117 protein-coding genes, 1 tRNA gene and 2 pseudogenes (1 of these 120 running past the window's edge) are annotated in these 111284 nt (G+C 62.2%); 47 read left to right on the top strand and 73 right to left on the bottom strand.

Translation table 11 applies throughout. The annotated features are described in order from the left end of the window. On the bottom strand, positions 1 to 1878 hold the 5' portion of the coding sequence (locus tag J6497_RS20865) for an acetyl-CoA carboxylase biotin carboxylase subunit (protein WP_225706158.1). It extends 138 nt beyond the left edge of the window; the window shows 1878 of its 2016 coding nt (coding positions 1-1878); it begins with the start codon at positions 1876 to 1878; its stop codon lies beyond the left edge, outside the window. A gap of 145 nt (positions 1879 to 2023) precedes the next feature. After that, a complete protein-coding gene (locus tag J6497_RS20860) occupies positions 2024 to 2233 on the bottom strand; it encodes a hypothetical protein (protein WP_225706157.1) in 210 nt (69 codons plus the stop codon). Between the two features lie 175 nt (positions 2234 to 2408). Here J6497_RS20860 and J6497_RS20855 point away from each other — a divergent pair, with 175 nt between their 5' ends. Further along, positions 2409 to 3170: a thermonuclease family protein gene (locus J6497_RS20855; protein ID WP_225706156.1), complete on the top strand. Its 762-nt coding sequence runs from the start codon at positions 2409 to 2411 to the stop codon at positions 3168 to 3170. Positions 3171 to 3226: 56 nt separating this feature from the next. Further along, positions 3227 to 5692, top strand: coding sequence for a hybrid sensor histidine kinase/response regulator (locus J6497_RS20850; protein WP_225706155.1), 2466 nt, complete (start codon positions 3227 to 3229; stop codon positions 5690 to 5692). A gap of 56 nt (positions 5693 to 5748) precedes the next feature. Here J6497_RS20850 and J6497_RS20845 read toward each other — a convergent pair whose 3' ends face one another. From J6497_RS20845 to J6497_RS20835, 3 genes are all read right to left on the bottom strand, one after another. Continuing rightward, positions 5749 to 6195 (bottom strand): PPC domain-containing DNA-binding protein, encoded by a 447-nt coding sequence (locus tag J6497_RS20845; protein WP_225706154.1) that lies wholly within the window; start codon positions 6193 to 6195, stop codon positions 5749 to 5751. Between the two features lie 16 nt (positions 6196 to 6211). Next, positions 6212 to 6772 (bottom strand): type 1 glutamine amidotransferase domain-containing protein, encoded by a 561-nt coding sequence (locus J6497_RS20840; protein WP_225706153.1) that lies wholly within the window; start codon positions 6770 to 6772, stop codon positions 6212 to 6214. A gap of 108 nt (positions 6773 to 6880) precedes the next feature. Further along, positions 6881 to 7957 (bottom strand): flavodoxin family protein, encoded by a 1077-nt coding sequence (locus J6497_RS20835; protein WP_225706152.1) that lies wholly within the window; start codon positions 7955 to 7957, stop codon positions 6881 to 6883. 94 nt (positions 7958 to 8051) lie between these two features. Between J6497_RS20835 and J6497_RS20830 the strand changes: the two genes are divergently transcribed. Continuing rightward, on the top strand, positions 8052 to 8945 hold the full coding sequence (locus J6497_RS20830) for a DUF6328 family protein (RefSeq protein ID WP_225706151.1): 894 nt from the start codon (positions 8052 to 8054) through the stop codon (positions 8943 to 8945). Positions 8946 to 9065: 120 nt separating this feature from the next. Here the strand turns inward: J6497_RS20830 and J6497_RS20825 are convergent, their stop codons facing one another. Next, positions 9066 to 9413, bottom strand: a complete 348-nt coding sequence (locus J6497_RS20825; protein WP_225706150.1) for a hypothetical protein — start codon at positions 9411 to 9413, stop codon at positions 9066 to 9068. A 40-nt stretch (positions 9414 to 9453) separates the two neighbouring features. Here J6497_RS20825 and J6497_RS20820 point away from each other — a divergent pair, with 40 nt between their 5' ends. Further along, the gene (locus J6497_RS20820; RefSeq protein WP_225706149.1) at positions 9454 to 10020 is read left to right on the top strand and encodes a phosphatase PAP2 family protein; all 567 of its coding nucleotides are present in this window, start codon (positions 9454 to 9456) and stop codon (positions 10018 to 10020) included. A gap of 11 nt (positions 10021 to 10031) precedes the next feature. Here J6497_RS20820 and J6497_RS42460 read toward each other — a convergent pair. Beyond that, positions 10032 to 12720 (bottom strand): annotated as a pseudogene (locus tag J6497_RS42460) (bifunctional diguanylate cyclase/phosphodiesterase). Positions 12721 to 12989: 269 nt separating this feature from the next. Here J6497_RS42460 and J6497_RS20810 point away from each other — a divergent pair. Continuing rightward, on the top strand, positions 12990 to 13688 hold the full coding sequence (locus tag J6497_RS20810) for an ABC transporter permease (protein WP_225706148.1): 699 nt from the start codon (positions 12990 to 12992) through the stop codon (positions 13686 to 13688). Here the strand turns inward: J6497_RS20810 and J6497_RS20805 are convergent. Further along, positions 13662 to 14468 carry an ABC transporter substrate-binding protein gene (locus tag J6497_RS20805; RefSeq protein ID WP_225706147.1) on the bottom strand — a complete coding sequence of 269 codons (807 nt, stop codon included), beginning with the start codon at positions 14466 to 14468 and terminating at the stop codon, positions 13662 to 13664. The genes J6497_RS20810 and J6497_RS20805 overlap by 27 nt on opposite strands. A 180-nt stretch (positions 14469 to 14648) precedes the next feature. Between J6497_RS20805 and J6497_RS20800 the strand changes: the two genes are divergently transcribed. The 4 genes from J6497_RS20800 (at position 14649) to J6497_RS20785 (ending at position 19861) form a co-directional block, all read left to right on the top strand. Then, positions 14649 to 14876, top strand: a complete 228-nt coding sequence (locus tag J6497_RS20800) for a hypothetical protein (RefSeq protein WP_225706146.1) — start codon at positions 14649 to 14651, stop codon at positions 14874 to 14876. A 62-nt stretch (positions 14877 to 14938) separates the two neighbouring features. Next, positions 14939 to 15304, top strand: a complete 366-nt coding sequence (locus J6497_RS20795; protein WP_225706145.1) for a hypothetical protein — start codon at positions 14939 to 14941, stop codon at positions 15302 to 15304. Positions 15305 to 15417: 113 nt separating this feature from the next. After that, the gene (locus J6497_RS20790; RefSeq protein WP_225706144.1) at positions 15418 to 16635 is read left to right on the top strand and encodes an efflux RND transporter periplasmic adaptor subunit; all 1218 of its coding nucleotides are present in this window, start codon (positions 15418 to 15420) and stop codon (positions 16633 to 16635) included. After that, on the top strand, positions 16628 to 19861 hold the full coding sequence (locus J6497_RS20785) for an efflux RND transporter permease subunit (RefSeq protein ID WP_225706143.1): 3234 nt from the start codon (positions 16628 to 16630) through the stop codon (positions 19859 to 19861). Before J6497_RS20790 ends, J6497_RS20785 begins: the two co-directional genes overlap by 8 nt. 35 nt (positions 19862 to 19896) lie before the next feature. Here J6497_RS20785 and J6497_RS20780 read toward each other — a convergent pair whose 3' ends face one another. Continuing rightward, positions 19897 to 20439: a hypothetical protein gene (locus J6497_RS20780; RefSeq protein ID WP_225706142.1), complete on the bottom strand. Its 543-nt coding sequence runs from the start codon at positions 20437 to 20439 to the stop codon at positions 19897 to 19899. A 422-nt stretch (positions 20440 to 20861) separates the two neighbouring features. Between J6497_RS20780 and J6497_RS20775 the strand changes: the two genes are divergently transcribed. Together J6497_RS20775 and J6497_RS20770 are read left to right on the top strand one after the other, a co-directional pair. Next, on the top strand, positions 20862 to 21521 hold the full coding sequence (locus tag J6497_RS20775) for a peroxiredoxin (RefSeq protein ID WP_225706141.1): 660 nt from the start codon (positions 20862 to 20864) through the stop codon (positions 21519 to 21521). A 262-nt stretch (positions 21522 to 21783) separates the two neighbouring features. Further along, complete coding sequence (locus J6497_RS20770) at positions 21784 to 22053, top strand: hypothetical protein (protein ID WP_225706140.1); 270 nt, start codon at positions 21784 to 21786, stop codon at positions 22051 to 22053. An 897-nt stretch (positions 22054 to 22950) separates the two neighbouring features. On the opposite strand, the gene J6497_RS20765 is transcribed toward J6497_RS20770, so the two are convergent. After that, positions 22951 to 23394 (bottom strand): hypothetical protein, encoded by a 444-nt coding sequence (locus J6497_RS20765; RefSeq protein ID WP_225706139.1) that lies wholly within the window; start codon positions 23392 to 23394, stop codon positions 22951 to 22953. Positions 23395 to 23616: 222 nt separating this feature from the next. On the opposite strand from J6497_RS20765, the gene J6497_RS20760 reads away from it, so the two are divergent. Then, positions 23617 to 23877, top strand: coding sequence for a hypothetical protein (locus J6497_RS20760; RefSeq protein ID WP_225706138.1), 261 nt, complete (start codon positions 23617 to 23619; stop codon positions 23875 to 23877). Positions 23878 to 24071: 194 nt separating this feature from the next. Next, positions 24072 to 24148, top strand: a tRNA-Arg gene (locus J6497_RS20755). Between the two features lie 16 nt (positions 24149 to 24164). Here the strand turns inward: J6497_RS20755 and J6497_RS20750 are convergent. Beyond that, positions 24165 to 25370, bottom strand: a complete 1206-nt coding sequence (locus J6497_RS20750) for a hypothetical protein (protein ID WP_225706137.1) — start codon at positions 25368 to 25370, stop codon at positions 24165 to 24167. Between the two features lie 1159 nt (positions 25371 to 26529). On the opposite strand from J6497_RS20750, the gene J6497_RS20745 reads away from it, so the two are divergent. From J6497_RS20745 to J6497_RS20715, 7 genes are all read left to right on the top strand, one after another. Beyond that, a complete protein-coding gene (locus tag J6497_RS20745) occupies positions 26530 to 26913 on the top strand; it encodes a hypothetical protein (RefSeq protein ID WP_225706136.1) in 384 nt (127 codons plus the stop codon). Positions 26914 to 26963: 50 nt separating this feature from the next. Then, complete coding sequence (locus tag J6497_RS20740) at positions 26964 to 27509, top strand: hypothetical protein (protein ID WP_225706135.1); 546 nt, start codon at positions 26964 to 26966, stop codon at positions 27507 to 27509. A gap of 1786 nt (positions 27510 to 29295) precedes the next feature. Continuing rightward, positions 29296 to 30003: an outer membrane protein gene (locus J6497_RS20735; protein WP_225706134.1), complete on the top strand. Its 708-nt coding sequence runs from the start codon at positions 29296 to 29298 to the stop codon at positions 30001 to 30003. A gap of 167 nt (positions 30004 to 30170) precedes the next feature. After that, on the top strand, positions 30171 to 30572 hold the full coding sequence (locus J6497_RS20730) for a hypothetical protein (protein WP_225706133.1): 402 nt from the start codon (positions 30171 to 30173) through the stop codon (positions 30570 to 30572). Between the two features lie 87 nt (positions 30573 to 30659). Beyond that, entirely contained in the window at positions 30660 to 31298 is a 639-nt protein-coding gene (locus J6497_RS20725) for a hypothetical protein (protein WP_225706132.1), read from the top strand. 14 nt (positions 31299 to 31312) lie between these two features. Continuing rightward, positions 31313 to 31741 (top strand): hypothetical protein, encoded by a 429-nt coding sequence (locus tag J6497_RS20720; protein ID WP_225706131.1) that lies wholly within the window; start codon positions 31313 to 31315, stop codon positions 31739 to 31741. A gap of 277 nt (positions 31742 to 32018) precedes the next feature. Beyond that, positions 32019 to 33077 carry an acyltransferase family protein gene (locus J6497_RS20715; protein WP_225706130.1) on the top strand — a complete coding sequence of 353 codons (1059 nt, stop codon included), beginning with the start codon at positions 32019 to 32021 and terminating at the stop codon, positions 33075 to 33077. On the opposite strand, the gene J6497_RS20710 is transcribed toward J6497_RS20715, so the two are convergent. The 10 genes and pseudogenes from J6497_RS20710 to J6497_RS20665 all read right to left on the bottom strand — a co-directional run bounded on the left by J6497_RS20710 (position 33074) and on the right by J6497_RS20665 (position 42310). After that, positions 33074 to 34894 (bottom strand): hypothetical protein, encoded by a 1821-nt coding sequence (locus tag J6497_RS20710; protein ID WP_225706129.1) that lies wholly within the window; start codon positions 34892 to 34894, stop codon positions 33074 to 33076. The two genes, J6497_RS20715 and J6497_RS20710, sit on opposite strands and share 4 nt — an antisense overlap. Then, on the bottom strand, positions 34891 to 35049 hold the full coding sequence (locus J6497_RS20705; RefSeq protein ID WP_225706128.1) for a hypothetical protein: 159 nt from the start codon (positions 35047 to 35049) through the stop codon (positions 34891 to 34893). The genes J6497_RS20710 and J6497_RS20705 overlap by 4 nt, the downstream gene beginning before the upstream one ends. A gap of 801 nt (positions 35050 to 35850) precedes the next feature. After that, positions 35851 to 36027, bottom strand: a complete 177-nt coding sequence (locus J6497_RS20700; RefSeq protein WP_225706127.1) for a hypothetical protein — start codon at positions 36025 to 36027, stop codon at positions 35851 to 35853. After that, on the bottom strand, positions 36014 to 36235 hold the full coding sequence (locus J6497_RS20695; RefSeq protein WP_225706126.1) for a cold-shock protein: 222 nt from the start codon (positions 36233 to 36235) through the stop codon (positions 36014 to 36016). Before J6497_RS20695 ends, J6497_RS20700 begins: the two co-directional genes overlap by 14 nt. 265 nt (positions 36236 to 36500) lie before the next feature. Beyond that, a complete protein-coding gene (locus J6497_RS20690; RefSeq protein WP_225706125.1) occupies positions 36501 to 37619 on the bottom strand; it encodes a phage major capsid protein in 1119 nt (372 codons plus the stop codon). 55 nt (positions 37620 to 37674) lie between these two features. Then, on the bottom strand, positions 37675 to 38031 hold the full coding sequence (locus tag J6497_RS20685) for a hypothetical protein (RefSeq protein WP_225706124.1): 357 nt from the start codon (positions 38029 to 38031) through the stop codon (positions 37675 to 37677). 15 nt (positions 38032 to 38046) lie between these two features. Beyond that, the gene (locus tag J6497_RS20680) at positions 38047 to 38499 is read right to left on the bottom strand and encodes a hypothetical protein (RefSeq protein ID WP_225706123.1); all 453 of its coding nucleotides are present in this window, start codon (positions 38497 to 38499) and stop codon (positions 38047 to 38049) included. Positions 38500 to 38839: 340 nt separating this feature from the next. Beyond that, positions 38840 to 39622: a hypothetical protein gene (locus tag J6497_RS20675; RefSeq protein ID WP_225706122.1), complete on the bottom strand. Its 783-nt coding sequence runs from the start codon at positions 39620 to 39622 to the stop codon at positions 38840 to 38842. 349 nt (positions 39623 to 39971) lie between these two features. Beyond that, positions 39972 to 41757: pseudogene (locus tag J6497_RS20670) on the bottom strand (AAA family ATPase). 298 nt (positions 41758 to 42055) lie between these two features. Further along, entirely contained in the window at positions 42056 to 42310 is a 255-nt protein-coding gene (locus tag J6497_RS20665; RefSeq protein WP_225706121.1) for a hypothetical protein, read from the bottom strand. A 531-nt stretch (positions 42311 to 42841) separates the two neighbouring features. Here J6497_RS20665 and J6497_RS20660 point away from each other — a divergent pair. Next, on the top strand, positions 42842 to 44104 hold the full coding sequence (locus tag J6497_RS20660) for a tyrosine-type recombinase/integrase (protein ID WP_225706120.1): 1263 nt from the start codon (positions 42842 to 42844) through the stop codon (positions 44102 to 44104). A gap of 2 nt (positions 44105 to 44106) precedes the next feature. Here J6497_RS20660 and J6497_RS20655 read toward each other — a convergent pair whose 3' ends face one another. From J6497_RS20655 to J6497_RS20635, 5 genes are all read right to left on the bottom strand, one after another. Next, positions 44107 to 44379, bottom strand: coding sequence for a helix-turn-helix domain-containing protein (locus tag J6497_RS20655; protein ID WP_225706119.1), 273 nt, complete (start codon positions 44377 to 44379; stop codon positions 44107 to 44109). Between the two features lie 393 nt (positions 44380 to 44772). Then, positions 44773 to 44976: a phage head-tail joining protein gene (locus J6497_RS20650; RefSeq protein WP_225706118.1), complete on the bottom strand. Its 204-nt coding sequence runs from the start codon at positions 44974 to 44976 to the stop codon at positions 44773 to 44775. 2 nt (positions 44977 to 44978) lie between these two features. Then, positions 44979 to 46718, bottom strand: a complete 1740-nt coding sequence (locus J6497_RS20645) for a phage major capsid protein (RefSeq protein WP_225706117.1) — start codon at positions 46716 to 46718, stop codon at positions 44979 to 44981. A gap of 73 nt (positions 46719 to 46791) precedes the next feature. After that, on the bottom strand, positions 46792 to 48204 hold the full coding sequence (locus J6497_RS20640; RefSeq protein WP_225706116.1) for a phage portal protein: 1413 nt from the start codon (positions 48202 to 48204) through the stop codon (positions 46792 to 46794). After that, positions 48204 to 48671 (bottom strand): MerR family transcriptional regulator, encoded by a 468-nt coding sequence (locus J6497_RS20635; protein ID WP_376708246.1) that lies wholly within the window; start codon positions 48669 to 48671, stop codon positions 48204 to 48206. The genes J6497_RS20640 and J6497_RS20635 overlap by 1 nt, the downstream gene beginning before the upstream one ends. A 315-nt stretch (positions 48672 to 48986) precedes the next feature. On the opposite strand from J6497_RS20635, the gene J6497_RS20630 reads away from it, so the two are divergent. The 3 genes from J6497_RS20630 to J6497_RS20620 all read left to right on the top strand — a co-directional run bounded on the left by J6497_RS20630 (position 48987) and on the right by J6497_RS20620 (position 51490). Beyond that, positions 48987 to 49220: a hypothetical protein gene (locus J6497_RS20630; protein WP_225706114.1), complete on the top strand. Its 234-nt coding sequence runs from the start codon at positions 48987 to 48989 to the stop codon at positions 49218 to 49220. 271 nt (positions 49221 to 49491) lie between these two features. Beyond that, positions 49492 to 50811: a virulence-associated E family protein gene (locus J6497_RS20625; protein WP_225706113.1), complete on the top strand. Its 1320-nt coding sequence runs from the start codon at positions 49492 to 49494 to the stop codon at positions 50809 to 50811. A gap of 511 nt (positions 50812 to 51322) precedes the next feature. Continuing rightward, on the top strand, positions 51323 to 51490 hold the full coding sequence (locus J6497_RS20620; protein ID WP_225706112.1) for a hypothetical protein: 168 nt from the start codon (positions 51323 to 51325) through the stop codon (positions 51488 to 51490). A 434-nt stretch (positions 51491 to 51924) separates the two neighbouring features. Here the strand turns inward: J6497_RS20620 and J6497_RS20615 are convergent, their stop codons facing one another. Beyond that, a complete protein-coding gene (locus J6497_RS20615; RefSeq protein ID WP_225706111.1) occupies positions 51925 to 52584 on the bottom strand; it encodes a hypothetical protein in 660 nt (219 codons plus the stop codon). A 158-nt stretch (positions 52585 to 52742) separates the two neighbouring features. Between J6497_RS20615 and J6497_RS20610 the strand changes: the two genes are divergently transcribed. After that, entirely contained in the window at positions 52743 to 53780 is a 1038-nt protein-coding gene (locus J6497_RS20610) for a hypothetical protein (RefSeq protein WP_225706110.1), read from the top strand. 83 nt (positions 53781 to 53863) lie between these two features. After that, positions 53864 to 54634: a hypothetical protein gene (locus J6497_RS20605; protein WP_225706109.1), complete on the top strand. Its 771-nt coding sequence runs from the start codon at positions 53864 to 53866 to the stop codon at positions 54632 to 54634. A 49-nt stretch (positions 54635 to 54683) separates the two neighbouring features. Here the strand turns inward: J6497_RS20605 and J6497_RS20600 are convergent, their stop codons facing one another. From J6497_RS20600 to J6497_RS20570, 6 genes are all read right to left on the bottom strand, one after another. Beyond that, positions 54684 to 54842, bottom strand: coding sequence for a hypothetical protein (locus tag J6497_RS20600; RefSeq protein ID WP_225706108.1), 159 nt, complete (start codon positions 54840 to 54842; stop codon positions 54684 to 54686). Between the two features lie 198 nt (positions 54843 to 55040). Beyond that, positions 55041 to 55562, bottom strand: coding sequence for a methyltransferase family protein (locus J6497_RS20595; protein WP_225706107.1), 522 nt, complete (start codon positions 55560 to 55562; stop codon positions 55041 to 55043). Positions 55563 to 55589: 27 nt separating this feature from the next. Next, positions 55590 to 55853, bottom strand: a complete 264-nt coding sequence (locus J6497_RS20590) for a hypothetical protein (protein ID WP_225706106.1) — start codon at positions 55851 to 55853, stop codon at positions 55590 to 55592. Then, positions 55850 to 56395: an RNA polymerase sigma factor gene (locus tag J6497_RS20585; RefSeq protein WP_225706105.1), complete on the bottom strand. Its 546-nt coding sequence runs from the start codon at positions 56393 to 56395 to the stop codon at positions 55850 to 55852. Before J6497_RS20585 ends, J6497_RS20590 begins: the two co-directional genes overlap by 4 nt. Before the next feature lie 5 nt (positions 56396 to 56400). After that, on the bottom strand, positions 56401 to 56607 hold the full coding sequence (locus J6497_RS20580; protein WP_225706104.1) for a YgaP family membrane protein: 207 nt from the start codon (positions 56605 to 56607) through the stop codon (positions 56401 to 56403). A gap of 590 nt (positions 56608 to 57197) precedes the next feature. Beyond that, positions 57198 to 57659 carry a RidA family protein gene (locus tag J6497_RS20570; protein ID WP_225706103.1) on the bottom strand — a complete coding sequence of 154 codons (462 nt, stop codon included), beginning with the start codon at positions 57657 to 57659 and terminating at the stop codon, positions 57198 to 57200. A gap of 104 nt (positions 57660 to 57763) precedes the next feature. Here J6497_RS20570 and J6497_RS20565 point away from each other — a divergent pair, with 104 nt between their 5' ends. Then, a complete protein-coding gene (locus tag J6497_RS20565) occupies positions 57764 to 58759 on the top strand; it encodes a LysR family transcriptional regulator (protein ID WP_225706102.1) in 996 nt (331 codons plus the stop codon). A gap of 219 nt (positions 58760 to 58978) precedes the next feature. On the opposite strand, the gene J6497_RS20560 is transcribed toward J6497_RS20565, so the two are convergent. From J6497_RS20560 to J6497_RS20540, 5 genes are all read right to left on the bottom strand, one after another. Beyond that, positions 58979 to 59386, bottom strand: a complete 408-nt coding sequence (locus J6497_RS20560) for a PaaI family thioesterase (RefSeq protein WP_225706101.1) — start codon at positions 59384 to 59386, stop codon at positions 58979 to 58981. Continuing rightward, on the bottom strand, positions 59310 to 59771 hold the full coding sequence (locus J6497_RS42035; RefSeq protein ID WP_225706175.1) for an NAD(P)H-binding protein: 462 nt from the start codon (positions 59769 to 59771) through the stop codon (positions 59310 to 59312). The genes J6497_RS20560 and J6497_RS42035 overlap by 77 nt, the downstream gene beginning before the upstream one ends. Before the next feature lie 47 nt (positions 59772 to 59818). Then, positions 59819 to 60103 (bottom strand): GYD domain-containing protein, encoded by a 285-nt coding sequence (locus J6497_RS20550; RefSeq protein WP_225706100.1) that lies wholly within the window; start codon positions 60101 to 60103, stop codon positions 59819 to 59821. A gap of 140 nt (positions 60104 to 60243) precedes the next feature. Continuing rightward, positions 60244 to 60714, bottom strand: coding sequence for a methyltransferase family protein (locus J6497_RS20545; RefSeq protein ID WP_225706099.1), 471 nt, complete (start codon positions 60712 to 60714; stop codon positions 60244 to 60246). Between the two features lie 256 nt (positions 60715 to 60970). Then, the gene (locus J6497_RS20540) at positions 60971 to 61303 is read right to left on the bottom strand and encodes a hypothetical protein (RefSeq protein WP_225706098.1); all 333 of its coding nucleotides are present in this window, start codon (positions 61301 to 61303) and stop codon (positions 60971 to 60973) included. A gap of 265 nt (positions 61304 to 61568) precedes the next feature. Between J6497_RS20540 and queD the strand changes: the two genes are divergently transcribed. Next, positions 61569 to 61925, top strand: a complete 357-nt coding sequence (gene queD, locus J6497_RS20535) for a 6-carboxytetrahydropterin synthase QueD (RefSeq protein WP_225706097.1) — start codon at positions 61569 to 61571, stop codon at positions 61923 to 61925. A gap of 111 nt (positions 61926 to 62036) precedes the next feature. Here the strand turns inward: queD and J6497_RS20530 are convergent, their stop codons facing one another. After that, on the bottom strand, positions 62037 to 63344 hold the full coding sequence (locus J6497_RS20530) for an MFS transporter (RefSeq protein WP_225706096.1): 1308 nt from the start codon (positions 63342 to 63344) through the stop codon (positions 62037 to 62039). A 378-nt stretch (positions 63345 to 63722) separates the two neighbouring features. Here J6497_RS20530 and J6497_RS20525 point away from each other — a divergent pair, with 378 nt between their 5' ends. Continuing rightward, positions 63723 to 63920 carry a hypothetical protein gene (locus J6497_RS20525; protein WP_225706095.1) on the top strand — a complete coding sequence of 66 codons (198 nt, stop codon included), beginning with the start codon at positions 63723 to 63725 and terminating at the stop codon, positions 63918 to 63920. 297 nt (positions 63921 to 64217) lie between these two features. Here J6497_RS20525 and J6497_RS20520 read toward each other — a convergent pair whose 3' ends face one another. After that, complete coding sequence (locus tag J6497_RS20520; RefSeq protein WP_225706094.1) at positions 64218 to 65204, bottom strand: alpha/beta hydrolase; 987 nt, start codon at positions 65202 to 65204, stop codon at positions 64218 to 64220. A 296-nt stretch (positions 65205 to 65500) separates the two neighbouring features. Here J6497_RS20520 and J6497_RS20515 point away from each other — a divergent pair, with 296 nt between their 5' ends. Both J6497_RS20515 and J6497_RS20510 read left to right on the top strand, forming a co-directional pair. Then, positions 65501 to 66187 (top strand): CPBP family intramembrane glutamic endopeptidase, encoded by a 687-nt coding sequence (locus J6497_RS20515; RefSeq protein ID WP_225706093.1) that lies wholly within the window; start codon positions 65501 to 65503, stop codon positions 66185 to 66187. Between the two features lie 272 nt (positions 66188 to 66459). After that, positions 66460 to 68202 (top strand): outer membrane beta-barrel protein, encoded by a 1743-nt coding sequence (locus tag J6497_RS20510; protein WP_225706092.1) that lies wholly within the window; start codon positions 66460 to 66462, stop codon positions 68200 to 68202. Between the two features lie 244 nt (positions 68203 to 68446). Here the strand turns inward: J6497_RS20510 and J6497_RS20505 are convergent, their stop codons facing one another. The 5 genes from J6497_RS20505 to J6497_RS20485 form a co-directional block, all read right to left on the bottom strand. Next, positions 68447 to 68818: a hypothetical protein gene (locus tag J6497_RS20505; RefSeq protein ID WP_225706091.1), complete on the bottom strand. Its 372-nt coding sequence runs from the start codon at positions 68816 to 68818 to the stop codon at positions 68447 to 68449. Between the two features lie 90 nt (positions 68819 to 68908). Next, positions 68909 to 69106: a TenA/THI-4 family protein gene (locus J6497_RS20500; RefSeq protein ID WP_225706090.1), complete on the bottom strand. Its 198-nt coding sequence runs from the start codon at positions 69104 to 69106 to the stop codon at positions 68909 to 68911. Between the two features lie 122 nt (positions 69107 to 69228). After that, positions 69229 to 69399: a hypothetical protein gene (locus J6497_RS20495; RefSeq protein WP_225706089.1), complete on the bottom strand. Its 171-nt coding sequence runs from the start codon at positions 69397 to 69399 to the stop codon at positions 69229 to 69231. A 387-nt stretch (positions 69400 to 69786) separates the two neighbouring features. Next, a complete protein-coding gene (locus J6497_RS20490; RefSeq protein WP_225706088.1) occupies positions 69787 to 70029 on the bottom strand; it encodes a transcriptional regulator in 243 nt (80 codons plus the stop codon). A 99-nt stretch (positions 70030 to 70128) separates the two neighbouring features. Continuing rightward, positions 70129 to 70338 (bottom strand): cold-shock protein, encoded by a 210-nt coding sequence (locus tag J6497_RS20485; RefSeq protein ID WP_225706087.1) that lies wholly within the window; start codon positions 70336 to 70338, stop codon positions 70129 to 70131. 513 nt (positions 70339 to 70851) lie between these two features. On the opposite strand from J6497_RS20485, the gene rpsU reads away from it, so the two are divergent. The 8 genes from rpsU to J6497_RS20445 all read left to right on the top strand — a co-directional run bounded on the left by rpsU (position 70852) and on the right by J6497_RS20445 (position 77142). Continuing rightward, the gene (gene rpsU, locus J6497_RS42030) at positions 70852 to 71226 is read left to right on the top strand and encodes a 30S ribosomal protein S21 (RefSeq protein ID WP_225706086.1); all 375 of its coding nucleotides are present in this window, start codon (positions 70852 to 70854) and stop codon (positions 71224 to 71226) included. A 241-nt stretch (positions 71227 to 71467) separates the two neighbouring features. Next, the gene (locus tag J6497_RS20475; protein WP_225706085.1) at positions 71468 to 71704 is read left to right on the top strand and encodes a hypothetical protein; all 237 of its coding nucleotides are present in this window, start codon (positions 71468 to 71470) and stop codon (positions 71702 to 71704) included. Between the two features lie 352 nt (positions 71705 to 72056). Continuing rightward, positions 72057 to 72572 (top strand): (2Fe-2S)-binding protein, encoded by a 516-nt coding sequence (locus J6497_RS20470; RefSeq protein ID WP_225706084.1) that lies wholly within the window; start codon positions 72057 to 72059, stop codon positions 72570 to 72572. Continuing rightward, a complete protein-coding gene (locus J6497_RS20465; protein ID WP_225706083.1) occupies positions 72569 to 73585 on the top strand; it encodes an FAD binding domain-containing protein in 1017 nt (338 codons plus the stop codon). Before J6497_RS20470 ends, J6497_RS20465 begins: the two co-directional genes overlap by 4 nt. Further along, positions 73582 to 75822: a xanthine dehydrogenase family protein molybdopterin-binding subunit gene (locus J6497_RS20460; RefSeq protein ID WP_225706082.1), complete on the top strand. Its 2241-nt coding sequence runs from the start codon at positions 73582 to 73584 to the stop codon at positions 75820 to 75822. Before J6497_RS20465 ends, J6497_RS20460 begins: the two co-directional genes overlap by 4 nt. 59 nt (positions 75823 to 75881) lie before the next feature. Continuing rightward, entirely contained in the window at positions 75882 to 76136 is a 255-nt protein-coding gene (locus J6497_RS20455; protein ID WP_225706081.1) for a type II toxin-antitoxin system prevent-host-death family antitoxin, read from the top strand. Positions 76137 to 76203: 67 nt separating this feature from the next. Further along, positions 76204 to 76560: a type II toxin-antitoxin system VapC family toxin gene (locus tag J6497_RS20450; RefSeq protein ID WP_225706080.1), complete on the top strand. Its 357-nt coding sequence runs from the start codon at positions 76204 to 76206 to the stop codon at positions 76558 to 76560. Between the two features lie 201 nt (positions 76561 to 76761). Next, positions 76762 to 77142 carry a hypothetical protein gene (locus J6497_RS20445; RefSeq protein WP_225706079.1) on the top strand — a complete coding sequence of 127 codons (381 nt, stop codon included), beginning with the start codon at positions 76762 to 76764 and terminating at the stop codon, positions 77140 to 77142. 16 nt (positions 77143 to 77158) lie between these two features. Here J6497_RS20445 and J6497_RS20440 read toward each other — a convergent pair whose 3' ends face one another. Both J6497_RS20440 and J6497_RS20435 read right to left on the bottom strand, forming a co-directional pair. Further along, positions 77159 to 77677, bottom strand: a complete 519-nt coding sequence (locus J6497_RS20440; RefSeq protein WP_225706078.1) for a hypothetical protein — start codon at positions 77675 to 77677, stop codon at positions 77159 to 77161. Positions 77678 to 77773: 96 nt separating this feature from the next. Then, positions 77774 to 78370, bottom strand: a complete 597-nt coding sequence (locus tag J6497_RS20435; RefSeq protein ID WP_225706077.1) for a hypothetical protein — start codon at positions 78368 to 78370, stop codon at positions 77774 to 77776. Positions 78371 to 78632: 262 nt separating this feature from the next. On the opposite strand from J6497_RS20435, the gene J6497_RS20430 reads away from it, so the two are divergent. Then, positions 78633 to 79019: a VOC family protein gene (locus J6497_RS20430; protein WP_225706076.1), complete on the top strand. Its 387-nt coding sequence runs from the start codon at positions 78633 to 78635 to the stop codon at positions 79017 to 79019. A 26-nt stretch (positions 79020 to 79045) separates the two neighbouring features. Here the strand turns inward: J6497_RS20430 and J6497_RS20425 are convergent, their stop codons facing one another. Beyond that, positions 79046 to 79501, bottom strand: coding sequence for a hypothetical protein (locus J6497_RS20425; RefSeq protein WP_376708244.1), 456 nt, complete (start codon positions 79499 to 79501; stop codon positions 79046 to 79048). A 246-nt stretch (positions 79502 to 79747) separates the two neighbouring features. Here J6497_RS20425 and J6497_RS20420 point away from each other — a divergent pair, with 246 nt between their 5' ends. Beyond that, a complete protein-coding gene (locus J6497_RS20420) occupies positions 79748 to 80098 on the top strand; it encodes a GrlR family regulatory protein (protein ID WP_225706075.1) in 351 nt (116 codons plus the stop codon). Positions 80099 to 80174: 76 nt separating this feature from the next. Here the strand turns inward: J6497_RS20420 and J6497_RS20415 are convergent, their stop codons facing one another. The 8 genes from J6497_RS20415 to J6497_RS20380 all read right to left on the bottom strand — a co-directional run bounded on the left by J6497_RS20415 (position 80175) and on the right by J6497_RS20380 (position 92372). Then, positions 80175 to 82856 (bottom strand): PAS domain S-box protein, encoded by a 2682-nt coding sequence (locus J6497_RS20415; protein ID WP_225706074.1) that lies wholly within the window; start codon positions 82854 to 82856, stop codon positions 80175 to 80177. Positions 82857 to 82936: 80 nt separating this feature from the next. Then, on the bottom strand, positions 82937 to 83755 hold the full coding sequence (locus J6497_RS20410) for an NUDIX hydrolase (RefSeq protein WP_225706073.1): 819 nt from the start codon (positions 83753 to 83755) through the stop codon (positions 82937 to 82939). Positions 83756 to 83762: 7 nt separating this feature from the next. After that, complete coding sequence (locus tag J6497_RS20405; RefSeq protein ID WP_225706072.1) at positions 83763 to 84716, bottom strand: dihydrodipicolinate synthase family protein; 954 nt, start codon at positions 84714 to 84716, stop codon at positions 83763 to 83765. 123 nt (positions 84717 to 84839) lie between these two features. Continuing rightward, positions 84840 to 85718: an SDR family oxidoreductase gene (locus tag J6497_RS20400; protein WP_225706071.1), complete on the bottom strand. Its 879-nt coding sequence runs from the start codon at positions 85716 to 85718 to the stop codon at positions 84840 to 84842. 199 nt (positions 85719 to 85917) lie between these two features. Further along, the gene (locus J6497_RS20395; RefSeq protein ID WP_225706070.1) at positions 85918 to 86778 is read right to left on the bottom strand and encodes a MaoC family dehydratase; all 861 of its coding nucleotides are present in this window, start codon (positions 86776 to 86778) and stop codon (positions 85918 to 85920) included. 201 nt (positions 86779 to 86979) lie between these two features. Continuing rightward, positions 86980 to 87369, bottom strand: a complete 390-nt coding sequence (locus J6497_RS20390) for a Zn-ribbon domain-containing OB-fold protein (RefSeq protein WP_225706069.1) — start codon at positions 87367 to 87369, stop codon at positions 86980 to 86982. Next, positions 87369 to 88526, bottom strand: coding sequence for a thiolase family protein (locus J6497_RS20385; protein WP_225706068.1), 1158 nt, complete (start codon positions 88524 to 88526; stop codon positions 87369 to 87371). Before J6497_RS20385 ends, J6497_RS20390 begins: the two co-directional genes overlap by 1 nt. Before the next feature lie 354 nt (positions 88527 to 88880). Beyond that, a complete protein-coding gene (locus tag J6497_RS20380) occupies positions 88881 to 92372 on the bottom strand; it encodes an indolepyruvate ferredoxin oxidoreductase family protein (protein ID WP_225706067.1) in 3492 nt (1163 codons plus the stop codon). A 421-nt stretch (positions 92373 to 92793) separates the two neighbouring features. On the opposite strand from J6497_RS20380, the gene J6497_RS20375 reads away from it, so the two are divergent. Next, entirely contained in the window at positions 92794 to 93201 is a 408-nt protein-coding gene (locus J6497_RS20375) for a hypothetical protein (protein ID WP_225706066.1), read from the top strand. Positions 93202 to 93262: 61 nt separating this feature from the next. Here J6497_RS20375 and J6497_RS20370 read toward each other — a convergent pair whose 3' ends face one another. The 3 genes from J6497_RS20370 to J6497_RS20360 are packed head-to-tail and all read right to left on the bottom strand — an operon-like array spanning position 93263 to position 94802. Beyond that, on the bottom strand, positions 93263 to 94078 hold the full coding sequence (locus J6497_RS20370) for an isocitrate lyase/PEP mutase family protein (protein ID WP_225706065.1): 816 nt from the start codon (positions 94076 to 94078) through the stop codon (positions 93263 to 93265). A 33-nt stretch (positions 94079 to 94111) separates the two neighbouring features. Then, positions 94112 to 94462 (bottom strand): antibiotic biosynthesis monooxygenase family protein, encoded by a 351-nt coding sequence (locus J6497_RS20365; protein WP_225706064.1) that lies wholly within the window; start codon positions 94460 to 94462, stop codon positions 94112 to 94114. 31 nt (positions 94463 to 94493) lie between these two features. Then, positions 94494 to 94802: an NIPSNAP family protein gene (locus tag J6497_RS20360; protein WP_225706063.1), complete on the bottom strand. Its 309-nt coding sequence runs from the start codon at positions 94800 to 94802 to the stop codon at positions 94494 to 94496. Positions 94803 to 94972: 170 nt separating this feature from the next. Here J6497_RS20360 and J6497_RS20355 point away from each other — a divergent pair, with 170 nt between their 5' ends. Continuing rightward, positions 94973 to 95668, top strand: coding sequence for an ArsR/SmtB family transcription factor (locus tag J6497_RS20355; protein ID WP_225706062.1), 696 nt, complete (start codon positions 94973 to 94975; stop codon positions 95666 to 95668). 247 nt (positions 95669 to 95915) lie between these two features. Beyond that, positions 95916 to 96143 (top strand): GCG_CRPN prefix-to-repeats domain-containing protein, encoded by a 228-nt coding sequence (locus J6497_RS20350; RefSeq protein ID WP_225706061.1) that lies wholly within the window; start codon positions 95916 to 95918, stop codon positions 96141 to 96143. A 231-nt stretch (positions 96144 to 96374) separates the two neighbouring features. Here J6497_RS20350 and J6497_RS20345 read toward each other — a convergent pair whose 3' ends face one another. Then, entirely contained in the window at positions 96375 to 96629 is a 255-nt protein-coding gene (locus J6497_RS20345) for a twin-arginine translocation (Tat) (protein ID WP_376708247.1), read from the bottom strand. Between the two features lie 232 nt (positions 96630 to 96861). Between J6497_RS20345 and J6497_RS20340 the strand changes: the two genes are divergently transcribed. Continuing rightward, complete coding sequence (locus J6497_RS20340; RefSeq protein ID WP_225706059.1) at positions 96862 to 97323, top strand: VOC family protein; 462 nt, start codon at positions 96862 to 96864, stop codon at positions 97321 to 97323. 16 nt (positions 97324 to 97339) lie between these two features. On the opposite strand, the gene J6497_RS20335 is transcribed toward J6497_RS20340, so the two are convergent. Next, positions 97340 to 97654, bottom strand: coding sequence for a hypothetical protein (locus J6497_RS20335; protein WP_225706058.1), 315 nt, complete (start codon positions 97652 to 97654; stop codon positions 97340 to 97342). Positions 97655 to 97694: 40 nt separating this feature from the next. Continuing rightward, on the bottom strand, positions 97695 to 99227 hold the full coding sequence (locus J6497_RS20330; protein ID WP_225706057.1) for an acyl-CoA carboxylase subunit beta: 1533 nt from the start codon (positions 99225 to 99227) through the stop codon (positions 97695 to 97697). Between the two features lie 147 nt (positions 99228 to 99374). Between J6497_RS20330 and J6497_RS20325 the strand changes: the two genes are divergently transcribed. Further along, a complete protein-coding gene (locus J6497_RS20325; protein WP_225706056.1) occupies positions 99375 to 99785 on the top strand; it encodes a DUF4260 domain-containing protein in 411 nt (136 codons plus the stop codon). A gap of 98 nt (positions 99786 to 99883) precedes the next feature. Here the strand turns inward: J6497_RS20325 and J6497_RS20320 are convergent, their stop codons facing one another. From J6497_RS20320 to J6497_RS20270, 11 genes are all read right to left on the bottom strand, one after another. After that, complete coding sequence (locus tag J6497_RS20320) at positions 99884 to 100537, bottom strand: carboxymuconolactone decarboxylase family protein (protein WP_225706055.1); 654 nt, start codon at positions 100535 to 100537, stop codon at positions 99884 to 99886. A gap of 87 nt (positions 100538 to 100624) precedes the next feature. Next, positions 100625 to 101488, bottom strand: coding sequence for a class D beta-lactamase (gene blaOXA / locus J6497_RS20315; RefSeq protein WP_376708243.1), 864 nt, complete (start codon positions 101486 to 101488; stop codon positions 100625 to 100627). 24 nt (positions 101489 to 101512) lie between these two features. Next, a complete protein-coding gene (locus tag J6497_RS20310) occupies positions 101513 to 101779 on the bottom strand; it encodes an EscU/YscU/HrcU family type III secretion system export apparatus switch protein (protein ID WP_225706053.1) in 267 nt (88 codons plus the stop codon). Beyond that, positions 101776 to 103305, bottom strand: a complete 1530-nt coding sequence (fliK, locus tag J6497_RS20305; RefSeq protein ID WP_225706052.1) for a flagellar hook-length control protein FliK — start codon at positions 103303 to 103305, stop codon at positions 101776 to 101778. The genes J6497_RS20310 and fliK overlap by 4 nt, the downstream gene beginning before the upstream one ends. A gap of 87 nt (positions 103306 to 103392) precedes the next feature. After that, positions 103393 to 104166 carry an ATP12 family chaperone protein gene (locus tag J6497_RS20300; protein ID WP_225706051.1) on the bottom strand — a complete coding sequence of 258 codons (774 nt, stop codon included), beginning with the start codon at positions 104164 to 104166 and terminating at the stop codon, positions 103393 to 103395. Between the two features lie 443 nt (positions 104167 to 104609). Next, the gene (locus tag J6497_RS20295) at positions 104610 to 105821 is read right to left on the bottom strand and encodes an RluA family pseudouridine synthase (RefSeq protein WP_225706050.1); all 1212 of its coding nucleotides are present in this window, start codon (positions 105819 to 105821) and stop codon (positions 104610 to 104612) included. Further along, a complete protein-coding gene (locus tag J6497_RS20290; RefSeq protein WP_225706049.1) occupies positions 105818 to 106135 on the bottom strand; it encodes a HigA family addiction module antitoxin in 318 nt (105 codons plus the stop codon). The genes J6497_RS20295 and J6497_RS20290 overlap by 4 nt, the downstream gene beginning before the upstream one ends. Positions 106136 to 106148: 13 nt before the next feature. Beyond that, on the bottom strand, positions 106149 to 106433 hold the full coding sequence (locus tag J6497_RS20285; RefSeq protein WP_225706048.1) for a type II toxin-antitoxin system RelE/ParE family toxin: 285 nt from the start codon (positions 106431 to 106433) through the stop codon (positions 106149 to 106151). 181 nt (positions 106434 to 106614) lie between these two features. Beyond that, positions 106615 to 107952 (bottom strand): replication-associated recombination protein A, encoded by a 1338-nt coding sequence (locus J6497_RS20280; RefSeq protein WP_225706047.1) that lies wholly within the window; start codon positions 107950 to 107952, stop codon positions 106615 to 106617. Further along, positions 107949 to 109340, bottom strand: a complete 1392-nt coding sequence (locus J6497_RS20275) for a DegQ family serine endoprotease (protein ID WP_225706046.1) — start codon at positions 109338 to 109340, stop codon at positions 107949 to 107951. Before J6497_RS20275 ends, J6497_RS20280 begins: the two co-directional genes overlap by 4 nt. Before the next feature lie 71 nt (positions 109341 to 109411). Next, the gene (locus J6497_RS20270) at positions 109412 to 109789 is read right to left on the bottom strand and encodes a winged helix-turn-helix transcriptional regulator (RefSeq protein ID WP_225706045.1); all 378 of its coding nucleotides are present in this window, start codon (positions 109787 to 109789) and stop codon (positions 109412 to 109414) included. A 114-nt stretch (positions 109790 to 109903) separates the two neighbouring features. Between J6497_RS20270 and J6497_RS20265 the strand changes: the two genes are divergently transcribed. Beyond that, entirely contained in the window at positions 109904 to 110917 is a 1014-nt protein-coding gene (locus tag J6497_RS20265; RefSeq protein ID WP_225706044.1) for a zinc-binding alcohol dehydrogenase family protein, read from the top strand. Positions 110918 to 111284 lie beyond the last annotated feature (367 nt).

Raw genomic sequence — 111284 nt, 5'->3', positions numbered from 1 at the left:
AGCCTTGACATCCTGCCCCTCGCTGACCGCGATCGACACCACGAGTCCCGGCATCGGGCACAGCAGCTTCTTGCCGGTATCGGCGGCCGACACTACCGGCATCAAGCGCGCTGATGTCGCTTCGGTCTCGGTGAAGACGTAGATCGGAACCTCAAATCCCTGGTGCGCGAGGCGGAAGCCGTTATTGATCGGGCGCACCAGCATCGCCACGAACTGGCCGTCGATCGTGCCCTGCCACACCGGCTCGCCCGGCACCCAGTTCGAGACCAGGTTGTGCGGATTGCCCGGCAGCCCATCGCTGCCGATGAAACGCACTGCGATCGCGTCGGCCTCACGCGCAACATCGAGCGCGATCTCCTCGCGCTCGAGCCACACCGCGCGACGCCGCTCGCGTTGCACCAGGCGGCCATTCATCTGGTCCGAGATCTGCCGCTTGCGCTCGCCGAGCACGTGATCAATTGCGGCGGCCACCGCCGCCAACCGCCGCGCGATCTCGCCCTCCGGAGGCCGCGCCGAGAATCCCTTCGGATATTCCTCCGCGATGAAGCCGGTGGAGAGTTCTCCTTCGCGCCAGCGTGGATGGTTCATCAGCGCCGACAGGAACGGAATGTTGTGCCTGATGCCGTCGACATAGAAGGCATCGAGCGCGGTCGACTGCGCCTCGATCGCCGCCGCCCTCGACGGCGCGTGCGTGATGAGCTTGGCGATCATCGGATCGTAATGGATCGAGATCTCGCCGCCCTCCTGCACGCCAGTATCGTTGCGGACGGTGACGCCATCCTGGCTCTTCTCGGCCGGCGGACGATATTTTACCAGACGCCCGATCGACGGCAGGAAGTTGCGGAACGGATCTTCGGCATAGACGCGCGATTCCACCGCCCATCCCGTCAGCGTCACGTCTTTTTGCGCAAGGCTGAGCTTTTCGCCTGCCGCAACGCGGATCATCTGCTCGACGAGATCGATGCCGGTGACGAGCTCAGTGACGGGATGCTCGACCTGCAGGCGCGTATTCATCTCCAGGAAGTAGAAGCTCTTGTCCTGGCCGGCGACGAACTCGACCGTGCCGGCAGAATCGTAGTTCACCGCCTTCGCGAGTGCGACCGCCTGCTCGCCCATCCTGCGGCGCGTGGTCTCGTCGAGCAGCGGCGACGGCGCTTCCTCTATGACCTTTTGGTTGCGGCGCTGGATCGAACATTCGCGCTCGCCGAGATAGATCACATTGCCGTGCTTGTCGCCGAGCACCTGGATCTCGATGTGACGGGGATCGACGATGAACTTCTCGATGAACACCCGGTCATCACCAAACGATGACTTCGCTTCGGCCTTCGCAAGATTGAATCCCTCGGCGACTTCCGCTTTCGAATGCGCGATCCGCATGCCCTTGCCGCCGCCGCCGGCGGAGGCCTTGATCATCACGGGATAGCCGATCTCCTCGGCGATCCCAACCGCATGCTTGTCGTCTTCGATGACGCCGAGATGGCCGGGAACGGTGGAGACCTTTGCCTTTGCCGCCGCCTTCTTGGATTCGATCTTGTCGCCCATCGCGGCGATGGCATCGGGATTGGGGCCGATGAAGACGATGCCGGCTTCCTTCAGCGCGCGCGGAAACGCCTCGCGCTCAGACAGGAAGCCGTAGCCGGGATGGACTGCCTCGGCGCCGGTCTTGCGACAGGCATCGACGATCCTGTCGATCAACAGATAGCTCTCCGCCGCCGGCGGCGGACCGATCAGTACGGCCTCATCGGCCATCTCGACGTGGAGCGCATCGCGGTCGGCCTCGGAGTAGACCGCTACGGTGTCGATTCCCATACGACGTGCAGTCTTGATGATCCGGCAGGCGATCTCGCCGCGATTTGCGATCAGGATTCGTTTGAACATGTTCTTCTTGCTTGGGCGTTTGGGCAGGATCCTCGCCCGCAATGTGGCACGGGCGGCGGGCGTCTCAATTGACGTGGTACAGGAAAACTCAGGAGAGGCAACGGTCTATATCGAGGCAACGGGCGCGGCGCCTGCCTGAAAGCCATCAGCCCGAATAGGTATTAAATCTACCGCGCACATAGGCGCGAGAGACGGCCTTCATCAGCTCGTTCACCTCGCTTTCCAGATAATCGTTGGCCACGATCAGCGCCCGGATGGTGGCCCGCATGTCGCCGCCACAGGCTGCGACCGCCTCATCCACGGCAGCCTCCAAGGTGTCGACATCCTCGGTGCTGACACTTGGAAGAGAGGACATCGGGCGATTTCCGGGGTGTGGGGTGGAGCCAATGTTCCTTTTTTGTTCTAACCATGTCAACCGTGGTTCGGGCATTGTCGACCGGTTCCGGCAGCTTTTTCCTAACGCGGAATAGCTTCGCGGGAGCTTCGTGCTAGAAGGCTCTCCCCGCACGCCATCCCCATCGATGTAGACCATGCCATTACGCATATTGATCGCAGGGCTGATCCTGATCGCCCTTTCGTCGAGCCAAAGCCTCGCCGCCAGCGCGACCGTCAGGAACGGCAGCACGCTTCAGCTCGGCAACATGACCTACCGGCTCGACGGCATCGACACGCCACCGATCGACCAATTGTGCATCGACGAGCATGCCGAGAGTTGGGCCTGCGGCATCGAGGCCCGCGACCAGTTGGCGAAGCTGATCGGCGACCGTCAGGTCCGCTGCGACGATCTCGGTCCCGACCCGACCTACAAGAAACGGCACCTCGGCGTGTGCAAGATCGAAGGTGATCCAACCAGCCTCAGCGAGTTGATGGTCCAGCGGGGCTTTGCCTTTAATGTCGAGGCTTCGGCCACCGGCCGCTTCAAGCCCGACGAGGCGCGCGCCAAGGAAGACCGCCAGGGCATGTGGAAGGGCTGTTTCGTTGCTCCGCAGGAGTTCCGTCGCGGCAAGCAGGATGGCGCGCTGCTGGGCGCATCATGCCCCGCCGACCGCGATCGCGAGATTCGCGACGTGCTCTTCCCCGATGATCTCCCCATGCCGTCCGGCTGCAACATCAAGGGCAAGTTCGCGGTGCGTGCCCGTGTCACCGGCGATATCGGCATCTATCATTTGCAGGCATGCCGCAGTTACCCCGGATTAACCAAGCCCGACCGCTGGTTCTGCTCCGAAGATGACGCCCAGGCCGCAGGATTCCGCAGGGCGTATAACTGCCGGCCCGGCGCCAAGGCCAAATGACCGCTGGCAAGCCCTCTTCCGTTGTGTGAGACTACGCGAAGAGGTCGCCTGCCCCAATGTCGCCTGAGCCCGTGAACCTGCTTCCTGAAACGGTCGCCGCCGAACGGCTGCGGCGGCATCTGGAAGAAACTGCGCGAGAACGCGACCGCGCCCATCGCGCATTGCAGGAGCGCGAGGCGGACCTCGCGCGTATTCAGCGAATGGTCCGGGTCGGTGGGCTCGAAATCGATTTTCGCGACGGCGTCAAGACCCGCCGCTCCCCTGAATATCTCCTCGTCCACGGGCTGCCGCCCGACGCCGTCGACGAGACCTATGAGAACTGGGTCGATCGCATCCATCCCGACGATCGTGAGCAAACGATCAAGCACCTGTTCGAGGTGCTGAAGAGCGACCGCGAGGACTATTCGTCCGAGTATAGGATCGTCCGGCCGAGCGACGGCGATATGCGATGGATTCGCGTCGTCGCCAAGATCGAGCGCGACCGCAATGGCCGCGCGTTGCGCATGGTTGGCGCCGATCTCGATGTCACCGATCAAATGTTGGCCCAGGCCATCCTGCGCGAAAGCGAGGAGCGCTTTCGCCTGATCGCGGACAGCGCCCCGGTTCCGATCTGGGTGACCAAACTCGACCGCACGCGCTCCTTCGCCAACCAGGCCTATATCGACTTCCTCGGCCTTCCCTTCGAAGACGCCATCAAGTTCGACTGGCGCAAGCGACTGCATCCCGAAGACATGTCGCGCATCGTGCAGGAATCGATCGCGGGCGAAGCCTCGCTCAAGCCTTTCGTCCTGGAGGCGCGCTACCGGCGCGCCGACGGTGAATGGCGCTGCCTGCGGTCGGAATCGCAACCGCGCTGGGATCCGAACGGCAGCCATATCGGCTTCATAGGGGTCGCGCATGACATTACCGCGGCCAAGCAGGCGGAGATCGAGCTCCGCCGGCTGAACGAGACACTCGAACTGCGCATCTCCGAGCGCGCCGCGCAGCTCGAAGCCAGTGAAGCGCAAATGCGCGCCATCTTCGAGACCAGCCACCAGTACCAGGTGCTGCTCAATCAGCACGGCGAAGTGCTCCATGCCAACCGGATGGCGCTGGCCGGCATCCGCGCCGAAGCTCGCGACGTCATCGGCAAGCGGTTCTGGGAAACGCCGTGGTGCGCCGCGACGGACGGCATGCCCAAGCTGGTTCGCAACGCCTTCATGGCCGTCATGAAAGGCGACGACGTCAAGACCGAGATGATGCTGCAGCTTCCGATCGGCGAGCGCTATTTCGACTTCGCGATGCGACCGCTCCGCGACCAGCACGGCACCGTGATCGGCGCCGTGGCCGAAGCGGTCGACATCACCGAACGCCGCCAGGGCGAAGAGGTGCTCCGGCAATCGCAGAAGATGGAGGCCGTCGGCCAGCTCACCGGCGGCGTGGCCCACGACTTCAACAATCTCTTGACCATCATCCGCTCAGCGACCGACTTCCTGCGCCGCCGCGACCTGCCCGAAGAGCGTCGCCATCGCTACATCGACGCGATCTCCGAAACGGTGGAGCGGGCCTCCAAGCTGACCGGGCAGCTATTGGCGTTTGCCCGCCGCCAGCCCTTGAAGCCGCAGGTCTTCAATGTCGGCGCGCGGGTCGACAGCGTGACCCAGTTGATCCGGCCGCTGGTCGGCGCGCGCATCCAGATCGACGTCGAGATCGACGATCCCGATTGCTTTGCGATCGCCGATATCGCCCAATTCGAAACCGCGCTGATCAACCTCGCCGTGAATGGCCGCGACGCCATGGACGGTGGAGGCTGCATCACGATTGCCGTGCGGAAGGTGCAGGGGATCCCTGCCCTGCGCGCCCAGCCGGCACGCCGCGGCAACTTCATCGCGATCTCCATGACCGACACCGGCACTGGCATCGCGCCCGATCACCTGCAGTCAATCTTCGAGCCGTTCTTCACCACCAAGGAAGTCGGCAAGGGAACCGGACTTGGCCTGAGTCAGGCGTTTGGTTTCGCCAAGCAATCCGATGGCGATATCGAGGTCGTCAGCACGCTCGGACAAGGCGCGACCTTCACGATCTATCTGCCGCAGGCAGCGCGACCGGCCGATGCGGCATCCGCCGCAGCCATCGCCAGCGAGCCGGCAACCATGGGCCGCGGCTATCGCGTCCTCCTCGTGGAGGACAATGACGAGGTCGGGCAATTCTCCACCGAGCTATTGGAAGATCTCGGATACTCGGTCAACCGCGTGGCGAATGCCAATGCGGCGCTTGCGCTACTGTCCGAAGACGAGTTTTCCGCCGACCTCGTATTCTCCGACGTCATCATGCCCGGCATGAACGGCGTGGAGCTCGCCAGCGTGATCCGCGAGCGCTATCCTGGCCTGCCGGTGGTGCTGACCAGCGGATACAGCAACGTGCTTGCCGAAAATGCGCATCGCGGCTTCGAGCTGATCCAGAAGCCCTACTCGGTCGAGTCGCTGTCGCGTATTTTACGAAAAGCGATCGCGGATCGCGGATCAATCAGTTCGACGGCCTGAACAACGTCGTTCGCATAACGCACCCGGCTTCGCTGAGCACGCCTCTTCTATTGGGTCTATTGGGCCGCGATATCGATGAGTGCGATGCCGAGATCCTCCCTCTTCTTCCGGCGCAGCTTTGCCGGCGTCTCCGTCACCACGACCTCGAGCGTCGGCTGCACCACGCCTGCGAGCAGGTGGCCGCCGCGCGTGGAACCATCCGATAGTCCAAGCACGATGTGGACGTGCAGGCTCGCCTTGCCGTCGTCGCCGACCGCGACATCGCCGATCGCGCTCAGCACCTCGCATTGCTCGTTGACCTCGATCTTCCGATAGGACTTCGAGGCGAAATCGAACCAGCCGACTGTCGCCCTCTCGAACGCTCCGATTGCGGTCAGCGCCGCCGCCGAAATCCTGGCGTCGTTCGCGAACTTCGTCAGCGCTGCGAACGCTTCATCACCCGCGTCGAGGATCACGACGTGGACCTGCGCACCAGGGTCGTCGGAAACCAATTTGCTTCGCATCGGCTGGCTCGCTTCGTCAGGCGGCGCTGCGCTGGGTGTGGCGGCCTTCCTTCACCTCCTCGATAATCTTGGTGCTGAAGGCTTCGAGATCGCCGGGATTGCGGGAAGTGATCACGCCCTGATCGGTCACAACCTGGGAATCTTCCCACTTGGCGCCGGCATTCATCACGTCGGTCTTGATCGACTTGTACGACGTCATCCGCCGCCCCTTGGCGATCCCGGTTTCGATCAGAAGCCAGGGCGCGTGGCAGACCGCCGCGACGACCTTCTTGGCGTCGAATATCTCCTTGATGAATTTCAGCGCCTTCGGCTCGGCCCGCAGCAGATCCGGATTGATCTGTCCGCCCGGCAACACGATCGCATCGTAGTCGGAGGCGGAAACCTGATCGAGCGTCTTGTCGACCTTCACCGGCCGGCCCCAATCCTTCATGTCCCAACCCTTGATCTCGCCTGCGGCCAGCGAAATCACGTCGACGTTTGCGCCGGCCTTCTTGAGCCGATCGCGCGGCACTTCCAGTTCCGACTGTTCGAAGCCGTGAGTTGCGAGGATTGCGATCTTCTTGCCTTTCAAGTCCATGGGAAACTCCGTCGCAGTGCATGGGAGATGCCGACCAATCAGCAATGCCGGACATCGTTCCTGCGCAACGCCGAATTGATCCAGCCTCGCCAGGAACCCACCTCGACGCTATTTCGGATTCGGCTCGACAAGCCCCGCTGCCGGATCCGGCAGCTTGCCCTCACGCGAAAGCTTGACGGCATTGCCGAGCGCGCGCGCGACATTCAAGGTCTCTTCCTGGAACGGCCTGTCCTCATCGAGGGCCTGATGCGAGGTCGCGTAAGGCTCCATGTAGCCGATATAGCCGTCGAGCTCGCCCGTTCGGCCGACCGAGATCAGCTCCATGTCCGTCAGCCAATCCGAAAGCGATCGTCGCATCGTTTCCGCACCGGCGGAGTCGCCGTGCACGACGAGACCGAAATAGCGGCCGGCGAGATGCCGCGGATACGGCCAGCCCTTAAGTTCGAGCGCCTTGGCTTCATCCGCGTGTTTGCCATGGGTTGAGGTTGGGTCGGGATTGCAGCCATCGGCGCAGACCATCCGGTCCATCATCGCCTTCAGCCCGGTCGGCGCATGATACCAGTTCACAGGCGACACGATCAGGATGCCATGCGCAGCGACCCATAGCGGGTAGATTTCGTTCATCCAGTCATCGGTCTGGTCGAGGGCATAGTTCGGATAGCAACTGCAAGGCCAATGGCACAGTGCGGGCGATGTGGAGACGCAGGATTTGCAGGGATGAATCTGCTTGCCGAACTCGGACGCCAGTCGCGAGAGATCGAGGATGTCGACGGCAAATCCCATCTCGACGAATACAGGCTCGGCCAGCTTGACCAATCGCCAGCTCTTGGACATCTCGCCGGGGCAGGTGTGCTCGCTCCGCGAGGAGCCGTTGATGATTAGGATGCGCGACACTTCCGCCGCGTCGTCATGGCGCCGCTGCGCCGCCAGGATCGCCTCGCGCGCGGCAAGCCAATCCACCGCGAGTTCGTATTCCGGATCGGCGAAGCCTGGCCCCGCTTTGCGCGTCAGCGGCGCCTTGCGCGAATGGCTGTAGGCATCCCACGCTGCGTCGATGATGGCGTCGATCTCCCGCTGAAGCGGCTTGAACGCGGGATCGACGAAACGGCTGCGGTAGCGTCGCGCGAACTCATCGCGCGGCAATTTGACGGGCGGCATGCCCTTGCGGATGGCCGGCGCCCTCATGTCGCACTCCTCCCCGCATTGTGAACGTAAGATGACATGTCGCGTTAACAACGTGACGTCGGCGACAGTTCCGGCGCGAGGAGTGCGACCACGGATGTCCGAGAAGCTGGATCGCAAGGTCAAGACGGCGCTCGACGAAACCCGTTTGCTTGTCCTCGGCATCCAAGTCCTGCTCGGCTTTCAATTCCAGGCCTTCTTCCAGACCGGCTTTCCCGCGCTCTCCTCCGCATCGAAAATGCTCTGCGCCGTCGGGCTTGCGCTGCTGACGCTTTCGCTGGGATTGCTGGTCGCCCCATCGATGGAACACCGAATCATCGAGCGGGGTTCATCATCGACGCGCCTGGTCCGCGCCACATCCTTCTATGCGACCGCCGGCCTGGTCCCGTTCTCCTTGAGCCTTGGCCTCGCCGTCTATGTCGTGATCGAAGGACATTTCGGCTGGTCCGCAGGCTTCGCAGGCGGACTCGCGCTGATATTCGCATCAAGCTTTGCGTGGTTCGGATTGGAGATGTTTCACCGGGAGAAACCGACGATGCCCGATTCAGGAGGAACGACCCCGCTCGCCACAAAAGTCGAGCAGTTGCTGACCGAAGCGCGCGTCATCATCCCCGGCGCGCAGGCTCTGTTCGGCTTTCAATTCATCGCCATGCTGACCACCGGATTTGAAGAACTGCCGCAAACGGTAAAGATCGTGCACGCCGTCGCGCTCGGCCTCGTCGCCATGAATGTCATCCTCCTGATGACGCCGGCCGCCCTGCACCGGCTTTCTTATGGTGGTGCTGATTCTGCGAATTTTCTCCGCACCGCCTCCGCGCTCGTGACGGCGGCGCCGTTATTTCTGGCCGCTGGCATTGCCGCGGAGGGCTACGTCGTGCTGAGCAAGATCACCACTGGCGAACTCGCGGCCACTTACGCGGCGGCGAGTTTTCTCGTCCTGGTCGGGTTCTGGTACGCTCTGCCGCTGATCGTGCGATGGACGGGCAAATAGCACAAGCCGTGATGCCGAGGCGTCACTTGCGATTCTTGTCCAGCGCCTGCGCCATCTCGCGGCAAACCCGTGGCCGGAATTTTCGTTCCTATAGATCGCAGGAGCCCTCGACGCCAACGCTTACCGCGGCGGCGGCTCCTCCTTGGAGGGCGGCGAACCCGTCGGACCGCCTTTGGCTTTCGGAGGCTGCGTGGGAGAACCATTGGGGCTGCCGGTCTGCCCGGCTCCCATGCCGGTGGTCGTGCCTTCCCGCACGCCGTCCGGCCGCGCCGGTGGATTTGCGCTGGGGTGTCCGGGAGAATCAATGTTCTTGCCTTGGTTGGGTTGCGCCAGGGCGCTTGAACTCGCGAGCGCGATCGCTGCGATCAAGAGCAATTTCTTCATGATGATCTCCTTCTGGAACATGCGCTTAACCAGTCCCGGCTCGATGCGTTCCGCGTGTTCGGACGGATGACGCAGCGAAACCATTAAGGCTGTCAGAGGTTTGTAGTCTCGAAGGGAGATTCCGATGGCGCTTTTTCGGGTGCGGCCGACCCGCACTGATAAGACGATCGCCGACACCGTGTCGGAGTACACGACGCCGGCAGCCGAGCGGGCCGCCGAGGTACTGACATGGGGCGCCGACGAGCATGTACTCTGCGCGCTTGCGCTGGGCTGGTGGCTTTATTCGCGCAACAAAGACGCGCGACAGCGCCGCGATAGCAGCCACCTCCTCCTGACCACGGTCGTCACCGCCACCCTCCCCCACCTGCTGAAGACCGTGTTCGACCAGGAGCGTCCCGATCGACAAACCGCGCGAGGTCACCTGCACGGCGTGCCGTTCTCCGGTAAACCGCTGGACGCTTTTCCATCTGGCCACGCGATTCACGTCGGCGCGATCGCTTCAGCCGCGACCGTGCTTCCACCAGCAAAGCGCAATGTGGTCTGGGCAGTCGGTGGAGGCTTGGTACTGACACGCATCGTCCTGCTTGCGCACTGGATGAGCGATGTCGTTGCCGGCCTTGCGATTGGCGCGCTGAGCGAACGGCTGTTGCGCCTCATCACCGGCTACGGAACGAATCGCGCTGTGCGCTGAAGCATCGCCGATCAGGCTGCGTCCTCAACGTCAGCCGCGCCGGGCACCAGCATCGCACGGATCTCCCGCGCCGTGCGCGCCGCACTGAACAGATAGCCCTGCATCTGAGTGCATCCCAACATGTGCACGGTGTCGCGCTGCTGCTCGGTCTCGACACCCTCCGCCGTCGTGATCATGTCGCGGTCGGCCGCGATGCTCACCACCGCGCGGATGATAGACGCCGACGAGCTGTTGCGGGTGACTTCCTTGACGAAGCTGCGGTCGATCTTGATCTTGTCGAACGGAAAGCGCTGCAGATATTGCAGCGAGGAATAGCCGGTTCCGAAATCATCCAGCGCGATATGAACGCCGAGCGCGCGAAGCTGGTTGAGCGCGACCAGCGCGGCATCATCGTCAGCGATCAGCACGGCCTCCGTGATCTCGAGCTCTAGGCGGCGGATCGAGCCCGCTCTCGGCCAGTGCCGTCGCGACTTTCAGCGACAGCGCTTCCGACTTGAACTGGATCGGCGACACGTTGACCGCCACGCGCACATGGGCGGGCCAGGTGGCAGCCTCAGCGCAGGCGGTCCGCAGCACCCATTGTCCGATCTCCTCGATCAGGCCAGTCTCCTCGGCGACCGGAATGAACTCGACCGGCGATACCATGCCGCGCACCGGATGCCGCCAGCGCACCAGCGCCTCGCAGCCGGTCACCTCGTCGCTGCGCAGATCGACGAGCGGCTGATAATGGATTTCGAATCCGCCCTCGACCAGTGCGGTGCGCATATCAGCCTCGAGCTCGCGGCGGAGCTTGGCCTCCTTCTCCATCTCGGGCTCGAAAAAACGATGGGTGCGGCGCCCGGCAGCCTTGGCAGCGTACATCGCCAGGTCCGCGCGCTTCAACAGGCCGAGCAGATCGGTACCGTCCCGCGGCGCGACTGCGATGCCGATGCTGGCGTCGCCGGACAAGCGGTGGCCATGGCAATCGAACGGCGTCCGCAGCGCCTGGTAGATCCGTTCAACCAGCGCGCTCACGTCGGCATCGGCATTGACGCCGCGCTGAACGATCGCGAACTCGTCCCCTCCGAGACGAGCAATGAAATCCTCCAGTCCGATCGACTGACGCAAACGTTCGGCAACACGAGTGAGGAACTCGTCACCGATCAAATGGCCGAGCGAATCGTTGATGCGCTTGAACTCGTCGATATCGATATAAAGAATGGCGAACTGCACATGGGCTGTCTCGAGCAGCAAGCCCTCGGCGTGGCGCTGGAACAGCGTCCGGTTCGGCAGATTGGTCAGCGGATCGTAATGGGCGAGATGCTCGATCTTCGCCTCGACCCGCCGCCGCTCGGTCACATCTTCCATCGTCGTGGCCCAGCCACCGTCGGGCGAGCGCTTGAAGATCATTCTGATTGTTCGTCCATCCTGCGTCGAGATATAGCCCTCACCTGCCTCGCTCCGGTTCGGTCCGAGGAAACGCGCGCAATATTCGTCGACATCTCCGATAAAGGAGCCGATCGACTGGCGATGCAGCACGAGCTCGCGCAGGTGGCATCCGGGCCTGGCGACATCAGGCGATACGCCGAGCATATCGAGATAGCGCTGGTTGCAGATCACGAGTCGACCCGACGCGTCGAACAACAACAACCCTTGCGTCATGTTGTTGATGGCGGTGTCGAGATGAAAGCTCTTCTCCGACAGCTTCTGGCGCGCGGCGTCGTGCTGCCGTTGCAGTTGCCTCACGATCAGGAAGATCGTGACGATGACGACGACAATAGCCAGCACCGCAGCGCTGAACTGCAGTTTGGTCTGCGCGCGCCAGTCGGCGAGCGCCGTCGAGGTCCTGGTCGTGGCAACGATCAGGATCGGAAAATGAGTCAGCGGTCGAACGGCGCCGATCTTGTCTTCGGCATCTTCCGTGCTGAAGCGCCCCGAGATATTTCCGTCAAGCATCAGGGCCTTTTGGAATGACGGGAGACTGGCTACGCTCTTGCCGAGCGCCCCGTCATCTCTGGGGTAGCGGGCGATGACCGTGCCATCGCGATGGATCATTGAGATGATTGTGTCGCCATTCAGCGCCAGGGAAGCGACGAAATCCTCGAACTGCCTGGGCTCGACACCCCGGCTGGAAAAGCCGACGATGGTGCCGTTGTGGCCGACGATCTTGCGGGCGAACAGCGTCGTCCACTTGCCCGTCACGCGGCTCACCGCGGGTTCGACGATGACGTCCGGTGTCGGCTTGCCGGAGGTAAACTCCCTGAAATATCGCCGATCCCTGATGTTCATGTCGGGCACCGGCCACATCTCCGAGGAATTGATCAGCCACCCCTCGGCATTGAACAGATTGAGGCCACCGACATGCGGCAGGGCCGCAAGCCTGGTGCGCAGCATTTCGTGCGCGCTCAGCAGTGACATCGTTTTTTCGAACTGATCGGCGGTATCGACCCCGTCCGCCCGCATGTAGGCGACGACATCATCGTGCACGTGCTGAAGATCGGAAAGTTGCTGATCGAAATGGCGGGACAGCAAGAGCGCCGTGTTGGAGAGTTGGCGTTCGGCAAGATCGAGCGCGCGCTCCCGGAATTGCAGCGCAAGGTAGCCGGTGCCGAGCCCGATCGCGACCACGAGCGCCACCGCGCATAGGACGAGCCACTGGATTGCGCTCAAGCGCAATGGCGCCGCGGTGGTCAATTTCCACCACCACCGGCTCTGCGAGATCTCGCTCTTGGCCGAGCTGTCTGACACTTCCCTGCCCCTAGAGGCGCTTGTTGTAAGGGACACAACCCAAGAGGGCGTTAGGAAAATGAGTTATTGACCGGTTAACATGGAACCTTGCTTCTGAGCGTTACCAGATTTCCACCGCGCAATACCGCTTGTGCACTATTGGACGTTACGCAGTTTATGAGAGATTGAAGTGTTTGCCGGATAGTGCCCGCGGGCAATCCTCATTCGGGCATCTCACCGGGGGCGGACAAGCGCGCAACAAGATGAACGATTTCACGCAATCGGTGGCGACGGCGCTCTCGCTGATCGCCGGCCTGGACGCTGAGCTGGTCGGCATCGTCATCCTGTCGCTGCGCGTCAGCCTGTCAGCGAGCCTGCTGGCGCTGCTGATCGGCGCCCCCATCGGGGTCCTGCTTGCGATCAGCCGGTTTGGCGGACGGCAAGCCATGATCGTGCTGGCGAATGCCATGCTCGGCCTGCCGCCGGTGGTGGTCGGACTGGCGCTTTACCTCCTGCTGTCGCGCTCCGGTCCGCTTGGATTTGCCGGGCTGCTGTTCACGCCGAGCGCCATGATTGTCGCGCAGACGATCCTGGCCACGCCGATCGTGGCCGCACTCGTGCACCGTCCGGTTTCGCTGTTGTGGGCGGAATATTCCGATCTCATGCGGACGGACGGCTTGTCGCGCCTGCGGAGCATAGCGCTGCTGTCCTCGCTCGGCCGCACCTCGTTCTTGACCGCGTTCCTTGCCGCCTTCGGCCGCGCCATCGCCGAAGTCGGGGCCATCATCATCGTCGGCGGCAACATCCGCGGCTACACCCGAACCATGACGACCGCGATCGCCCTGGAAACCAGCAAGGGCGAGTTGCCACTGGCGCTCGGGCTTGGCCTGATCCTGCTCGGCCTCAGCGTGACCGTGAGCACGGTGGCGTTCCTACTAATCGGACGCGTTGGGGAAAAATAGCTGCTCGCCGCCGACCTTGTAGTCGGCAATCACCTTCTGCCCCTCGGCGGAGATCAACCAGTCGATGAAGGCCTGCCCGTCCTTGGCTTTCACGCTTTGGTGCTTGGCCGGATTGACGAGCATCACGCCATATTGGTTGAACAGGCGCCGATCGCCCTCAGTCAGGATCGAAAGATCGCCGCGATTCTTGAACGACAGCCAGGTGCCGCGATCCGATAGCACATAGGCATTGTCGGATGCGGCCATGTTGAGCGCGGGCCCCATTCCCTGCCCGATCTCGCGGTACCAGGCCCCCTTCGCCGTCGCGATATCGATGCCCGCGTCCTTCCATAAACGCAGTTCGGCCTGGTGCGTGCCGGAGCGGTCGCCGCGCGAGACGAAGGTCGCCTTCGCGGCCGCGATCTTCTTCAGCGCCTCAGTAACGTCCTTGCCACCGCCGATGTGCGCCGGATCGGACTTCGGCCCAATCACCACGAAATCATTGTACATCACGTCCTGGCGCTTGACGCCAAACCCTTCGGCCAGGAATTTCTCCTCGGCCGGACGGTCATGCACGAACACCACGTCAGCATCGCCGCGCCGTCCGATGTCGAGCGCCTGGCCGGTGCCGACCGCGACCACCTTGACACCGATGCCGGTCGCCGCCGTGAAGCGCGGCAACAGGAAGCCGAACAACCCGGACTGCTCGGTTGATGTCGTCGATGCCACCGTGATTGAGCGCTCCTGCGCGAACGCGCTGGAGATCATGAGAAGCGTTGCGATCAGGATTCGTGCGAGCATTTCCTCACCTCCGCGAAGCCGGATGTTTGGGAATGTTCTACTTCATCTCGGCCTGCCCGACTATAAGCAAGGCGATCCACCAGAGCGATCGGAGTCGCGGGCTTTACAATCTCCCCAAACTGCGCGACTCCGTCGTCGCGCCGTCATGTTCGGCGGCGCAAGGAAGGTGGCAAGAAGCTGATGGACGCATTGACGATCTTCGGGCTGTTCGCCGTCACGATGATGCTCGTGTGCTATGCGGCCGAAGACCGCAGCCCGTGGTTCATTCTGGCTTTCGCCATCGCCTGCGCGCTCGGCTCGGCCTACGGTTTCCTGCAGGGCGCTTGGCCGTTTGGCCTGGTCGAAGCGGTCTGGGCGGTCGTTGCATTGCGGCGCTGGATGCTCAAGCGGCTGCCGGCGAAGGCGTAACGTTATAGCATTCGGCGATCTCCTGCCTTGAATCGGTGCTGCGGCGGCGCTAACTAGCCGCCATGGACCCTCGCTTCGCCGCACCGGATTCTTCGACCCGCAAGGCCCCGTCACGCCGCTGGCGTAGCCTGCTCGCGGGACTGATCTCGTTGGCGCTCGTGCTGTCCTTCTTTCACAGTCTCGGCTTCGACAGCGATGATGCGGTGCCGGCGCTGTCGATCGCGCAACTCGCCGGCGATACCACCGACAAGGCTCCCGCCCATCCGGCACCCCTCCATGGCGACCACTGTCTGACCCACGTATCGACAGTGGCGCCGCAGGACACGTCGGTCTCGATCGAATATATCGCGCACGCCTATCGCCTCCTTGCCATGCGTGCACCCGAAACGGCCGAGCCGATCTCTCCCTTCAAGCCACCCCGCGCCTGATCCGATCGGCATGACCGATCTGGCCGCGCTGCCACCCGGCGTCGGGCCTTGCATACACATATCGCTATGGCAGCAGCGCCGGGTTCGGACCCGCGCGCGGTGGGAAGGCATATATGAGACGGATTCTTCTTTTCGTTGCCGGCATCATCGTTGGCGGCGGCCTGGGTATCGCGATTTGGTCGAACTGGCCGCTGTCGGGGGCGCCGGCGCAGCAAGAAACCGCGACGGGCGGAGCGGCAAAAGCCGAAAGCGAGGATCACGGCACCGGCCACATCGCACTGAGCGATGAGCAGATCAAGGATGCCGGCATCACCTTGGCCCCGGTTGCGGGCGGTATGCTCAAACGCCACTTCCTGGCGCCGGGCTCGCTTGTTCCCGACGCCGACCACATCGGCCGCGTCTCCGTGCGCGTCCTGGCGACCGTCGCCGAGTTGCGCAAGCGCCTGGGCGACAGTGTCGAAAAAGGCGAGATCGTCGCCGTCATCGAAAGCCGCGAGGTGGCAGACGCCAAGAGCCAATACCTCGCCGCGCGGCTGACCAACGATCTGCAGCAGACGCTCTACAACAGGCAGAAGACCTTGGCCGAAAGCCGCGCCATGTCGGAAAACGAATTCCTGCGCACCCAGCTCGCCGCCAATGACGCACGGATCAAGCTCGACGGCGCCAGGCAAAAACTGTTCGCGCTGGGGCTGTCCGAAAAGGAGATAGCCGACCTCCCGAACCAGCCGCCGGAAAGCCTGCGCGAACAGCATTTGCGTGCGCCGATCTCGGGCCGGGTCTCGGAACGGCGCGTCGACGTTGGCGGGCTGATCGGCCGTGAGGGCCAGGAAAGCGAGCTGTTCGTCATCGTCAATCTGGATGATATCTGGGTCGATCTCGCGGTCTCCCCAGAAGACATCGCCGCGGTGCACGAAGGCGGGCTGGTCACGATCCGCGCCATCGGCAGCGACGACGAAGCGGTCGCGCGGGTGATCTTTGTGAGCCCCCTGCTCGATCGCGAGACCCGCAACGCCCGTGTCATCGCAACCCTGCCGAACCGCGATCACCGATGGAGGCCGGGCACTTTCGTCACCGCAGAAGTGCCGCTCGGCGGCGAGCCCTCCAGGGTAATCGTCTCAAAGAAGGCGCTGCAGACCGTCAGGGGCAATCCCACGATATTCGTGCGTGACGCCGTAGGGTTTGAGGCGCGACAGGTGCGGACCGGTCGCGAGGATGATGACGACGTCGAGATCGTGAGTGGTCTTTCGCCGGGAGAGACGATCGCCGTCGCCAACACATTCACGCTCAAGGCCGAGTTGGAAAAGGCCGAAGCGGAGCATGGCCATGATTGAGGCGATCATCGGCTTCTCCATTCACCGCCGCTGGGTGATCGTTGCGCTCTGTGCCATCGTCATGGCGCTCGGCGGCTTTGCACTGACGAAAGTGTCGATCGACGCCGTGCCAGACATCACCAACAAGCAGGTGCAGATCAACACGACGGCCCATGCGCTGTCGCCGCTTGAGATTGAGAAGCAGGTCACCTTTCCCGTCGAGACAGCACTCGCGGGCGCCCCTGGCCTCGAGAGCACGCGCTCGCTGTCGCGCAACGGCTTTTCACAGGTGACGGCCGTCTTCAGCGAAAGTACCGATATCTACTTTGCGCGCCAGCAGGTCATCGAACGCCTTGCCGAGGTCCGCGCCCGCTTGCCGCAAGGCATCGAACCGCGGATCGGTCCGATCTCGACCGGCCTTGGCGAGATCTACATGTGGACCGTCCACTTCGCCGGCAAGCCCGTCGAAGCCGACGGCGTGCCGGGACTGCAACGCGACGGCAGCTTCGTCACCAGCGACGGAGCACGGCTCAGGGGCGACATCGAGAAGAACGCCTATCTGCGCACCGTGCAGGACTGGATTATCAGGCCGCAGATCAAGACCGTTCCTGGCGTTGCCGGCGTCGACACCATCGGCGGCTATCTCAAGCAGTACCAGGTCCATCCCGATGCGGCGAAGCTGATCGCGCTCGGCTTGACCTTTGCCGATGTTGCGAACGCGATTGAGGCCAACAATGTCAGCCGCGGCGCGCGCTACATCGAAAGGAATGGCGAGGGCTTTGTTGTGCGCTCCGGCGGCCGCATCGAGAACATCGACGAGCTCGGCGCCATCGTCGTCACCACGCGCGGCGGCGTCCCGGTGCGGATCCGCGACATCGCGACCGTCACGATCGGCGGTGAGAGCCGCACCGGCAGCGCCAGCGAGAACGGCCATGAGGTGGTGGTCGGCACGGCCCTGATGCTCATCGGCGCCAACAGCCGCACGGTGTCCTCGGCGGTCGATGCGCGACTGCGCGCGATCGCGCCGACGCTGCCGCCTGGTGTCGAGGTCACGACCGTGCTCGACCGCACCCAACTTGTTGATGCCACCATCGCGACTGTGGCGACGAATTTGAGCGAAGGCGCGCTATTGGTCATCGCCGTGTTGTTTGTCCTGCTCGGCAATTTCCGCGCGGCGCTGATCACCGCGCTGGTGATCCCCGTGGCGATGCTGATGACCGCCATCGGCATGTGGCAGGGCGGTATCAGCGCCAATCTGATGAGCCTGGGCGCACTCGATTTCGGCCTGATCGTCGATGGTGCCGTCATCATCACCGAGAACAGCCTGCGCCATCTGGCAGAGCGGCAGCGCGAACTTGGACGTCCCCTCTCCCGCGACGAGCGGCTGGCCACGGTGCGCGCCTCCGCGGTCGAGATGATCCGCCCGAGCCTCTACGGGCAGGCGATCATCCTCCTGGTTTACGTGCCGCTCCTCACCTTCACTGGCATCGAAGGCAAGATGTTCACGCCGATGGCCGTGACCGTGATCCTGGCATTGGCATCGGCATTCGTTCTGTCGCTGACATTCGTTCCCGCCGCGATCGCTATCGCCGTCACGGGACGTGTCCAGGAGCATGAGAGCAGGATCGTTACCGCCTTGAAGCGGCTGTACCGGCCGCTGCTACGCTATGTGATTGCAGCGCCACTGCCTGTCATCGCAACGGCCGCCGTGCTGTTTGTTGCCGGACTGGCAGGCTTCGCGCGGCTCGGACAGGAGTTCATCCCGTCACTGGACGAGAAGAACATCGCCATGCATGCGCTGCGGATTCCCAGCACCGCGCTATCGCAGTCGCAGGCGATGCAGCTTGCCGTCGAGAACGCCGTCAGCCGCCTGCCGCAGGTTGCCTTCGTCTTCTCCAAGACCGGCACGGCCGAGGTCGCGAGCGACCCAATGCCGCCGAACGCCTCCGACACCTTCATAATCCTCAAGCCGCGCGATCAATGGCCGGACCCTTCGATAGCGAAGGAGGAACTGGTCGAGCAGATTGCGAAGGCCGTCAATCGCGTGCCCGGAAACGTCTACGAGTTCACCCAGCCGATCCAGATGCGCTTCAACGAACTGCTGGCCGGCGTTCGCGGCGATATCGCCATCAAGGTATTCGGCGACGAGTTCGAGCCGATGCTGAAGGCGGCCAACGAAGTGGCCTCGATCCTGCGCTCGGTGCGCGGGGCGACCGATGTGAAGGTGGAGCAGGCCGGCGGCCTTCCCGTCCTCGATATCAGAGTTGACCGTGCTGCCATCGCGCGCCGCGGCCTGAGCGCGGCGGCGGTGCAAGATGTGATCGGCGCCGCAGTCGGAGGCCAGGACGCGGGCGTCGTGTTCGAAGGCGACCGCCGGTTCGACATTGTCGTGAGGCTGCCGGAAGGCTTGCGATCCGACCTCGAGGCACTCGGCAACCTTCCCGTGGCGCTGCCGAAGGCAGCGCCCAATGCGCCGGTCCAGAGCCTGCCGCTCAATCGGCTGACGCGGTTCTCCTTCACGGAGGGACCTAACCAGATCAGCCGCGAGAACGGCAAGCGCCGCATCGTCATCACCGCCAACGTCCGCGCCCGCGATCTCGGCTCGGTCGTCGTGGAAGTCCAGGCCAAAGTCGGCCAGAAGGTCAAGCTGCCGCCCGGCTACTGGATGAGTTGGGGCGGACAGTTCGAGAACCTGGCTGCCGCCCGACAGAGGCTCGGCATCGTCGTGCCGGCGTGCTTTGCGTTGATCTTCCTGCTGCTGTTGGCGGCGACGGGATCGGCGTGTGATGCGCTGCTCGTGTTCAGCGCGGTGCCGCTCGCGCTCACCGGCGGCATCGCCGCGCTCTGGCTTCGCGGCATGCCGTTCTCCATCTCTGCGGCGGTCGGCTTCATCGCGCTATCCGGCGTCGCCGTGTTGAACGGGCTTGTGATGCTGAGCCTGGTTCGCAAGCTCCATGACGATGGCATGCCGCTACGAAAGGCCATCGAGAGCGGCGCCCTCACCCGGCTTCGCCCGGTCGTGATGACCGCACTCGTGGCGGCGCTCGGCTTTGTGCCAATGGCCTTCGCCACCGGGACAGGCGCGGAGGTACAGAAGCCACTGGCGACCGTCGTCATCGGCGGCCTGGTCAGCGCCACGCTGCTGACGCTCACCGTTCTTCCGGCGCTCTATGCCCAGTTCGGGCGGCGGGATGAAGACGCCGCCGTACAGCGCGCCGGGCTACCCAAGGCGGCGGCGGGGAAATAGCCCCGCCGTCGCAATCCTTCACATTGTCGGGTGACTTACATCAACCCGATATCGAACACGTTCGGCAGTTGCACCAGCGGCAGCGCCGCCGCGCCGACCAAAGTGGCGACCATCGCTGCGAGCGCGTGGCTGGTGCGGCGGCTGCCGCGCATCTGGCTCGCGATCCACTCCAGCACCTTGGTATCGATGTTGGCGGCGTGCGTGGGCGCCCAGCTCTCGATGTCGGTGTCCGCCGACAGCGCCACGTTGCGCGGCGGCACCGGCAGGCCGGACATCGAAGCGGCGTGATGGGCGACCGCCTTGGCCAGGAGGTCATCGAAACGGCCATCGTCGCTGCGTTCGGCCGCGGCTTCGTTGATCTCGAACAGCGCCGCGACCTCCTCCCGGCTCACCGGCTGGTGTGCAACGGCGGTGGCGGTCAAGATGCGCGCGCACCAGGCGGCGTCGTCGGCATCGAGCGCTCGGGAAAAATGGATGCGGCCCTTGGTGGTGGGGCCTTCGCCGGTGATCACGCCATCGCGCACGATGGTCAGGGCATGGGCGGCAGTCTTACGGCAGGACGGTTGCAGGGCGACCATGACATCGGTCGCCTCGATACTAGGAGCAGACATAGCGAGACTTCTCAGTTCCTCATTCCAGTCCAGCATTTCCACGCCGGCGTAAACGAGTGGTTACCGATTCGAAACCAGCGTTTCGACATTTGTACATAGTTGCCAATTGGTCGCTGTGACCGCTGTCACGGTTCGAGCCTCTTAGCAGATCGGACCGCGGAGATGGGGGCCATAAAAGGCAATTCCACGGCAATCCGTGGTCTTGCGGGAGCTATGGGTTTTTTCGCCGCAGGTAAACCGATCAAAACAAGTTGCTCGGGGTTCCACGACAAAAGAGAATGATTTCACCTTTTGGCTACAGTGGTTCACTTAAGCCCTTGCTGCGCCTATACTCTCACCACCCTGAGACAGGAAATTCTTTAGCCACTTCAATAACATGAGGCAAAACCATGACACTTCCGATTGGCGCAACCGCCCCCGATTTCGAAGCCGAAACCACCGAGGGCAAAATTAAATTCCACGACTGGATCGGCAATAGCTGGGCGCTCCTGTTCTCCCACCCCAAGGACTTCACCCCGGTCTGCACCACCGAGCTCGGCGCGCTCGCCAAGCTGAAACCGGAATTCGACAAGCGCGGCGTCAAGCTGATGGGCCTCTCGGTCGATCCTGTCGACCGCCATGCCAAATGGTCTGAAGACATCAAGGAGACCCAGGGTGCCGCGCCGAACTATCCGATGATCGCGGACACCGACTTCAACGTCTCCAAGCTCTACGAGATGCTGCCCGCCTCGGCCTCCGGCGATCCCCTCACCCGCACGCCGGCGGACAACCAGACCGTCCGGAACGTCTTCGTCATCGGCCCCGACAAGAAGATCAAGCTGGTGCTGGTCTATCCGATGACCACCGGGCGCAACTTCCAGGAGATCCTGCGCGTCATCGACTCGCTGCAGCTCACCGCCAAGCATCGGGTCGCCACTCCGGCCGACTGGAAGCAGGGCGAGGACGTCATCATCGCGGGTTCGGTCAGCGACGACGAAGCGAAGACGATCTACCCCGAGGGCTGGAAGGCGCCGAAACCCTATATCCGCATCGTCGGCCAGCCGAAGTAAGGCCTCGCGCCATCGATATCCGACCATCATGCCCAGCCTCTTGCTGGGCATGATGGAGGTGTCTCGAGCTGCATTCTCCCCGGATTGCCCTCCCCGCTCAAGCCATCGCCGCCGCTTCCGCGCGAGTGCGGGCTTACGGCCTAGGCCAAACTGCGCAATGCCCAGGTCGCGACAACTGCGCAATGCCCAGGTCGCGACATCGGTTTGACGCTTTCACGAATCCCGCTATCCTTGTGCTCTCGTTCAACTGTTGGGGGATGACATGGACGACGACAAGCCCGTAATTGATCAGGTGACCGACACGCTCGGCGCTGCTGCAACGGCCACCGCCGGAGCCGCAACGACAGCCGCGAAGAAGGTGCGAAGGGCCGCCAAGAAGGTGGCGAAGAAGGTAGCCCCGGCCAGGAAGAAGACAGCGAAGAAGTCCAAGAAGGCTGGCAAGAAGGCCGCGAAGAAGTCGGCAAAGAAGACGAAGAAGGCGCCGAAGAAAACCGCCAAGAAAAAGAAGGCCAAGAAGAAGTCGAAGCGCTGAGCGAAAGTTGCAGCCCTGGTACCGGCGTCGTCCCATCGAAAGACGGGGCGACGGCGGTTGAGTTCTGATTCAAATGTCAAACAGCCTTTCGCTGTCATCGTCCGGCCTGACCAGACGATCCAGTGTTCCAGAAGCGGCCGAGCTTAAGTTGAGAGGCCGCCGGATACTGGATGCCCGCCTTCGCGGGCATGACGGTGGAGTATGTTGAGATGATGTGAGGCCGCATTCTCGCGGCGCTTGGCGCCCGAGGTTTGCTTCAGTTTCCACCCCCTTATTGAGTAGAGGGCGCAGGGAAAGCCGGGTGCCGGTTGCACCCGTGGGCCCCGTGCAACAAAAAGCACGGGGGTAGGACCACAGGTCAACCGGAGCAACACCGGCTTTCCCTGCGCAGTGGTTTACGGCTTACTTCGTGCTCTTCCCGGTGACCGGGCTTTCTTGCCACCGTCGCCTCTCGCGCAAACTTGCTTCGCGCAAAAAACTTAGCGCCAGTGTCGGGGCGCCAGAACCACACGACTTCGCCGTCCACGGATAGTCACGCTCGTCAGTCGCAACACCCGCGTCCACCACATCCCACCGCAACGTTCGTGACGATCGCGAGCCGCCCCTCATTCGGGTGAGACGCGCGGAGTTAAATCACTGATTTGCCCGACGACGGAAGCGGAATGTTTTTCGCGCGAGGGCTGGACGGGGCAAATCACTTTGATTGGGTTGGAGAAATTTCCGCAAACACCACTCGTCATTCCGGGGCGACGCAAAGCGTCGAGCCCGGAATCCATTTCGCCACCTGCGCAAGTGCATGAATGGATTCCGGGCTCGCGCTAAGCGCGACCCGGAATGACCGAGACAATGGGCCGAGTAAGGTTCGGGTGAGACGAACGGCGAAGACGCGGCCGCGCCCTACCACTCTTCCGGGCAGGGATCGACGATCTTCCAGAGCTCGACGCCGTTCTTGATCTTCTTCATTTCGGTGGTCAGCCCGCCGTTGCGGCGGATCCACTCCTTCACCGCCTGCGGGTAATAGGACATTAGGTCGGAGGTGCCATCCAGGCTCGTGACCTTGATGCCGAAGGTGAAGGCCTTGTCGTAATAGGCCTGGTGGAAGCCGACGCTCGCCCTGGGTGTGACGCAGATCTTGTTCATCGGCACGATGCCGAACACCAACGTGCAGGCGGAATTGCAGATGCCGTCGATGACGACGCGGTCGCCGCGGTCGCGGATACGCTTGTACTTGGCCTTGTACTCGTCGACATAGCCGCCATGGTCGCGCGTGATGTGCAGGACGGCGCGCGCCGGCGCTACAGCGAGAGCAAGGAACAACAGGGCAAGAAACGTGATGCGCATGAACAAATGTGACGGGTAGCCTTGGTGGCCTCAAACGCAGCCGGCTGTCGACCCGGACCAGAGCCAAAGACTCTGGCCGGACTGTGTTGGGAAACCGTTAAGCATCCAGATGGGCCAAAAATTGACGTGATGTGGCCGATTTCCCGCAGTTTTTCCTTCCAAACCGCGCTAAATGAAGGGCCGGATCGGCCAGAATCGCCCGGCTGGCCCTGGAGACCTGCAATGCCCAGACTGAAGTTTTTCGCCGCCGCAGCGGTACTTGCCGTCATGGCCGCCGCCCCAAGCGTGGCCGATGCCCGCCACTACCGCCACCACCGGCATCACGCCTGGCGCCTGCCCTATCAGATCAGCTACCTCCACAATTACGGCCCGGGCGCTGTACCCGGCACCTTCGCGTATTATGACGGCCCGGCGACGGTAAAATGCCGCCAAAGCGCCGCCGCCTATATCGGCCAGGACCGCCGCCGGCATCCCTGCTACTGAACCGGACCGGGCGGGACGGCGTGCACAGAGCACCGTTCCCGCTCCGGCCGCTGGCCGTTCCGGCCCAACTCTGATAATCGACAGTTAGATCATGATACGACTGGACGGAGCCTGATCACGATCTAACTTTTCTGTTTGCGCATGATCTCCTCGGAAAACCGGTTTCCACTTTTCCGGATCATGCTCCAAGGCACGCGCTCGTAGCTCAGCTGGATAGAGCATCGGATTTCGATTCCGAGGGCCGGGAGTTCGAATCTCTCCGAGCGCGCCATTTAAGACTATGAGCCTCAAGCGCTTTTCGCGGTCGCCTCTTTTCCATTCTGAACGCCGTCCGGCGCTCCATTCTGAACGTTTGTCTCCGCTTCGTTCGCCGGAGCTTTCGCCGCGGCTTCAGCCAGCACATGAGCGTGCCTCTTGCGGGTGGCAGACAGCATGCGCACCTGTGTGCGCTTGGCGTATCCCGTGTAAGCCTTTTGGGTCTTGTGGGTGGACAGCGCGCGGCCTTGGCCGTCTGTTAGCTCTGCCTCTTCTAGCTCGGTCATGCCGCCGTGCCGGCAGGCGTCTAGCGTGAAGTGCGAGGGTACACCGTCGATGTTCTTGCGCAGCCGGGTCACGACGTGATTGAGCGAGCTGTACACCCACGGTACCGCCACACCCTCGTTCGGCTTCTCCTTTTTGGATTTCTTACCGACCTCCCGAAGGATCATTGGCACGCCGAGCCTGGGCAGCTTGGCAAGCACTTCCTCGGCCTCGGCATAGAAGCGGACCACCCCTTCCTCGGTCTCTTCCTCAAGCGGATGGGGAGCGATCGTTCCCGTTTTATGGTGAATCACACGGATGGTCGTTGGTGCCCCTGGAGCCCGATAGTCCGACCACTTCATGTGGCCCATAACGACGTTCTCTGGCCGCTGTAGCCACTCGAAACAGATGACGGCGGTGGCGGCAGCTTCCGGATATCCCTTGTCGATGGCACCCCACGCAAAGGCGTAGACCTCATCGCGGGTGACTGCCGGCTTCTCGCCCTTGGCACGCACCTTGAGCGTCACACCGGTCCACGGATTCGGCACCTGCTTGTCAAACTCCTCCGGGAAGAGGCGATGCACCACGCGCCACGCCTTGCGGCACAACCCAACAAGTTTCTCGCCGGTGCGCAGGCGCGGCTTTCCCTTCAAGTCCTTTTTGCCGGTGCCGACTAGAAACTTGGCGTAGAGCTTGTCGGCGGCGCGCGGTGTGATGAACTTAACGGGACGGCTGCCGACGCGCTCGCCGTTCTTGGTGAGGATGTCGCATATCTGCTCCATCGCCCACTCGTAGTCGCTGCGCGAGCGCTTCGCGACCTTCTCAAGAAAGGCGTCGCTGATCTTGTACTCACGAAACAGCCAGTCGACGCTGCCGTATTTCGGCATCAAGACACCCGGCGACACCGGCCGGCCCTTGCGGGTCAAGTCCCATTCATCGAACTGCTCGTTAAGGGTCTTGGCGCGCTCGATCATCTTCGCGAAGTCGGTGCCTAGCGGCTCGTTCACAACCGAGCATTCGAGCTTCCGATACTTCGTCGGTACGTTGTAATAATAGGCGATCTGGCCGCTGCTAAGTCGCTTGGGAATGACGTGGCGTGGCAAGTCCAAGGTCACAGTTCCTCGGCGAGGTCGCCGTTCCCGCCGTCTGGCGCTATCGCTCTGTCCAGGTCGTCGATCAACCATAGTCTTCTGCGCCCCTCAGCCACGCGAGGGGCAGGATATTCCTTGCCGACCCGCTTAAGGAAGTCCTCAACTGTCGCTTCACCGCAATACCCCGCAGCAAGGTCGGCACGCATGCGGCGAGGCCATGCGCCATGTGGAATGGATGCAGGACGGCGACGCCGCGACGAAGCGGGGTGGTCGGTTAAAATGTCGGGCAAGGGCGCGCCCTCGGGAATAATGTACTTGCGTACCTCGCCGGCTAGAGCCGACGCACAGGGCGTAGAACGCGCCACCCAGCGAAATAGGAAGGCCTACCGGGGGCGCAAGGGTGAGCCGACGTTTTTTTGAGCCGACTCGCTTTCGTTTTGGTCCATTATAGAAGATGGCCCGCCCCGCTGTTCGTGCGAGGCGGGCTGTGATGCCAATCGCAAGACCAATCAGACTCCGAGGAAGATGACCTCATCATCCGAAGCCCGTTTCGCCCAAGCCGAGCGCGCATAGTCCAGTCGCGCTGTGCCGGTGGGGTCGTGAAGCGCAGCCCACTTGCCGACGCTCCTCACGCTCTCTGATGTTTCGTAGAAGTCCACATAGAGACCGCCGCCGCGAACAATCGGATTACACCCCTCTTCGCGAAGCCCGTGAAAATACGTCCTAGCGCAGAAAGGCGTTGAAAGGTCGATACCCGCGCTAGCATTAAGATTAAGGTCAGTCATTCATAACCCCTGTCGTCCGGCTCATTTGACCGGCCCCACATTTCTGTTAACAGTTATCCATGGCGAAGTCAACAATAACTGTTAACAGAAAACGTAAGCCGGGACGCCCTAGAGTGGGATCGACCCTGATCGGTGTGCGCTTGCCGCCGCCTGAACTAGAGACGCTCGACAGTTGGCGCCGCAAGCAGGCCGACCTGCCTGGCCGCCCCGAGGCGATTCGTAGGTTGGTCGAGATGGCGTTGAAGGCAAGGAAGTGAATGGCCGACTATCGGGAGATTTCCCAAGAATATGCGCAGGGTGCGATCAAGGCTTGCATTCTAATAAATGCTGGTGCCGCGGCAGCCCTTCTCACTCAGGCCGCTAAGTTCATAGAGATAAAGAACGCAGCGCTTACGAGCGCCATAACATGCTCGATGCTTTTGTGGGCGTTTGGGACTGTGGCTGCCATTAGCACTTGGGTTCTGGCGTTCCTTTCAACCCGCTACGTGGATAAGAGCGAAAAAGAGGTTGCCCGACAATCTCGCCATTTGCGCACATCGGACATCTTCATGCTTGCCGGGGTAATCGCGGTAGTGGGTTCGCTAGCCTTGTTCGTCGCGGGGTGCATCACTCTAGCGGTCAGCCTGCGCGGCTCTACGTAGAGATCAAAGACATTCGCAGGGCACGTGTAGTTCAGAGGCTTGGGGAAGTAATGAGCGACGACGCGCCGGAGTTTCGTATCTCACTGAGCGAAGCGGAGTTGACTGATCTCGGCAGATTTTATGCGGTGTGGTCGCAAATCGACTGTCTTCTTTGCGTGCTAGTATCCCGCATCTTCAATGTCGAGAGCGGAATAGGCGCCGCGTTTATGGACGCAATGACGACGGGAGCCAGACTCGATCTGCTCCGCCGGAACCTCGACGACATCAAAGATAAATCTGTCTTCGAGAAAGCGAAAAAGCTCTGTAATAGCCTAGCATCACTCGTCGATCAAAGAAACCATGCTACCCATGGTATGTGGGGCACCTATGTGAATCCGGATACAAAATCCGAATACGCAGCTGCCTTTTTTGGGAAAAAGGGCTTCAAACCTTTATATGCATCAGAGCTGGCCGAGCTAACGCGTCGAACGATAAAGAAGACAAGGGAGCTTGGTGAGTTGATCGCAGCTATCGATCCTAAATACGACGCGACGCCAAATAAGGGTTTTTGGTTTTCTCCCGAACCTGAGCAAATGCGACACCAAGAGATAATATAGCGACCGCGGTTTCATGGCGGCTGCCCCAGTCTGGATGATAGTCGGCAAGTATATCCAGAGCATCAGACACGACACTTTCGGGAAGCGCCACCTCAGCCGTATTCTTCATTCTCGTCCTCACCTGTAGCAACGTCACCGCTCCTCCTCCGGATGCACCCATTTGTAGGGCGTGATCCTCTGCGTCTCAGTCAGCTTGATCATGTGGACAGGCGGCGCGTAGCGCCCCTTCCGGCATGACCGGCATTTCAGCGAGGCCTCGATCGCGCTTGATTGAAAGGACGTGATGAAAAGGTTCGCGCCAGGCGGTCCATGACTCCCCACATCTCCTGTGAAGTACAACTAAAAGGAGACATCCATGAAACTCGCCACAATCGTATTGGCAACTACACTCGCTCTACCGAGCACGGCCGCGCTGGCAGCGCAACCAGCCGGAACCGGTGGATACGGTTCAGTCGTCGCCCCGTCGGTGGGATCGTACTATTGGCCATCGGTAGGCTCGACAAACGCAGTCCCAACGTGGCGGAACGCTACAAACGCCGGACCTCTACCTGGTGCATCTAGTGTCGGTAGCGCACCGTTCGGTGTGCATTCCACGATTCGCAGGTAGGCCAATCCAAGTCGTGTTGATTGTTGGGACGCTACCCATCGCGACCCTATGATCCTGCAGCGGCCCAAATTACCTCACGCGATTTCGTGCCCATAGCCGGGCGATTACAGCGCCACCGCGGCCGGTTCGCAATCCACGAGGGTTAGGGCGCGTTGGCGTTCCGTCACCATCTCTCGGTCAAGCAGGAACGAAATCGGTCGGTGATCGTCGATTCCCGGCTTCCGGCCGCGCATTCCCCACGAAAGCGCACCCGGCCGGAAGAAAACCTGAGCCCAATCAGGTTGGCGGCCCCGGCCCAACACTGGGGCCGTTTTCCCGGCCTACTCGTGACCACGAACTCAGCGGCGGACAGTCAGCGTTCATGTGCCACTCATGTTGGCTGTGGCACGGTGACGAAATAATCAAACCATATTAGGGAGGGTGACTATGCGGACGAAGTTCCAGAATGCTTGCGTGCGTGTAGGAGCCGCGGCAGTGGGACATAAGGTCCGAATTTCTAGGGAGCGACGATTTCTATTGGAGCAATTTGCCCCTGATCTACTCGAACAGCTTGCCGAGTTGGAATGGCTGAGAGAGCAGGTTAGGCAAGCGGAAACGTTGGATCCCCCACGGCTCTTGGCTCAATTCCAAGTCTACCGACAACAGAAAACGACCCAAGCCAGAGGGAGCGTGCACTAGGCCAGCACCCCCGAGGGTGCTGGCCTATTTCCGACCTCAGTGGCCTAAATTGAATTTGGGGGCGGCCGGTTTTGATTTAGCTCAACGGCTCTCCCGCCTCTGATCCGCAGGTAAATCTGTAGTCGCGCGCGGCGTTGAAATTCCCGGAACGGTTGTGTAAGAGGTTCCCGGCTGAGGAAGTTGGGCTGGGAATGTTCTGGGCGGTACCGCTCGTTTTTGTGTTGATTATTTTTTCGATGTTCGTTGTCGCGATCCGACCCTTGAAAAAGCAAGAGCCGGACCCCGAGGACGACGAATGGTGGCGGGCGATCAAGTGACCTGCAGCATGGGTTGCGGTATGGCTGTACGGCACCCACACCTAACGGTTGGTCACTCCACTGATCGCTGTTGCTTTCAGGATACAGACATATTCCGAGAATCCTATAAGAGTTGCACCGCTGAGTTGAATGGCGTTCGCGCCAGGGCATTGCGCCTCATTTTGAGGCGTATAGGGGATTTGAAATGAAAAGGTTTCTATTTACCGCGGTCGCCGCAATGGCGATCGGTTCTTCTGCGTCGGCCGCCGATCTCGCTGCACGGCCTTACACCAAGGCACCTCCTCCGATCGTCGCGGCCTACAATTGGACGGGCTTCTATATCGGTGCTCAAGGCGGCTACGGCTGGTCGCAAAGCGTCGATATTGCTGGACTGACGGCAGATACCGACGCTCTCAAGGGCGGCTTTGTTGGCGGTACGATCGGTTACAACTGGCAGGGCGCCGGCAGCCTCGCAGTATTCGGTATCGAGGTCGATGCCGCATGGTCGGATATTAACTTCAACGAATCGGCCTTCGGTCTTACTTTCGAGGATCGAATCCGAGCCTTTGGAAGCGTTACAGGCAGAATTGGATACGCTGTCGACGCCGCGCTGTTCTACGTGAAGGGCGGCTATGCGTGGGCCGACAATCGTGTGTCGCTATCTGCGCTGGGAGTAACGCTTCTCTCAGAAAGTCAATTCCATTCGGGTTGGACGATCGGTGGTGGTCTCGAATACGGATTTGCGCCGAACTGGTCTGGCAAGGTCGAATACATGTACGCCAGCTACGCCAACGAGAACTATGTTGCCGCGGTCATTCCAGGCGGCGTTGGCATCGGTGCTGATGTTCATACCATCAAGGCCGGTATCAACTATCGGTTTGGCTGGGGCACGCCCGTCGTCGCAAAGTACTGATCTTTGCTGAGCATACTGAGCAAAAGCCCCGGCTGACGCTGGGGCTTTTTATTTGGCTTCTGGCGGCACTACCAAAAAAGCGAACGAAAGACGGATTGCGCGCGCCGGTTACAAGGTGATAAGACCCCGCTCGTTTGGGTTGGGGGCATTGATCAATGAGATTACTTTTGGTGGCGCTTTGCGCTGCGCTGGGCGGCTGCGCGGCCCAGCCGAAGATGCTGTGGCTGAGAGCCGATGGACAGCGAGCCGCCGGCAATCCAGCGCTGGTGACGCAATTCGAGCTCGACAGCACTGCGTGCCTAGGCGAACGCAACAAGGCAGCGTTGTCTGGCGTGACGGTGAGCGGTGGCGGCCTCGCAGGTGTAGCCGCTCAGATAGATCGTTCGAACGCTGCGGATACTGTGGCCCGCGGATGCATGGCCGAGAAAGGCTATCTCCAGGTTCCGGAAGATCAAGCTACGGCAAAACAAGCTGAACTGGCTGCGATTGCAGAACAAAAGCGGCAATCGGAGGCGCGAGCCGCTGCACCTCCGATTGCAGCAAAGAGGTCAGCCAAGCCAACAACATAGATCGACCTATCCGAAATCTAAGTCCGCAGATCGTGTGCGTGCTTGGCGGCGAGCGCGGCATACGGTGAACGATCGCGAGAACTCCAGATGGACAGCCTGATTGAATATGGCATGTGGCCGCTTGCCGCGGTTATCGTTGCGGTGTTCGCGATGTTGATCTTTCGGGCGCCGCTATCAGGCCTTCTAAACAGAACGAAGAGGATTGGAGCCGGAGGCCAATCAATAGATTTCGCCGACGGCCAGACCACCGATCTTCAACAGATACAAGCCCAGTCGGCCCAACCGCCGAACCAAATAGCCAACCATCCGCTCGGTCCGGCTGCGGCCACAGTTGCGGAAATCGAACAGCAAGTAATCCAAAGACTCTCCACCGTGAACGAGACAACAGAAGCCAGGCAGCAGCGTCTAATCCGAGCTTTTGCCGTTACAGTTCTGCAACGAGACTTTGAAGCTACCTACCGGATAATATTTGGATCGCAGCTGGAGATGTTGCTCAGAGCAAACGCTGGCGGCGCTGACGAAAATGTCGCCAAGTCGATTTTTGAGAACGCGAAAGCTACATATCCAAACATTCACTCATCAGCATCGATAGATGACTGGCTTTCTTACCCAACCCAAGCAAATCTCATCGAAAAGCAGAACGGACTTTTTGTCACGACGCCGCGAGGGAAAGAGTTCCTGCAGTACCTTGTCCAAGTTGGACTGACGGCGCCGAAGAAGGGATAGTTGCGACGCTGCAAATGACGGGCAACACTGACATTCATATCGACAAGCTAGCATATGCCGTTGCCTTGCTAGACGGCGCCCGACGCATTCATTCATCCGCACCACGTGAAGATATTTCCCGAATAGGAATCCCCTTTTACCTTCTCATCGGCTTCAGCATCGAAAATGGCCTGAAGGCGCTCCTGCAATTTCAGGGGCGTCAATTTGAACGTAAACGGACGCATGACCTTGCTTATTTGTTAGCAATGACCGACGGGCTTCGTGAGCGCCTTTGGCCTGGCACCGTAGAGGACGTGGAACATCTCAGCCGTTATCACAAAGAGTTTTGGTTCAGATACCCTGAACGCGCCGGCACTGCCGACGTCTATAAGGCCGAAACTGCCTGTATGATGGTCAACCACCTCCTGGCGGAGGTCGCGCACATAATTGGCTACCGGGGATAATGGTTCGATCCAACCCGGCACCGGCCAGCCGGCACGCCGCGAAAAACCCGGCAGTCACGCCTGCCGGGCCATTCGAAAATATGATCAGGTAATGTGATGCGGCAATTAAATACCGAAGCGTGTAACGAGGGAATGAAATTTGCCTCCGTAAGAAAGCGGAGACCCCTCCGATGAGCACAGGCGTGCACCGAGGAGAGCACTACTTTGTTGAAGGAAGCCCGCCATTTACAACGAGCTTGGGCCGTTAGGGGTATGGACGATTTGTCCGGGGCATTTCGTGGACCACAAAAACACCCTTAGATTCGACGTTGCCAGGGGCGTGGCGGCGATTGTCGTGCTAGTCGGGCACACGGCGCAATGTTTCGCCTGGCGACTTTACGGTGCAGGCTCGTGGGCGGAGATGGCATCTGGCTGGGCCGCGCGTTTTGCCGTGCTGGCCTTCTTCCTACTGTCGGGCCGGCTGATCACCGCCAGTATCGCTTCCAATATCCGCCGGAACGGCCGCTTCGACGCTATCGACTATTTCCTCAATCGAATCGCTCGGCTTTATCCGCCGCTCCTATTCGCCATCATGCTGGTTGTGGCGGTTGTCGTGACCGTCCATCTGTTCGGTCTGCCAGGATCGAACGGTAGCCCGCTTGGCACCCTTCGAGCTTCGGGCCTCTGGTTCACGCCCGGTGAACTTGCACAAAGCCTTCTGCTCTATAATGGACTGACGATCGTGGATGGGCCGCTTTGGACGCTCTACATCGAGGTGAAGTTTTACATCGCGGCCGGTGGCGCTGCGATGTTGGCATTCGGGCGAACACCAATTTCAAGAGCGATCGGCGGCGTGCTGGTAGCGTTCGCGGTGTGGACCGGAATTGACCACTACCGCTTCTGGTTTCTGGCAATGATCTGGTGCCTTGGAGTATTCACGAACCTGCCTATGGCTCGGAAACCCGGGATATTCCTCGCTGTATCCACGACAGCAATAATCGTTTGCTATATGTCACGCGGCTTTCCGAATTACATCGACGACCCGCTTGGAACTCTAGTACAGTCGATGGGTTGCGCAGCAATCGCCTACGCTCTGCTCTTGCGCGACTGGGCCGAGATCGACTTTCCGGCGTGGCTGGTGAGGACGGGGGATTTCTCGTACACGCTGTACGTGATCCATTTTCCTATCCTCGCCTTCGCCCTGTCGATGTCATTCGCAATCAGCGACGCGTCTTTTGTCGTTGCGATCGTTGCCGCGTTGACGTCGAGCGCGCTAGCACTCCTGATTGCCATTCGTGTCGCGCCTGTGCTTGAGAATACACCCCGTTTCAAGGCGATCTTTAGTCGCTTTGTTTAGCCCATAACCACGGCTTGGAGTTCGGTGCGAATTTCCCAAGTTGCCGTGGACACCGCGCCTACCGCGCGGCCGAGCATCGTAGTAAAATGCGTCGCAGCTTCCGTCAGCCCGGTCGCGAAAGTCGTGTAGGACGCCGACGAATTGACCCCTGCTGTTGCATGATATAGCAGCGCCGGCTGGTCGAATTGGGCCGATGTGCTGTCAACTGCGATGATGCTGCTAGCGAACGAGGGAGCGGCAACGGACGGATGAGCCAAGAGATAGAGCCCAACGGTCTCATCCGACCACGTGATGAAATTGGTTCGGATTTCGGTATTGAGTTCGTTCGGCGTATCGCTGCTAGTCGAACGGTTGGCCGAATACGCCTTCTTCGATCGCTTCTGGCGTCGATTGAAATAAGACAGCACCCACAGCTTGCCGTCAGTATCGGCCCAAGCCAGTCCTGTATCGGTATAGGCCGCGCCGACAAGCGTGCGCGTGGCATCGCCTGTCTTGATTTTGACGCCGGTCCCTGCCTGCACAGCGGGCGCGCTGGTCGAAGCCTCAAGCGCATTGACGGCCCCAGCGCTCGCGCTCGCATAGATATAGTAGAACGTCGCAGCACTCAGTCCGGTCGGCGCGAGCGAGATCCCCGCGTCCGGGATCGTGCAAGCGACGCCATTAACCGTGAGAAGGTTGCCGTCCCTCGGCGACAGGACAAGGTTCGCGCCTGATTTCGTCAGGCGACATTGACCGAATTTTGCGCCAAGATTTCCAAGTGCTGTTGCCGCGCTCGCCACATCGGAGAGATTATTTGCGCTCGAAAGATCGCCTGCTCCCGGCTCACCTGACGCATTTAGATTCCATGCGGTTCCTGTTCCGCTACCGTTGGACTTGTCGGCCGTGATTGTGAGTGTCGTGCCGCTGTAAGTCGCGACGCCCTCAAGCCAACCTGTCGCGCCTGCGGTTGCCGTGGCCCGCACGCGGGCGCCGTTGGTGTAGGCCAAGCCGGTCTGCGTGGTGAACGTCTTGCTTCCGGTGCCGATTGCAAGTGACGTGGTGGACGACCCGCCATATCCTTTGCCGGTCGGAATGGTGAAGTCGAGCACCGCCGCCAAAGACGTGCCGGAATTCGTGACGTTTGCAGCCGTCCCCGGAGCGCCGGTCGTGGTGGTGCCTACCGTTACGGTTGCGGCCGTGCCGTCTACTCCGTCCGTGCCGTCTGTGCCAGGGTCGCCCTTCGCCGCCAGCACTTGCCAATAGGCAGCATTCGGCGGCGTCTGATTGGTGTTCGGCTGCAGCGCAGCAAAGGACGAACCATCGCGACTGACAGCGTCGCCGACGTCATAATCGGCGTCGGCGTCCCACTGACCTCTCAGATTGAGGCCCTTATAGACTCCCTGAAATACCCACACGCCGCCGGTCTTAAGCCAGAGCTTTTTCGTCGACGCCTGAAAGGCGAATTGATCCTCTTCCCCATATGAAGGATCCGGCTCGGTCAAATCTGGCGCAACGAACCAATAGAATCCGTCGGTATTGAGCGCGCGCGTCATCGCGTCCACCGATGCCATCGCTGTCGCGCCAGCAAAACGCTGGGGCGATTCCTGAATGATGGTATAGGAGACGCCGCTCTTGTTTCCGCCGGTCCATGGCGACCACAGCGACAAGTGCGAGGAGTCCACAACATCCTTGATCGCCAAATCCTGCGAGCCGTCGATGATGATACGGTCGCCCGGCCGAGCATTGACTGCGCTCCAGATCGTGCTGTTGCCGACAATAACGGTGTCGCCGTCTGAAATGGAAACGGTGCCGGTTGAATATGAATTGAGTGCGGTCACTTGGAGATCTCCGACGTCTCAAAACTTCCGAAGTAAAATTCACGCTTGGCCGCGTCCTCCTTCGACTCGGCGATCATGGCATCGAGTCGCGCGATGGCTTCGCGAAGCGACTGCGTGCGTGCGCAATCGCGCACCTTCTGCGTTTGGTTGGTCATTGGATTCCTGGTTGGTGGATTACCGCTACGCGTACATCCGACGTCGCGGCATTTTCTGCGTGGGGTTGCACACTCAGAGCGGTGTGCTAAACAGCGGTCCAAACATTGAAGGACCTTGGATTTGGCTAAGAATAAAAAGAGTGTTCGTCGTGAGTGGACGAAAGACGATGTGAAGACTCTAAAGTCACTCGCGAAGCAAAGGGCTGGTGTTACGAAAATTGCGAAGGCCCTGAAGCGAACTCCGGCTGCGACAGCGGCCAAAGCCAGTACTCTTGGGGTGTCGCTCAGCACGCAGTAGCGCTGCGCGCACCTCCGCCGTCAGCGGCGCCCTGCGAAGGCGTTAATCGAGCAGATCGTCGCCAGGCTCTTCCGGTGCCCAATCGACCTTGCTTGCGTCGGCCGGCGTTGCGCCCATGCTCGACAAACAGAGACGCAACAAATTTAGAGCTTTCGTCCCGACCTCTGCGCCCGACTCCAGTCGCGCCCGCAGAACGCAAGCAATGCCCACGATGCAGCGGTCGCTCACGCGCAGCCAAGGCAATTCGCCAGCGAATTCACGCCAGGCTGCGGCCTGGGGGTCGGTCAGCCACTTCGGCGGATCACCGATGTCGTCTGCGGTGGGCTCGTTGCGTTTGTACCGGCCCGCGTTGACAAGGTGACGCCCTTCAACGCGGGCTTTCGCGGCTGGTTTTCGCGGTCGTGACATAGTTACCCTGGGGGTCTGAATTGCAGATGCGTGTGAAAGTGGGGGACGCCGGTAGTTAAGACGAAAGGCCTGAGACTTTTTTCGAAGGGGTTGCCCTACCCCGGAACGCGGCGCACCTCGTCGACGCGCAGCAGTGTCGTCATTCCGTCGCTATCCTCGAACATCACGACAAACCACGGGCACTGGTCTTCACCAGCCACGCCCACAACGGTGCACGGCACCCACTTGCGACCGCACTGGATCTCCGCAGCGAACTGCTCAATAGGAATCATCGATTGCCCGCAGTCTCGTTGCAAACGGCTTGCGCCCTGGGTTCTCAGCAACGTCGAATGTGAACCGCATTCCTACTGAGGGGAACTCGACACCCGCCAGCCTCAGCTTGGATGCGTGCACGAAAATCGACGCATCTTCATCGCCGTCGACCGTTAGAAATCCATAACCAGTCAAATGAGACCAGCTGCGCAGCGTGCCTGTGTTCATTGTTTCTCACGGTGGGGAGGGGTTGGCGACCAGGTATTGCAACCCTGGCCGCCGTGCTCTTGATCGTGCGCGCTATGCCTAACGAGCCGGCGGCCCCCGCACGATCTTTCCGATTGAGCGGGCCGGTTGGATTCGCCGCCGGCTGTCTCGAATTGGTTGGCGGCCGGATGTGCCTACTCACCCGGCCGCCAATGCTCGACGCCAACTACGTCAGCCGGCGGAGCCAACCGCGCGATCCCGCCAAAGCTCGCGCGATTGTCTGGTGTTAGGTGCCGGCGTAGAGGTCGCCGGTGACAAAGGCGTCCGGGCGGAAGGTGGCTAAAGCCAAGCGAGACTCAATTCTCACGCTCACGAGATTCATCTCAAAGTCCCGATCGTTCTCGGTCGAGATGAGAACCTCAACGTCCATGCGATCGAAGATCGTGGCACCATCCTGGAACGCACCAGCGAGGAATTCACCGGCTGGAAGGGCATTCGTGGCCACGATATTCACGCCCCATAGCCGCGGATCGGTCAGGCCGAACGGCGACTGGCCGCTGATGTAACGGCCCTCCTCGTCCTTCACGCCCGTGATGCGACGCCAATCGCGCTTGTTCAACACCACGCCGTTGACAGGGATTTCCGAGTCTTCGGCCTGACTGATCGCCTCAAGAATACGGTCGATCGGCGTCTCATGCGCAATCGTAAACTGCGGCGAAAACGCGGCTGCCTGCGGCACAATGCCATTAAGATTTTGGCCCACGCCATTGCCGGTGAGAAGCTGGGCTTCTTCCTTTTGCTGCAGTCCGTAAACGCCGCGCCGGTTGATGTATCCAGCCAACGCCGGAGCGTCGTCGAGAATCTGGCGCGAGCACTTGAACATATGGGCAATCGTACGGACGGGCGTCGACCGCAAATCAAACGTCAAGTTGGAGTAGGGCTTGCCCTGCCCTTCGGTCACCGGCCTCGCCTGGTTGTCGAAAGCAGTCTCGCGCGGCCACTCAATGCTGTTGCTGGTGGTGCGGGCCTTATTCAGCAAGTCGCGGACGCGAAGCTCGCGCTGGTACGGCGTGACGATATCGCCAACACGATGCGCCGGTACAAGGCTGGTGCCGTTGGACGTACTGGCCCCAACCGTGGCTGGCGCGCTAGTGATGGCAGCGACCTCATCGCCGGTAAACTTCACAGTGGCCTTGCCGCGGAAGTCGGAAGAAAGACGCTTTACCTCATCGGAGGCGATAACCATTTCGCCGAGCGAGGGGCCACTATGATTGCTGGAGTAATTGTCGTTCGCGGGCTCACGCGCGGCGCGGCGTTCCAACTCACCAATCCGCGTAGCGTGGTCTTCGCGGATTTCCTTGATAAGCGCCGCTACTTCTGCAACCTGGGTATTCAAATTACTCAATGTAGTTCCTCGATAAAAATGCCGCGCCACGCGGCGTTGTTTGCGCCGAAGCGCGTTACGCGACTGCCTGCGAAAGCAGAGCAAGCGCTTCGTCGAGATTTTCGGTCTCGTCGTTAGTGCCACCGCCCTGGATTGCATCCAGCGGCGCGAGCCAGTTACGCGCCCACATTGGAATGGGCTGGTTGTTTGCTTCGCAACGGTTGCGACAGTTCACCGCCTGCTCGATTTTTCGCAGCACGATGGCGCGTCGCTCGCCGGCAAGACGTTCACGCGCCTCTGCGACGGCCGCAACAATGTCAGGGCCGTCCTCATCGGATGGACGCCATCGACTCTCCGGAATGCGGTGCGCCTCCTCGAGGACAATCCGCTCCGCAATGGCGACAAGTGCGGCTCGATCAGCAAATTCTCTCATGTGGTGTTTCCTCAATTAGTGAAGGGCCGCGCTTAGGCGAGCGACGGCCGTCATCTCGTCCGCGGAGTCGGGCATGACTCCGCGAAACTCCAATGCAATCGCGGCTAACTGTGCACCCGGCACCACGATCTGCTTGGCTGCACCCGCTGCATGCGGCGCACCGAAATGGAGATGGTGGCCGCCCGACACGATGGAGGCGCCCGCCGGTGATAGCTGCAGGATCAAGGCTTGGTGGACGATGCTGGCAGTCTCGACGCGGCCCGAGATGATGCCATCCAACACGTCACCGAGCACAATGCCGCTGTCGGTGCGAAGGGATTCAAATTCCCGTACGGTCGCGGCTGCGTTGCCTAGGCCACGATCTGCAACGGCAGCCAAAAACAAACGCGACAATTCGAGGCTGCCAAGATCCGGCCGGTCGGATCCGCGAGCCATAGGCAACAAGCCTGCCTCGCTGGCGCGTTGCACCAACGCCTCAACGCGGCTTAGCGACAGGCCAAGCCGCCGCGCGACGCTGGCGCATGCGTCCGATTTTCGCATTTCGGTTTCCAGAAACTAGTTTGATTGAGCTAAATGACCCAACGCCGGTACATCCGCGGTCGTCGGAAAAAGGGCGCCGGGATTGAACCGGCGCTAGTTTGGTGCACGTCACGTCGACGGGCAGAAAAACTGCCGGTAAAGGCTAAAGCGGAATGAGCGTCAATCGAGGGACTGCGGCCCAGAGGCCGTTGCCGCGCCCTGGTGGTGCGCTCACTGGTATAGGCTACAAAGAGCGCCAGCGATTTAAACGCACCACAGGCGGCGACAGCTAAGCCGCCTCCCGATCCGCAGCATCACGCGCTGCATACGCAGCAATCAGTTTGACGATTGCGCCATCAATGAGCCTTACCGCCATGCGCTCAGCAGTCTTGTCCTTTAAGCCCAGCTCCGTGCCAATCTCTTCTGCCGTCAAGTCGCCAAGCGCCAACTCTAATACGCGGCAAACCTCGCGGCCGAGCCTGCGCTTCATGGCCATGTGGTCAATCCTCCTGGCGGCGTCGTCTTGGGCGTCCGGCAGCTCGTCGGGCATGGAATATCCCGCGCCCATGCTAACCCTGGGATTATTGTCAGCGGCCGGCCCTCGGGGCTCGCTGAAGGCTTCCACCAAACTCCGATACCGGCCGCGCACCTTCACAGCGACGATCCTACCCTTGGCGTCGAATTGGATCCGGTTTGCCAATTCAGGCCGGCCTTCCTTTCGATCCTTTTCATCGGCCCACGCTGCGGCGGCCATCTCCTCTGCTGTCGGATTTTCCTCATCAAGCCTGGAGTCGACGCGGCTGATCTCAGCGCGTCCAGCGTCATCCACAGGCGCATTGTCGTTGGCGGCGTGTAGCATGCCCTCAGGCGCGGAAATGCCCTCGTCCTCGGCGAAGCGCTCCAAAGCCTGTATCTCTCGCCAGGCATCAGCGCGCTTCAGCCGGGCGAGTGTTGGCCGGCTTTGACTGCGGTTTCGGACCTCTCTCGTGGCATCCTGGCTGGCGCGCTGGGCTTCGACGAAGGCGCGGTGCTCTGCTGGGCTACGCGGCTGGTTGTCGTTGGCGTGTTTCATGGATTATCTCTCGTGACGTGGTGTGCTGTCATCCGGCCGCTTGTGCGGCTCTGTGGTCAACCTATGGCTTGGCACCGCTAAGTGTGTTGGTTGGTGCGGCCCCGTTTGATAAAAAATCAAACGAAATCAAAAAATTTATACGTAAGGAGGCGACTGGTCTCCGGAAGTGGGATCGGTCTCGACTTTTTGGCCACCCGCTTGCTACATCTTGAATACCTGCGGCGTCGCGTTCGCGAGGGGGCGGCCGGTGACTAAGACGAAAGGCTCTAGACTTTTTTTCGGGACACCGGGACATCGGGACACACCCTAAAGGGTGTGTGTCCCTGTCCCGTTTCAGATGTCGGGGACATCATTGAATTGTCCCTGTCCCGGGACATGTCCCGTTTTCATCATTGGGCCAAACCCACATTCCAACCGAGCCAACGGTACCCTTCTCGATGAGGGACTTCTTAGCTCGCATGAATCGCTTCTTGAGGGTTTCCTGTGCGACGGATGGTTGCGTCTCGTAATAGGCTTGGCGCCATTGCTTCTCTGTCACAACGAGGATGTTATCGGGAAAGCTGGCCCCGTCTGGCTCAACACCATCATCCGAGATGGCCCGCTGAAGCGTCGCCAGGACGTTCTGCGCCTCGTGTCCCTTCGCCAACTTGGTCGCACCGCTCTCGCCCGCCACAACGACAGGCGCGGTGGTTGGCTCACCATCCTCGTCCCTGGCGATCTCAACAGACTGCATCGTGAACGTCGCAATAGTGCCCTCCTCGCCATCGTTGGCACCATCGCACTTCAAGGTATAAGTGCCGGCGTTCTTTGAGACGAGGAAACTGGCATCGACCGCTCCATCAAGATCAATGGCACCTTTGCCGCGCTCACCGCTCCAGGCCGTGTGGTGGACAACCGTCAAGTGAGCGCCTGTTAGTGTGATTAACTCATCGCATGCCGCGATGAACTTGGACATGTCCTTCGACGCATTCTGGTCACCCGGGCCGAACACGCGCGTTAAGGTATCCAGGACAATCCAAACACAGCGTTGGCCGCATTCTTTCGACGCCTTCGCAATGACGTCCGCAAGGGCCTTGGCGTCGGCGAGAGATGACGTCATGTCCAGACGACCGCTGATAACCACTAGGGGCACATCATAAACGCCATAGTGCTTACGCAGCGCCAGCATTCGCCGCTCTGTCAACGTTCGCCGCTCTGCCGCAACGTAGACGACCATACCTGGCATGACGCGGCGTCCAAACCACTCCATGCCGGGCTGCGACGTGGAAACAGCCGTCGCCCGTGATCACCGACTTACCCGTGCCCGGAAGGCCCGAAACGGTGGTCATCTCGCCGTCCCCCAAGACACCCTTGATGGTCCAGTTTTTCGGCTTACCCTCCTCGATGTCGCCGAACCAGGTGAGGGTGAAACGCTCTTTGGGTTTAGCGTCGGGAACGTTGTCGTTCGCCGCCTTGGGTGGCACCAACACCGCCGTCAGCTTCGCGCCCTGGTCGCGCTTCTCATCCCGCCGTGCGACTTCCTTACCCCATAGCCTTGTGAAGTCCCTGCGCGCTGCACTCTCGGTCTTATAGCGCGCCAGCCAGTTGCCGGTGGCCGACAAGAACAACGCCGCCGCTGCTTCCGCACTGTGGCCGTCAAACTCCAGCTGTTCGACAACCCGGTTCGCATGCTTGGATCTATCTCCAACATCATCGGCCGCAAGTAGATCCGCCGCTTTCCGGGACACAGCAATGCCGCCGACGTCGGGCAACTCGCCAAGCTCAACGGGTTTGGCCTCGGTCTCGGGTGCAGCAGCCCACGGCGCCAGCGCCGCGAGGAAGTCGTCAACGGTGATCAGGTCACCGCGCCATTCTTGCAGATATCGCACCGACGCTGGATCTGGCGAGCGTCCGCGTTTCAGCTTCGCAGCGTTGGGCCAGTTCTTGGTGCCCGGAATGCGCCATACGTGAGCAATGTCTTTGGTGCCGCTGTCTGAAGATGTTGCACGCTGCAGAGCAGCTGCCAACGGCGCGGCCTCGGCCACAGTTAGCGGCCTGTCGAACAGCCACGCAGGTTGCTGGTTGCCCGGGCTGGTTTCGATAACGTAGCTCGGCTCGAATGGCAGTTCGCCGACCTTGCCCGTGTCTGCGTCCATGTCGGCAACAAGGCCGAGCATGGCTACAACATCGTCCCTTCCGCCGCGCTCGCCACGCCCAAGAGTTTTGCGCATAATCTGGAGACCAACATAGACGTTGGTGCCGGTCGTCCCCTGGTGTGCTGCTATGGCCTCGACCATGTGGTCGACGTCGCCTACCCTATGATGCGTGATAACGCCGTCGCCGCCGCTGTCTGCAACGTTGAAGGCCGACACAACAAACAAGCCGTCGACGCTCTTGGCAAGGCCGTGGAGCATCTCGACATGGGCGCGGATGGGATCGGTCTGAGCAGTGCTCTTAGTGGCTAGTGCGTGCATCGGTCTTGAGCTCCAGAAGGGACTTGAGGGCGAGTTCGGCCAGCGCCTTGTTGAATGAAGCGCTGAAGCCGGCTGTGCGTTCTTGGAAGGCGTTCGGCGCGATAACGTGCGCTGGCTCGTCGCCTCGCTGGCGAAGAGCCAGGTTGTAGAGGCGCAAATGGTCGTTCAGTTCGAGGTCAAAACGCGCAAGCGTTGTCGAGCCCGACGGCGACGGGCGGATTGATAGGATTCGCAAGGTGAGATTCCCCTCTAAGGGGTTTCGGATGGCACTCGGCAGAAAATGGCCGATCGTGCTTCAGGCGGCTTGGGTGCCCGTCTTTTTCGTTCCAACCTATGGCTTGGCACGCGCAAAGCGGTTGTGGCCCCAAGAAAAAAATTGGGCCCCTCACATTCTGAACGGTCGAAATTCTTTCGTGTCTTCAATGGGTGAACGGACCGGGAAAATTCAGAACGGCCGTTGATTTTGTTGAGGTGCTGAGCGGATTTCGATTCCGAGGGCCGGGAGTTCGAATCTCTCCGAGCGCGCCACAGCCCCCTTCACCGCCCTTCGCCCGCCATCGCCCGCCATCCCGACGAAGCGCAAGAAGTCCTTGTCTCACAGGCACTTCCTTGATCGCCGGGGCGCGCTGGCGGTCGCCCGCCGTCGCGGGCCTGTTTCTGCCAAACCCCCTCTTCAACTACCACTCGATTTGAGTTAGAAGCTCTCTTTGGGGAGACCGCGCCATTCCGCGCGGTTCCGATCGAGGGACGCGAGTTAGAAACGCCCATGCCGCTGCGAACCGAGCCGAACAAAAAGATCACCATCACCAGCAAGAACTATCTGACCGTCCCCGCTGGCGAATACGCCTGCGGCAATGGGCTCTATCTGATCGTCGCCCCCTCCGGGGGACGCCGTTGGCTGTTCAAGTACCAGTACACCAAGCTCAAGAAGAGCATGGGGCTCGGCTCGGCCAAGCTCGTCAGCTTCGCCAAGGCCAAGGACGGCGCCATCGACGCCCGCCGCCTGCTTGCCGGTCACAACAAGACCGACCCCAGGGAGCATCGCGACGACCAGCGCCGCGCCGCCGCCTGCCCGCTGTTCGGCCCCTATGCCACCGCGTGGCGCGAGACCTACCAGAAGAGCCTGAAACACAAATCGTCGCGCAACAAGCTCAAGCGCCAGATCGAGGTCTTGTGCGCGCCGCTGCGCAAGATGCGGCTCGACGAGATCACCACCGACCACATCATCAAGCTGGTGCTCGATCCGATCCGCCATCAGGTCGAAAACGCCCGAGACATCCGCCAGCGCCTCAAGCTGATCTTCGACTGTGCGATCGGCGACAACCATCGCAAGGACAACCCGGCGGATTACCAGACCCGGCTGCGGCCCAGGATGGGCAAGGCGCCGAAGCGCGGCAAGGTGCGCGGCCCGCACAAGCCGATCGCCTATCGCGATCTGCCCGCGTTTATGCAGACGCTCGCCACCAGCCCCGATCTCTCGGCTCGCGCCCTTGAGATCGCCATTCTGACAGTGGCGCGCACCGCCGAAATCCTCAACATGCAGTGGCCGCAACTCGATCTCGATCGCGGGCTGTGGGATGTGAGCACCATCGGCATCTTGCTTGGCGAGACCGACGGCGGTGAAGGCACCAAGAACGAGTACGACAAGAAGACGCCGTTGCCCCGGCAGGCGGTCGCGATCTTGCGCAAGCTCTATGAGAACCGGATCAGCGACGACGTATTCCCGGGTCGCGCTCTGCGCGGTCCGATGTCCAACATGACCATGCTGAAAAAGCTCAAGGAGGTCTCTGGCGATCCGACGCTGACCGTGCACGGCCTGCGCGGCACGTTCCGCACCTGGGCACAGGACGAGACCGATTACGAGGAAGAGATCGTCGAGCACTGCATGCACCACATCACCGGCGACGACGCCGAGAAAGCCTACAAGCACGGCGAGGCGTTGAAGAAGCGGCGCGCCGTCCTGCAGGCATGGGCCGACTTCGCCACCAACGCGCCCGCTCAAGTCATCGCGCTGGATCGTGCGAGCTGATGTTAGGCGGGGCTGGTGGGCGGCAGGTTTGCCAGGAACGTGGTCAGGTCGGCGCGCGTGATGATCGTGCGCGTGCCGTATTTGCGCGCCGTCAACTGCCCGTCCTTGATCGCCTTATAGAGCGACGTTTGCCCCAGCGACGACACCAGCACGGCCTCTTGGATCGTGAAGGCGAGCTTTTCCGGGGCGGCGGCTGCGTGTTGCTTGCGCTTGCGGTCATCGCCAGTCGGACCAGCGTCGTGCGCGGCAGCTTTCCTCACGCTCAATCTGCTCATGGTGTTTCGTCTCGGTGTCCCGTCTCTGACTCTAAACGTATTGTCCTGACTCACGGCGGTGGTGAGCGCATGAGGACGGAAACAAATCCCCGCTGTTTCGGGAAGTCACCGGATGCAAATCGCGGTCGAAAACGCGGTTGAGAAACACAGGTCGTGGTGGAAAACGGAATTTGGTTGGTCGCGCCTGTGAACAGCAACCGGTGGACGAGCGCACCTTGCCGACACGCCTTCTCAAATGCGACACATGTGTCGCAGCTAGCCCACCCAGGCGATAACTGCGGCCCGCGCTGACCTTGACCCGCTCATCTATCACCGAGCACAGGCTCCGGGAGGTCAGCTTCCGTTTTCGGACGGGGCCGCAAGCGCCCTCATTTATTTGCCTGTTGCCCGATCTCAGTATCCTTTCGAACTCCTCACCACGCCGACGGTCGGCCGTGACGTGCCGAGTTCGGCTTCCAGGGAGGCAATGGCGCCGCGCAGTTCATCGGCGCTGCCGTAAGCGATCGACTTGCCTTCATAGGCGATCGAGCGCGCGCCGCTGTGATAGGCGCGCTTCAACTCTTCCAGGCGCGCCTGCAATTCCGCGATGTCGGTCATGATCACGCGCCCGCGTTGGTGAACCAGCCACGCCAGTCGACAAAGCCCGCGCCGAAGTCGAGCCGCACCTTGACCTGCACGCCATCGACTTCGAAGCCCGCGCGGGTTTCGATCTGCGAGCCGGGCGCGCCAGCCAAGTACGCATACTCCAGGCCATCGATCTCGCTCGCATCCGCGACCAAATACCAGCGCGTGGCGCTGGCGAGGCGCGGTTCGATCACCAGGGACAGGCGGGCGAACGGGTTGGCGTCGTCAGTCGTGGTCGCCTGGATGGCGGTCAACAGCTTCTCGCATGACGTTTCGAGATCAGGCGGTGCCAACAGGAAGCGCGGCGTCACCGAGATCAAGCCGCCGCCCTTGGCGGTCTGCTTGCGCATCGCGAGCCGTGCCGCCGACAACGTGGTCTCGCTCGGCGCCGCGCCGGACGCCGCGATGTTGCCATGGGCGGCATCGAACAGCTTCTTCGCGTCGCTCATCACCGGGCCAAGGCCGCTGTTGGCGACCACGAGGTCGACCAGGAACTGCGCCTCGAACGCGCCCGCCGCCTGACCGAGCCGCCGCGACAAATCAGCGAAGGCGCCGAGATCATCGTTCACCAGCGCCTTGCGCGAGATGCCGAAAATCTTGCCGTAGCTGTCGACGGCGTAGCTCTCGCCGCTCTCTTCCATCGTGCCCATGGTGAACTCGCCGGTCTCGTTCACCTTCGCCAGCGTGAAGCCGCTGGCATCGAGCTGCAGGCGGGTCTTCTTACGGAAGTCCTGCGCGCTGGTTTCGCGCGCGAGCTGACGGATGCCGGACGGCGCCGACTGATAGGCGGCGCGCAGCGTGCGCCCGACCGTGTCGCCCAAGATCAGGGCGAAGTCGCTCGTCGAGTGCAGCGCGCGGGTGATCATGGTCTCGCCGGTCATGCCGGTGGTGGTGATGCCGTTACGGCGCAGAACCTCGCCCGCGAGATCGGCGATGCGCAGGCCGATGTACTGGCGTGCCGGACCGCTCGGGGAATGGCTCGGCGCAATGCGTTGATAGAGGGCTTCGCCCGCCGCGCGGACGAAGGTTTCGGGATTGTCGAGGGTGATCACGTTGTGCTCCGTTCGGCTGCTGTGAACGACAACGTTCCGCTGCAGCATGTCATTGAGAAAAGCGCGGCGCGCATCGTCGATGCTGGCGCCGAGTTCGATCAGGGCATCGACGCGCTCGACCGATGCACCAGCGCGACGGCCAAGCTCGCGGATGGCGCGGTCGTCATTCGCCGAGCGCGTCCGCGCGGTCGGGTCAGCAGGCACCGCCACGAAGCTCGCCTCGCGCACCGACCACCGCACCGCGGTCATGGTGCGCACGCCGTTGGCATCCTTGCCAGCCTTCCATTGATCGACTTGGTAACCGACACTCAAGCTGCGCAGGATGCCGTCGCGCACGTCTTGAACAATGGGCGCGATCTCCGGGCGCGACGAGAAGCGGATGCGCGCGATCACTTCGTTGCCCTCGACACGAACGTCGTCGAGCGAGCCGAGCACGGCGTCGAGGCTGGATTGATCATGGCTGTTCAGCACGGACGCGCCCCGCGTCGTCGCAACGTCGAGACCGACCGGGTCGAGAATTTCCAGAAACTCGCCGCGCGCATCACGACGACGCACGGGCGTGGTCGACGCGATCACGGCTTCGATCGTCAGGTTGTCTTCATCGAACGAGCGCGGGCGCGGGATGGCGTCGCGATGTTCAAGATTGATGGCGCTTTCGCGCAAGAATAAGTTGAGCTCAACTGGTAAATTGTTTCCAGTTGGCAACTTGTTTCCAACTGAAAGGATAGCTGGCGAACTACACATTCGCATTCTCCGGTTCGTTCTGATTGGTGATGTTGGTGGCACTCGCCGACAGATCGTCGGCGTAAGGGTCGTTTTGGATTTCAGCATCGACATCGGCGACGTCGCGGCCGTTCTCGGCGATGATTTCTTCGCGCGACTTGACCTTGGCGGCGAGGTTCAACGTGTTGGCCTTGGCGGCTTTCAATTCATCGATCGGCGGCCAGCCCGGGAACAGGAAGGTCGCGCCGTAGTGCTCGGGATTGCTCTCATAGTCGGGCGCGCGCATGCGACCGCTCAGCACTTCAAGCAAGACAATGCGGTCCCAGATCGGATTGAGCAGTTGCGCAACAATGTGGTTCTGTTGAATTGCCTTCACGCGGCGCTGGAACGATGCCATCCCCAACTTGCCCGCCGAAAAATTGACGGAGGCGAGATCGCCAGCCGCCAGAAAATACGGCACGCCCGCGCCCGCGCAGATTTGCCGGGCGATGTAGCTCATCACTTCGGCGACCGTGCTCATTTCCGAGATCGGCGGAAAGCTCGCTTCAGTGCCGGGCGGCAGGCGCATCACCGCGCCGGGTTCAAGAAACAGCGCGTTTGGATTGGTGGTCTCATCGAACGGCATGGCGCCATCGAGATCGCGCAGCAGCATCGTCACCAGCGCGGTGGTCTTCAGCTTGACGATGGAAGCGTCGACCGCCTCATCGAGCTGCAGCGCGAGCCCCGCGATCGGCGCCAGCGGCGACATGCCGCGCGGCACGCCAGGGAAGCGCGGCTCAAAGACGTGACAGATATCGAGCGCGGACACGCGCACGGCGGGCGCGACGCTCGCAAACGGCGCATCGGGAGGCGTGCGAAATACCCAAAAAGCAACACGACGACCGTCAGCATCGAACTCGACGCCTGCGACGATCATCGGCATGTCGCCGGTCATGCCGAGCGACGGCAGCGTCTTGCTGGAGTCAACTTGATCGGCCGTCAGCAGCCGCAGTTGCAAGCGCATGGTGTTGGGATCGACCACAAGCTGGGTGAAGCTCTCGCCATCAACGTAAAAGCCGCGCGCGACGCGGGAGAGATAGCCGCCGAGCGACATCGTGCCCTCGATGTCGCTCTTCGTATAGAACACATTCCATGCCGCCTGCAGTTGCGCGGCGATCTCGGGATCAGGATGCGCCGGTCGCACGGTCGGACCGTCACCGACGATTGCGGTCACGCTGTGCTGGATGATGCTGGCGACCAGCGCGTTGTTCTCGCTCTGATGCGCGATCTTGCGCGACGCCAGCCGACTAGCGGCGAGCTGCTGGCTGATCGGCGCGTGCAGCGCGTAGCTCGACGGCCAGCGGCCAGAGCCGCCGGTGATGTCATAGCCGCTGAAGGAGCGCACGGCGGCGCGCAGGGCGTTCTTGGTGCGGCGAAGGATGTTCATTACTTCTGCCGATCGAAGAACTTGAGGACGTGTTGGTTGACAGCGTCCAGATCGAAAACGGTCATGATGCCACCGCTATCAGCCATCGTTGCAGCGAACTGTTTGGAGCGGAAAAGGCTGAAGGTGAACTTCTCGCCCTTGTCGCGATTGCCCGGCTGAATGCCGAGCAAAGTCGGAACACCTTCGACCTCGCTCAGCAGAGAACGAAGTGCCACGCCGACCCCAAAGGGATGATGGGCGATCCAGATCGCGTCGGCGGCGCCGAGGCCATGGGCCGTCATGACCTTCACTGCGCGGACGATACAAACGTCCAGCAGCGAAAAATATTTGACTTCCATGCCGCCGGTCACGGTGTCTTCGAGGAAGCCGTACCGATTGCGCCATTGACGAAGCGTTGCTTCCGAGCAGCCAGCCGCAGCGGCTACGACGTCAGACGTAAAGCGCTTCGCTTTGATATCGAATTTCATGGGTCTCCCCCAATTCGGGATTACGAATACCTTGTAACGTAATGCGCAGTGCGTTACAAGTCAGGACGTATAGCCTTAACCGCAAAAAAGACCGCCCCGACGGGGCGGCCGGGGCGGTCAGGAAGGAGACCCAAAACAGCCATGGACAGCCGAATGGATGACGACGAATATACTTCGACTGATGTCGAATTGTCGAGCGAAACGTTGGCGGCGTACCGCCGCTTTCCGCAGTTGTGCGCATATGGTTTGCGGCACTATCGGGGTTCTCGCGAGGTGGAGCCGAACCCGATCCGGTCCGACGAAGTCGCGACTGCAATGGCCTTTCTGCGCATGTTTCGTCCGACGAAGAAGGGCACATTCTCTTCTTACTGGCTCAAGCACGAAGCCGAGCGCTGGGGCGGTAGGAATGGGATGCGCCACTACGTGAGCAATGGCGCGTTGCTCTTGGCCGCCTTGCTGCTCCGACTCACGGTTGAGCCGCATCGCCGACCGTCGCCGAACGCGATGATCGGATTGAGCAAGCGCGATGTCCGCAAATTCACGGGCTGATCTCCACCACGAAATTTCAGTTTTCAAACGCGAAATTTGCGGGTTGTGAACTTACCGACCGAACGCGACTCTTGTTAGCTCAACGATCTCCGGCGCCAGCAACATGGCATGGCGTTGACCAGAAAACAGCAAGCACGAAGCAGAAACCAGCAACTCGCAAACAGCAAATCGAAGACCAGCGAACAGCGACCAGCGAAACAGAAAACAGAAAGAGAAACAGTCTCCGATAACCGAAGCGTGCTCGCCAACGTGCGAGGTGGAGCCTAATCACATGGACAAGACCGGCTGGCGCGCCGAGTTGATCCGCGCCAAGAACGACATCCCCAAACCTCTGCTTGCTAACGTCGTGATTGCGTTGCGTGGTGCGCCGTGCTGGCGCGGCGTGCTGGCATTTGACGTGTTCGCGCATCAGACGATGCTGATCGGCGTGCCGCCGTGGGCGCCGATTATCGAAGAAGCGGATTTTCAGCCGCGTCCATGGACCGACCAGGACGACATTGCCGCGACGCATTGGCTGCAGACCAAGGAAGCCATCGCTGTGACGCCCGCCGTGACGGCGCAGGCCGTTGAACTGGTGGCGCGGGACCGTAGCTTTCATCCCGTGCAGGACTATCTGCTCAGCGTTGAGCATGATGGCGTTGCGCGGCTCGACACGATGCTCTCGACTTATTTCGGCGCCGAGCAATCGGAGTACACCAAGCTGGTCGGGCGTAACATGATGATCGCCAGCGTCGCCCGGATTTTCGATCCAGGCTGCAAGGTCGATGACATGCCAATCTTCGAAGGCCCGCAGGGGTTGATGAAATCGACTGCCATCAAGACGCTGTACTATCCATGGTTCACCGACGACATCGAGGACTTCGGCAGCAAGGATGCCGCCATGCAGTGCGCCGGGGTCTGGTGCATCGAGGCTGGCGAACTGGACGCGATGACCAAGAGCGAGGCGTCCAAGATCAAGGCATTCATCTCGCGCACCGATGACCGCTTCCGGCCGCCCTATGGGCGTCGTGTCATCGAGCGCCCGCGCAGTTGCATCTTCATCGGAACGACGAACGAGGCGAACTATCTCAAGGATGCGACCGGTGCGCGCCGGTTCCAGCCGGTCAGGGTGACCAAGATCGACATCGAGGGCTTGCAGCGTGACCGCGACATGCTCTGGGCTGGAGCGCGCGTCCTCTATGAAGCTGGCGCGCCGTGGTGGTTCACCGAAAACAAAACCGGCAAGGCCGCTGCCGCCATCGCCAAGGATGAGCAGGAGGCGCGTTACCAAAGCGACCCCTGGGAGCCGCTGATTGCCGATTACCTCGACAGCCGCCTGCACCAGCCGGAGATGGATAACCCGGCGTACCAAGTCGACATCCACTTCGTGTTCACGAATGCCATCGGCCTCGATGAGCAGAAGTGGGATCAGACCGCCATGAACCGCGTCGCCCGCTGCATGGGGCGGCTCGGCTGGAACAGGAAGCAGGTCACCATCACGGCCAAGGTGCAGGGCGAGAAAGTGAAGAAGCGGGTCTGGAAGTACGCTCGCGTGCCAACCGAGAGGGAACTGGAGATGGACGCCCGGTGCACCAGTCAGGAGGCGGCTTAAGAGGCCGCCGAGGCCGAGCCGGACAGCAACATCACCAGTTTTCGGCGGCCCGCACCAGTCGCCAGCGACGCAGTGGTGATGCAAGAAACCGCTGTGCCGCAGGCTTAATCACCACTGCACCAGTATCACCAGTTAAGTTCTTAAGAGGGTTTAGGAGTAGCGTTTCTATAGGAGTTTAGGAAAGGCCAAAATGACTGGTGCAAGTGGTGCACTGGCTGCGCTGGCGGCCCCGTCGGGGAGCCGCGACGCGCGGCTTTCTTGCGATCCAAAGAGTGAAAGTGCCCACCACCTGTCATCTGTCACCAACAACGAGGAGTAACCCAATGTCCTACATCATCACCCCGGCCGATCTCGAAACATGCTTCCTCGGCTTCGCGCAGAGCCTCGCCCATGCGTCGGGCTCGCTCCACCTTGCCGAGCTGGCCGTCACGGCGTCGGCCATCCCTGGGCCGCTGCTGGCCGATCTATCGGCCAACTCAACCATCTCGATCCGGCCATCACGGCGAGCGTGTTGCAGGTCCGCGCCCGCGAGATCGCGGTTGATGGCTTGACCTACGACGATGCCACCGACTTCGTCCGCGCTCTCGACGCCGAGCTGCAGAGCTACATCAGTGAGCCGGAGGTCACCGCCGCCGCGCTCGTTGAGCTGCAGCGGATCGAACGGGCCAGCATGAACTGATGGAAGCATGCCTTGTGGATTGCAACTTGCAGCTGACAACTGGCGCAAAATGCGCCAGTTGTCAGCTATGGGAAGCATTCTGCGTGTCATGCAACTTTCAGGCGACAGGTGTCCCAAATGGGACACCTGTCAACCCTCGGGCAAGCATGCCTTGCTGACTACAACCTTAAGGTACTGTCCATGGGCGGCCCGAGCGGGTGGCGCACGCGCCCGGACTATGACTAGAGGAAGAAATTCCTATGACCCACAACAACGGCATTGGGGTTAGGATCGTGACGGCGGTCCCGTGAAGATTGACGCACGTGCGCACTGTCCTGGCGACATTGCGCGGGCCGTGCGGCTGGAGTTTCGAGCAGATTTTGGGCGAGTTCAACGACGTCGGACGCCGGGCCGCACGGCGTGAGGTGATCTCAGGGTTGACGTGGGTGGCGGTGTCAAAGGAGCGGCGTCTGTCCGACAAGCAGCCGGTAAACGGTTTCCTTTTCGAGTTTGAACTCTACCCCAATGTCATCGTATTCAACTGACTTCGTTGTGTCCTTGATCTGCGATTTGCTAGGTGCTCCGAGTTTGCGGACCAATTCGGCTTCGGAGCTGCCGTCCTGTACGCCGCCGATGGCGGGGCATCGATACAGCCTGTCTTTCGAAAAACAAGCAATTGAGAGCACTGTCTTCCCATTGCCAAAGGCTACATGCAGATAGTGCTCGTAACCTTCATATGACCAGAGGGGATAGTCGTTAACCGTTTTTCCTTTCGGCAATTCTGATGACTTGAGGACACCAAAATCTTGCCATGGCCCCTCTTTGTCGTCGGTGACGACATTTGCCGGAAATCCCTTTACGTATTTTACTTCGTCCCTGCTCATTCCCAAACGCAGGCCCGCGTATTCAGCTTGGCGACTTAGCCGAACTGGGAAAAGCTGGTCCCAGTACTGCGCGGCGACAATCAGCACTCCGCCAATAGCTCCCAGCATGAATATCCCGCCCACCGAGCGCCGTATGATGCGCCGCCAAGACCAGCGATCCTTCGTAAAGCCATAGAGCAACACGACAGAGACTGCTATCGATGAGAGGAAAACTGCGGTCCCCAATTCCATCTTGGTCGCTCCTTCACTCCCACGCAGTCGGACACAAAATTGCTCGACGCCAAATTAACCTAAAGTAGAATATACACAGCGCTATCGCGCTGGGCTGGTTAGAACTGGTAAACTGATCGCTAAGTGATTCCGACGCGGCAAGAGGGGGGCGTTGGCCGGTGACAATAACGTTGCGGGATAGCTCGCCAGAAGCGATATTACAGCTGCTGGATGAGCTAGACAAAATTGAAAACCCGTTCAGTTCTGATCTTGAAAGTTTAGACCTGGGCGATTGGCCCCAAGTTCATGTCTACATACCTCATCCAGAGGTCTCGTCGAGCATTACGCCTCCATTCATGGAGGCGTTTCTTGAACTGCAGAGGCAAATCTACCAATTGGCCGCTCAAGCGGCTGCCGGAGTAGCCGATACCGGTCAACTTTCTGAAGGTGTCAAAGCCGAACTCCAAATCAGCGTCCTGGTCACTGATGGTAGCTCTAACCTCACTGCAAAATTAGAAAAAATCCTGCCGGGATTGTTGAAGCAAATGATTGGCAAACTGAATGGCAAGCAAGCGGCTATCGTCCTCGTATCTGTTGCCGCGCTGGTTGGTGGCAACTGGGGTTTTAATGCATGGCTCGAACAGCAGAAGACTATCAAGATTGAGGAGCTGAAAAGCAAAGACCACGTTGAGGCGTTGAAGGCGCTTAGCATCAGCTCTAGCGGTCAATTGGAAGCGCTCAAAAAGATAACCGAGGTGCTGGCGAAGCAGGGCGAAATTGGCAATCGTGCGTTGGAAGCCATTGCCGCTACCAACGATGCGCTGCTCAAGGCAGCATCCAAAACGTCCGAAAGCTCGATAAACGATACTCATCTGACCCGGCAGGAAGCCGAGCTACTGCGAACCTCTCCGCGAAAGAAAGCCGAGCTACGGGTCGCGACCCAAAGGATGAGAGTGCTCGACGTTAATACCAGCGATCCACATGAATTGAGCGTCCTTATCAGCACCCCAGACAAGAAGCAGCAGTATCGGATCAAGTTCGAAGACACCCTGTTCTCTGAACCGTCCCGAAAGGCAATCTTCGAAGCGCTGGACAGCCGCGAGTCAATCTGGATGGAACTAGCCTTCCGCGAGATCGATGGCGACGTGAAGTCTGTTCAACTCTTGCGGACCACCGTTCCGCCCCCGATTGCCGAGGTCACTGATTTCGAGGAATAAACATCCACCCGCGCTTGGCATCCGTGCAGGTGAGCAGGTCGCGGACGCCCACGTCCGCATTTCGCCGAAGGTGATCTTGCTGCATGATTGATTCTCGAAACACGACGGCGCTTATCGTAGCAGCCGCCATATTGGCGCTTGTTCTGGGATTTTCTTATGGCGCCACTTTCAACGACGGCTGTACGCGACTCAAAGATGCTCCGTTTGGCTGTCTCGAATGGTGGTTCTCCCGTTATCAGACATTGATCGCGATGTTTGGCGCAATCGTTGTCGCATGGCTAAGCGTGCAGCCAGTCCTAAAGCAACTGAGGCTTTCATCGCTGCAGACCGCTGTCGCACTGCAGCAAGTCCACTCCGCGCGTGAAAGGCTACTGGAGAACTCGGTTGAATCGGAACTGAACGTGCTTGAGACGCTCTCAGCGGATTTGAGTCGAGGTCACTATGAGTGCCAAGATGATCACGCTGCTCTGCCTCACTGGGTGTGGAATATGAATCAGGAGGTGGAGAGGGTTCGTGATCGACTGGTTCAACGACAGAACAAAAATCCTGGCGGCGAGGAAATGGCGATTGCGCGTCAAGGACTTATCGAAATCCTTGGGCGTTTAAGCACCTGCATGTCTGCCTACAATGGATCGGTTTATCTGGATGCTGACCCTGAATACGAAGTCACGGACGAGGTAAGGGCAACAATAGAAGCGGCTGAGCTACAGGCGGGGAAGGATTTACCGGGGCAAATCGATGCGGTCTCCACGGGGGTTGGTAAACTGCGTGACGCTTTCATGGCCGATCTCGGAAAACTGCGTACGAAGCGTCAGCTTTATGATCGAACGTTAGCTGACGCCGACCTTCCGTAGCCCTCTTCAATCGCCCAATGGGCTGGGCGCTGCCGGATCGATGCGCCCTCTACCCCCCGAACGCCTTGATCATTTCGAGGGCTTTTTCCCTCGTAAGGTCGGGGTGATCTTTCAGGAGTTGCGCCAGATACGGCGGGTCGCGTTCTTCCGCCGCCTGATCGGCTTCACCTTGGCGTTGGTGTTGTAGTTTTGCATCTCGCTGGGTCATCGCTGCTCAGTCTAGCCGGAGCCGCGAGCGTGGGCGATAGGGAGATCCACCCCTCCCCCTCAAATCACCACTCGATCGCCTTACGCATTCAAACATCGTGTATTATCAACACATTATTGGTTTAGTTAGGCGCTCTCCGAGCGCGCCATTTTACGACAGGGCACGCTACCACGCCCTTCCCGCGCGGTGGCGCCCGAGTCACGAATGATTCCGGCGTCGCGCGGCTCGCCAGGGCGTGAGCCGCGGAATCCAGCGCGGGACGTTGGCCCGGAAATCCTCGTACTGCGCGCCAAATGTCTGCTTGAGCGTTGGTTCTTCGAACACCAAGACCCAGACGTGGAAAAAGAGCCAGAGCAGCGCGGCATACCAGAGGAGCCGCTGGTCGCCGAACAAGACCGCTTGGCCCAGAGTGACGGCGACAAGGGCAACGTAAATAGGATTGCGCACATAGCGATAGAGACCCGTCACCACGAGGTTCTGCGTCGGTGCGATCGGCGCCGGCGTGCCCAATCCTTGCAGCGCAAAGCGTGCAAACGAGTCGACAAGCCCGGGTAGACCGGCGACGATCAACAGGATCCCGACGGCGCGCGTCGCGTCGAGATCGAAGAAGGGCGGCCGAAACTCCCAATGCGTAATCCACCAGGGAACGAGCCCCGCCACCGAGGTGGGCGCAACCGCAAAGAAGAGGGCAGAGCCCAATACCGCGATCGTTTTCTGCACGGCACCTCCTTACGTCCTGTCGCAATGTTAATGCAGCCATGTCCGGTCAGCGCGTTCAGCGGTTGAATCGCGACGGCCTTGCGAAAGCGTCTCGACCAGGCCCACTGTCCAGCACATCGGGCATCCGCGTAGCGCGACGAGGGCGGCAACGCCCGCGCCCAAGGATAGCCAAGGGTGCGCGGTCTGGTGGACGATCGCCCAAGCGAGTAGCGCCGCCGCAGCTGCGCCGCGCATCAGGTGTGCACCCAGGAAGGTGCTCCCGAACATGCCGACTCCACGAAAGTAATTCATGTGCCCTCTCGTCCGCTGTCCTTCGTGCCGAGCAGGTATTCGCACACCAGTGCGCGGGCGCGGCGCAGGCGGCTTTTGGCCGCTTCGCGCGTCACGCCGAGCCGCCCGGCGATTTCCCAAATCGTCAGATCTTCGAGATCTCGCAGCAGCAGCACTTCGCGATGGGACGGCGAAAGCGACTCGATTGCATTGACCAAGTCTATGCGCAACTCGTCCGGCGGGACCTTTGCGAGCTCGCGTGACGTTTCTAGGCTGGCGAGTTCCTCGACTCCGCGCATCAGCATCAGCGCCGGCAGCATGCAAAGGCGCGCGATGACGGTCAGCAGCCAGCCGGCGAGTGCGGCTGGACTGCGGATCGTGCCCACGCGCCGGTACACGACGATGAGTGCTTCTTGCACCACATCTTCGATAACCGAGGTGCGGTGGCAAAGGCGCCGGGCGTAGCGTCGAATGTCCGGCTGCAGCCCCACCAAAAGCTGTGTCAGCGCGTGCCGGTCGCCCGACTGTGCCGCGAGCAAGAGATCGTCTGATACGCGCGCCAAGGCGGTCACCCCTTCAGTGGCTCGCGCCCGGCGATGGCGCAGGCAGGGCAATAGCCGAACACGCCGGTGACCAGCGTCACGACACCCGCGCCGCTGAGCAGTAGCCCGAGCGGCGAAGTGTGCAGCGCAACCACGCCGCAGATGAGCATCAAGCCCCCGCCGATCAGCCTGGCCGCGCGCTCCCACCCGCCAACGTTCTTCCTATACCACATGGTTCTGTGCTCCGGTTCGTGACGCGCCGCTATGGCGCATTCACCCAGACAAGAGGGCGCAAACCCGGCGCCGGGGTCGCGGCACAAAAAATAATTTGAGGGGGGTGGCAGCTTCAGCAGGCTGGCGTGGGCGTCGGGCGCGGGCCTGGGTCGCTGAGGAACGCCGGCATCGGGTCGCCGGGGTGTGGACATCCGGATAAAGCCGGGCCAGCCACTCGCGTATCTTCGGCGCGCCCCAATGTGGCTTGTCCTGCTTGCATCGCACGATCAGCATCTCGATCTGGACCGAAGAAGGCAGAACCCAATACCGCGATCGTTTTTGGCACGGCACCTCCTTCCCGTCCTGTCGCAAGGCTAATTCAGCCATGTCCGGTCAGCGCGTTTAATGGAAGCAGGCGGTGGCCCCATCCAAAATCCGGGTGATCATCATAGCAGAATCGGCGGCTCTCGAACGCCCCGGGCAGCAGTCGAGCAAAATTGAACGTTGTGTCATAGCGCCACGGCGAAGCTATAGTGCCCATCTTCATCGGCCGCGGCGCGCCACTTTACGATTTTGCGCGATATCGTTGCCGATAGTCGCGCATCGCGTCCTACTTCGCTGCCGTCGCCATGATCTCGACCAGGAGTCCGGGCCGCCACAATTGAGGCGACTGCAGACAGGCGCGGACCGGCGGATTCTTGGGGTCGACCCAGGCATTCCACACCGCATTGTGGTCGGCGAAATGTGCCATGTCGGTGAGCCATACCGTCGCGCTGATGAGGTTGGACTTGCTGGTTCCAGCTCGGCCCAGCAACCGGTCTATGCGCTCGAGTACCTGCCGGGTCTGCTCCTTGATGTCGCGCGGCGAGCCTGGATCGGCCGTGATCCCACACAAATGCACGACGTCATCGTGAACCGTCACGAGGCTGATAATGGGAATGTCTGCGGTCGCCTCGGTAATTCCGTATCGTTCGATGGTCATGCGCTCTCCTGTCGGTATCCGGCCGGCGTGGTCGCCGGCAATCGCGCCGCCGCAGATCGCGACGATGTCACGTCGCGTGATGTCGGCCATACTGTCACCTGTCGTTCGACGTCCCGCCCATCTGGGCTGGCGCCCAGCATTTGTCCAATGCATAGTTTCGAACCAGAACATCGGAAAAACGGATGGAGGCTCGCATGGACATTGATGCGGTCCGCACCTTTGTGACGATCGCGCGAGAGCACAGCTTCAGCCGCGCCGGCGGCAAGCTGCACCGTTCGCAGCCGGCCATCAGCCGGCGCATCGAACTCTTGGAGCAGGAGTTCGGGGTCCCGCTGTTCGAACGGCTGCGTGGCGGGGCGGCGCTCACGGACGCGGGCGTTGCCTTGCTCCCTCATGCTGAGGCCGTCCTCGCCGCGGCCCGCGACGGCGCCGAGGCGGTGCGCGCGCTGACACACGGGGACCTGGGTACGGTTTCGCTCGCCCTGGTCGGCACGCTCGCCAATTCGTCGCTGATACGCGCACTGCGAAAATTCCAGCGCCGCTATCCAAAAGTTCGCCTCGACCTGCAAACTGCGACCAGCCAGCAGGTCTCGGAGTTGGTGCGACGCGGGGACGCCACGCTCGGCCTGCGCTATCTCGACGACCGTGGCAGCGATCTCGTCGCACGACCGGTTGCAAGCGAGGCGCTGGTTGTCGTGTGCAGCCGCGACCACCGGCTTGCCGACGGCTGTCGCCATCGTGCCAGCGAGCTCTGCGGCGAGCGATGGGTGGCGTTTCCGACGCGCCGCTCGCGCGAATCCTTCGTTCAGTTCCTGGAGCGACGGCTCCTCGCCGCCGGTTTGGAGAGCCCCGAGATCATCCCGATCGACAGCCTGACAGCGCAGAAGCGGCTGGTCGAGGCCGGCTTCGGCATCGCGTTGCTCGCCGAGAGCGGCATCCAGGAGGAACTGCGCCTGAAGACGCTGCACAAGATCGACGTTCCGACGCTGCGCTCACGCGTGCCGGTCTGCGTCATCCACCGGCGGAACGGCCATCTGAGTCCGGCGGCCCGCAACCTGCTGTCTTGCATGCTGCCGTCGGGCATCGTGGTCAGCCAAACGGGGCGCCGTGCGAAATCGCAGGCAGGCGCAGATTTGGCGCCTGCAGACCGTAACCCGCCGCGGCATCATAGTGCCACGGCAAAGCCGTAGTCCCCATCTTCATCGACCGTGGCGCGCAATTCTTTGACGCCGGTCAGAACAACGCAGCATCTGGTCAATAGACTAGCCAGCCCCGAGATCGCGGATGGGCCGCGCCCTGTCAGGAACCAGTGGGGCATGCCGACCAGCGTGGAAGAGGTCTGCCCCTGGGGGCACCGGGAATCATCACGGAAGTCCAAGCCCACGCGGAAGAAGCTTTTCGAGCACACTCTATTTTCTCTGGAGCACTCGTAGCCGCGCAGTTGCATCGGCAACCGTAACATCTTGTGCATCGACAAGCGCGGCCTCGACAATCATTTCGCGATCTGTGCGCACGACAATTCTTGCCCTACCCGTTATCGGCCCGACGCTCGCGGGCTTCCGAAAGCGCGTATCGAGGCTACGGGTTACCACCGTTAAATTCGGAGAAAGTGCCGCCAATGCGCAAATCCCGGTCGCCGAGTCCAACATCGCCGCCAGAAAGCCGCCCTGGACCGTCCCATGTCTGTTGGTGAATGACGGCTGAGCCTGGTATCGGATCAAGGCTGTTTCACCCGCATCATCAAAGCCCAGCCACTGGCGTCCCAGCAACTGGGCGCCGGGTGGCATATCTGTTGCCGCGTCGCTCACGTCGATCACCTCGCCTGCCTAATAACGAGGAGCCTATCAAGGGATCGATTTTAGGCAATGGCTCACGGCGGTAGTGCGATCGGCAACAATCTGTGAGTGGGAAAGTGATCGCGGGGCGGCGAGCGTGTCGATGACGCCCTTCGTAGTCCGTCGCCTTGACCAGGCTCTCCGGAGCATATCGTCCACTGGGCGCGCCGGCCGTGAAAATGATGTGCTCCACGTTTCGTAACGCGGGAGGAAGCGTGTCCGCTTTCGTCAGATCTCCGGCGACCACCTCAAACGCGATGCCCAGCTCTGTCAAAGCTTTGGCAGGATCACGCGACAGCACGCGGACTCTATAGCCTCGTTCATGCAGCAGGCGGACGATCAGGAGCCCGGCGCCCCGTGCCTCCAACAACCAGGACGCGACTCTTTCCAACCTCGCTCATCGACCCCCGGCGCTTAGCCCGCTGCGTCCTTGATCGCGGCTTCGAAGCCCTTGGCGTCAAAGGCCGGCATGCTTTGGACCCGCCCCAAACCCTGGGTTGAGTACCAGACGGAGAACGCGAGCATCGCCCCTGGATTCGGGGCATCGACGATGTCGACGAAATCGTAGTAGCCCTGCGTGTAGTGGATCGACTCGATCTTGATGCCCAGCTTGTCGAGCTTTGCCTTGGCCTTGCCGATCCGCTCCGATTGCTTGCTTGCCCACTCCGGGCTCAGATTACCAAGCAGCACATATTTCATGGCTACCTCCACGTGATGTTGATCATGATGCGCGAAGGACCACACGATTATACGCCTTCCAGGGACCCATGCCCATGCGTTTCTGCGTAGCGGAACGGCGAGGCACGGGCTCCCCAGTCCCGTATCCTGGCCGGCAAGCCCTACAGCCAGCGTCGTACCCGTGCGCAGTAGCGGCGATAGACGTCCCCGAACTTGCGCTCGAGATAGGCTTCCTCGCGGGTGATCACACCGTAGCGGATGACTAGCACGAAGGGCACCAGCGTCATCAACAGCCAGAGGCTGTTGAAGGCAATGGCCAGGCCGATGAGCCCCAGCACCATGCCGAGATAGATGGGATTGCGCGTGAAGCGGTAGGGGCCAGCATCCACGATGGTCGTGGTCGGCAGGTTGGTGGGCACGTTCGAGCCGGCCCGGGTCATGGTAGAGATCGCCCACGCGACTAGCGCCAGCGCAAGCGCAAACACTGTTGCGCCGAGCCAGCCTGCAGGTAGCTTGGCCGGCAAGAACGGCAAGGGCATGAGGTAATTGAGCGCGAGCCCGGCAAGTACCGCGAGCGCCCATGCGATCGGCGGCCGGACAATGACGTTAGCGGTATCTGCCGTATCAGCCATGACGGGACCGATGAAACTGCACTCCCTTGATGTGGCCTACTGAAGACTATTTGCAAGCGTAGCACAAAATCGCAGGCAGCCCGGGATATGCCGGTTGGAGCGCATGGCGGGCCGAAGCATCATAGCGCCACGGCGAAACAATAGTGCCCATCTTCATCTGCCGTGGCGCGCCATTCTGCGATGATCACCGAGCGATTTTACCGCAAAGTCCATGCCAACCTACTGTTTCCCACCGCCGCTATAGTGGCACTATTCGTCAGCCGATTCGCTTGGGAAAGCTTGTCACTTCATGATCGACAATCCGGATCAAGTTGAGCGCCTTGTGACCAGGATGAAGGACTCTTTGCCGCTTTTCGCGACGGTCAGTCATGAAGTGGCCGCCGTCATCCGCGAGCAATCCTTGGCAGCCGATCCACCACGTCGGTACCCAATCACTCAAGTCCACTATGCTGGCGACGAGGGCGGGATCGTCTGCAGAGTTGAGCTTGGTCTTGAGAACGACGGCAGGGGTTTGTTTGCGTCGATTACGCATCTTCGCTTCAGCCAGGCAGAACCGATCGGTCGTCAGATCGCTGCATACCAGAAGCATCGAGTCAAAACGCCTCCGACGCATTGGTTATGGAAGCCGAGACTGACAGAAGCCTTGCAGCGATCACGCGTCACGCCAAATCGAAGCCAAGCGCTGTTTCGGCGATTGAACCGTATGCCCGGCTACGGCATATTATGCCGCAGTAGTGCCCATCTTCATCGGCCGTGGCGCGCCATTTTTCGGCGCCGGTCAGAACAACGCAGCATCTGTCGATAGACTAGCCAGCCCCGAGATCGCGGATGGGCCGCGCCCTGTCAGGAACCAGATGAAGATATCGCAGGCATTCAAATTCGAGGCGGCACATCGGCTGCCAAACGTACCCGAGACGCACCGATGCAGCCGGCTGCATGGTCATTCCTACCGGGTCGAGGTGCGGTTGGACGGACCGGTGGACCCGCGCACGGGCTTCGTCGTGGACTTCTTCGATGTTGAGAAATGCTTCGCCGACATCATGGGCGCGCTGGATCACAGATGCCTGAACGACGTCGACGGGCTCGAGAACCCGACCGCCGAGAATATTGCCATTTGGATATGGAATCGATTGAAGCCGGACCTCCCGCGAATCTCGGCCGTTCGGGTCTATGAAACGGCGGACTGCTGGGCGGAATATGACGGTCGCTGACGACCAGCGCGGCCGGCGCCCATGCAAACTCGCCCGAGGGCTTCTGTCCCAACCCCATGGGAACACCATGAGAGTGACGCCTGCTTGCTGCGGCAATCAGCAAGCCCACGGTCAGCACTTCGACGGTGGAGTCGACCTGGCATCGGTTTGCATCCGCGCGTGCGCGGAGGACTCCGGGATAACGATGGAGGGATCGTCCGGGTCCAGTGCATCGTGCGTGACCACCGTACCCACGAGTGCAGTCGGGGCAAGATCGAACTCGGTCTTTCGTGGCAAAGCGGGCGGGGCCTGCACAAGAGTGCGGTAGAAGACGTAGGCCGCAAGCAGTGCCTGGGTGATCGCCGTAAACAGGAATAACGCGCGCGGTCCTTCCGCCGACATGAAGATGGCAGCAATGGGCGGTCCGACCACTGAACCGAGGCCGTTGGCGAGCAGGATCGTGGCGGCGATCGCCACGATGTCGCTTGCCGGAGTCTTGTCATAGGCATGGGCAGCGGCAAGCGCATAACCGGGCAGCGCAAGCGCCCCGAAGAGAACGCCGAATAGCAGCAGCATTGTTCCGGATGCGGAGATCAGCCATGAAGCGACGCCCGCAGTGGCGGCACCGATCAGGAGAACGAGCAGCACCTGGCGGCGATCGACGCGGTCGGACAGGCGGCCTACCGGCCACTGGACGATCGCTCCTGCCAGCACAGCCGTACTCATAAACAGCGCCGCCTGATCGATGCCGAGGCCGCTACCGGCGGCCGCCAGCGGCGCTAGTCCCCAGAATGCCCCGTTAGCGGCGCCAATCATGAAACTTGCAACCAGCGCGACCGGCGCCGCGCGATAGAGCTGCCCGACGCGAAAGCTGACGATAGTGATCGGTGCCGGTTGCGTCGCGCGTGTCAGCGCCACCGGAACGATGGCGAGCGAGGAGAGCATGGCGGCCACCATGAAGTTCCCCGCTTCGGCGATCGGATAGAGCCCCACCAGAGCCTGACCAAGTGTGATGGCGCCATAGTTGACAACCACGTAGGCCGACAGCACGAACCCGCGCGTCTCGTTGGAGGCGCGATCGTTGAGCCAGCTCTCGACCACCAGGTAAAGGCCAGCGAGGCAAAGGCCGGTTACGCCTCGGAACGCGACCCAGGCCGCGACCGTCGGCGCGAGCGCGTAGGCGAGCGCCACGGCAGCCGCCACCGCCACCATCGCTGTGAAGGCGCGAATGTGTCCCGCGCGCAGGATCAGATGAGGCGCGAGCAGACAACCGCTGACGAAGCCGACGTAATAGGCCGAACTGATGATGCCGAGCGCAAGTTCGCCAAAACCTTCCGCGCTGCCGCGCAACGGCAGCAACGTGAACTGCAAGCCATTGCCCGCCAGCAGCAACGCAAGCCCTAGCAGCAACGACACGATTGGGCGCAAGGTCTTCGGCATCCGGAGCGATCCAGACATCATCAGAAACCAGAGTCATTGAATCCACAATGTGTTGACAAGGCAGACGGACGAAAGAAGTTGCGCGCCGATTCCAGGGCATTTCCGGCGGGCTATCGCACGAGAGCCATGGTGAAAGCCCGCCGGGCTTGAACCGGCAGCCCTTTTCCATACCGTGCAAGGCTGGCGCAGTGAAAGTTCAGCTTTGTGAACCAGATCACACGCGACGTGGATGGCCCTTGTTAAGATACCGACGCTGGGATTTCAGGGCACCAGTCGAGACAAACGCCGCCGGGACGCTGTATTTCGAGCTCGGCGGCGTAATTTTGTGAACCGTCAAGCGTTCACGCCGAAATGCGGAAGCTGACATAGGGATGCTCAATGACCGACGAGAAAGTCGCCCGTCTGCGCGCCCACAACAACAACATCAGGCGATATCGGCGGCTGCTCGAGACCAATCTCTCGGACCTCGAGCGCGGGTTTGTCGAAAGGCGCTTGAACGAAGAAAGGCTGGCTGTGCAAAGCCTGGCCGGCCGAGTTTCGACCTGCCGGTTGGACTGGAGGGGCTCGCCGGTGTGAACCGGCGGCGAAGATGTCTCCCGTTGGCTTGACGGCCACGAACACCTGGCTGTCCCACGTCGGATCCCGGCGCCGAAATGCTCCATACTGTGCCCGCGAAGTCGAGCATGTGATGGCTATAATGACCATCACTGTACGTGGCGAGTTCTTCTCGAAGATCAGGTCCGAAAACGACCGCCTTCGCCCGCAGGTTCGACAGAGTACCGAATTTCGATTCCGAGGGTCGGGGGCGCGCGAGCGCGCTACCCCTACCGACGCGGCATCCCGACTGCAGACCTCTTCATCGTAAAGCCGACGTCATGCTGCCGAGGTGTCGATCGAGCGGCGGATCACCTTCCGCACGTCAGCATTCGACAGGAAAAGATCGTGGTTGATGATGCCCCAGCCCGAGTCGGACGCATCGATCACGCGCACGCCGAGCTTCTCGATGACGGCCTTCTCGGCCGCTCCCACCCGTGTCATCCCGCCGGCTATCTGCCCTGAGAGTGCGAGCGCACGGTCGTTCGTTGAGGTGATCACGGTGATCTTGCGGGCGAGCGGCCCGATGCGGTTGATTGCCGAGGAGAACACATCCATGTCGATATCGGGCGAAGCGAACACCACGGCGCCGATCCTGCCGTCAACGCTGTCACCATATCGGTCATGGAGCTGACGCAGGCTTTCGAGCGCCAGCATCGTTCCCATGCTGTGCGCGACGATGTGGACGCGGCTGGCGCCCGGGGGTGTCACGACGGCCTGAAGCACGCGCTCGAAATCATCGCGGGACCACATCGCGCTGTCGCGGTCATAGGCGTAGTCGAACAATCCCGCCTTTGACGGCCAAGAGAACACCATCGTCTGGCCACGGAATTTGATGCCATCGGAAAGGTGGGCCGCATCGAGCGCCGCCGTCTGGAACGTCTGCTTGAAGCCGTGCACATAGATCAGGACATCTGACCCCCCGCCGGCCTGCCCGAGAAGATCGCTGACGCCTCCCGAAACCGGCTCGACCTGATCAATGCGCCAGTCGCCGAGCCCGGCTGCCGCGAGAGAGAAACGGCTCTCGTCCGGCGGCACCAGCTTCGCGCGCGCGACGGTCATCGTAGAAGCCCGCTCCGGCCCGAACCAAGGCTTCGCGAGTCCACCGTTCACGCGCTTGCGTGTCGTTGCGACCAGCAGTGTAGGATCGACCGACAGCGAGGATGCGTCGTAGCGCGCGCCGGTTGCGCCCAGGCTCGCGCATCCGCCGAGCGCGAGTGCAGACGCCGAGGCTGCAAGCCCGCCCAGCAGGGCGCGGCGGGACATCATCACTTCTTGTTGCCGCAAATGTCGGACGATCACGCAGGACCTTCAGAAATCGCCTCGCAAGGCCGTCCCCCCAAGTTTCCTGGATCATGATGGCGGCGACAAAAGGGCAGCCAAAGCCAAGACACAGGCCATGGTTCCATGTCGCGCGTGTTCCAGGAGCAGTAATCTTGGAACGCGAAGCTGCAGATCAGGCAAAGATCATGCTCAAACAATAACCTAAAGCAGGATGATGATTCATCCTCATCTCATCGCGCTTTAAATGCCGCACGCACAAGCACGAAGGCTAGCAATTCATGATCGAGCCGGGCGTTGTCCCCACTCTCGCAGGCCTTGCGCTCGCGCTGGGGGGACCGGCGCTGCTTGCCAGCCCGGCGCATCGGCTGCTCGGGGATGAGGAGGCGCTGAGCACCCGTGTGGCCGACCAACTCTGCTTGCTCGCCATGGTCGGCGGTACGATCGCCGTCGTCCTGCTCTGGGAGGCGCGGCCCCTTGCTTCGATCGGCTGGCACGGCTTTGGGCTGGCGTCGTTCGCCTGGGGCGTGGCCCTCACCCTCTTCTTCGTGTGGGTACTCCTTCCGGTCGAGGTCCATGCGCTGGCGTGGCTGCACCTCGGCGGATTTGAAACCGGGTTGGCAAGGTTGTCCCGCTTGCCTGCGTGGTTCCTCATCTTCGCTGCGATCACGGCAGGCGTCGCCGAAGAGACGCTGTTTCGCGGCTACGCCCTGGAGCGCATCGCAGAGCTGACGGGCAGTTACACTGTTGCCGGCTTCGTTACAGTCGTGCTGTTCGCGCTGATGCATCTGCGCCTGTGGGGTTGGGGGCCCGTCGTTGCGTTCGTCGTCAGCGGCGCAGTGCTGACGTTGTTCTTCATCTGGCGGCAGGACCTCCTCGCCAATATCGTTGCCCACGCCGCAACCGATGCCATCGGGCTGCTCCGCGCCGCAGCACACGTTCGTAAGTCACGGGATCGCAGCCTGTAGCGTGGAGCTTGCGACCGAAATGACCGATACCGTGCAACCAGCGGCAATGCGGTACAACGGATGACCGCGCCGAATGCGTTCTGCATAATGGATGGATTGTTTGAGTCGCGGCGGAAGCTTGGTTGGCAGCCGAACCGACAGGCTGATGGAACCGCGTTCCGATGTCGAAATCAATGCCGCGGCGTCTCGTCCGTCGTATTCGCGATACGATCCTGGTGAGAGAATGCGGGCCGTCCTAGAAGCCAAACCTTCGCCGTGGAACTGGGGGAGCTATGAGCAGATTTCTTCTCGGTGGCGCTGTGTTCCTGACACTGACGAGCGCGGCCAGCGCCGCGGACTTGGGCCGTGTCTACGAGAAAAGCCAACCGGCCTGGACGTGGGACGGCCTCTATGTTGGCGTGCACACGGGCGCGATGTGGAGCAATTTCAAGGCGGGCGATCCATTCGGCCGTTCGGTCTACGGCGATAATGTCGGTGTGCCCGGGTACGTGCTTGGCGGCCAGATCGGCTACAATTTCACGGTTGCGCCAAGCTGGCTGGCAGGTGTGGAGATCGACGGAAGCTTCGTCGAGTCCGACGGAAGCAATACCTGTCTGCAATTCCACGCCGACTTCGTTGGTTCCAACTGCCAGGCCAAGACGCAGACCATGGGCACGCTGGCCGGACGCTTCGGGCGGATGATCGGCGACAACGGCCACACGCTGATCTACGGCAAGAGCGGTCTCGCGTGGAGCCACAACCGTGTTGCCATGTTTGGCGCCAATAACTTTTTCGGTGCGCTTACGCAGGATGCAACCAACACCGGCTATTTCGCGTGGGGATGGACCGTTGGCACCGGCGTGGAGCACGCCATCACGCCGGCATGGTCGGTGAAGTTCGAATACGACTATCTGCATTTCGGCGATCGCAACGTCACGACGCCGCAGAGCAATGTGATCGATCCGGTGACGGGAGACGTCACCGACGTGGTCGCTCGTGCGACATCGAATATCCGCCAGGACGCGCATGTGCTGAAAGCCGGCCTGAACTACAAATGGGGCAGCGATCCGCGGGCTGTGTGGCCAAGCGTCTCACCCACCTATCCGGTGAAAGCCGCTCCCTTGAAAGCGTGGCCGGCGGAGCCCGCAGGCTGGAGCGTCGAGGTTGGCGCGCGCTACTCGTTCAGCTCCGGCCGATATCAATGGGACAATTTCTTCGTGCCTGACATCGCGGAATCGCGGCTGACCTATGGCGACATGACCGGCCATTCCGGTGAAGTGTTCGGCCGCCTCGACACGCCAGCGAACGTTTTCATCAAGGGGTTTGTCGGTGCCGGCTCGATCACCAGCGGCAACATGCATGATGAAGACTGGGGTATACACGACGACCCTGGCGCCCCCTTTGTCGGCTACACCAACACTTTGTCGAACCCGGTGAAAGGCCCGATCCGCTATGGGACCGCGGATATCGGCTTCGATGTCCTGCGCGGACCCGATTACAAAGCCGGCGTCTTCGTTGGCTACAACTACTTCCGCGAGGAACTTAACGCCTACGCCTGCGCCCAGACCGCGAACCTGGCGTCCGGCATCTGCGCACCGGCCGTCGGCCCCTCGACCCTGGTCATCAGCCAAGCTGCAACCTGGCAGTCCTTGCGCGTCGGCTATGCCGGCGAAGCGATGTTGACGGATCGCATCAAGATCGGCGCCGATATCGCCTATTTGCCGTACGTGAGCTTCGACGGACGCGACGATCATTGGCTGCGTCCGGGTACATTCTTCCTGCAGTCGTCACAGGGTGGACAAGGGGTACAAGCGGAACTCCTGCTATCCTACTTCGTCACCCCCAATTTGAGCGTCGGCATCGGCGGCCGCTACTGGGCGATCTGGACGGACAACGGACGCTTCCGTTGCGTGGGCTGCGACCCCGCCGACACCGAGGTTTCGTACAATCCCTTGAAGGGCAATACGGAACGCTACGGCGTGTTCGTGCAGACATCATATCGGTTCGATATGGCGGGGTTGGCCGCAAAGCCGTGAGGCTTTGAGATCGCCGCGGGGCCGGAGGTGCTCACAGTGGGGAGCACTCTGACGGGAGGTGCTCACAGCAGGGCCACCGTGATTCCCCGGAATCCAAATGGGACCAATATACCGCTAACGTTGCTTCGCCGGGGCCAATTTCATTCCGAAGCGATTTTATTAGCCGGCAAGGGCCGCTGAGAAATCAGCGGCCCTTTCGCTTTAGGGGGGCGCACTTTCCGCGCCAGCAAGCGATGAGAGTGGCTCAGGCGGCCGCTAATCCATTCGGCACTTTTGTCGTATCGGCAAGCCATGCGAGCATATCGTTTCCTCCGCGCAACGAGCCGTCCACAAAACGCGGGTCGTCCTGCGCGTTGAGCGCCTGTCGCATCATGCTGGCGCCTTTGGCGTCGTCGGACATCAGGAGGAAGAAGCCGACGGCAATGAGCGCCAGTCTCTCGATCGATTCCTGGAGCTGCGCGCGCTGCCCGACAGCATCAAGAACTCCGAAGCAATAACCAAGAACCCAGAGACGATCGATAGACTGCGTTACGTCGCCTGGCGTGAGCCTGAACTGCAGACTGATGAAGTCGCGGCCGATCCTCGCGAGTTCTTCCAGCTTCTTGAAATCGACCATGTCTCGTTTCCTGTCGGAGCACAAAGCCTCCGTGTCGGCTGGCGGCTTCCTGGTCTTGATTGCCCCTCGCCCGTTTGCGGACGCTTGCCTTCAGGAGCGCGCGGCAGCGGCCCGCCCTCGCTCGGTCACCCGATAGGACACGTGGCCGAGCTCATGATAAAATGACTTCAGCCAGCCCAACTCGACGAGGCGCTGATACCTGGTCTGATCAAGCTGTTCGATCACCTGCCGGGGACGGCCGGCCGCGACGATCTCACGGATCAATCTGAAGTCGTCGAGCTGCGCCATGATCAGTGTCCCTCGCTGCGTTCCGCAGAATTGCACTAACGTCATCCCGACCCTTGCATCAGGGCGTCGCAAGCTGCAGTCCCACGCCAGCAACAAGCCCGTTGGTTGGCATCGATCAGGTGTCAATCCAGGTATTTGGCGATATCCTCAAGCGAAGCGTCGAAACGCTCGCCAAGCACCACGTAATTGCTGTCTTCCTTCACGAGCGCATATTTGCCGAGGTTGTCCTCGTCGATCGAACGTGAACGCGACTTATGGATCGCGTATCCAAGCTTGCGTGCACGCGCTCGCAATGCACTTTCCTTCGCCAAGCGCATGGCCGTCCCTTTGTGGCTGAAGGCTGGACAAAGGCCCCATTACGATCGCTTCACCAGCGGCCCGAGACCACCGACATGCTGCAACGCATTGTTGTCTCTTGTTGTCTTTGGAAGTTGTTTTCTGCGCCAGGCTCTAATGACTATATCACGCGCACGACACCGACGATAGACGGCCACTCCCGGAAAATCGGGAACCAGCCGTTCAGGCGGCGAAGCCTAAAGCATCACCAGCCCGACCACGCCGTCTTCGAGCACACCGCGGGCAAGTCTTGCGCGGGCGATGTGCTCGAGCTCGGTTCGACCTGTCGCCTGGTCATCGGCTCCTTACGAATGCCGGATCGAAGCTGGAGCCGAACGTGCGCGCTACCTCGCGAGCGTCTTCTTGCGCTTCTTGTTGGGGATGTCCGGACGAGCCGCTTGAGCTGTCGCTTCCTCGGCTTCCCTGGCCTCTCTCAGGGCGCGAAGACGTTCCATGTTCTTACGCACTGCAATGGCCTGCTGCTGGATGTCCGCCATCGCTCGCGCGCCTTCTTCCGACGCGAGACGTTGCCTGTTAGCGCGCGCTATGCTTTGCGGGGACGCTTCAGCGGGTTTCCTGTCGGCCATCCTGTCTTCCCAATCCGCAACGACGCAAAGCCCGCTCAATCCCAGGATCGAGCGGGCAATACAGCCATTTCAGTACATCCGTGAAATGGCGCGAACGGTTTAGGCCAGCGACAGATTCTCCGCGCTTACCTTGCCCCGCATTTTGTCGGTCTTGATCTCAAAGGCCACCTTCTGGCCTTCGGCAAGGCCAGAAAGACCGGCCCGTTCAACGGCGCTGATGTGAACGAACACGTCGTTCCCGCCATCGTTAGGTTGGATAAAGCCAAATCCCTTCTGACCATTGAACCACTTCACAGTACCTGTCGGCATTCTTTCCTCTCCAAAGCATATTCGCGCGACCGTCACGCGATCCATTCAACTGGGCGATGTCTTTGGGAAAGAGCCCGCGGGCACATCCAGAAAGGCACGGCGGCTAATCGAACCTGTGTAGCGTACAGGAGTTGGTATTGAATTACAAGCGCGGCAGGCAAAATCGGCGCCACGGGAAGGGCGCCACGAGAAGAATGTCTTCTCGGTTGATGCGGTGTCGCTGGCTGCAAATGCAGACGGAGCACAAACTGCTCAATCCAAGTCTTTGAAAAAAGGGCTGGCTATTTCCACGCATAAACACCATCTTGGAAACAATCGTATCGGCTTCGCCGCCGATGGCCGAGAGACCGTGCGCTCCATCCGAACAGGAAGATTGCGGCGGCTCGGAATTGCGTCCCATTTCTGTTCGCCGCCGGGATCGCTTTCGACTGAACTTCCGTACTCCGAGATCTCTGAAGCCTCCATTGGAGAGGCTTCAATGGTTCGCGCCGATAATGCTTGGGAGAAAAGCGTATGCAGGTATTCGTCCGAGACAACAACGTCGACCAGGCACTTCGAATTCTGAAGCGCAGGATGCAGCGCGAAGGTGTTTTCAAGGAGATGCGCCGGCGCCGCTTCTACGAAAAGCCGTCAGACAAGACTGCGCGAGAGAAAACAGAAGCCATACGACGGATGCGCAAGCAGGCACGCAAGCAGGCTATTCGAGACGGACTGATCGCTGCTCCCGTCAAAAAGCCAAGCGACGGCAACAAGCGCGGGACAGCACTGCGTCCCAATAGCATCGCCGGAACAAGACAGAACGAGCCGACTCCCACCCAGGCGTTCGTGCAAGCACACGACCGAAGCATGATGCAGGAACCATCTTCCGCAAAGGCCGAAAAGCCGTGAAGCTGCGATGCTGGCTGCCGGGGCGATGTAAGCCCGCGAGCGCGGTCAGCAACCGCGGCGGCATCAAATAGGCGCCGCAGAGATACCTCAGTGGCAGTGCGAGGGAGACTTCGGGCGGCGTACACTTTTTGACATACGTTGGGCTTGTCCGGGTGTATACTGCAGTCATCACCGTTCAATCCTCGGCGTCCATCGGTGACTGAGAGTGTTGTGCTCCCGCCGCAAACAGGGAGTGCGCCGTATGCCCGACGCGCAACTCACCAACAAGCTTTCGCCGCGCGAAACCGTGCAGCCCCGGTGTCCAATGTGCCAAGCCCGAATGGAGGTGCTGCATGTCGTACAGGGAAGACCTGGTTTCGAGCACTGGACCTTGAGATGCCGCAAATGCGGGCTCGTCCATGAAGCGCAGGCTGCCGCAGATCCGATCCGTTCCGAAGTATTAGGCTGGTTCGGTGGCGAACTGAAACCGCCGCAATAGAGACCTTGGCTGAGCGAACGGGGACAGCGGGCCATGCATAACGTCGCCCGGCGTTGTCCCGCCGCGGCGAGGACACCGAACGCGACGTCGGGACGAAGTCGGCGACTTCACGGAATACATTCATAGCAAGCTCACGACTGCGACGACGCAAAGCGGAGTGGCAGCGGGATTTCCCCGCGTCTTCATGTCGCGCGGCGTCAATGCACTCTCGAAATTCGACGTGCAGTTTTGAAAGAAGTGGAACAGCCGCTTCGACATGCTGCCACTGACTTTGGAACCAATCTAAACGGCCGGTATTCTCCGCTGTGATCCCTGGCGGATGGCAGCCACCTGCAACACGGAGTCGCTGACGATGCAAGATGGAGCCGTGCAATCGGGCGCCAGCCCTCACCCGCTGCCGCAAAAGATATCGGTGACACTGATCGTCAACGGAATCGAGAGGCGCTTGTCGGTCCTGCCTTGGGTCTCGCTTCTGGATACGCTCAGGGATCATCTCGATCTCACCGGCACCAAGAAGGGATGCGACCACGGCCAATGCGGGGCATGCACCGTGCTGGTCGACGGCCGCCGCATCAATTCATGCCTGACGCTTGCGGTGATGCGGGACGGCGCGCACGTCACCACCGTCGAGGGACTGGCTACCGACGGCGCGCTGGATCCGCTGCAGCAGGCGTTCATCGATCATGATGCCTTCCAGTGCGGCTATTGCACGCCCGGTCAGATTTGCTCCGGCGTCGGGCTGATCGCCGAGGGACGCGCCAAGAGCGCCGACGAGATCAGGGAAGCTATGAGCGGCAACATCTGCCGTTGCGGTGCCTATCCCAATATCGTCGCAGCGGTCCAGCAGGCGATGGGGACCAGGCCATGATCCCGTTCCAATATACAAAAGCGAACGACGTTACCGACGCGGTGCGGCTGATCGCCGCCAATGGCGGCGCAAAGTTCATTGCCGGCGGCACCAACCTGCTCGATCTCATGAAGGACAATGTCGAGCGGCCGACGACGCTGATCGACATCTCCCGCTTGCCGCTGACCTCGGTCGAAGAGACCGCTTCAGGAGGCTTGCGGATCGGCGCGCTTGTGCCGAACGCCGACCTCGCCTGGCATCCGCTGATCGAAAAGCGCTATCCGCTGCTGGCCAGCGCGATTATGGCCGGCGCCTCGCAGCAATTGCGCAACATGGCTTCTACCGGCGGCAATCTCTTGCAGCGGACGCGATGCGCCTACTTCTATGACACGGCAACGCCCTGCAACAAGCGGCAGCCGGGTTCGGGCTGCTCGGCGCTCAACGGCGTCAGCCGCGGCCACGCCATCCTCGGAGCAAGCGCATCCTGCATTGCGACGCATCCGTCCGACATGTGCGTGGCGCTCGCCGCACTCGATGCCACCGTGCACGTGACGGGCCCGACCGGCGCGCGCGTCATTCCGTTCGCGGATTTCCACCGCCTGCCCGGCGACACCCCGCATGTCGACACCAATCTCGGGCCGGACGAGATCATCACGGCGATCGAAGTGCCGGCCAAAGGCTTCGCAGCCAACCACTCCTACCTGAAGATCCGCGACCGGATGTCCTACGCCTTCGCGCTGGTGTCGGTCGCGGCCGCACTCGAGCTCAAGGACGGTACGATCCAGGAGGCGCGGCTCGCGCTCGGTGGTGTCGCCCACAAGCCGTGGCGCGATGTCGCGGCCGAGGGTGCGCTGCGCGGACGGCCCGCCGAGGAAGCCAGCTTTGCCCGCGCGGCCGACCTCCTGCTTCGCGACGCGAGGCCCCAGGCGCATAACGGCTTCAAGGTCGATCTCGCCCGACGGGCGATCATCCGCACGCTGTCGCAGGCCGCGCACGGCACGCCGCAATCACAATCGAACAAGACGATCCAATGAGCACGCTCAACAACACCGCGAAAACCTATACCGGCACCGCCACCTCGCGCGTTGACGGCCGCGCCAAGGTCACCGGCGCCGCCAAATATGCCGGCGATTTCAATTCAGGCGGCCTCGCCTATGGTGCGGTGGTGGAAGCGACCATTGCCAGGGGCCGCATCGTGCGGATCGACGCCAGCGAGGCGCTGCGCGTGCCGGGTGTGCTCGATGTCATCACCCACGAGAACAGGCCGCGGGTCGCCGACAGCGATGAAGCGTGGAAGGACGACGTCGCCCCGGAAGAAGGTTCCCCATTCCGCCCCCTCTACGACGACGCGGTCAAATTCAACCAGCAGCCGATCGCGCTGGTGCTGGCGGAAGAATGGGAGATTGCGCGCTATGCGGCATCGCTCGTCCGCGTCGACTATGAGAAGCAGCCATTCGTCACCGATGTGCATCGCAAGCGCGACAACGCCATCGTCGTCGCGAAGCCCGACAAACCACGCGGCGACGTTGCCAAGGCATTCGCAGCGGCCGAAGTGCGGCACGAGGCCGACTATTTCATCCCGACTGAGCATCACAACCCGATGGAATTGTTTGCCAGCACGGCGATGTGGGAAGCCGGGGGCCCGCTGACGGTCTATGACAAGACCCAGGGCGTGCAGAACGTGCAGGGCTTCCTGTGCAGCGTGTTCGAGAAGAAGCCGGACGAGATCCGCGTGATCTCGCCCTATGTCGGCGGCGCGTTCGGCGCCGGCTTGCGGCCGCAATATCAGGTGGTGCTCGCCGTAATGGGCGCGCTGAAGCTTCAGCGTTCGGTGCGGCTGGTGCTGACGCGGCAGCAGATGTATGGGCTGGGCTATCGTCCGGCCACCATCGAGCGGCTCGCGCTTGGCGCGCAGCGCAATGGCACGCTCGATGCGATCACGCATGAAGCGATCGGCATCACCTCGCAGTTCGAGGAATTCTCGCGCAACGATACTGGCTGGTCAGCCCTGCTCTACGCCTCGCCGAATGCCCGATATGAACACCGCGTCGCGCAGCTTGACGTGCCCACCTCCTGCGACATGCGTGCGCCGGGTGCTGCGACCGGCGTCTATGCGCTGGAAAGCGCGATGGACGAGCTCGCGGTCGCGCTGAAGATGGATCCGGTGGAATTGCGGCTGCGCTGTTATTCGGACCGCGACCAGAACGAGAACCTGCCCTACACCAGCAAGCGCCTGCGCGAATGCTATCGCGAGGGCGCCGCGGCCTTTGGCTGGGACAAGCGCCAGCCCGAGCCGCGCTCGATGCGCGACGGCAAGACTCTCGTGGGCTGGGGCATGGCCTCAGGCGTATGGGAAGCGCTGCAGATGCCGGTCGCCGTGCGGATCGTGATGACCGCCAACGGACATGCGGAAGTCTCCTGCGCTGCCTCGGATATCGGCACCGGCACCTATACGATCATGGCGCAGGTCGCAGCCGACAGCCTCGGGCTTCCGATCGAGAACATCACGATCCGCCTTGCCGATTCCACGCTGCCGAGAGCGCCGGTCGAGGGCGGATCATGGATGGCGGCCTCCGCCTGCCACGCCGTGATCGCCACCGCGAGCGAGGTTCGCAAGGAGCTGTTGCGCCTGGCAAAGCTGATGAAGACGTCGCCGCTCGCCGACGCGGTCGAGGAAGACGTCGCCCTTTCTGACGGCAAGCTTGTCAGCCGGACGCAGGCCGAGCGCGGGGTTTCGATCTCCGACATGATGCGACATGGCGCTGTGGAGCGGATCGAGAGGGAAAAGACCAACGAATTCGCCCAGGACAACGCGCACGCTCGGAACACGCACTCGGCCGTGTTCGCCGAGGTGAAGGTCGATGAAGAGCTCGGCGTCATCAGGGTCACGCGCGTCGTCAGCGCGGTCGCGGCGGGCCGCGTGCTGAACCCGAAGACGGGACGCAGCCAGGTGATGGGCGCCATCGTCGGCGGCATCGGCATGGCGCTGCATGAGGAGACTATCTACGACCACGGTCTCGGCCGGATCGTCAACCACGATATCGCCGAGTACCATGTGCCTGTGAACGCCGACATCCATGACATCGAGGTGATCTTCGTCGACGAGCCGGATACCTTGATTAACCCCCTCGGGATGAAGGGGCTCGGCGAGATCGGGATCGTCGGTGTTGCGGCGGCAGTCGCCAACGCCGTCTATCACGCGACCGGCGTGCGGGTGCGCGATCTGCCGATCACCCTCGACAAGGTGCTGACGCGGCGCCAGGCGGCTTGACGGCGTCAACCTGCGCCCCCTATTTTCTAGCTAGAAAATCTAGCCAGAAAGTTTGCAGAATGACCCGCCGAAATTGGTCGGTGCAGGACGCCAAAAACCGCTTCAGTGAGGTTGTGGACGCAGCGCGGCGTGCGCCACAAACTGTCACCAAGCACGGCATGCCCACGGTCGTCGTCGATGTTGAGGAGTACGAGCGGCTCCGGCGCCTCGAACGCGCCAGCGCACCGTCATTTGCGGAAGTCCTGCTGACCATGCCGCAGGATGACGTGGAGTTTGAGCGCCGTGACGTTCGGGTGCGCGATCTCGACCTCTGATGTTTCTGATCGACACCGTAACACTCTCAGAGCTGCGCAAGCGGGAGCGCGATCCCATGGTCGTGGCATGGTTCGAGCGGCAGCGGACGGCCGATCTGTTCTCAGCGTCATCAGTATCGGGGAGATCGAACGCGGCATTGCCCGACAGCGTGAGACCAACCCGGATCTTGCGGGCGCGGTGGCGGCCTGGCTTGATCGCGTGCTGACGCTGTACGGCGAAAGGATCGTGCCGTTTGACCTGCCCACGGCCCGGCGTTGGGGCGCGCTGAGCGCCGCGGTAGGTAACGACAGCGCCGACCTCATGATTGCGGCGACGGCGCTGGAATACGGGCTCACAGTTGTGACGCGCAACGCCTCGGATTTCAAGTCTACGGGGGCTGCTGTGCTCGATCCCTTCAGCCGCAAGCCGGGTCGAAAGGCATAGAAATAGCCCCGGATTCCGCCATCTCCGATGCCAGACCGCGATCCCACGCGGGTTGAATCCTTTGGGAAAACAGATAGCCGCTTCTCCGGTCGGTGTCTCGACAGGGTTGCCGCCACGCCGAGAGATCAGCTAAATCGACATTCTTCATTCAGGATTTGGCTGGGCGCACTCCTTGCGAGCGCCAGAACGAAGGCACCTCACATGAGAAAGATCATCCTCGCGCTGGCACTTCTGTATCCGGCCGCCGCGCTCGCTCAAGGTACGACCCCACTCGCGGACCCTGCCAACCCGCCCATGGTCGGCGACAAGCCACTGATGCAGGTCGGCACGAAGAAGCCGCCGGCGAAGCAGGGCGAGAAGGCCAAGCCGCAATCGGCCGCGCAGAAGCTGCAGGCATGCCAGGAGATCGATGACGGCACCAAGGAGCGGCTCAACTGCTATGACGAGATCTTCGCGCCGCAGCCCAAGCCGAAGCCGGCCGCGGCCAAGGCGATGAAGGAATGCCGGTTCGTGAAGGAAGAGGACGAGCGGCTGACCTGCTACAACGGCTTTGCCAACAAGATCCCGAAGCTGCCACAGTAGTCCGGCCGCAATCCGGTTACCAAGTGCCCGAGAACGGCCCGCCGCCAAAGAAGCCGAAACGTGACTGCTGCGCCACCCGCATCGGCCGCTGGCCCATGTACATAGGCTGCTGACCGTACATCGGTGGCTGACCCGCGTACATCGGCTGCGGCTGGCTGCGCGCCCTGGCGACCCTGTGCTTCTTCGGCGGCCGCGGCTCGTGTTTCTTCTCTGCCGGAGCGTACTGGGCAAGGCTTTCGCGCGCGGGCGCTTGGGTCGACGCTGGGGCAGCCGTCGACTCGGCCCCCGGCGGCGGCGGAAGCGGTGCCGCAGCCATCTGAGTGGCGGAGCCCGGCGGCACGATGGTCGGGAGGCTGGTGTCGAACACCACCCGTTCAGGCAGCTTCTGGGCGGAGTGAATGCGGACGGTGGACTTGTCGAGGCCAGGCGCGCTGTGGGCTGTCGTGGCCGCGTCGTGCGGAACCAGAGCGTCGACTGCATATAGCAGCGCTAGCAGCGCCCCGCCGACATAAAGGAAATAACGCGTCACCAACATCAGAAACTGCTCCCCCGCGCGATGACGCGGTCTACCGCCTAATGGCGATATAGGGAGTTAGTTCCTAGCCACACCCTAGAGGTTCAACCAAAGCGTTCACTTTTTCGGGACACTCACGCTAGGCGCGGCCGTCACTACGGAACATTTTGCCTTATTTGCATTGATGTTCACGAATCCGACCAGCACGCCGGCGTAGGTCTTGCGGCTTTTCATATTGATGGTGTCGCTGATCACACGCCGGCGGTCGGTGAGATGCGTGCCATCGGCGCGCGCAAAGGCGCAGGCGATCTCGATGTCCTTGACCGGATAGTGGTTCGCATTGCGCAGCGTGAGAGTGACCAGCGCTTTCGAGCCGAGGCCGCCCCGGCGCCAGAACTGACGGGAGATCTTCAGCCCATCGATCGGAGACCGCTCCACCGTGAAGGGTTCATTGGTGCTGGCGGTCGGTGCCTCATCGCCCACTGCATCGTCCGCCGGCGCGGCCGCCTGCTGCTCGGTGGGCGCGGCCGGCTTCTCGAGCCAGACGACATCCTGCGGAGAAGCCGAGGGCGGCGACGCCACCGCGACCGATTTGTTGTCGGCATCGCTGCGATTGGGGAGCATCAGCCATCCGGCAAATCCGGCGATGGTGAGAACCGTGAGCAGAATAAGCTTGGCGCCAAAGCCTTGAAACGACCACCTGCCGATGCCCATGGCCATGTCCTCATCCGCGCGAACGCTTCCTGCCTGCGCGCAACGCCGCTCCGGCGCACCACCGCACGGCTTGAAAGGGACGCACCGCTGTACGGGGACCGCCACTTGTCGATCAACCATCCACTTACATTACGGTTCCAAGCCTCCTCGGCAAAATTGCGGCGCTGCGCCTGTGACAGGATGGCCTTGTGGATTCCGAGCCGGTAGATTGCCGCAGCAACGGATCGTGCGATCACGCGCGTCGAGCAAGATGGGAGATGAAATGCCGATAGAGGTTACCTGGGACCACATTCACCTGCGCACCCCCGATCCCGAAGCGACCGCGGCGTGGCTTCGAGATGTGCTGGGCGGCGAGATCATCCGCAATCCCGGCCGCATCGATGTGCAGCTCGGAGGCGCCAAGGTGTTCATCGCGCCGGTCTCGCCAGGCGACGGCGTCAATGCACCGCCGGTGACGCCCTATCAGGGCCTCGACCATTTCGGACTGGCGGTGAAAGACATCGACGCCGTTGCGGCCGAGATCAAGGCAAAGGGCGTCGAGTTCACGACGGAGCCGACCACGATCCGCCCCGGCGTGCGCATCTGCTTCATCCGCGGGCCGCAGGGTGTCTCGATCGAGCTCCTGGAGCGCGACAAGAAATATGCCTGACCGCGTAGCGCTTGCGCGTCGAACGGTTAGGTCATGCTGCCGGGCATGAAGCAGCGGATCTGCAGTCCGAGATAACCGCGCATCGGCCACACCATGGTGCGGCCGTAGCGGTTCGGCTCGGTGATCACGGCATCATCAGGCACGTCGATCCACTCGTCGTCGATGCGCACGCGATAATGTCCGTCCTTGGATTCCCAATCGACGTCGCTCACCGCGGTGCCGTCGGCGTCGGAACAGCACGGCCCCTTCCCGCTCCTCAAGCTGTCGAACCATTGCTTGAGCGGCGAATTGGCGTAGCGGCCATCGGGATCGCGCGCATGCGCGAGACTTACGGCGGCCGCCGACAACAACGCGACAAGACTCAATGTGAGTGGGTTTCTGGGGCGGACCGCTAGACGATGGTCCGTAGTCTTACGGATGGAACCAGCTAGCTCTGCACATAGGCTCGCGAAAATGCGGCCGGAATCGATCCAGTTCGTCACCTGTCTCTCGCTCCTGCACCCGCCGGCCGGTGCAACAAATGTTATGCATTTCGCGGGCCAAGTTGATTCGCCGCGCGCTGCCCCCACAACGTCGTCATCGGGGCGTCGTCGACCAATGGAATGATTTCGGTTTCGCACGGCGTCGAGCGGCGCATGGTCAACCTGCCGCGTTGCGCCGGACATGCTGCTTTGGCATAAATTCTGAATCGGCAGCCTCTGGGCGAAGGCGGCCGGCCGTGGGGCGCCATGAGAAATGGCCTGTATTCCATTCACGTCACCCTGCTCGACGGGCGCGTCGGCAAGGGCAGCGGAGTGATTCTGTTCCGTAACGGCCAGGTTCTCGGCGGCGACGCCTATCTGTACTACACCGGCAGCTACACCGTGAAAGCCAACACCTTCAAAGGCGAAGTGCTGGTGCAGCGACACACCACGCCGCGCGACAATGACAGCCCGCTGTTCGGCGGACCGGCCCCGGTCGGCATCGGCGTCACCGGAACCTTCACCGATACAGAGGCGACCATGACCGGAACTGCGCTGGTCGGAAAGGCCAGCCAGATCTTTGGCGCCACGCTGCGCAAGCTTGCGGATATAGACTAGCGGAAGAGCTTCGCCCTCTCCCCGCAAGCGGGGCGAGGCGATCCGAGTTTGCGGACCGAGCGTGGCCTCAGGACAACTATTCCGCCGCCAATTCGACCGGTGCGACGCGCGGCAGGATCATCTGAATGCGCGTGCCGCCGCCGGGCTCGGAGTCGAGATCGAGACGGCCCCCTAAGCGCGTGGTGACGATGCTGTAGACGATGTGAAGCCCGAGGCCAGTGCCGCCCTGATCGCGGCGCGTGGTGAAGAACGGATCGAAGGCGCGGCGGCGCACGTCGAGCGACATGCCGCAGCCATTGTCGGAGAAGATCACCTCGACGTTGTCCCTGCCGGAAGCGCGCACCTGGATGTCGACGACACCAGGCTTTCCATCGGGAAAGGCGTGCGCGACGGAATTGAGGAACAGATTGGTGAGCACCTGACCATAGGGTCCCGGATAGGAGTTCATGATCAGGTTCGGCTGGCAATCGACGTTGAGCGTCAGATTGTGCTTGCGCAGGCCCGGCCGCAGACTCATCACGACCTGCTCGGTGAGATCGCCGAGATCGAAGCTGCGCTGATCGGAGTAGTTGCGGTCGGCGGCGACCTGCTTGAACGACTGGATCAGTTCGGCGGCACGGTTGAGGTTGGCGACGAGCTGCGAGGACGCATCGCTTGTCGTGGCAAGAAAATCGTTCAAGCTCGAGCGCCGCAGTTCGCCGCGCTCGACCTGCGCGGCAAAGGTCGCCGCCTTGCGTTCCAGCGCGGAGGCAACCGTGAGGCTGATGCCGACCGGATTGTTGACCTCATGCGCGACGCCCGCAACCAGCCGTCCGAGGGCTGCGAGCTTTTCCGCCTCGATCAGCGAGTTCTGCGTCTCGCGCAGATTGCGCAGCGCCGCCTCCGCGGCGTCCCGTGCTTTCCGCATCTCGTGCTCGCTGCGCTTGCGCTCTCCGATGTCGAGCGCCACCGTGACGATGTTCTCGATCTCGCCATTGATGTCGAGGATCGGCAGCTTGTTGACCAGCCATTGCCGCATGTTGCCGGCGACGTCCTTGTACTCCTCCTCGTAGAAGCCGAGCTCCCTTCGCCCTGACAACACCCGCTTGTCGTTCTCGTCGGTCTTTGCCGCGCCGTAGCGCGCCATCAGCTCGGCAGTGGTGTGGCCGATCGCCTCCTGCGGCTCGATGCCGAAAATCCCGGCCATGTAGCGGTTCATCAAAACGTAGCGCAGACTGCGGTCCTTGACGTTGATCACCGCCGGAACGGTGTCGATCACCATCTGCAGCAGGCGACGGCCTTCGGCGATCGCGTCTTCGGCGCGCTTCTGGTCGGTGATGTCGCGCACCGTGCCTTCGTAGCGGATCACCTCGCCGTTCTCGTCGCGCACCGCGCTCGCGCTGTCGGACAGCCATAGCACCGCGCCACTGCGGGACCGAACCTGATACTCATAGTCGCGCACCATGCCGTCGCGCTCCATCAGCCGCTGATATTCGGTGCGCGCGGCCGGATCGACATAGATATTGGACGCGACGTCGTCGATGCCGTTGATCAGGTCCCGCGGCGTGGCGTAGCCCATCATCCGCGCCAGCGCCGAATTGGCATTGAGCAGCGCGCCGCCCGGCGTCGTCACATAAATGCCGTCGATCGAGGATTCGAACAGCTTTCGATAGCTTTCCTCGGCGAGCCGCTGCTCGGCGAGCGCGCGCACCGCCGCCTCGCGCGCGGTATCCGCTTCGACCAGCGTTCGCCGGAACACCTCGGCGGCGCGGGCGATCTCGCCGATCTCGTTGTCGACGTCGGTCGCCGGGATCGAGGCGCTCTTCTCGCCGGCGGCGACCGCGCGGATCGACCTTGTGATCGAGGCGAGCGGCCGGACGGTGCGGCGGACCACGAGCAGCGCGGCGAAGATCCCGATCAGCACGCCGGCGGAGCCGAGCACGATGCTCTGCCATTTCGCCTCGGTGAGCGTCCGCGCAAAATCCCGCGACAGGACGTGACCGCGGCGCGAACTGAGCTCGCGCAACAGCTCGGTCACGCGCTGGATCAGGCGCCCTTCGGTGCCCAGCACCTCACGGTCGATATCAGCGATCTGGCGCTCCCGGATCGATATCGCAACGACTGCGTCGGCGTAATTGTTCACCGCGGTGCGCAGCGCCGGCTCGGTGATGGTCATCGACCGCATGCTCTGCGCCGCCTGCTCGGCCGCGGACGGGTTGTGGGCGAGCAGCCCAGTGGCGATGCGGCTCTGGGTCTGCAACAGCGCGGAAGCCGTGGCGGGATCGGAGCTTTCCGCCACCGCCTTGTCGAAGGCGTCGCGCAGCGGCGGCAGGCCGATGATCAATTCGGCGCGGCGGTTGATCAGCGCCGAGATGCGCTCGATGCCGCCGCGGTAGGTGGCGAGCCGTTCGGTCACGCCGTCGATCATGTCCTGCTGCTCCGGGGCGAGCTCGATCCTGGTCTTCTTCAGCGCCTCGCTGAGGGCGCTGGCGGCCTCGCCGACCTGGATCGATTGCGTGCCCGGATCGGTGACGAAGTCGCGCGCCGCCAGCCGCAGCTCGTTCATCCGGCGGTCAATATCCTCGGCCAGGTCGCCGACGCTCTGCAGCCGCTGCAGTTCCCCGAAAGTGGCGTCGATATGACGGATCGCGATCACGCTCGCAGTCGAGGTGATGATGATGACCGCCAGCACCAGCAGGAAGCTGCCGAACGTGAGCTGACCGATCGACAGCGCGAACGGTCGCTTCTGGGGCGGATTCGGCGGCAATTCGGAGGTCATGCTAGGGGGGCCAGGCTGAAATCGCCCCCAATATACGACGTAATCAGGCTCCGGGGGAACCGGGGCTGAGCCCCGAACACTCAACCGGCGGCGCCGACCTCGAAGACCTCGCCGTCATAGCCGGCCTCGAGGGGGATGCGGAGCTGGCGGCCGGTGGCGGTCTTGGTCATGATGGGCATCACGGTAACGATGGACCTGCCGCGGCTGTCCTCCAGCGCCTGACTGACGCTGGCCTGCTTGCCCAGCCTGATCAGATTCCGGGTGGTCGGGAACGGCAGCTTGAAGCGGCCGCTCTCCCCGCCCTCCAGCGCCTCGCGCGGGGACACCCAGATCGAGTCGGTGGATTCCCTGCCGTCATGGGTGCCGAGCTGCTCCGGGGGCGCCGCGGCGAGGAAGAACCAGGTGTCGAACCGCTTCGGCATGCCCTCCGGCGTGATCCAGTGCGCGTAAGGCACGAGCTCGTCCAGCGCCAGCACCATGCCGGTCTCGGCCAGCACGTTGAGGAAGCTGGTCTTGCTTTCGCAGAGCAGGCTCCGATGGGCGAGCTCGATCTCGCGGGCGCGGGCAGCATCCACCAGCTCGCTCGATCCCTTCGGCCGCGCCAGCAGGATGCCGCTCTCCTCGAAGGTTTCCCGGATAGCGCCGATGCGGAAGCTGAGCGCGCTCTCGTCGAGCCCCTCGCCGGCAGAATAAAGCGCCGGGTTCGCAATGATCTCCCTGTCGCCCTTGTCGACGCTGCCGCCGGGAAACACCAGCGCGCCGGACGAGAAGTCGATCTTGTAATGGCGGACCATCATGAAGACTTCGATTTCGTTGCGGCTGTCGACATCTACCTGCCGCGCCGCGTCGCGGAGCAGCAGGATGGTGGAGGCAAGGCGCGGCGTGACGATCTCGGCCATGGGACAACTAGCCTGCGGCGCTGGACTGCGGCTGCAGATTGGCGCGGCGGTCGACGCGGGCCACGCGCGACAGCAGGTAATCGACCTCCGCCCTAGCCTGCGGCGTGATGACGGCACCCGGCTTGCGCTGGGCGCTGGAGGCGATGATGCCGCGCTTCTGCAGCACATATTTGCGCACGGTCAGACCGACGCCCGGCTGCTGCTCGTATCGGATCAGCGGCAGATGTGCATCGAACAGATCATGCGCGGCATCGCGCTTGCCTGCCTTGGAGAGCTTGACCACGTCGATCAGGAGCTCAGGGAATGCGTAGCCGGTCATGGCGCCGTCCGCGCCGCGCTCCATCTCGAAATCGAGGAACAGGCCGCCATTGCCGACCAGGATGGACAGCGGCCGCAGCGAGCCGTCCTTCTGGAAGTTGCGGAGCGTGGTGATCTTCTCCAGGCCCGGCCAGTCCTCGTGCTTGAGCATCACGCAGGACGGGCAGTCCATCACGATCTTGCGGATCACGCCCGGCGTGAACACCACCGTGAGCGTCAGAGGGTAGTCCTGCAGCACCCAGGGGATGTCGTCGCCGATCGCTTCCTGCGCCTGCTTGAAGTAGCCAATGATCTGGTCGTCGGTGCGAAGATGCGGCGGCGGCGCAATCATGACGCCGGCGGCGCCGGCATCCATCGACGCCTTGGCCAGCGAACGCATCGAGGCGAAGCCCGGCGCCGAGACGCCGACGATCACCTGCAGGTCCTTGGCGCGCTTGATGAAGCGAACCGCGACCTGCTCGGCCTCGGCTGCATCGAGCTTCGGCGCCTCGCCCAGGATGCCGAGCACCGTGACGCCGTCGCAGCCGACCTCGGTATAGAAGTCGCTGAGGCGATCGATCGAACGCTCGTCGATGCGGCCGTCGTCATGGAACGGCGTCGGCGCAATCGCAAAGGTGCCGGCGGCTTGGGCGGTGAGTTTCATCGTTCTAACCTTTCTCCGTCATTCCGGGATGCGCCGTCAGGCGCAGGCCCGGAATCCATTCATCCGATCGTGGCCATGGATTCCGGGCTCGGCGCTAACGCGCCGCCCCGGAATGACAACCATTCAAAACCGCCGCGCGCCCATCTTGATCTGCTCCTCGGAGAAGAAGATCTCCTTGGCGTGGGCGACAATATCCTCAGCTTTCCAGCCCGTGAACGGCGGCTTCCAGCCTTCCATTTCCATCATCCGCATCTCCCTGACCCCGCGCGGGCCGGAGACGCCGAGCACCTTGCCGGTCTGGTCGCCCGACAAATCGCTGACCATGTATAGCACGGCCGGCGCGATGCCGTCCGGGCCGAGCGCGGCACCGGGGTTTTCTTTATAGCGGGGCAGGTCTGCAGTCATGCGGGTCAGCGCACCAGGCGCCAGCGTCCAGACCCGGATGTTGTATTTGCGACCCTCGATCGCCAGCACGTTGGAAAGGCCCCAGATGCCGCCCTTGGCGGCGCCGTAATTGCTCTGGCCGAAATTGCCGATCAGCCCCGAGGTCGAGGAGGTGTTGACGATGACGCCGCCGCCATTCTCGCGCATCCATCTGAACACCGGCAGCGTGCAGCAGAAGGTGCCTTTCAGATGCACCTTGATCACCTTGTCCCAGTTTTCCTCTTTCGCCTTGGCAAAGGTCTCGTCGCGCAAGATGCCGGCGTTGTTGACGAGGATGTCGGCGCGGCCGAAATTCTTGATGGCATCGTCGAACACCGACTGGCCGCCTTCCAGTGTCGAGATGTCGGCGCCGTTGGCAACTGCGCGGCCGCCTTCGGCCTTGATCGCATCCACCACCTGCTGCGCCATCGACTTGTCGGCGCCGCTTCCATCGCGCGGGCCGCCAAGGTCGTTGACCACCACGGCCGCCCCCTCGCGCGCGAACAGCTTTGCGTAGGCCTCACCAAGCCCACCGCCTGCACCGGTGATGATCGCCACCTTGCCGTCGAGTAATCCCATGGTTGCTTCTCCCTTCGTTGTTCTTACCTCGCCCCGCTCGCGGGGGGAGGTCGAAATTCGCGTCCGCGAATTTCGGGTGAGGGGGACTCTCCGCGAGTCCCGCTGTGGAGACAGCCCCTCACCCCACCCTCTCAGAGCGAGCTAGGCTCGTCTCGGCCCCGCAAGGGCGGGGCGAGGGAGCCGACCGCCGTCGCGTGTGTCAGCCCAGCACCGTCTTGCCGTTGCGGATCACGGTGACGCCGCGCGATTTCACCTTGGCCTCGAATGAGATTACGTTGCCGTCCTTCCAGAGATCCATCGTCACGGTCTCGCCAGGAAACACCGGCGAGGAGAAGCGCGCGACGTGCTGCTTGAAGGCGGACGGATCGTAATCGGCATAGGTCTGGAGCACGCCGCGACAGGTGATGCCATAGGTGCACATGCCGTGCAGGATCGGCCGCGGGAAGCCGGCTTTCTTGGCGAACTCCGGATCGGAGTGCAGCGGATTGCGGTCGCCGCAGAGGCGGTAGATCAGCGCCTGGTCCGGGCGCGTGGAGATGTCGACGGTCCTGTCGGGCGTGCGCTCCGGCACCTTGTGCGGTTCGGGCTGGCCCTCGGACGGCCCGCCAAAGCCGCCATCGCCGCGGGCAAAACGTGAAGCGACGATCGTCACGAGTTGGTCACCCTTCTCATCCTTGAGGATGGTCTGGTGACGGATCACCGCGCCCCTATCCTTGCCCTTGTCGAAGACGTCGAGCACGCTTGAATCGGCGGTGATGTGCGCGGCCGTTGCTAGCGGCTTGTGGAAAGTGATGTCGCGTTCGCCATCGACCACCAGCACGCGGTTGAGGTTCATCTCGCCGGGGCCGGCGCCCCAGGCCGCCACGGATGCGAACGTCGGCACCACCTTCAGCGGACGCGGCGTCAGCGTCGCTTCATTGACGAAAGCGAGTTCGCGCTCGTCCATGGGATCGGCGCCCATGCCGATGCCATAGGCATAAAGCATCACCTCGCGATCGCCGTAGCTGTATTTCTGGCCGAGGTTTTTCAGGACCATCAGCTGTTCGTAATTGATCGGCATTCTTGTTTCCTCCCCGGATCCTTCTTCACCGGCGCCCGTTACAGTGCCCTCTCCCCTTGCGGGAGAGGGCAGCGTCGCCGCCGGCAACAAACTCGTTCGGGTGAGGGGTCGCCTCCACGAGCACCGAACCCGCGGAAAGAACCCCTCATCCGGCGCGCATTGCATGCGCGCCACCTTCTCCCACAAGGGGAGAAGGTACTTCTAGACCGCCGTAAAGAATGGCAGCGGAGCGCCGTCGGTCGGCTTCCACACCAGCTTCACCTTCTGGCCGATCCCGATCTTGTCGAAGTCGCAGTCGACAATGTTGGTCTGCAGCGACGGACCTTCCTTCAGCGTGACATAGGCGATCGCATACGGGCCAGTCGGCGACTTCCGCATGATGCTGTAGGTATAGACCGTCGCCTCGCCAGAAGCTTCTTCCCAGGCCGTCTTGTCGGAGAAGCAGAACGGGCAGATCGAGCGCGGGAAGTAATGCGGCTCGCCGCAGGCGGTGCAGCGCTTGATCAGGAACTTGCCTTGCTTGGCCGCTTCCCAGAACGGCGCGCTTTCCGGGTTGGTCACCGGCGCATTGTATTTCTTCGCTTCAGTCATCACACGCGCTCCAGAATGCAGGTCGAGGCGGCGTGGCGGACGCCGAGCAGGCCGCCGGTGCCATGCGCGATCGCGAGATCGCAATTCGGCACCTGCACCTTCGGATGCGCTTCGCCGCGGAGTTGCCTGACGGCCTCGAGGATCTTGGTCATGCCGCCGCGATTGACGGGATGGTTGCTGCAGAGCCCGCCGCCATCCGTATTGAACGGCAATTTGCCGACGCCGGAAATCAGGTTGCCATCGGCGACGAACTTGCCGCCCTCGCCTTTCTTGCAGAAGCCCAGGTCTTCGAGCTGCATCAGCACAGTGATGGTGAAGCTGTCGTAGATCGAGGCGTATTTGATGTCCTTCGGCGTCACACCCGCTTCCTCGAAAGCGCGCGGGCCCGACCACACGCCGGCGGAATAAGTGAGATCGAGATCCTTGCCGCCGCGCGGACCCTTCATCGCTTCGCCATGACCGATCAATCGCACCAGCGGCTTCTTCAGGCTCTTGGCGATCTCGGCCGTGGTGACGATCATCGCGCCGCCGCCGTCGGTGACGACACAGCAATCCATGCGATGCAAGGGATCGGCGATCATCGGCGAGTTCAGGACGTCCTCGACGGTGACGACTTCCTTCAGCATCGCATGCGGGTTGTATTGCGCGTGATGGGACGCCGCGACCTTGATCCAGGCGAGCTGCTCGCTGGTGGTGCCGTAATCGTGCATGTGGCGCATGGCACACATGCCGTAGGCGTTATGCGTGGTAGCCCCGTAGGCGGCCTCGAAATCAACCTCGGCGCCGGCAGCGCGCGGCGGCATCACCCCGGTGCGCGGCTTGCCGGCAAGCGTCACCAGCGCGACCGAGCATTTGCCGGCGGCGATCGCTTCGGCTGCGTGACCGAGGTGGATCAGGTAGGAACAGCCGCCGGTCTCGGTGGAATCGACATGGCGCAACTTCTTCGTGTTGAGGCCGAGATAATCGACCATCGGCCAGAGCCCGCCGGGCCCGTCGCCGGCCAGGAAATAGCCGTCGATATCGTCCTTGGTCAGCCCCGCATCCTCGATCGCGCCCTTGGCGACCTCGGCATGGAGCTGCGCAGTGGATTTATCGGGAGCATGCCGGGTGGGATGCTCATAGATGCCGGCAATGTAAGCCTTGCCTTTGATGGTCAACTCGTTCTCCGCTGGCGTTTCTTGTGCAAGCGTTTTTCTGGACCGTCAAACAGGCATTGGCAAGCGCGGAAATATTCCGTGCGGCGAGAGGGAAGCGGTCGTGGCCGCACTCTCCGACCTCATCCTGAGGAGACCGCGAAGCGGTCGTCTCGAAGGATGGCCACGGGTGCGATCCGGGCCTCATGGTTCTCCGAGCGATGCGCAGCATCGTCTCGAGACGCGCTACGCGCTCCTCACCATGAGGGGTGAGAGGAATCGTAGGGTGGGCAAAGCGCAGCGTGACCACCTTCCTTGCACCGAACGTGGACGGCAGGCACGCTGCGCTTTGCCCACTCTACGCGGCTTGGCGACGCCCTACTCCGCTGCCATCTGGCGGGGGGCTGGCGGCGGGTTGGCGAGGTCAGCGGCGAGCTGAGCGTAGCGGGCCTTTGCGTCCTGTACTGCCTTTTCCTTCACCGGGCCGTAGCCGCGGATACGGTCGGGGAGCGAGAGCAATTCGACTGCGGTATCGATCGTGAGCGGCGACAACAGACCAAGCACGGTCGCGACATCCTTCTCGTAACCTGCGATCAGATCGCGCTCGAGCTTGCGGTCGGCACTGTAGCCGAAAATGTCGAGCGGTGTGCCGCGCAGGAAACGCAGCTTGGCCAGCACGCCGAAGACATTCAGCATCCACGGACCGAAGGCGCGCTTTTGCGGGCGGCCCTGGGCGTCGACGCCGCGCGCCAAGATCGGCGGCGCGAGATTGAAGTTGAACTTGAAATCGCCTTCGAACTGCTCCCGAAGCTGATGCTCGAACCGGCCGTCGGTGTAGAGCCGGGCGACCTCATATTCGTCCTTGTAGGCGAGCAGCTTGGCATAGTTGATCGCAACCGCCCGCGGCAGCGCTTCGCCATACCCGCCCTTGATCGCGGCATCGCGCACCTGGTCGACCAGCTTGCGATAGCGCTTTGCCAACCTGCCGTTCTGATAGGCGGTGAGATGGGCGCTGCGATGGGCGATGACCTCGTCCAGCGTCATGGCGTCGAGCGTCTTCGGCGTCGCTGGCTCGTCCTGGTCCTTCATCATCGCGGCCAGCCGCGCCGGATCAGCGGCGGCAAGACGGCCGAGCTGGAAGGCTTCCTTGTTCATCTTGATCGAGACACCATTGACCTCGATCGCCTGCTCGATCGATGCCGCCGACAGCGGCAACAGGCCCTTCTGATAGGCGTAGCCCATCATCATGATGTTGGTGGCGATGCTGTCGCCGAGCAGGGCTTCGGCCGGCCTGGTGAAATCGAAGAAAGCGGAGTCCTGGCGCAGCGCGTTCTCCAGCACCGAGTTGACCGTGCGAACCTGGAAGTTGAAGTCGCGGTTGAGAATGAAATCCGCGGTCGGGATCACATGGCTGTTGATGATGCCGGCCGTGCGGCTGGATTCGCAGAGCGTAATCGTGTCCTTTGACGCTGCAACCACCTCGTCCGCGGCCAGCACGAGATCGGCGGTGCCGGTGACGATGCGCGAACAGGTGACGTCGGCCGGGTGATCGGACAGGCGGACGTGGCTGAGCACCGCCCCGCCCTTCTGCGCGAGGCCCGACATGTCCAGGATCATGCTGGCCTTGCCCTCGATATGGGCGGCCATGCCGAGCAGCGCGCCGATCGTGAGCACGCCGGTGCCGCCGACGCCGCCGACCGCGATGTTATAGGGACGCTCCAGCGACGGCCGCGTAGCCGGCTCCGGCAGGTCACCGATGGCGCCGAGATCCGGCGGCGCCCGGCGGCGCAGCTTGCCGCCATCGACGGTAACGAAGGACGGGCAGAAGCCCTTCACGCACGAGTAGTCCTTGTTGCATGTCGACTGGTTGATGGTGCGCTTGCGGCCGAACTCGGTCTCCAGCGGCTCGACCGAGATGCAGTTCGACTGCACAGAGCAGTCGCCGCAGCCCTCGCAGACAGCGGGGTTGATCAGCACGCGGCGCTGCGGATCCTCCATCAGGCCGCGCTTGCGGCGACGACGCTTCTCTGCGGCGCAGGTCTGCACGAATACGATCGCGGACGTGCCCTTGAACTCGCGGCACGCCTTCATGACGTTCTCGAGCTCGTCGCGATGGGCGAGCTTTACGCCGGGCGCGATCGTATCAGTCGGATAGGCATCGGAATTTTCAGAGACGAGATAGATCTCGCGGATGCCTTCGGCGTGCAGCTGGAACGTGATCTGCTGCGGCGACAGGTCGCCGTCGTGGCGCTGGCCGCCGGTCATCGCGACCGCGTCGTTGTAGAGGATCTTGTAGGTGATGTTGGCCTTGGAAGCGACCGCCTGGCGGATCGCGAGAATGCCCGAGTGGAAATAGGTGCCGTCGCCAAGATTGGCGAAGATATGATTCTCGTTGGTGAACGGCGCGATGCCGACCCACGGCACGCCCTCGCCGCCCATATGGGTGAAGGTCTCGGTGTTGCGGTTCATCCACAGCGCCATGAAGTGACAGCCGATGCCCGCCATAGCGCGGCTGCCTTCCGGAACCTTTGTCGAGGTGTTGTGCGGGCAGCCCGAGCAGAAATACGGCGTGCGGGCAATCGGCGCTGTGGCTTGCATCTGGCTCGCTTGGCGGCCGTTGAACCAGTCGGCCTTGGCGCGCAGCATCTCGGCGATCTCGGGGTTGAGATTGAGCCGCAGCAGGCGCTCGGTCAGCGAGCTTGCAAGTGATGCCACGCTGAGCTCGGCGGCGAAGGTGAGGAAGCGCTTGTCGTGCTCGTCCATCTTGCCGACGATGCGCGGACGGACGTCGTCGCGCCAGTTGAACAGCTCCTGCTTGACCTGGTTCTCGACGATCTCGCGCCGTTCCTCGACGATGAAGATCTCCTCCAGGCCAACGGCAAAGTCACGCACGCCTTCCGGCTCCAGCGGCCAGGGCATGCCGATCTTGTAGAGCCGGATGCCGATCTTGGCGGCGATCTCCGGCGTAATGCCGAGCTCGCGCAGCGCCTGGCGGATGTCCTCATAACTCTTGCCGGACGCCATGATGCCGTAGCGCGCGTTCGGCGAATCCATGGTGATGCGGTTGACCCTGTTGGCGCGGGCGAAGGCGATCGCGGCAAAGCCCTTGTAGTCCTGCAACCGACGGTCCTGCTCGAAACGGTCATCGGGCCAGCGGATGTTCAGCCCGCCCGGCGGCAATTCGAAATCGGTCGGGATCACGAACGGCTTCATCTCGTCGGTGAGGTCGATCTCGGCCGTGGTCTCGACCGTCTCGGTGATCACCTTCATACCGACCCAGCAGCCGGAGTAGCGCGACATCGCGATGCCCAAAAGGCCCATCTCGATCATCTCGTGGATGCTGGACGGGTAGAGATAGGGCATCAGCGCCGAGACGAAGGCGTGGTCGGACTGATGCGGGACGGTGGAAGATTTTGCGCCGTGGTCGTCGCCGGCAAGGACGAGCACGCCGCCGTGCTTGGCCGAGCCTGCCGCATTGCCGTGGCGGAACACGTCGCCGCAGCGGTCGACACCGGGGCCCTTGCCGTACCAGATGCCGACCACACCGTCGTAGTTGGCGCCGGGCGAGAGGTGGAGTTGCTGCGATCCCCAGATCGCGGTGGCCGCCAAGTCCTCGTTCACGCCGGGCTGGAACTTGACGTTGTACTGCTCGAGGTGGTGCTTCGCCGCGAAGAGCTGCTGGTCATAGCCGCCAAGCGGCGAGCCGCGATAGCCGGAGATGAAGCCCGCGGTGTTGAGGCCGGCGGCGCGGTCGCGGCGGATCTGCGCCATCGGCAGACGGACCAGGGCCTGGATTCCGGTCAGGAAGATATGGCCGGTGCCCTGGGTGTATTTCTGGTCGAGACTGATCGGACCCTGGTTGATACCCATCTAAGCCCTCATAATTCCTGGTCGCGACGACTGATTTTAGCTAGTCATCCAAGCGCTTTAGAACCAGTCTATGTCGGTTTTCGAAGGCCGCGCAGCACAATTCTGTGCCCGGGCACCTCGCTTACGAAGTTCGCAACTTCGTACCGGGAACGATCCGGTTTGTTTTCGCTTCGTGCGTCGGAGGGGTGGTTGCACGAAACGCCGAGAGGTCGCCCCCAAAGGCCGGCAGCCGGTAGGCGGACGCAGGACAGCGCCAAGCGGCTGCGGGATTCTTGTCTGCCCACTTTTGTGCAGCGCATTCTTCTCCGGCGAATGGTGTGTGCAGATGCGAGCCCTTGGAGGGTTCCTCACCCGACGCGGGCCTGAGGGGAACATCGGCCAGCGCTGGCGAGTTGTTCTTCGGGCTAACGGAGGATACCTAATGGCACACCAACCGAATGATCCTGACCGCAGCAATATGACCGAGGACGAGATCCGCCGTCAGGCGCGTCTCAACGATCTGGACAACGAGTTGCAGCCCGATCCGGAGCTTGCCGAGGGCCCGGCCAGCGGAGCAAAGATCGCGATGTTCGCGATTGCGATCGCGGTGGTGCTCGGCGCAGTGTTCTATGGCCTGAACAATACATCCGTTGAGCAGGCAGGCACGAAGCCGCCGTCACAGAGCGCGCAGAACCAGCCGGCCAACCCCGCATCTCCACAAGGCATGCCAAAGGCCAATACCGAACCTGGCACGACGACGGGCTCGGCGACCAATCGTCCCACCCCGCCGCAGTCGAATCCGACCGGCCAGGAGGTCGACCGCTCGAAGACGCCTGATAGCAACAAATAGAGGTAGCGACATTCGCGCACGGCGGGCATCGGTTCGCCCGCCGTGTTGTTGTTTGACCCGCTTACTTGAACATCTTGTTGAGCTCGCCGCCGGGATAGCCGTGGGCGAGTCCGGTGAATGTTCCCTGTTCCGCCATCTCGCACGCGGCTTTCATGAAGCCGGCCCAGGCGGCGCGTGCCAGCGACCCACCGACGCTGATGCGGCGCACGCCGAGATCGGCGGCTTCCTGCAGCGACGGGCCGGACGCGCCGATCAGGAGATTGACGGGCTTGGGATGCACCGCCTTCACGACTGCGGCGATCTCTTCCCTCGTCTTGATGCCGGGCGCGTAGAGGCAGTTGGCGCCAGCGGCAGAATAGGCTTGCAACCGCTCGATGACGAGATTCAGATCGTTCCGTCCCCACAGGAAAGCTTCGCAGCGACCAGTGAGCAGCACGCCGCCATCGTCGGCATCGATCGCCTTGTGCGCGGCCTTGACGCGCTCGACCGCCAGGTTGAAATCGTAGAGCGGCTTGGCCGCATCGCCGGTCGAGTCCTCGATCGAGAGCCCCGCAACGCCCGTCCTGACGCCACGTGCGACGTTGGTCGCGACCTTGTCCGGCTCGACGGCAAAGCCACCTTCGAAATCGGCGTTGACCGGCAGATCGACGGCGGCGCAGAGCGCGGTTAGATGGGTGACGACATCATCGACCGTGACCCGGTTGTCGGCCTTGCCGATGCTCCAGGCAAAGCCCGCGCTGGTGGAGGCGAGCGCCTTGAAGCCGAGCTGCTGCAGCGCGCGGGCGCTGCCTACGTCAAAGGGATTGGGCAGGATAAAGCAGCCGCTCTCATGCATCTTCTTGAACGCGGCGCACTTGTCGGCAGTCGTGACCGGCATGTTTCCTCTCCCTTCGATGATTTGTGTTGCGAGCTAATGCGGCTCGTGAACGGCGCGGCTGTCCTTCGGCGCCTGCGTGCGATCGTTCATACCGTAGTCGCGGACCACGCTGGCGATCCGTATCCGGTAGTCGTCAAAGATGATTGCGCGACCTTTCGCCTGCGACCTGCGGTGTTCCACCACATTGCGCCAGGCCTCTACGGCAGCTTCATTGCGGAAGAACGATATCGACAAGAACTTCCCTTTCTCGGTCAGGCTCTCGAAGCGCTCCACGGAAATGAAGCCGTCAATACTCTCCAGGATCGGCCGCAGCTCCGCGGCGAGATCGAAATATTGTTGCCGAAGTTCCGGCTTCGGCCAGACCTCGAAGATCACGGCGATCATTGGCATCTCCCTCGTTGCGCAAAGCGATAGCCTACAACGTAACCGGGCGCAAAAAAGTCCGCTCTTCGGCCAGGATGAATTTCTGTTCCTCGGCGAAATTGAAGTTGGCCATGCCTTCGGCATCCGCGCGCAGCCGCGCGCGATAGGCCTCATAGGCGGCAAGGCTTTCGAACGAGATCAGCGCAAAGGCGATGTTGTTGGTGCCCTCATGCGGCACGAAGTAGCCGATCAGGTCGCCACCGCATCTGGGAATGATGGTGAGCCAGCGCCTGGAATATTCCTCGAACTTCGCACGCTTGAACGGATCGAGCTGGTAACGAATGAAGACGGTGATGGTCATGGGGTGCTCCAGGTCCTTCACCGTCATTGCGAGCGAAGCGAAGCAATCCATCTCTCCACGAGATCGAGCAGTGGATTGCTTCGTCGCTTCGCTCCTCACAATGACGGCTGCATTGACCGTTGGGAGATTACCGCCTTGCCCGGCACCTATGCTTCGGTTATGATCGAACTATGAAATCAGGTCCCGACATCGCCATGGTCGCCTCGCTGGTCGGCGATCCCGCGCGCGCCAACATGCTCACCGCGCTTCTGAGCGGCCGTGCGCTTACCGCAAGCGAGCTGGCGCAGGAAGCCGGCATTACGCCGCAGACCGCGAGCTCACATCTCGCCAAGCTCGAAACCGGTGGGCTGATCGAGCCGGAAAAGCAGGGCCGGCACCGCTACTACCGCCTCACCGGCTCCGACGTCGCAGGCGTTCTGGAGGGGCTCGCGGGGCTCGCCGCGCGCGCCGGCCACATGCGCGTGCGCACCGGCCCGAAGGACCCCGCGCTTCGGCGTGCACGGGTCTGCTACGACCACCTCGCCGGCGATCTCGGCGTTCAGATGCTCGACAGCATGAAGAGGCAGCGGCTGATCCGGCAGAGCAAGGAGGCGATGGAGCTGACCGGCGAAGGCAAGCGATTCATAGCGAAGGCATTGCAGATCGATGCCGACGCGCTCATTCATCCGCGCCGCCCCGTGTGCAAGGCTTGCCTCGATTGGAGCGAGCGGCGGCATCATCTGGCGGGCACGCTGGGCGCTGCGCTCATGGAGCGCTTCACCGAACTGAAATGGGCGGCGCGCGATCCGACGCCGGGCAGCCGCGTGGTCAATTTTTCCCGAAACGGCGAAAAGCGGTTTGCAGCATTGTTCGGGACCGGCGAATAACGGCGCGTTCAAGTCCGCCATCATGCGCTGACTGGCGCCGTCATTCGCGCCGGCAAGTGGCGGACGCGAACCTTGGCGCTTGGGATTTCGCACCTCGTGACTGATCCGTTCACATCGCGTTCAGCCCTGCAAATTATGCTCCAGGACAAGTGATGCGGCGTCTGCGACACTCTGGCGCGGCGAATCACTGTCGCATTCGAACTATTCCGGTGTTGCAGTGCGGCGAGAACTCAAAGGGAGAACGAGAATGAAGTATCTTCTGGCGGCAGCCGTCGTGGCTGGTGGGATGGTTGCGAGCTTCAGCTCCGCAAACGCGGCGGGCGGTTGCGGCCCAGGCTTCCATCGCGGCCCGTATGGCGGTTGCCGCCCGAATGGCCGTGTCGTCGTAGTGCGGCCTGCGCCGAGGGTCGTGGTCGCGCCTCGCGTTTGCCCCCGCGGCTTCGCCTGGCGAGCCGGCCGCTGCCGGCCTTTCTAAACTTTCGCTAGAGCGCAATCGAACAAAGCTCGGCCAACCAGATTGGCCGAGCAGAGCGGGCTAAACCACACTGGTCAAACCATCATGGGCAGGGACCGCGGCGCGCGGTCACTGCCCATTTTTTTGACCGATCGGTGGCAGCGATTGGGAAAGCAAGGGCCATCTGATTGATAGGCTTGGAGCTCGGATTTCCCGATTACGCAAGCTTCATGGCGACCTGCTAGACCGGCCTCACCAGCGACGCCAGCGCCGACGGTGCCAGGGACGGCGCCAACCCCGGCGAGGGCGCCAGTGGCGACGATGCCAGTGACGGCGACGCCACTGCACCTGTTCGGGCTTGAGGTGATCAACTTCATCGCCGGTGGTGACCGCGGGATCGGCGTCGGGGCCGGAAGGCCGCCGCGCGTCCTCGCTCAAGGGCATCATCGGCGCGGCCTGCGCGGTTGCAGCAAAGGTCGCCGCGCCAGCGGCAACGCCCAAAGCCATCTTCAAAAAGTCGCGGCGTTCCATGACATCGTCCTTTTTCTTGTTAGGGCACGTGATGCAGGAACAATGTTGCCGCCGTGAGATGAATGTCTGCTGAACTGTGCTTGAACTGGGCGCGACAAAACGCGCCGCGGCAGTTCTCGACCGCCCTGCTCTTTTTTGCCGAGACGATGCGACCAAAATGGAGGCTCTGCGTTATCGGGGTTACGTCCAACTCCGCAGAGAGAACGCCATGGCCGCAAAGGCACGACCGACCCCGGACGGGTTTCATACCGTGACGCCTTATCTTGTCGTCGACGGCGCCGCGAAGATCATCAGCTTCCTTGAGGAGGCGCTGGGCGCCCGGAAGCATCACGCGCCGACCTTGCGGCCGGACGGCAAGATCATGCACGCGGCACTCAAGATCGGCGATTCCATGGTGATGATCGCCGATGCCCACGAGCACGCCAAGGCCATGCCCGCCATGCTCTATCTCTACGTGCCCGACGTCGACACCGCCTATCGATGCGCCATAGAGGCCGGCGCGACCTCAATCATGGAGCCGGCGGACCAGTTCTACGGCGACCGCACCGGCGGCGTGAAGGATGTCGCCGGCAATAGCTGGTTCTTCGGCACCCACATCGAGGACGTCGCGCCTGACGAGCTGAAGAGGCGCGCGGAGGAGATGTTCAAGAACCAGGGCAAGGCGGCGTAAGCGCGACGTGCGGACGTCACGCTGCAACCTCCTCCGCCAGCACCAGCACCTCGCGCGTGCGCGTGACATCCGGCCAATCGCGGTTGAAGTCGGCAATCAGCCGCTTCATCTCCTCGCCATTGACCGCGCGCTCGAGCGAGGCCTGGTCGGCGAACTGATAGGTTGCCAGATGCTGCGACGGATCGGTCGCGCTCCAATGCCGCCACGCCTTCTGCGCGCGGAACGATTTCAGTGCGTCCGGCAAATGCTCGCGCGAATACCAGGCGTCGAAGGCAGCGCGTTTCGCGGGATCGGTGACGGTGGCACGGACGATGAAGTGGGCAGTGGGCATGTTGCTTCCTCCGTACATTCTTGTAGAGCGGATTGGCATCTCACAACGGCAAATTGTCGTGCTTCTTTGCGGGGATCTCGACCTTCTTGTCCTTGAGCATCGCAAGCGCCCGCGCGATCCGCCGCCTGGTTGAATGCGGCATGATGACGTCGTCGATATAGCCGCGCTCGGCCGCGATGAAGGGCGAGAGAAAGCGGTCTTCGTATTCCTTGGTGCGGGCGGCGATCTTGTCGGGGTCGCCGATGTCGGAGCGGAAGATGATCTCGACCGCGCCCTTGGCGCCCATCACCGCGATCTGTGCGGTCGGCCAGGCATAGTTCATGTCGGCGCCGATCTCCTTTGAGGCCATGACGTCGAAGGCGCCGCCATAGGCCTTGCGGGTGATGATGGTGACGAGCGGCACGGTGCATTGCGAATAGGCGAACAACAGCTTCGCGCCGTGCTTGATCAGGCCGCCATATTCCTGCGCGGTGCCGGGCAGGAAGCCGGGTACATCGACGAAAGTGACGATCGGGATGTTGAAGGCGTCACAAAAACGAACAAAGCGCGCGGCCTTGCGTGAGGCGTCGCTGTCGAGCACGCCGGCGAGCACCATCGGCTGGTTGGCGACAAAGCCCACCGTGCGGCCGGCGATGCGGCCGAAGCCGGTGACGATGTTCTTGGCGAAGGTCTCGGAGATCTCGAAGAAGTCGCCCTCGTCCACGACCTTCAGGATCAATTCCTTCATGTCGTAGGGCTTGTTTGGATTGTCGGGGATCAGCGTGTCCAGGGACATGTCGACCCGGCCGATATCGTCGAAGCTCGGCCATTCCGGCACGCCGTCGGTGTTGTTGGCAGGGAGGAAGTCGATCAGGCGGCGCATCTGCAACAGCGCGTCGACGTCGTTCTCGAAGGCGCCGTCCGCGATCGAGGAGCGCGTCGCGTGCACCGAGGCGCCGCCGAGCTCCTCGGCGGTGACCACCTCGTTGGTCACGGTCTTCACCACATCTGGGCCGGTCACGAACATGTAGCTCGTGTTCTTCACCATGAAGATAAAGTCGGTCATGGCAGGCGAATAGACGTCGCCGCCTGCACAGGGGCCCATGATGACCGAGATCTGGGGGATCACGCCTGACGCAACGACATTGCGGCGGAACACGTAGGAATAGCCGGCCAGCGCCGCGACGCCCTCCTGGATGCGCGCGCCGCCGGCGTCATAGAGGCCGATGATCGGCGCCCTCGCCTTCATCGCCATGTCCTGCAGTTTGGTGATCTTCAGCGCATGCGTCTCCGACAGCGAGCCGCCGAATACCGTGAAGTCCTTGGCGAAGACGAAGGTCTTGCGGCCGTTGACGGTGCCCCATCCGGTGACGACGCCGTCGCCGGGAACCTTGGTCTTCTCCATGCCGAATTCAGTCGAGCGGTGCTCGACGAACATGTCGAATTCCTCGAACGAGCCCTTGTCCAGGAGCAACTCGATGCGCTCGCGCGCCGTCAGCTTGCCGCGGGCATGCTGCGCCTCGATGCGCTTGACGCCGCCGCCCAACTTGGCGCCGGCGCGCCGCTCTTCGAGGGTGTCGAGGATATCTTTCATTTGCTTCCGCCCGCATTAGCTAGTGATTGGCTGCTGGAACCCGCGCGGGGTTCTAACACGGCATTTTCTGAACCGGAAACCACCTTCTTGCCCCGAATCCCGGGCACGGGCGGTACTCTGATCAGCGCAGATTTGGGGGAGAAGACCATGGATAAGACGACAGCCGAGGCCGGCTCGGTCACGGGCGGCGTGCGCCTATTGCTCAGGCTGGAGGGCCTGACGCTGTTCGTGGGCATGACGCTGCTATACGCGGTCTGGGGCGGCTCGTGGTGGGTCTACGCGGTCCTGTTCCTGGCGCCCGATTTGAGCTTTGCCGGCTATGTCGTGGGTCCCAACGAAGGCGCGATCATCTACAATGCGGCCCACAGCTACATGGCCCCAGTGAGCCTGATGACCGCCGGCTTTGCGACCGCCGAGCCGCTGGTGCTCTCCATCGCGATGATCTGGCTCGCCCATATCGGCATCGACCGCGCACTCGGCTATGGACTGAAATATCAGGCAGGATTCGGCTTCACCCACATGGGACGGATCGGAAAGGCGAAGCCGCCTCAGACTTGATCATCGGGTGGCCGGGACAATCCCGGCCATCGCTTCGTCCGCTGATGCCGGCAACGGCTGGATGCGGCCGGGCGCCGGGCAAAAAGGGGGTTGCTCCGTCACTCCCCTGCCTTGAACGGCTCCTCCTTGCCAGGCGGCACGGTCTCTTCCGCCATGGCAAGCATCATCGCGACCATGACATAGTTGCCGGCGACCGCAGTCAAATCCACGATCTGCTGATCGTTGAACACCTTCTTCGCCCGCCCATAGGTTTCGTTGGATACCTTCTTCGTGGTGGTGAGCTCAGTGACGAAATCATAGACCGCTGCCTCGTCCTCGGCCATGTTCGAGGGTCGCTTGTTGGCTTTCAGCTCGGCAATGATATCGCCCGACAGGCCGGCCTTGGCCGCGAGCGGTGCATGCGCGAACCATTCGACCTGCGAGCGCCATTGCCGACCAATGATCAGGATTGCAAACTCATTGAGTTTGGTCGGGACAGAAGTCTGCCAGCGCAAATAATAGAACAGATCGAACAGCCGCTGGCCGAGCACGGGGCTGCGGATCATCGGGTTGTAGGGCCCGCCGATGCCGACGCTCGAGACCTTCATGATCTGCTCGCCGAGCGGTCGCTGCTTTTCGTCGAGCTGGTCCATCGTGAGCTGCGGGAAGCGCGGCTCCTTGCTGGTCGCCGGCGCGGCAAACATAGTGGCCGCGAACCAGCCGCTAGCGGCAGCCAGCGTGAGCGACGAGAGCCAGACTGAAGCAGAATGCATGGTTTCCTCCGTATGATTTTTCGTTGTACGGAGATGTTAGTCTGGCACTGATCCGCGCACCAGTTGGCGCGGGCGAGCATCAGCCCATCAATATGCCACGATGTCGGCTAGGCATTGCTGCGTCACGGTCATGCGGGCGGCGATATGGCTGTCGTTCTTGCAGTCCATGTTCATTGCGAACACGGTGACGGAGGACCCCTTCTCGACCCAGCCGACCAGCCAGCCGAGCGAGGGTTTTCCGATCTCCGCGCCGAGGAGGCCGCTCTTTGCGCGGATGGTGGCGTCTCCCACCTTCGTCACCGGCAGGATATCGCGCGTCAGCTCCTGGGCGCGCTTGGAGACCGGCAACGTGCCGCGCCGCAGCCGGTCCACGAAATCGATCTGCTGGACCGGATCGATGCGCAGGTTTCCGGTCAGCCAGAACTGGTCGATGCCGCCGCCGATGTCGCCGTTGCCGTATTCGAGCAGGTCGACGTATTTCTTCATCTGCCCTTCGCCGATGCGCCGCGCGATCTCCTGATAGACCGGCACGGCGGAAACGGCGATCGCCGATCGCAGCGTATGGTCCTTGTTCCAGGCCTCGATGCTGCGCGTCACGCCGTCCCACTTGAACACGTCCTTGTCGGGATCCTCGACCACGCCGGTGTCCAGCGCGATGATCGAATTCGGGATCTTGAAGGTCGAGGCCGGCAGTTTGCCCTCACTCGACCTCCGCTTGTCGCTGGCGATGATCAGGTAGTCATCGACCTTGTAGGCGACGAAGGTGCCCTCGGTGCCGAGCGCGAAGAACCGCCGCGCCAGATCGTCGCGAAACTCGTTACGCTGGTAGGACACGTTGGCGAAGCTGCGCGTTGGCAAAACGGACGCGGCGGTGAGGAGACCGAGCGCTTGGCGGCGATTGATCACGGCAGAACCTGGATGGGTTGAGGAGCAGACAATGATGGATGCCATCGTGATGAAACGATGGCAAGAACCTTACCGAGCGCGGCCCGACAGCCGAAGCACGAACACCAGCACTTCCGCCACCGCCTTGTAGAGCTCGACGGGAATCTCGTCGCCGAGCTCGACATTGGAAAGCGCGCCCGCCAGGACCTCGTTCTCCTCGATCGGGATCTCGTGGGCTTTTGCCAACTCGATGATCCTGGCGCCGATCGCGCCCCTGCCCTTGGCGACGACCGTCGGCGCGCCGCCGTGGTCGTAATGCAGGGCGACCGCGAGCTGGCTCTTGGTATCGACGCTCATAGCGCGCGGTCCAGAAAATGGCCGGCGCGAGCCGGCGTTGCCTGCGGCGGCGCGCCGTCCTGGATCACGATGTCGCCGGGCAGGAGTTCGGCCCGGCTCAGCGCCTGACTCAACTGCGGGGCGCCGGCGCGAAGCTGCGCGGCGGTCGCCGGCCGCTCCGCCCACATCCGCACCGACGTTCTGTCGCCGATGAGTGAGATCAGCGCATGGACCGGGCCCGCGGGTTCGACATCGATCGAGAAACGCGCCCGCCACACGCGCTTGGCGGCCTCGGCCTCCACGCCGCCACCGTCGCGGGAAATCTCGAATTGCGCCATCGCCGCGCCCTGTGGGGTCGCGAACGGGATTTCGAAATGCCAGCGCGGCGATGAGGTGTCGATCTGCGGGTTAGCGGGATCGATGCGGTCCGGCAGGGACGCCACCTGCAACAGCGTCTGCCGCGCCAGCGCCGCGTCGGTGTCGCCAAGCAGATGATGTGCGGCGGCGGCGAGCGGCATGTCCGGTGCGATCGATGGCGATGCGACAGGCTGGGCAGTGGGAAGCGAACCACGGAACGGCGGTGGCGGCGTGTTGGTGTGGACGGTGACGTCGGCGGCGATGTCGCTGGGACGCGCGGCGCTGCCGAATTCCTGCAGCAGATTGAGCGCCGCACCGGCGGAGGCATTTGACGTACCCCGACTGATGCCGCTCGACATCACGAGATCGTCGGCAACCGGAACGCGCGCCTGCGGCAGCAGGATTTCCTCGACGTCGAGATCGGAGGGCGCGAGGCTTGGCTCCAGCACGGGATGTGCCGCGACTTGTCCTGCAGCGGTGGAGGCTGGCGGCGCCGCAGGCGCCGTGCCGAGCGCCGACTGCAGGGTCTGCCGCAGCACGATCAGCGCGGCCTTTAGATCGCGAGCGCCTGCAGTCGAGGATCCGGTGCCGGCGGCGAGCGACGCCTCGAACAACAGGCCGGAACGCTCGAACGCCTTCTTGATATCACCGCCGTCAAGGTTCTGGTCGAGGCGGGTCTGCTGGGCCAGCACCTGCGCAATCGCCTGCTGCAGCCTTGGCGGAAGGTTGCCCGCGGCGGCCAGTGCGCCGAGATTGGCAAACAGCGGCGCCAGGCTCTGCTGCACCGTCGCTGCATTCTGTGCGGCATTGGCGACGGCTGCGCGCTCCACCGGCGTGAGCACGTTTCTGGGCTGGGACGTCGTCGAGGGATTGGCAGCGGCATCGAGCAGCGCGTCGGCCGACAGCGTCACCGCGTCGGCAGTGGCATCGCCCTGCCCGACCATTGCCAGACGAATCCCGTCCTTTGTCTGGGACACCGCGAGCTGCAGCGCCTGGCCTTCCTCGAGGGGAACTTCCGAAAGCACATCGATCGACAGGCTCGAGATCGCGATCCGCACCAGGTCGGCGGAGAGCACCTTCAGCACCTGCGCATTGATCACGCTGCCCGGCTGCAGCACGAGATCGGGGGCAACGCTGCCCACCTCCTTGGTGGAAAGCACTGGCAGCACGGGATTGATGGTCAGCGCCATGTCGGAGGTTCTCGGCTCGAAGATTGGAAGCTACCTCCGCGCCGTAAACCTCCCGTTAACTTACGGGTGGCGGTTGCGGCAAACGACTCAATTCAGCGTCTTCAGGATACTGGCGGCGGCATTGAAATCGACCAGCCGTGCGGCGCGGCGTGCTGCAACCTCCTCGTCCACGCCCCACTGCTCGATGTTCCAGTCCTCGTCGACATGCGCGGCGGTCCAGATCTGGGCCGCGTCCCGAAAACGGTGGGTCAAGGCCAGCGCAAGCAATGCCGAGCCGGTGAGCGTCGTCACCACATGCAGCGCCGCCACCGGCCATGGATCACTCGGGAACGCCTCACGCGCGGCTCTGATCGCGCTTTCCGGCTGGGCGACGTGCACGATGCCCTCCGCGAGGATGAAATGTGCGCCGAGCGTATCCGCGGCCCAGAACAGGATCGGATCCCAATGCTCGGCCTCGCGGGTGACCAGCGCCGCCGGATGACCGGCGCGATAGAACAACAGATCCGAGCCGAGATACTTTGCGACGTCGTCAGCGACCACGTCCAGGCGATCGACCACGCCTTCGATCACGCTGTTGGCGAAGCGCGTCAGCGGCATGGTCAAGGGATCGATCGTCTCTCCTTGCGCGCTCCACTCGGCAACGACGGCGTCGGCGATCGCGCGCGCGGGCACCGTCACCTTCTTTCCCGATGGCGTACGGATCGGCCGGCCATCGAGTGTCACGGCAAAGCCACCGTCCTCTGCGGCGATATCGGCGCTCTTGTAGAACCGCTTGCGCTGCGCCGCGCGCACGTTGCGACGCGCCGCCTCCTGCGGATCCAGCGGGGACTGTCCCGTCACTTCATCGAACAATTCGCGCATATGTTCGCAAGCTTCCGTTAGGCTTCGTTGCCCACAGGATAAGTCAGGCATCGTCGCAAATAAAGCCGGTGTTCAGGCGTCAGTCACGTGCGGCGCAACTGCGTGAGTAGGCGGCGCGATCGGCGGGATCGAGGCCGGCAGCGGCGCCCTCATCGAGGCAGCCACGGATACGGTCACTGAACGATCGCCGGCTCGATGCGCGAGGACTTGGCAGTGACGGCAACTGAGCTTCCGGTTCTCCGCGCATCATTGGCGTCGTCGGCGCCACGATCTTCGGTGGTGGCGGCGGCGCAGGAGGGGGCGGCAAAAGGTTCGGGTTAGTGCCAGGCGCAATAAACTGTGCCGACGCGGCGGGCGCTGCGATCAGCAAGGCGAGAGTGACTAGAAGCGCTGAATATCTCATAGAGGATATGTCGGAACGCCCCGGCGAATCCGCAAATAAACTATTCTTCAGGGGCGTTCTCGATCGGGTCGAACCTGCTGGTGTCGAGCCCCAGCAGGTTCCAGGATTGTTGCATGTGCGGCGGCAGTGGCGCGCTGACGTCGATCACCCCGCCGCGCGGATGCGGAATCACAATGCGCCGTGCGAGCAGATGCAGCCTGTTTTGCAACCCGCCCGGAAGTTCCCAATTCTCGCGGTTGAAATATTTCGGATCGCCCACGATGGCATGACCGATATGCGCCATGTGCGCGCGCAACTGGTGGGTGCGCCCCGTGACCGGCTTCAGCGATACCCACGCCAGCTTCTGCGCCGCGGTTTCAACCACCGCGTAATAGGTCACGGCGTGGCTTGCGCCCTCGTCGCCATGGGCGGCGATCCGCATGATCGTGTCGTCCTCGCCCTCCTCTTTCGCAAGATAGGTCGAGATACGACCCTGCTTTGGCTTCGGCACGCCCGCCACCAGCGCCCAATAGATCTTGCGCGCCGAGCGCGAACGGAACGCGCCGGTGAGATGGGTTGCGGCAAAGCGCGTCTTCGCGACCAGGAGGCAGCCCGAGGTTTCCTTGTCGATCCGATGCACCAGGCGCGGCTTCTGCCCCTTGGCGTCGCGCATCACCTCCAGCATCTGATCGATATGACGCGTGGTGCCGGAGCCGCCCTGCACGGCAAGCCCGGCGGGCTTGTTCAGCACCAGCACGTCGGCGTCCTCGAACAACGTCATCTCCTTCAGCGCGGCAAGCGTATTGCTTTGCGCTTCCGATAGCGCGCCGGGGGCTTTCGGCGTGTCCAGCCGCAACGGCGGAATCCGCACGCTCTGCCCTTCCTGCAGCCGATCCTTGCTGTCCGCCCGCTTGCCGTTGACCCGCAGTTCGCCTTTGCGGACGATGCGCTGGATGTGGGAGAACGACAGCCCCGGAAACCGCGCCTCGAGGAAGCGGTCGACGCGCATGTTGTCCTCGTCCGCCGTCACGGTGACCGTCTGGACCTTGGTCGGCAGCGGCGATTCCGCGGCAGCTTTGGCGGGCGCCGGCGGCGCGGGCTTCTCCCTCCGCGGCTCGGCAAAGCGCGGCGGCTTGCCGTGCGGACGATGCGCAGACGGTCGCTCGCTCTGCACGCGATCCTTGTCCTGCCGGCTGCGACCATGACGTGCGGTCTTCGGGCGCTCGGCGTGGGCAGCGGATTTCGATACTGTCCTTTTGATGCGGCGGCTCATGCGATCTTTCCGAGCTTTCGAGACGTCGGCCGCCTGGCGCGGCGCGGCAGTGCTTCGATCTGGGCACCAATCTCGTTCTCGGCGACACGCAACTCGTAGGTTTGCTGCAGATTCATCCAGAACTCCGGGCTGGTCCCAAACCAGTGGCCGAGACGCAGCGCTGTATCGGCCGTGACTCCACGCTGGCCATGAATAATGCCCGTAATCCGGTTCACCGGCACATCGATCTGGCGCGCCAACTCCGCAGCACTGATGCCGAGCCCGTGCAGTTCCTCCGCAAGGTGTTCACCGGGATGGATAGGAGTACGAGGCACGATGGTTTTTCCCTCAGTGATAATCGACGATCTCTACATCGACGGGACCGGGTGCCCCGTCAGGCCAAGCGACACAAACTCGCCATTGATCGTTTATTCGGATCGAAAACTGTCCGTCGCGGTCACCCTTGAGCGCTTCCAGGCGATTGCCCGGCAGTGCCGCCAAATCAGCAAGGCTGGTCGCGGCATCGAGCCGGTCAAGGCGCATCTCGGCCTGTCTCGCAAAGCCTGAGAACTCCTTGACGCGCTGACCGGAAGCAAACCGTTCCGTTCGCTTATCCCGGTAGCTTACGATCATAGTCTATAGGATAGATGGGTTTACGCTTTACGTAAACAGTAAATATTCGCCCTTCTGACCGAAATTGATGCCATCTTCAGGCGCTCGTTCCCATTTGGCGGAGGCCAGAGGCCACGCCAGCGCGTTGACAGCGTACCGGCGCGCCCGCCAAGATGAACTGAGGATTCAGAGCCGGGGCGGTCTACGTCCCGTCCCGCTCTTTCCTGAGCCTCGCCCAATACTCCAGCCGCTTGCGGATTTCGCGCTCGAAGCCGCGGTCGGGCGGATCGTAAAAAGTCTGCCGGCCCAAGGTTTCCGGGAAGTAGTCCTGCCCCGAGAAGGCGTCGGGCGCATCATGGTCGTATTGGTAGCCGGCGCCGTAGCCCTCCGACTTCATCAATTTGGTCGGCGAATTCAGGATGTGCTTGGGCGGCAGCAGCGAGCCTCCCTCCTTTGCCACCTGCTTGGCGGCGCCGAACGCGGTGTAGACGGCGTTCGATTTCGGTGCGGTGGCGACATAGACCACGGCTTGCGCAATCGCGAGCTCGCCTTCGGGAGAGCCGAGAAAATCATAGGCGTCCTTGGCGGCATTGGCGATCACCAGCGCCTGCGGATCGGCAAGGCCGATGTCCTCCACCGCCATGCGCACCACGCGCCGCGCCAGGAACAGTGGATCCTCGCCGGCATCGAGCATGCGCGCGAAATAATACAGCGCCGCGTCCGGATCGGAGCCGCGCACAGATTTATGCAGCGCCGAGATAAGGTTGTAATGGCCGTCGGCTGATTTGTCGTAGATCGGCGCACGGCGCTGCAGGATGTCTTGCAACTGGGTGGGGGTGAAAACCTCATCCTTGCGCGCAGAGCGCCAGACCTCTTCGGCGAGCGTCAGCGCGGCGCGGCCGTCGCCATCGGCCATCCGCACCAGCACGGCCCGCGCTTCCGCATCGAGCGGCAATTTCCTGCCCTCGACTTCTTCGGCATGCGCGTAGAGCTTTTCGATCGCTTCGGCGTCGAGCGAATGGAACACCAGCACGCGCGCCCGCGACAGCAGCGCGGCGTTGAGCTCGAAGGACGGATTCTCGGTCGTCGCGCCGACCAGCACCACCGTGCCGTCTTCCATCACGGGCAGGAAGGAATCCTGCTGCGCACGGTTGAAGCGATGGACCTCGTCGACGAACAATAGCGTGCCCTTGCCGGTCTCGCGCCGCGCACGGGCTGCGTCGAATGCCTTCTTCAAATCGGCAACGCCAGAAAACACCGCGGAAATCTGCTCGAAATGCAGCTCGGTTGCGTCGGCCAGTAACCGTGCCACCGTGGTCTTGCCGGTGCCGGGCGGCCCCCAGAAGATCAGCGAACCCAGCGTGCGCGTCTCCAGCATGCGCGTCAGCGCGCCGTCGGGCCCGAGGATGTGGTCCTGACCCACGACGTCGGAAAGTTTGCGCGGACGCAGCCGGTCGGGCAGCGGATGCGGCGCATCCTGCTCCATCCCTGCCGCGGCAAAGAGATTGGTGGTGGGTTCCTGCTGGCGCTTCGCGCTCATCCGCCGAGTGTCACGTTGATCTGCTGGCCGCCGCGCACCAGCGTGATGCGCCAGATGCGCGACGCCGCTTTCGAGGCCTTCTCGAGGTCGCTGGTGCGCGCGATCTTCTGATTGTTGACCGCGAGGATGATGTCGCCCTTCTGGAAGCCGACATTGGCGGCCGTGCCGTCATTGGCGAGATCGGTGACCACGACGCCTTCGACGCTGGCATCGAGATGCAACTCATCCGCGAGCGCCGGCGAGATGTTCGCGACCTTAGCGCCCTGGAACGGAGAGCGTGCTGTCAGCACGATCTCGTCACGTCCCGTATCGGGCGCGGTCTCCAGCGGCACTGTGAGCTTGATGGTCTTGCCGCCGCGTTGCACGTCGATCTGGGCGGTGCCGCCGAGCGGCCGGGTTGCAAAACGGTAGTCGAAGGCGTTGGGATCATCGATGGTCTGGCCATCGATCGCAACGATCAGGTCCGACAATTTCAGCCCCGCATGCGCCGCCGGGCTGTTCGGCGCGACGTTCGCAACCAGTGCACCGTTCGGCAGCTTCAGCCCTAGCGTCTCGGCGATGTCAGGCGTCACCGCCTGCAGCCGCGCGCCAAGCCATGGCCGCTTCACCGCCTTGCCGCCGCTCTTGGCGGACGCCACCACCACGCGCACCATGTTGGCGGGGATCGCGAAACCGATGCCCTGCGAGCCGCCGGAGCGCGAGAAGATCGCGGTGTTGATGCCGGCGAGCCGCCCGGTCATGTCGACCAGCGCGCCGCCGGAATTGCCGGGATTGATCGCCGCATCGGTCTGGATGAAGAACTGGTAGTCGGTGATGCCGACTTGCGTGCGTGCGAGCGCCGAGATGATGCCATGCGTCACGGTCTGGCCGACACCGAAGGGATTACCGATCGCGATCACGACATCGCCGACCAGGAGTTCGTCGGAATTGGCGAAGTCAAGCGTCGGGAATTTCTCTTTCGCGTCCTTCACGCGCAGCACCGCGAGGTCGGTGCGGCTGTCCTTGAGCACGATCTCGGCCTCGAACTCACGCTTGTCGGCGAGCGATATCTTCACCTGGTCCGCGCCCTCGATGACATGGTTGTTTGTGACGACGAGGCCGGAGGGATCGACCATCACGCCGGAGCCGAGCGAGCGCTGCATCTGCTCGGGCTGGCCGGGCACGCCGAAGAAGCGGCGGAAGATCGGGTCATCCAGGAACGGGTTGCGGGTCTGGACGGTCTTGGCAGCGTAGACGTTGACGACCGCGGGCTGCACGCGCTGCACGATCGGCGCGTAAGACAGTTTCAGCTCGGCCTGCGAGGACGGCACGCGGCGATCCTGCGCCAGCGCCGGTGTCGCGACAACGGCTGAAATGAACAACAGGGCGGCCAGGCGGATCAACTGCATGTAGAAATCCCGAGAATTCGTCATGTGATATAGGCGTGAGCCGATCGTGAAAGAAGCGACTCTGTTGTGATTCAGGCGGCGGTCTGCGCCGCTTCGATGGCATCCGGCGCTGGCGCGCAGGACAGTCGCGACCGGTGAGTCTCGCCCCATTGCTTCAGGATCTCGATCACCGGCCGCAGGCTCTCGCCGACCTCAGACACGGTGTACTCGACCCGCGGCGGCACCTCGGCATAGACCTTGCGGATGATGAGCTTGTCCTCCTCGAGCGCGCGGAGCTGCTTGGTCAGCATGCGCTGGGTGATGCCGGGCATCCGTCGCCGCAACTCGCCGAAGCGCTGGGTGCCGGACAACAGATGGAACAGGATGACACCCTTCCATTTGCCATCGATCAGGTCGAGCGTCGCCTCGACCGCGCAGCCCGGCCGATGGGCAAAATTCCGCCGTTTCATAAGGGCTTTTCCCAATAGTATCCAAACAGGGACTAGTTCCCTGAATTTACCGTACTTGCAAACCGGGCGCTAGCGCGACAGTTAGATCGCAATGCCAGACAAGGGAGAAGGCAAATGAAGGCCGTCGGATACAAGAAATCCCTGCCGATCGAGGACGTGGACTCGCTGTTCGATTTCGAGGCCGCCAAACCGGAGCCCAAGGGGCGCGACATCAGGGTCGCCGTCAAGGCAATCTCGGCCAACCCCGTCGATTACAAGGTGCGCAAGCGCGCCGCCCCGCCCGAGGGCGAGGTGAAGATCCTGGGCTTCGATGCGGCCGGCGTGGTCGACGCTGTCGGGCCTGACGTCAGCCTGTTTAAGTCCGGCGACGAAGTCTTTTATGCGGGCTCGATCCTGCGCCAAGGCACCAATTCGGAATTTCACCTGGTCGATGAGCGGATCGTCGGCGCGAAGCCTAAGACGCTGTCGTTCGCGCAGGCCGCCGCCCTGCCCCTGACGTCGATCACGGCCTGGGAATTGCTGTTCGACCGGCTTGGCGCCGTGCCCGGCAAGAGCCTTGATCCACGCGCGCTTCTGATCGTCGGCGGCGCCGGCGGCGTCGGCTCGATCCTGATCCAACTCGCGCGGCGGCTGACCGGCCTGACGGTGGTCGCGACCGCGACACGGCCCGAGTCGCAGAAATGGTGCCTCGATCTCGGCGCCCATGCCGTGGTCGATCACGGCAAGCCGATGAAGGAGCAGATTGAGAAATTGAAGCTGCCGCCGGTCGGCCTCGTCGCCAGCCTCACCTATACCGATCAGCACTACAAGGCGATCGCTGACTTCATGGCGCCGCAGGGCAAGTTCGGCCTGATCGACGATCCGCCGGAATTCAACGTCAGCGCGTTCAAGGGCAAGGCGGTGTCGGTGCACTGGGAATCGATGTTCACGCGCTCCTCGTTCCAGACGCCGGACATGATCGCGCAGCATCATCTGCTGAACGACATCGCCGACCTCATCGACAAGGGCGTGCTACGCACCACGCTTGCCGAGACGTTCGGCACCATCAACGCGGCCAACCTGAAGCGCGCCCATGCGCTGCTCGAAAGCGGCAAGTCGCGCGGCAAGATCGTGCTGGAGGGGTGGTAAAGCTCGGATCCGTAGGGTTGGCAGCGCAGCGTGCCCACCACCACAAGCACAGCATTAGACGGTGGGCATGCTTCGCTTTGCCCACCCTCATATGGGGATTTGTGAGTCAAGGCCTTTCGATTGGCTTGAGTGAGGTTGGCACGGTGCGAGGGCGGCGCGCGGAGCCATGCGTAGCGCAGCGCGCCGACCGTGTTCCGGGCGAGGATTGGCTTCCGAAGATTTCTGCAGCTCACTGCATCACCTCATATCCGGTCGGACTGGTGTGGTCCGGACCCACATTCCGCATGCTTGCGGCGAGGAAGCCCTGAGGATGAGACCCATCTACAAAACGGCTGTTTGTTCGGCCCATGGGTGGCACGGTCATCAT

Source organism: Bradyrhizobium cenepequi (assembly GCF_020329485.1).
GTDB lineage: Bacteria > Pseudomonadota > Alphaproteobacteria > Rhizobiales > Xanthobacteraceae > Bradyrhizobium > Bradyrhizobium cenepequi.
The sequence above is the reverse complement of the archived record's forward strand: the minus strand, read 5'-3'. Positions and strand labels throughout refer to the sequence as shown.

Coding starts and splice junctions, on each gene's coding strand:
- J6497_RS20615 (WP_225706111.1), bottom strand. CDS start 52,584: ATGGAATTGGGGACCGCAGTTTTCCTCTCATCGATAGCAGTCTCTGTC.
- J6497_RS20470 (WP_225706084.1), top strand. CDS start 72,057: ATGCAAGATGGAGCCGTGCAATCGGGCGCCAGCCCTCACCCGCTGCCG.
- J6497_RS20820 (WP_225706149.1), top strand. CDS start 9,454: ATGGCGCTTTTTCGGGTGCGGCCGACCCGCACTGATAAGACGATCGCC.
- J6497_RS20515 (WP_225706093.1), top strand. CDS start 65,501: ATGATCGAGCCGGGCGTTGTCCCCACTCTCGCAGGCCTTGCGCTCGCG.
- J6497_RS20570 (WP_225706103.1), bottom strand. CDS start 57,659: ATGGCCGACATCACGCGACGTGACATCGTCGCGATCTGCGGCGGCGCG.
- J6497_RS20485 (WP_225706087.1), bottom strand. CDS start 70,338: ATGCCGACAGGTACTGTGAAGTGGTTCAATGGTCAGAAGGGATTTGGC.
- J6497_RS20360 (WP_225706063.1), bottom strand. CDS start 94,802: ATGACCATCACCGTCTTCATTCGTTACCAGCTCGATCCGTTCAAGCGT.
- J6497_RS20295 (WP_225706050.1), bottom strand. CDS start 105,821: ATGAGCCGCCGCATCAAAAGGACAGTATCGAAATCCGCTGCCCACGCC.
- J6497_RS20565 (WP_225706102.1), top strand. CDS start 57,764: ATGGACATTGATGCGGTCCGCACCTTTGTGACGATCGCGCGAGAGCAC.
- J6497_RS20475 (WP_225706085.1), top strand. CDS start 71,468: ATGCCCGACGCGCAACTCACCAACAAGCTTTCGCCGCGCGAAACCGTG.
- J6497_RS20735 (WP_225706134.1), top strand. CDS start 29,296: ATGAAAAGGTTTCTATTTACCGCGGTCGCCGCAATGGCGATCGGTTCT.
- J6497_RS20725 (WP_225706132.1), top strand. CDS start 30,660: ATGGACAGCCTGATTGAATATGGCATGTGGCCGCTTGCCGCGGTTATC.
- J6497_RS20365 (WP_225706064.1), bottom strand. CDS start 94,462: ATGATCGCCGTGATCTTCGAGGTCTGGCCGAAGCCGGAACTTCGGCAA.
- J6497_RS20625 (WP_225706113.1), top strand. CDS start 49,492: ATGGACAAGACCGGCTGGCGCGCCGAGTTGATCCGCGCCAAGAACGAC.
- J6497_RS20795 (WP_225706145.1), top strand. CDS start 14,939: ATGGACCCTCGCTTCGCCGCACCGGATTCTTCGACCCGCAAGGCCCCG.
- J6497_RS20430 (WP_225706076.1), top strand. CDS start 78,633: ATGCCGATAGAGGTTACCTGGGACCACATTCACCTGCGCACCCCCGAT.
- J6497_RS20860 (WP_225706157.1), bottom strand. CDS start 2,233: ATGTCCTCTCTTCCAAGTGTCAGCACCGAGGATGTCGACACCTTGGAG.
- J6497_RS20675 (WP_225706122.1), bottom strand. CDS start 39,622: ATGAAACACGCCAACGACAACCAGCCGCGTAGCCCAGCAGAGCACCGC.
- queD (WP_225706097.1), top strand. CDS start 61,569: ATGAAGATATCGCAGGCATTCAAATTCGAGGCGGCACATCGGCTGCCA.
- J6497_RS20340 (WP_225706059.1), top strand. CDS start 96,862: ATGGCCGCAAAGGCACGACCGACCCCGGACGGGTTTCATACCGTGACG.
- J6497_RS20850 (WP_225706155.1), top strand. CDS start 3,227: ATGTCGCCTGAGCCCGTGAACCTGCTTCCTGAAACGGTCGCCGCCGAA.
- J6497_RS20740 (WP_225706135.1), top strand. CDS start 26,964: ATGAGCGACGACGCGCCGGAGTTTCGTATCTCACTGAGCGAAGCGGAG.
- J6497_RS20435 (WP_225706077.1), bottom strand. CDS start 78,370: ATGGGCATCGGCAGGTGGTCGTTTCAAGGCTTTGGCGCCAAGCTTATT.
- J6497_RS20745 (WP_225706136.1), top strand. CDS start 26,530: ATGGCCGACTATCGGGAGATTTCCCAAGAATATGCGCAGGGTGCGATC.
- J6497_RS20390 (WP_225706069.1), bottom strand. CDS start 87,369: ATGACTGAAGCGAAGAAATACAATGCGCCGGTGACCAACCCGGAAAGC.
- J6497_RS20700 (WP_225706127.1), bottom strand. CDS start 36,027: ATGATTCCTATTGAGCAGTTCGCTGCGGAGATCCAGTGCGGTCGCAAG.
- J6497_RS20350 (WP_225706061.1), top strand. CDS start 95,916: ATGAAGTATCTTCTGGCGGCAGCCGTCGTGGCTGGTGGGATGGTTGCG.
- J6497_RS20835 (WP_225706152.1), bottom strand. CDS start 7,957: ATGAGGGCGCCGGCCATCCGCAAGGGCATGCCGCCCGTCAAATTGCCG.
- J6497_RS20395 (WP_225706070.1), bottom strand. CDS start 86,778: ATGCCGATCAATTACGAACAGCTGATGGTCCTGAAAAACCTCGGCCAG.
- J6497_RS20580 (WP_225706104.1), bottom strand. CDS start 56,607: ATGTGGTATAGGAAGAACGTTGGCGGGTGGGAGCGCGCGGCCAGGCTG.
- J6497_RS20505 (WP_225706091.1), bottom strand. CDS start 68,818: ATGGTCGATTTCAAGAAGCTGGAAGAACTCGCGAGGATCGGCCGCGAC.
- J6497_RS20355 (WP_225706062.1), top strand. CDS start 94,973: ATGAAATCAGGTCCCGACATCGCCATGGTCGCCTCGCTGGTCGGCGAT.
- J6497_RS20420 (WP_225706075.1), top strand. CDS start 79,748: ATGAGAAATGGCCTGTATTCCATTCACGTCACCCTGCTCGACGGGCGC.
- J6497_RS20800 (WP_225706146.1), top strand. CDS start 14,649: ATGGACGCATTGACGATCTTCGGGCTGTTCGCCGTCACGATGATGCTC.
- J6497_RS20720 (WP_225706131.1), top strand. CDS start 31,313: ATGACGGGCAACACTGACATTCATATCGACAAGCTAGCATATGCCGTT.
- J6497_RS20540 (WP_225706098.1), bottom strand. CDS start 61,303: ATGCTTCTGGTATGCAGCGATCTGACGACCGATCGGTTCTGCCTGGCT.
- J6497_RS20635 (WP_376708246.1), bottom strand. CDS start 48,671: ATGAAATTCGATATCAAAGCGAAGCGCTTTACGTCTGACGTCGTAGCC.
- J6497_RS20640 (WP_225706116.1), bottom strand. CDS start 48,204: ATGAACATCCTTCGCCGCACCAAGAACGCCCTGCGCGCCGCCGTGCGC.
- J6497_RS20605 (WP_225706109.1), top strand. CDS start 53,864: ATGATTGATTCTCGAAACACGACGGCGCTTATCGTAGCAGCCGCCATA.
- J6497_RS20855 (WP_225706156.1), top strand. CDS start 2,409: ATGCCATTACGCATATTGATCGCAGGGCTGATCCTGATCGCCCTTTCG.
- J6497_RS20440 (WP_225706078.1), bottom strand. CDS start 77,677: ATGTTGGTGACGCGTTATTTCCTTTATGTCGGCGGGGCGCTGCTAGCG.
- J6497_RS20460 (WP_225706082.1), top strand. CDS start 73,582: ATGAGCACGCTCAACAACACCGCGAAAACCTATACCGGCACCGCCACC.
- rpsU (WP_225706086.1), top strand. CDS start 70,852: ATGCAGGTATTCGTCCGAGACAACAACGTCGACCAGGCACTTCGAATT.
- J6497_RS20845 (WP_225706154.1), bottom strand. CDS start 6,195: ATGCGAAGCAAATTGGTTTCCGACGACCCTGGTGCGCAGGTCCACGTC.
- J6497_RS20705 (WP_225706128.1), bottom strand. CDS start 35,049: ATGACCAACCAAACGCAGAAGGTGCGCGATTGCGCACGCACGCAGTCG.
- J6497_RS20310 (WP_225706053.1), bottom strand. CDS start 101,779: ATGAGCGTCGATACCAAGAGCCAGCTCGCGGTCGCCCTGCATTACGAC.
- J6497_RS20650 (WP_225706118.1), bottom strand. CDS start 44,976: ATGACCGACATCGCGGAATTGCAGGCGCGCCTGGAAGAGTTGAAGCGC.
- J6497_RS20630 (WP_225706114.1), top strand. CDS start 48,987: ATGGCCTTTCTGCGCATGTTTCGTCCGACGAAGAAGGGCACATTCTCT.
- J6497_RS20810 (WP_225706148.1), top strand. CDS start 12,990: ATGAACGATTTCACGCAATCGGTGGCGACGGCGCTCTCGCTGATCGCC.
- J6497_RS20415 (WP_225706074.1), bottom strand. CDS start 82,856: ATGACCTCCGAATTGCCGCCGAATCCGCCCCAGAAGCGACCGTTCGCG.
- J6497_RS20405 (WP_225706072.1), bottom strand. CDS start 84,716: ATGAAACTCACCGCCCAAGCCGCCGGCACCTTTGCGATTGCGCCGACG.
- J6497_RS20785 (WP_225706143.1), top strand. CDS start 16,628: ATGATTGAGGCGATCATCGGCTTCTCCATTCACCGCCGCTGGGTGATC.
- J6497_RS20330 (WP_225706057.1), bottom strand. CDS start 99,227: ATGAAAGATATCCTCGACACCCTCGAAGAGCGGCGCGCCGGCGCCAAG.
- J6497_RS20590 (WP_225706106.1), bottom strand. CDS start 55,853: ATGAATTACTTTCGTGGAGTCGGCATGTTCGGGAGCACCTTCCTGGGT.
- J6497_RS20765 (WP_225706139.1), bottom strand. CDS start 23,394: ATGCGCATCACGTTTCTTGCCCTGTTGTTCCTTGCTCTCGCTGTAGCG.
- J6497_RS20780 (WP_225706142.1), bottom strand. CDS start 20,439: ATGGTCGCCCTGCAACCGTCCTGCCGTAAGACTGCCGCCCATGCCCTG.
- J6497_RS20410 (WP_225706073.1), bottom strand. CDS start 83,755: ATGGCCGAGATCGTCACGCCGCGCCTTGCCTCCACCATCCTGCTGCTC.
- J6497_RS20380 (WP_225706067.1), bottom strand. CDS start 92,372: ATGGGTATCAACCAGGGTCCGATCAGTCTCGACCAGAAATACACCCAG.
- J6497_RS20750 (WP_225706137.1), bottom strand. CDS start 25,370: ATGATCGAGCGCGCCAAGACCCTTAACGAGCAGTTCGATGAATGGGAC.
- J6497_RS20345 (WP_376708247.1), bottom strand. CDS start 96,629: ATGGCTTTGGGCGTTGCCGCTGGCGCGGCGACCTTTGCTGCAACCGCG.
- J6497_RS20500 (WP_225706090.1), bottom strand. CDS start 69,106: ATGGCGCAGCTCGACGACTTCAGATTGATCCGTGAGATCGTCGCGGCC.
- J6497_RS20370 (WP_225706065.1), bottom strand. CDS start 94,078: ATGCCGGTCACGACTGCCGACAAGTGCGCCGCGTTCAAGAAGATGCAT.
- J6497_RS20660 (WP_225706120.1), top strand. CDS start 42,842: ATGCCGCTGCGAACCGAGCCGAACAAAAAGATCACCATCACCAGCAAG.
- J6497_RS20285 (WP_225706048.1), bottom strand. CDS start 106,433: ATGATCGTAAGCTACCGGGATAAGCGAACGGAACGGTTTGCTTCCGGT.
- J6497_RS20265 (WP_225706044.1), top strand. CDS start 109,904: ATGAAGGCCGTCGGATACAAGAAATCCCTGCCGATCGAGGACGTGGAC.
- J6497_RS20600 (WP_225706108.1), bottom strand. CDS start 54,842: ATGACCCAGCGAGATGCAAAACTACAACACCAACGCCAAGGTGAAGCC.
- J6497_RS20790 (WP_225706144.1), top strand. CDS start 15,418: ATGAGACGGATTCTTCTTTTCGTTGCCGGCATCATCGTTGGCGGCGGC.
- J6497_RS20805 (WP_225706147.1), bottom strand. CDS start 14,468: ATGCTCGCACGAATCCTGATCGCAACGCTTCTCATGATCTCCAGCGCG.
- J6497_RS20520 (WP_225706094.1), bottom strand. CDS start 65,204: ATGTCCCGCCGCGCCCTGCTGGGCGGGCTTGCAGCCTCGGCGTCTGCA.
- J6497_RS20825 (WP_225706150.1), bottom strand. CDS start 9,413: ATGGTTTCGCTGCGTCATCCGTCCGAACACGCGGAACGCATCGAGCCG.
- J6497_RS20455 (WP_225706081.1), top strand. CDS start 75,882: ATGACCCGCCGAAATTGGTCGGTGCAGGACGCCAAAAACCGCTTCAGT.
- J6497_RS20545 (WP_225706099.1), bottom strand. CDS start 60,714: ATGGCTGATACGGCAGATACCGCTAACGTCATTGTCCGGCCGCCGATC.
- J6497_RS20840 (WP_225706153.1), bottom strand. CDS start 6,772: ATGGACTTGAAAGGCAAGAAGATCGCAATCCTCGCAACTCACGGCTTC.
- fliK (WP_225706052.1), bottom strand. CDS start 103,305: ATGGCGCTGACCATCAATCCCGTGCTGCCAGTGCTTTCCACCAAGGAG.
- J6497_RS20830 (WP_225706151.1), top strand. CDS start 8,052: ATGTCCGAGAAGCTGGATCGCAAGGTCAAGACGGCGCTCGACGAAACC.
- J6497_RS20695 (WP_225706126.1), bottom strand. CDS start 36,235: ATGAACACAGGCACGCTGCGCAGCTGGTCTCATTTGACTGGTTATGGA.
- J6497_RS20550 (WP_225706100.1), bottom strand. CDS start 60,103: ATGAAATATGTGCTGCTTGGTAATCTGAGCCCGGAGTGGGCAAGCAAG.
- J6497_RS20450 (WP_225706080.1), top strand. CDS start 76,204: ATGGTTCGAGCGGCAGCGGACGGCCGATCTGTTCTCAGCGTCATCAGT.
- J6497_RS20490 (WP_225706088.1), bottom strand. CDS start 70,029: ATGGCCGACAGGAAACCCGCTGAAGCGTCCCCGCAAAGCATAGCGCGC.
- J6497_RS20320 (WP_225706055.1), bottom strand. CDS start 100,537: ATGCATTCTGCTTCAGTCTGGCTCTCGTCGCTCACGCTGGCTGCCGCT.
- J6497_RS20530 (WP_225706096.1), bottom strand. CDS start 63,344: ATGCCGAAGACCTTGCGCCCAATCGTGTCGTTGCTGCTAGGGCTTGCG.
- J6497_RS20375 (WP_225706066.1), top strand. CDS start 92,794: ATGGCACACCAACCGAATGATCCTGACCGCAGCAATATGACCGAGGAC.
- J6497_RS20760 (WP_225706138.1), top strand. CDS start 23,617: ATGCCCAGACTGAAGTTTTTCGCCGCCGCAGCGGTACTTGCCGTCATG.
- J6497_RS20300 (WP_225706051.1), bottom strand. CDS start 104,166: ATGCGCGAATTGTTCGATGAAGTGACGGGACAGTCCCCGCTGGATCCG.
- J6497_RS20525 (WP_225706095.1), top strand. CDS start 63,723: ATGACCGACGAGAAAGTCGCCCGTCTGCGCGCCCACAACAACAACATC.
- J6497_RS20465 (WP_225706083.1), top strand. CDS start 72,569: ATGATCCCGTTCCAATATACAAAAGCGAACGACGTTACCGACGCGGTG.
- J6497_RS20770 (WP_225706140.1), top strand. CDS start 21,784: ATGGACGACGACAAGCCCGTAATTGATCAGGTGACCGACACGCTCGGC.
- J6497_RS20270 (WP_225706045.1), bottom strand. CDS start 109,789: ATGAAACGGCGGAATTTTGCCCATCGGCCGGGCTGCGCGGTCGAGGCG.
- J6497_RS20325 (WP_225706056.1), top strand. CDS start 99,375: ATGGATAAGACGACAGCCGAGGCCGGCTCGGTCACGGGCGGCGTGCGC.
- J6497_RS20685 (WP_225706124.1), bottom strand. CDS start 38,031: ATGAGAGAATTTGCTGATCGAGCCGCACTTGTCGCCATTGCGGAGCGG.
- J6497_RS20445 (WP_225706079.1), top strand. CDS start 76,762: ATGAGAAAGATCATCCTCGCGCTGGCACTTCTGTATCCGGCCGCCGCG.
- J6497_RS20655 (WP_225706119.1), bottom strand. CDS start 44,379: ATGAGCAGATTGAGCGTGAGGAAAGCTGCCGCGCACGACGCTGGTCCG.
- J6497_RS20280 (WP_225706047.1), bottom strand. CDS start 107,952: ATGAGCGCGAAGCGCCAGCAGGAACCCACCACCAATCTCTTTGCCGCG.
- J6497_RS20510 (WP_225706092.1), top strand. CDS start 66,460: ATGAGCAGATTTCTTCTCGGTGGCGCTGTGTTCCTGACACTGACGAGC.
- J6497_RS20400 (WP_225706071.1), bottom strand. CDS start 85,718: ATGGGATTACTCGACGGCAAGGTGGCGATCATCACCGGTGCAGGCGGT.
- J6497_RS20335 (WP_225706058.1), bottom strand. CDS start 97,654: ATGCCCACTGCCCACTTCATCGTCCGTGCCACCGTCACCGATCCCGCG.
- J6497_RS20275 (WP_225706046.1), bottom strand. CDS start 109,340: ATGCAGTTGATCCGCCTGGCCGCCCTGTTGTTCATTTCAGCCGTTGTC.
- blaOXA (WP_376708243.1), bottom strand. CDS start 101,488: ATGGCATCCATCATTGTCTGCTCCTCAACCCATCCAGGTTCTGCCGTG.
- J6497_RS20775 (WP_225706141.1), top strand. CDS start 20,862: ATGACACTTCCGATTGGCGCAACCGCCCCCGATTTCGAAGCCGAAACC.